The following is a 105,468-nucleotide window of genomic DNA, read 5'->3' as shown; positions in this document are numbered from 1 at the left end:
CTCTATATTAATAGAAGAAACACAATATTTTTTGTTTGTTTGAACGTTTTTGTTTGTTTAGTTTTCAAAGAACAATCTACCATGTCAGAAGCGACATTTATTATTATATCGAATCTCTATCGCTATGTCAATATAATATTTTAATATTTTTGTTCTCACTTTTAACGAATTTGACAGCCGTTAAAAGCAACTTCCCTATCATAACACCTTCAGTTTACATATGCAACAGAAAGTTTTCCTTTTTTATAGAGAGTTCATTTCCTCAGAAACCTTTTTTGAGATAACAATACCATATCTATTTATATCAACAACCAAAACCGGTTTCACATGAAGTCAAAGAATGACCCGTCAATTATAAATGAGAAAACCTGAATATCATAAAAAGACCTCCGAAAAGGTCCCTTCAAAGAAAGGCAGAAACCTTTATATTTAGTGAGGGTTTCTGCCTTTTTAATTTAAAATTGAGTTATCTGATTCGACAAAACTCGGGTGGTGAGAGGTACCGGGATTGGCTTCGGGATTAATGTTTCCCTTTTCCCTTTCCTTTTTCTTTCCCTTTCCCTTTCCCTTGATGATTTTTCCATTGCTCTTTTTGTTGTTTCGCTTCTTCTTTTTGCTTCTTCCCATTCCCACCATCTTCACTAACCTGCTTTTCTTTTTTAATAGTAGGTTTTGGTGGTACTTCCGCAGAATTGACCCCTTTAATATACAGTTCATTATTTACTTGATAGACACTGTTTGGCTGCTGAAAACGCGATGAATCTGTTCCAAATGACTGCATCATGGCTTTAAACATATACTGCGAAATTTTCTGCGTATTTGCGACCATATAGTTACCATTACCGTTTTGTGCGTATCCGGTCCAGACCGCCATTGTGTATTGCGGGGTATATCCTGCAAACCAGCTATCATTTGTCGCGTTGGTCGGGTATCCAAATTTAGCTCTAGTCTCTGCATCAAAATTGGTTGTACCTGTCTTCCCTGCAACATCTAGGTTAATGACATTCGCTGTTGTACCTGTCCCATCTTTTACGACTGTGCGTAACATATCCGTCACCATATACGCTGTGTAATCCTGCATGACACGTTTTGATTTCTCCGAAAAATTCACTACTTTACCATTCGGAAGTACCACTTTTTGGACAAAATGCGGTTTATTGTAGTTGCCGTTATTTCCAAAAGCACTGTAGGCCCCTGCCATGGCTAAAGGACTAACGGTATTGCTTCCAATCGCATAGGATTCATATACTTGGTTATCTTTAAAAGTAATGCCGAGTTTTTCTGCAAAGTTCTTTGCCCGATCCATTCCAACCTCCCGCATCGTGAGAAGAGCAGGAATATTATAGGATTTTTCCAGTGCACTCCGTATCGTCAGCATTCCGTGATATTGATGGTCCCAGTTGGAAATCGGCTCGCCGGTTGAATAGGAGGTATTCTGGTCATTGATTAGATGTGCAGTGGACCATTTCAAATTTTCAATCGCAGGACCATAATCAAAAATCGGCTTAAATGTTGAGCCTGGTTGACGTTTGATATCAACTGCAAAGTTGTTACCTAGAAATTCTGCTTTATAGTCGTTTCGCCCGCTGCCGATCGCCCTGACTTCACCAGTTTTGGTATCTAAAAAGACGAAAGCTCCCTGAAAACCTGCATCTGGATAGGCAATGATTTCATTGGTGTTCAACATTTTGTCTGCATAATCCTGTGCTTTTGGATCTAGGGTAGTATAGATAGATAATCCATCCTTACTGATGTCTACATCCTTCAGTTTACCCTTTACCTCTTTTACAACTGCATCTAAAAACGCTTCGTAAGGCATACTTTGTTGCGTGCTTTTTGTTACAAGTCCCTCAGTAACTGGAACTTTTGAAGCTTCCTGCAATTGTTTCTCTGTTATATAACCATCTCTAAGCATCGAACGTAAGACAATACTACGACGCTTTGTGGCTGCTTCTTTGTTTTCTGGGTTGGTCGGATCATAGTTATTCGGACTCTGCGGCAGTCCAGCTAACATGGCTGCCTGCGCGAGCGTCAATTTTTTCAAATCATTTGCTTCAATACCATAGTAACTCTTTGCTGCAGCAGCTACTCCGTAAGAGCGGTTTCCAAGGTAAATTTTGTTTAAGTACATCATTAAAATATCGTGCTTGGAATATTTCTGTTCCAACTGATACGCCAAGTCCCATTCTTGCACTTTTCGCTTTAATGTTTTCTCTGGAGTCAAAAAGGAATTCTTTATCACTTGCTGCGTAATGGTACTACCGCCCTGTGATCCGAAATCTCCGGTTAAGTTTACAAAAATGGCCTTGGCCGTCCTTTTGATATCGATTCCTTGATGCTCATAAAAATGGGAATCTTCTGTGGCAATAAACGCTTGCTCGAGCACTTTCGGAACTTGCTCATACGTAATTTTTGTTCGCTTTTCCTTCCCGTACTCATAAATAAAGTTTCCGTTCTTATCATAGAATTTCGTAGAAAGTGGATCCACCAGCTTAGAAGCATCCAAGTTAGGCGTATCCTTAATCATTGAAGCGAACGATATAGCTCCTGCTCCTGTCGAAACAAGTCCAAGTACGAGACAGACAATGATTACTTTTTTCAACAATGATCCTTTTCTCAATAATGATCCATTTTTCTTCGGTGTTCGCTGACTTCTTTGTTGATTCTGTCTTGCGTTTTCCGCTTGTTTTCGTTCCTCACGAGATTGATAGGTCTCTTCTGGCATTCTTCTTCTCTCCCATGTCTATTTATGGTTTCGCAAAGTTGATTTTAATGGAGGTATTGATTAGTTATTAAAATGGATAAGAATATTTAGGCCGTTGTACTTCCTTCACTAAGACGTATAAAGGGAAATCTTCTCCCTTCAACCAACTATTTATAGAACTTCGTAAGTGGTCTTACATTTATGAGGGAATCAGGAATAATTTTTTCTTCCAATTGGCTCCTAAATGTAATAGAGGTTCATAAGCTAGACCTAATAATACAAATAAGCCCTTACCTACTTGTGTAGATATGGGCTGTTTAAATGCCGCGAACTTCCTTAGAATCTAGCTGACAGTGCCTGTCACTTATTAATCGTTCAATCTTAGCCAAATTCCGAGGAGTGTCAGGCACCAGGATTAGGGAAGCTCTTTTATTTTAATTCGTAAATTCTGTTAGGTTTGTTATAACCTACAGATAAAACTGGTTTTTCCTTTGTACCAGAGATCGCTAATCCTTCACTCTCACCCGTATATGGAAGTTTAATGATGTTTGTGATTTTCCCGGTATAATCAATAACGGTTATTTTGTTGTTTGTATAGAAATAGATCTTTTTGTTATAAATCTCCATTCCTTGAGGAATTCCCTGATTTGAGACGGAGAACTGCTTTATGATCTTACCATTGAAATCAGTTAGACTAAAGGTTGGATTTCCTATATTGCTGCTTGCGGAATGAATCACTAATATATCGCTATCATTATCGATACCTAAAAGTGCTGCTTTTCCTAGCTTACTTAGGTCGATTTGTTTTACAATATATGGATTAGTTACATCCACATTTACTTCATAAACAATGACTGGATTATTTCCGCCTCCATTAGCTGCATAAATATGATTATCTTTTGGTCGGAACGATAATTCAGCACTATGGCCGATGGGTAGAGGGCCAGAGCTTTTTACTAATACACCCTTTTGTGTATACTTGTTTATCATTCCTTGATTGTTTCCCACATCGAACCCTATGTAGTAAAAACCATCATGGTATGCTAATCCTTGCATATTTGCTGTTGAATTAACCAAAAATGCAGTGGAGTCTGTTGCCTTCCAAGCAGTGGGGTTAACTGGTATCGTTGCTGGTTTACTTGCAGTTGCCTTAGATGGCAAACTTATAGACGTTACAGTAGCTATGATTAAAGCTGCCATAAGGATACTCGATAATGACCTTTTTGGCTTATTAATAGGTGAACACTTGTTGACTAGTAAATTCATTCTAATATATTTAGCTATTTCCATTTTAACCGCTCCCATTGAACTATCTCTTCAAATAAGGATTTTTTCCCATTGCTATTTTACCAACAATGCTCGATAAATTTCTACACAACCTTTTTACAATTTAAAAAATCTAACGACATTTCCACTACCTATTAAATCTCAATACTCTTTAGAAGTTTAATATGCCCAAATAAAGTTTCACCAAGTCTTGCTTAAATAGTTAAACAAATTGAAAAGGTCCTACCCAAATGATCAGATAGGACTTCATGTATTATAAAATTTTGGACTAAAAAGTAGCCGACATAAGCCGTCTGGCCGGCCAGAGTTAGCCCCAAAACAACGGCTGGAACTAATTTCGTTTGAACCAGCGCCGCCCAAAACGGTGGTGCTTCTCAAACTTGTATTATAATACCGCCGCTTTTTCATACTTTAACTTTTCAATTTCCTTATTGAGCTCTTCATCGCTCACAAAGCTGCTGTTTGCTGCTTCAAACTGAGCTAATGGAGTCGCAAATTGATTGCCTGCCTGTACTTCTGCTTCCATCATTAAGATCCGCTCTTCGGCACGAGCCACACCTCTCGCAATATCATCAGTATGGAAGGAAATCGTCGCTTTCTGAATTTGCTTCATCGACTGAGCCACATTCGCACGTGAAACTAACAAGATTTTCTTTTGCTGCATTTGGTTGTACGTTTCCTTCAGCTCGTCCAATTTTCCGATGAGGATTTGGGTTTGTCCCTTAATCGACTCGTATTGCTCCTCATATAGTTGTAGCTGGCGGTCATGGTTGAGTTTTTCTTGCACAGCCAATTTGGCCATGGCATCGTCCCCTTGTTCAATCGCCAGTTTGGCCTGACGAGTACGCTTGTCCACTAACGCTTTCGTTTCCGAAATAAGAGCTTCTTGTTTTTTCTCTACAAAAATTTGCCTAGCTAGGGCTTTCTGACCTTTGACAATTTCCTGTTCCATTTCCCTAGAATACTCATTTAACATCGCAATCGGATCTTCGATACCGTCTAAAAGTCCGTTAATTTCCGCCATTGTTATTGTCTTTAATCTTTTAAAAATACCCATATTATTCATTCTCCTTTTTAGTTAATAGATTTTTTTCCCATTGATCTAAAACGCTAGCATTCTGGTTAGTTACCGGGATATGCGAGCCTACCACAGAAGTGTTAATAAACTGTTGCATCGAGGAAGCTTTCGACTTCTTTCTGAGCCATCTTACGAATAGTACTAGAGCAGCTAGTCCAATAATTAGGAAGAGCCAAGGGAATCCTCCGTCATGGTGAGCGCCATTCATCATTTGGCGGCCCCCGCCAAATCCGCCACGGCCTCCCATTTCACCAGGACCATGTCCATGAGGACCTCTAGCATAAGCGCTGTTCCCTCCTAGTAGAAAGTGGAGTACGTTAATCACTAGTACCGTAGAGGCAATGATCACACCCCAGAAAATACCCTTTTTCACTTTTGTATTCATCTCTTTATCTCCTTTCGTTATCTGATGTAATGAATATTAATAGAGAATGGTGAAAACTTGGTGAAAAGAGAAAACTAGCAAGTAAGTTTTTTATTTAGGATTGAAATCTATCAAAATAAGTTTCAGTTTCTTACTATTAAGCTATTGCTTCTAAATTCGCTCATAAAAACACTAAATTCGCCCATTAAAGCCTAAAATTCGCCCACGAAACTTGAAGATTCGCTCATAAAACTCAAAAATTCGCCCATTAAAGGGACAAGCCGTTTTTAAATCATAAATGTCCTGTGGTGTCAGGCACCAAAGGTTATCAAAAAAAAGGCAGAAACCCTTTTTAGTAAGAGTTTCTGCCTTTTTGATTAAAAATTGAGTGAGCTAACTCGACAACTTTCGAGGCGCAAGGCGTCCCTTGCTACCCTATCACCTTAACAGATGCAAGCAAAATTCCAAATCCGCTTGTAGATGGGTTTTCATTAGCATTTCTGCTTTTTCTCCATTTCTTGCTTTAATGGCTTGGTATATTTGCTCGTGTTCGTCGATTAAATGGGGGCGGTTGTAGAATACGACTGTTTTACGGAAAAGGTAAATGATGGATGACATCCGATCGATAATATCAATCATGACCGGGTTATTACTGGCTCCGACAATAATTTCATGAAACCGCGCATTTGCTTCCATAATTTCCTCGACTGTTCCTGTCCTTCCTATCTCCACACATTGATGTAATGATTGAAGCTCATCTTCTTTTAAATAGGATGCTGCACACTGAGCGGAATAGCCCTCAAGGAGCATTCGTACTTGAAACATATTTCGCAAATCCTTTTCGGCCGGCTTCACAACTTTTTTATTCTCAATAAGCCCTTCATGCTCCAACTTTCGAATCGATTCCCGGATGGGTGTTCTACTGACACCTAATTCAGCAGCAATTTTTTCCTCGACAATTTTGGTACCACCAGGAAGTTCTCCATTTAAGATCCTATCACGAAGGATCTCATAGGATTGGTGGGAAGCAGGACGAGAACGATTACTTTCTAACACAATGTTCACCTCTATATCTCTTCAAACCTACATTTATTTTACCAAAATTCTTGTCAAAAAAATACAATCTACATCAGTTTCACTGATTTTTGTATACAGAAAATAATTTTATGTATACAAAAATTATAAATTCGTGTACAATTACTTTTGTAAACGATATCTGAAAGCGATTGCAGTTGAACGGATCGCTTAACTTATAAGATTTCAAATAGAATGAGGAGGAATTTATCATGGCACAAAAAGTTGGTTTTATAGGTCTAGGAATTATGGGGAAACCAATGGCATTAAACCTAATCAAAGCGGGATTCACACTTACGGTTAATGATCTAAATCAAGACGCCGTTCATCAAGTCGTTGAAGCTGGAGCAGTGGCGGCTCATTCTGCGAAAGAAGTAGCAGAAAACAGTGATGTCATCATCACGATGTTACCTGCCTCAAAGCATGTTGAAGAAGTCGTTTTAAGTGAAAATGGAATCTTGGCAGGGGCCAAAGCAGGTTCGGTCATTATCGATATGAGTTCAATTACACCTGAAGTCTCACGGGAACTAGCAGCAGCGGCAGCGGAAAAAGGTGTTGGCATGCTAGATGCGCCAGTCAGCGGCGGCGAACCAAAAGCGATTGATGGTACATTAGCGATTATGGTTGGCGGGAAAGAGGATGTTTTTGAAAGCGTTCTGCCGGTCCTCTATGGGATGGGGAAAGACGTTATCTTAGTTGGTGATCATGGCTGCGGTGTGACCGCAAAGCTTGCCAATCAAATTATTGTAAACCTTAACATAGCGGCAATGTCCGAGGCACTTGTCCTAGCAGCGAAAGCAGGTATTGATATTGAAAAAATGTACCAAGCAATCCGCGGCGGACTTGCTGGAAGTGCTGTTCTGGATGCCAAGGTACCATTGATTTTAGACAGGAACTTCGTGGCTGGCGGAAGTATTGCCATCAACATGAAAGATATTACGAATGTAATGGACACCGCCCATGAAATTGGCGTTCCACTTCCATTATCAAGTCAGTTGCTAGAAATTTTCCATGCATTAAAGGTCGATGGAAAAATAAAAGACGATCATGGCAGCATTGTCCGTTATTATGAAAAGCTTGCCAATGTTGAAGTAAAGAAGGCGTAAATGATGACTGAAACGAACAGAATATCCGCAGCGTACCTAGAAACCGTCCCTGAGGTGGACCGTCAGGCAGTCCATCAATTAGTTACCGAAGCACTAAAAGGCCTAAACAAAAAAATCATCGTCCTCGATGATGATCCAACAGGTGTCCAAACCGTCCATGATATCTCCGTTTTCACGGATTGGTCTGAGGAAAGTATTGAGCAGGGCTTTAACGAAGAGCAGTCCATGTTTTTCATTTTGACAAATTCACGAGGCTTTACAGCGGAAGAAACCGAACAGGCTCATCGCGAGATTGCCACTAACATTTTAACCGTAGCTTCGAAATTAAATCGAGAATTCCTCATTATCAGCCGTGGAGATTCCACACTTAGAGGACACTATCCACTAGAAACGACTGTTTTAAAGGATACACTCGAATCAGGTTCTGAGTTGAAAATAGATGGTGAGGTCATCCTGCCATTTTTCAAAGAAGGCGGTCGATTGACCATTAACAACATCCACTATGTTCAAAATGGTCAAGAGCTTGTGCCTGCAGGCGAAACCGAATTTGCAAAAGACCGGACATTTGGCTATTCCAGTTCTCATTTAGGAGAATGGATTGAAGAAAAGTCGAATGGGTTATTTCTCGCTAAAAATACATTATATATCTCACTCGAACAATTACGGGCCATGGAGATTGGCGCCATCACGGAACAGCTTCTTCAGGTAAACGATTTTAATAAAGTAGTTGTGAATGCAGTCGACGAAGTCGATGTTAAAGTATTCACGGCTGCCTTAGTACAAGCAATCAATGCCGGAAAGAACTTCCTTTTTAGAAGTGCGGCCGCTCTTCCAAAGGTCATTGGCGGAGTCAGTGATAAAGCACTGCTAACGAGAGAAGAGTTAATAATAGAAGAAACAGGGAATGGCGGATTAGTTATTATCGGTTCCCATGTGAAAAAGACAACGGAACAGCTAGAAAAATTAAAAGAGTTAACCACCATTGAATTTATCGAGTTTAATAGTCATTTAGTTTTACAACCAGAGCAATTCAAAGCGGAATGCGACCGCGTGGTAGAGACCACCGAAGCACTGATCCGTTCCGGTAAAACCGTAGCCGTTTATACAAGTAGACAACGGCTCGATCTTGGCGAAAATAAAAAAGAAGAAGAGTTAAAAATGGCCGTGACGATTTCTGACGCGGTAACAAGCATTGTAACGAGATTACAGGTAAAACCGAATTTCCTTGTCGCAAAAGGTGGAATTACCTCCAGTGATGTAGGAACAAAAGGACTAAGGGTAAGAAGAGCAACCGTTGCTGGACAAATTAGACCGGGGATTCCTGTTTGGAGAACTGGGGATGAAAGTAAGTATCCAGGCATGTCCTATGTTATTTTTCCAGGCAATGTTGGAACACAAAGTGATTTAAAAGCAGTGGTAGAGATATTAAGCACGAAGTAAATTGAACTGATCGATTGGAATGCCGTTCTGGCATTCCACACTTTCAAAGGGGAAAGAGGGAGAAACATGCCAATCGTTTATATTTGTATAGGGGTTGCCCTATTGCTATTATTAATGGTCGTCTTCAAGGTAAACGCCTTCATATCATTGGTTATTGTTGGATTACTTGTAGGGGTTATGGAAGGAATGACCCCAATCGAAGCGATAACATCCGTCACATCCGGTTTGGGCGGAACCCTTGGCAATCTCGTACTGGTTATTGGTTTTGGGGGTATGCTTGGTAAACTAATGGCCGATTCTGGTGGTGCACAACGAATCTCCACCACATTGGTTAACGCATTTGGAAAAAAACGAGTGCAGCTTGCAGCTGTTCTAACAGCCTTCATTGTTGGGATTGCGCTATTCTTTGAAACGGGCGTGGTTGTGTTAATTCCGTTAGTCTTCACAATCGCTGCTACAGCAGGTGTACCGATTCTTTATATTGGGATGCCGGTTATTGCTGCTTTGATCACCATGCATGGCTTTGTTCCTCCACACCCTGGACCAACAGCCGTTGCCGATGTTTACAATGCCAATATAGGTAAAACCTTATTATATGGAATTCTTATCGGTATTCCAGCAATCATTATCAGTGGACCATTATATACAAAGACGTTTAAAAAAGAAGAGTTGGAAGTTAAAATTCCAAAAGGACTTTTTAATCCTAAGCACTTTACAGAAGAAGAAATGCCTGGTTTTGGGATTAGTGTATTTACGGCCCTTATCCCTGTCATTCTGATTGCTTTCCAAGCCATCGTTGAAATCACGATGCCTGAATCATCACTTATTCAAACAGCTAAATTTTTAGGAAATCCTGGTATTGCCCTATTAATCGCTGTCATAGTCGCCATCTTTACCTTTGGTTTAAATCGAGGCAAAAAAATGCCAGAAATCATGAACTCGATCACAGAATCAATCAGCAGCATCGCCATGATTCTTTTAATCATTGGAGCAGGCGGTGCATTTAAACAAGTACTCATCGACAGTCATGTTGATAAATACGTTGCCCATCTGATGGAAGGCTCCACCATGTCGCCGTTAATCCTCGCCTGGTTAATCGCTGCGATCCTAAGGGTAGTCCTAGGTTCAGCAACCGTTGCCGGATTAACAGCAGCCGGTATTGCCGCACCACTCGTTGCCTCTGCACACGTTAGCCCAGAACTCATGGTGCTAGCAACCGGTGCAGGAAGTATGACCTTCTCTCACGTAAACGATGCCGGTTTCTGGATTTATAAAGAATACTTCAACCTAAGCATCGGTAAAACCATTCGCACATGGTCAGTAATGGTAACGATTGCATCCCTTGTCGGACTTGCTGGTGTGCTAATTATCAATATGTTCCTATAGGGAGAAACAAGATCAAAAGACCACCCCCGCGCCAACAAGCAAAAGGGTGGTCTTTTTATAGTATTTAATTACTTAGAGAATTTAAGTTTAATATCACCATCATAAGGTATATGCTCAACAGTTATGGTTATGTCTTTACCATCCTTATCTTTACCTTTTCTTTTATAGGTGAATTTATTTTTATTAAGCTCTGTTAGTTCAAGAACGGCACCATACTTCATTCCTAGGGAAACATGGGCTCTTATCTTATTTCCATGTACGACATCGAAATAGCCGTAATCACCGCGGCCTTCACCAGTCTTAGCATCAAAAAATTCATATTTATTTGTCTTATCATCATATTTGGCGAAACCTAAATAATTAGAATTATAACTGGATACATCGTTGCCATTTTCATCTAATGCCACGGTTCCTTGCCATAGGGTGCCTGCTAAAATTTTATCCCCATCAATGTTTGTCACTACTTCTCCTGTGGTTGTTTCCAACTTCTTATCCGGATCAGTAAAGGAAAGTTTTGTTTCTTTATAAGGAATATGATCAACAAATACCTCTACATTGTTACCATTAGCATCTTTACCCATTCTTTTATAGGTAAACATATCTTTATTTAGCTCTATTATTTTGACAACAGCTTGGTAACCCATCGATTCTGAAATTAATACTCTAACCTTCCCATCGTTGGTGATAAAGAAAGTACCTTTATCGCCACGACTTTCTTTTGTGGTTTTATCAAAAAATTCATATCTCGATGTTTCATTGTCATATTTCGCGAGACCAATAAAGTTGGCGTTATATTTTGTTAAGTCATTATTATCTTTATCATATACCTTTGTTCCTTGCCAGTTTGTATTGCTTAGTATACTAGCCAATTCCTGCCCTTTGGTTACCTTATTTTCTTTTTTACTATCTTTAGCAATTTGTTCTTGCTTCTGTTCACTTTGATTGTCTTGTGCGCTTGCATTACAGCCAGATAGTAATAATGTGAACCCGAGTAGTATTGATGATAATGTTTTTACTTTTTTGTTCATTTTGTAGTCTCCTTATTTCAATAGAATGAAAATACATCCAATAAATACTGTCAGCCACCTCCACATTAGAAGTTCATCAGCCTATGGTTAATTATTACTTAAATTATGTTAATACTTAATCTTAAACTCCCTCTAAATAATTTCTTAAAAAAAGATAAACTTTTTAATAAAATTTCTTAATATCCATAAAAAATACCGCCACCTTTGTGACGGTTACTAAAACAGATTATTTAATTTACACATTAAATCTATACCCGGCTCCCCAAACAGTTTCCAAGAATTTCGGATGTGCAGGATCCCTTTCGATTTTCCCTCGTATTTTCCTGATATGAACTGTGACAGTTGAAACATCTGCGGCCGATTCTAACCTCCATATATTTTCATATAGCTGTTCTTTGCTTAATACTTGATTCGGATGCATCACAAGAAACACAAACAAATCGAATTCTTTTGTTGTGAACGGAATTTCTTCTCCGTTCATATGAACTTTGCGCGCTGACTTATCAATGGATATTCCATGAACGAAAATGGTATTTGTTTTAGCCTGATTTCCTGCTAAACGTTCAAAACGCTCTAAATGTGCTTTCACCCTAGCTACCAGTTCACTTGGACTAAAAGGTTTGGTAATATAATCGTCTGCCCCTAAACCGAGACCTCGAATTTTATCGATCTCGTCCTTTTTAGCGGATACAAACAAAATAGGAATATTTTTAACAGCGCGTATTTGTTTACATATCTCAAACCCATTTACACCTGGGAGCATGACATCCAAAATAATTAAATCATAATGATTTTGGAGAGCTAGTAGGAGCCCTGAATCACCATTATGTTGAATTTCGACATTAAAATGATTTATTTCTAGATAGTCTCTTTGCAGTTCTGAAATACTAACATCGTCTTCAATAAGCAATATCTTTTTCACAATACAACTCCTTTCTTCTTTAAGGAAAAGAAGATACTAGTACCTTTTCCTATCTTACTTTTAGCCCACATTTCCCCTCCATGCTCTTGGATTATATGTTTTGTGATGGCAAGTCCTAAGCCACTTCCGCCTGTCTGAGAATTTCTAGATTGTTCTGCCCGGTAAAAACGATCAAAAATGTAAGGTAAAGCAGCCGGGTCTATCCCTTGTCCATTATCTTTTACTTGAACAGTTACATCATAAATTCCTTCAAATAGAGAAATGGTAATGTTCTTCTGGTCCTTATTCATATATTTTACACAATTGCTAATTAGGTTGGTCATTACGCGTTTTAATTTCTCCCTATCTGCTATTACACTTATCGGTTTGTCCATAAGATGAAGGTCAATTTGGATCCCTTGTTGGAGTAAATCAAGATGAAGGTCTTCTACGTAGTCTCTCATATATTTATCCAGTTCGACGGTTTCAAAAGTAAAGGGCTCTTTTTTCAAATCCAGCTTGGAAAATAAGAACAGTTCATCTATCAATGAATCCATATATCTTGCTTTTTGGTACACAGTTGATAAGTACTTGTCCATCTTCTGTGGAGTATTAGCTACACCGTCTTTTATCCCCTCAACATATCCAATAATTGAAGTAATAGGAGTCTTCAAATCATGCGAAATATTGGACAATAGTTCTTTTCGATTTTCCTCATACTGAATCTGGAGATTTACGGACTCTTTTAATTTTATTCTCATATCCTCAAACGTTTTATTTAATTGACCAATTTCATCATTCGAAGTAGCTTTGATTTCAAAATTTAGATCTCCTGATTTTATTCTCTCTGCACCTTCTCTAAGAATTGAAATAGGCTTGATGATGCTTTGTGAAACTAGATAGTTCAAAAGTCCAATAATCATTATAAACAGAACTAGCAATAGACCGAATAAAATTGGAAACAACTCCCGAGTCAATTCAGCAAAGGAGCTTGCCTTTCTCAATACAAAAATACTTCCTTTACTTTTATCTGGAAAATAGAAGTCAAACTTCACATAGGTGAAAAAAAAATCGTCAATTTTAATTGTATCTCGTGTATTAATGTTCGTTTCTTCAAACCCGGGAAGGGACTTAATCAATGTTTGCTTATTAAGAGCGGGAGAAGCGTACTCTATGTTTCTATTCTTTCTTACGACAATCTTAATATCTTGTTGTTCAATCTTTTTTAGTTCCTCTTGGTTTAGAAGTTGCTTAGGATTATTTTTAGCCAACAGCTTTAAGTCTAGAAACGCACTTTCCTCTACTGGTGTTAAGGGTTTTTGAACATAAGATTTTTTGTAAAAATACTCGATAGATTTTACATCACCGGTTATCGCAAAAATAAGTAAGAAACCAGCTGCTAAAAATAAAATGATAGAAATAAGGATTACTCCAACGTAGGACAACAGAAACCTCATTTTAATTGACATCATATTCACTCCAGTGTTTATCTCTTGCTCATTCTTTTATGGAAGTTCACCATTTTCGGCTTATTCTTGAATGGGAGATACTGTTTGCAAATGTACCATATCACATAATCCTTAAAACTTTCTAAAATATATATGAAAAATCCTTAAACATCTAACAATAAATGGTTTAAAAAGTAAAAGCATAGAATAAGGAAGATTTGTTGTTATCTAGTTAGAAATATATAAATGGGCCTATTTTTAAATTTACCAAGAACATAAATTCTTATTAAAGAAAACTGCTTCTACATAGAAAAAGCTATCAATTTCCTAAAATAAATAGGAACGATAGCTTTTTCATAAAAATAGTTGGTTATATGGTTTCTTTTATGGGCTCAATAAGAGTATTAACTGGCCGCTTTAATCCCAGATTCTCCCTTAATGTATTACCTGTATATTGTTTACGGAACAATCCACGTTGTTGAAGGACGGGAATCACGAGATCCACGAAATCATCGAGACCACCAGGTAAGTAAGGTGGCATGACATTGAAGCCATCCGCTGCCCCATTTTCAAACCATTCTTGCATATGATCCGCAATTTGCTCAGGTGTGCCCTTGATTTCCCGATGTCCGCGGGCACCGGCTATCCGTTGATATAGTTTGCGAATCGTCAATCCTTCACGATCTGCAAGATCCTTTAATAATTGGAAACGACTTTTCCCCCCATTTATCTGATTCAATTCAGGCAAATCTGGAAGTGGTCCATCCACTGGATATCCTGATAAATCAACACTTATCATGCCAGATAAAAGAGAGATCCCTGCTTCTTCCGGTATAAGTTCCTCGAGCAGCGCCTTATTTTCTTCCGCTTCTTCCTCCGTTCTACCAATAACAGGGAAAACTCCAGGCATAATCTTCAGGTCCTCTGGTGAGCGACCGTATTTCGCCATTCTTCCTTTTACATCCGCATAAAAGCTTCTAGCTTCTTCAATCGTTTGCCAAGCAGTGAATATAACCTCGGCTGTCCGCGCCGCAAGCTCCTTCCCTGCTTCAGAAGAACCAGCCTGGATCACAACCGGATGCCCTTGCACCGGGCGGGAGATATTTAATGGACCAGCTACGGAAAACCATTCTCCTTTATGATTAATGGAGTGTATTTTGGAAGAATCCGCAAATTGGGCTGCCTTTTTATCAATAATTAAGGCATCATCCTCCCAACTATCCCACAGCTTCGTGACCACATCGACAAACTCTTCAGCACGTTCATACCGTTTTTCATGAAGGAGCTGCTGTTCTAAATTAAAATTTTGGGCTTCTACGTCAGTGCTTGATGTGACAACATTCCACCCTGCACGGCCCCCGCTCAAATGATCAAGAGAGGCGAACCTGCGGGCAACATTAAATGGCTCATTAAAGGTAGTTGATACCGTTCCGACAAATCCGATATGATTTGTCACAGCAGCAAGAGCGGATAAAAGGGTAAAGGGTTCAAATAACGTATTCACAGTTTGGCCCAGTACCGTTTGATTTTTCCCTCTCACCGCATAGGTATCTGCAAGAAAAACCATATCAAACTTACCACGTTCCGCTGTTTGGGCAAGTCTTTTGATAAAATCAAAGCTCATGGTTTGATGGGATTCCGCTTTTGGATGACGCCAAGCTGCGACATGATGTCCAGGAATCATAAAAAATGCGCCTAATTTCATTTCCCGATTATTTTGAGTCATGATTCATTCCTTCTTTCCTTTATTGTTGATTTGAATTTGTTTTCCAGCTTGAAAATTTTCTTTCTAAGGATACCAATAGATAATTTATGGCCACACCAAGCAGTGAAATCGTAATAATACCTGCATACATTTGCGTAATTTGGAAGTTCTGTTGCGAATAATTAATGAGATATCCCAAACCTTCCTTAGCTCCAACCATTTCGGCAGCAATCAACACAAGAATGGATGATGATCCAGCCATACGTATTCCGGTAAAAATAGTCGGAATGGAAGCTGGCATAATTACTTTATAAAACAGCCGGTAGGAGGGAAGAGCCATGGATTTGGCGGCCTTAATGAGTAAAGGATCTACATTTCGAACAGCATTGATCGTATTTAAAAGAATCGGAAACGTACAAGCAAAAAAGACGATTGAAACTTTAGATGTTTCCCCAATCCCAAGCAGCAAAATAAAGACAGGTAATAACGCTAAGGCAGCTGTATTACGAAACACCTCCAGCACCGGATTTAACAATTCACTTGCCAGTGGATACCACCCAATGATAAGCCCCAAAGGAATGGAAACGAGGATCGCCAACCCAAATCCGAAAAGCGAACGGAGAATACTGGCCTGAAAGTGGGCATACAAATCACCCGAAATCACTAATCCCCACCAACTCTCTGCTACTTTTGTAAATGGCGGAAAGAATGTGGGATCCACTAACCCCATTCGGGGAGCAATCTCCCAAAGGATTAGTAAAAGCAAAATGACAATAGATTGTTTTACAAGACTTTGCACCCAATGAAAAGAAAAACGAATCCGATGGGATGTTTGCATTGGCGCTGTGAATGATTTACCAAAATCAGACATTTCCTCACCTCTTCTATAAAATAATTGAACTTTGTTAAGCTGATTGATCCTTATTCTCAACTGTTTGCGCTTTGACTACTTCTTCTCGGAGCAAATCCCAAATTTGGTGACGTGCATTTGCAAATGCTGTCGTCGAACGTAAATCCTCTTCGTGACTGGTTGAATGAAGCGGGTTTTCAATAATTTGTTTAATGGTTCCCGGTCGAGAGGTCATGACGGCCACACGCTGTCCAAGATACACCGCCTCATCAATCCCATGTGTAATGAAAACAATCGTCTTTTTGGTATGTTCCCAGATTCGAAGTAATTCTGTTTGCAAGGTTTCACGCGTCTGCGCATCGAGTGCAGCGAACGGTTCATCCATTAATAACACTTCAGGGTCAAACGCCAAACTTCTAGCGATAGCCACACGCTGCTTCATTCCACCTGAGAGTTCGTGCGGATAACGATCTTCGAAACCTGATAATCCAACCAGTGACAAAAAGTAACGAGAAATTTCAGCCCGCTCCTTTTTAGGAACACCTTTTGATTCTAAGCCAAATTCAATGTTTCCTTTAGCTGTCTTCCAAGGCAATAGCGCATACTGCTGAAAGACAATTCCCCGATCTAAACCGGGTCCCTCTATCGGTTTTCCATCCAATAATATCCGTCCGGAGGTTGGTTTCGTCAACCCGCCTAAAAGATCAAGCAAAGTTGATTTTCCGCATCCTGATGGGCCTACTAATGAAAGAAACTCTCCACTATTCACCGAAAAATGAACATTTTTAATGGCTGTAAATTCTTTAAGCGCTCCCTTTCCTTGCTGAGAATCCCTTACGTTAAAAACCTTGCTGACATGTTCAAACTGAATTTTTGCCGTCATCCTCTCACCTCATTACTTTTTTTCAATTTCACCCTTATAAGGATTAAATTCATTGGTATACAAATTACTTAGTTTCACTTGGCCATCTTTGAACTCACCATTTTTCTTTAGCCAATCGACCCAAATTTTAAATTCCTTACCCTGAATAACTCCACCTTTCTCCGCAATACCTGTACTTTTCCAATATTGCACCGTGTTTGTATCTTCCTTGCGCCCCCGTTTCTTAATAATGGATTCATAACGGGCTATCACTTCTTCTCGGGAATGGGTCTGTGCCCATTCAATGGCTTTTGCTGTAGCCTCAACAAACTTTTTCACCGTATGTGGATTTTGTTTAATGAATTTATCGGTAAAGACATAGCTGCCTGCTGTAAAAGGACCCAACAAATCATAATCACTAAAAAGCTTTCTGATCCCCCCATTTGTCACAGCCAGATCCCCTAACATCCCAGTCAAAACAGCGACATCAATTTGTTTTTGTCGCAGTGTTTGCTCTGTACTTACCGGTGGCAGAACAACTAAAGTCACTTTCTTAATTTCTTCATCTGTGAGTCCATTTTGTTTTAAATATTCTTTTAAAACGAATTCAGCATGAGCTCCCATTGTATTCATGCCAACCTTCTTTCCAATTAAATCGCGCGCATTTTTTATCGGGCTGTCATTCAATACATAATAGCCGGTATATGTATCCTTATCACTGCCGTAATAACCAATGACCGATTTTATCGGTGCACCGCTCGCTATCAATTTGGCAATGGCCCCATTAAATGCACCGCCAAAGTCGGTTTGACCGGTCGCTGCGTTTTGAATAGAGGCAGGCCCGCTTGTTTGATTTCCGATCCATTCAAGTTTAATCGGATCAAGATAGCCTAAATCCTCGGCTAACTCTGGATAAGTGACCGAACCCACCGATCCTTCATACCGGAGTTTCAGCGTTTCATAAGTGCCATTTCCTTTTTTTCCTGTAGCTCCGGTCTTTTTCTCCTGGCATCCAGCCGATATAACAACTGATAATACAATTAAAAATAAAAGTGCCTTGGTTCTCCAAATCTTCATAACGGGCCCCTACCTTCTCTTAAAATTAAAACCAACCGATCCAATCGGAAAATCCATTACCAGCCACGAGAAAAAAATTCTGATCCAACGTTCACCTTTCTACAGGCATGCCTTTTTCTAGATAAAAAAAACCGGAGACATCTCTTTAAAAAGAAAAGTCTCCGGTTGACCGGTTAATTAAATTCTAGATTTCCTATTGGGTTACTTGGTTTTCACTTATATTACCAATTCAATTTTCAGTCGTCAACGAAAAGTTTAAAATAAAGTTAATTTTTTAAAAAAACCAAAAAATCAAAATTAGTTATTGACAGATGTTTTCCAGAAAATTAAAATCACATTAAGCCGATATGAATTATATAAATTAAATTTACAAGCAATTGAATTGCTGACCAGTCACCTGGAAGCCAGAGCTATTATGCTCTGGCTTTCTTTCGTCTTATCGGTCCATTATTATAGCTGGCTTTTACAGCTAAAAACAAGGAGGAAATAAAATGAGTAATGTCAAAGAAGTTCAAAATGAAGCAGGAATTGTAGTAAAACAAGTGGCTGGACGTATTGGAGCAGAATTATCTGGTGTGAAACTTTCCGGAGAACTAGACTCCACTACAGTTAAATTTATCCGTGAAGCGCTGTTAAAGTATAAGGTTATTTTCTTCCGTGATCAAAATCATCTGGACGATCAAGGACAAGAAGCCTTTGCCCAACTGCTTGGTAACCCAGTTGTTCATCCAACTGTACCAGCAAAAGATGGCACAAACTATATATTAGAACTTCATTCCGAACATGGCGGCCGAGCCAATTCATGGCATACAGATGTAACATTTGAAGCAGCGTACCCAAAATTCTCCATTTTACGTGGAGTGGAGATACCAGAGGCAGGAGGTGATACCGTTTGGGCAAACACGGCTACGTCCTATGAAAATCTTCCAATAGAATTACAAAATCTGGCGAATCAATTATGGGCCGTCCATACCAACGCTTATGATTATGCTGCAAAACACCAGAATGTTTCTGATGAAGCGATCAAACGCCATGACGAAATCTTTACCTCTACCCTATATGAAACTGAACACCCAGTTGTCCATGTACATCCTGAAACCGGAGAGCGCCATCTTCTACTCGGTCATTTTGTCAAAAACTTCAAAGGGCTTTCTTCCACCGATTCGGCTCATTTATTCTCCATCCTACAAGGACATGTAACACAACTCGAAAATACGGTACGTTGGAAATGGAAAGCGGGAGATGTGGTCATTTGGGATAACCGCGCCACCCAACATTACGCAGTGAATGACTATGGTCATGCACAAAGAGTGGTCCGAAGAATAACCATTGATGGAGACGTGCCTATTAGTTTAGATGGTCGCCGCAGTGTCACAAAAACAAAAATTAAAAAAAATATATAAGTTTCTTCTATCCTATGAAGCTAAAGTAAAGGTAATCATGATCCCAAAACGGGACAGCGTGGGATCATGGAATTTCCACGGTAAAGCCCTCAGAAAAATTAAAAGCCTATAATTCTCTTTTTAAAATACGGAGAATTTAGGCTTTTTCACTTTACAACCCGCTCTGACAGACACCGAATCCGATTACTTTTAAATTCGCCCATAAAAACACTAAATTCGCCCATTGAAGCCCAAAATTCGCTCATAAAACTCGAAGATTCGCTCATTAAACTCAAAAATTCGGCCATTAAAGGGACAGGTCGTTTTATAAATAATAAATGCTCACTATTGAAGTGTAATTTTACATAAAATCTCATTTTAACGAGCTCCTCCATGAGTAATCCTCTCATATATTTACCTTGCCTTTTCAAATTCCCTTATAAAAGGGAATTTCTTTTGCTGTAACGTTCGAATTTTCTGGTATAATTTCATTTTAAGAATACAATTTGAAGATAGTAAGGAGAGTTTAATTTGGAAGGTTTTATTGGATTGGTTTTAAATATAATCCTCACGATTTATTTAGTGATTGATTCTCGTAAGCATGGTAAAAGCCCCATCCTTTGGGGAATTCTCGGATTCATTTTTGGGTTGATCGCTTTAGGTATTTATCTAATAAAAACCAATCGAAAGGTCATCGGTTGGATTATCACGATTATTAGCATAATAGGTTATTTAGCCTTACTCTTAGTCCTACTATTAGGTGCGGCGCTTATACTTGGGGGAGGATTTTCTTAATATAAAAATGAAAGCTCCACAGGGACGTTTCAGGACCAGTGATAAGTCCTCTTTATGTGTAAAAGATACGGATCATCTGCTATATGTAGATGATCCGTATCTTTTTTCTTACTATTTACGAGTAAAACACACATTTTTTTTTTGAGTAATTACTTTTTCAGCAGCCCCGGTCTAAGTTTCCTCATCTATGAGAAAAAAATTTAACAGAGGTAACTTTTGTATAAGCTATGAAAAATTTGTCCATCCTGATCATATAAAAGATAGGTTAGGAGAGTGGAGAACTTGATAATGATTTTTCCGATATATAGGGGTGATTTTCAATGAGCACAGAAGAATTGAATAAAATTATTACTGTTAAGAAGATGGATTTAGAGGAATGTGAGCAAGAACTTAACAGTCGTTACTACCCTTCAATAGTGAGAGTAGCAATGATGAATTACATTTTAGTCCTAAAAGAACAATTAGAAAAGTTTAATCTTGCAATGGAGAAATAATTACTATTTGAAATAGAAGTCCCGGTTAGGGTCTGGTGCCTGCCACTTATAAATCTATCAATCTTCGACAAAATACGGGGAGTGACAGGCACGAAATTTTATTCCACCTTAATTTTTTCTTCCATAAAAGCTAGAATCTCTTTACGTAAAGTAGGTTCCTGCAGAGCAAATTCTATGGTTGTCTTCACAAACCCACTCGTTTCTCCAACATCATACCTCTTACCCTCAAAATCATAAGCAAACACCCGTTGTATCTGATTCAACTTCTGAATCGCATCCGTCAACTGAATCTCTCCACCAGCCCCAGTTTCTTGCTGTTCCAAAAACGTGAATATCTCTGGAGTTAGTATATAACGTCCCAAAATGGCTAGATTAGAAGGGGCAGTTCCAGCCTTAGGCTTTTCAACCAAATTATTTACTTGATACCTTCTACCCACCTGATCCAAAGGTTCAACAATCCCATACCGATGTGTCTCATCATCTGGAACAGACTGCACTCCAATAACTGACGAATGCGTTTCTTCATATACATTAATAAGCTGTTTCAAGCATGGAGTCTCACTTTGAACAATATCATCACCAAGAAGAACCGCAAACGGCTCATCCCCTATAAAGTTACGAGCACACCAAACGGCATGTCCAAGCCCCTTTGGTTCCTTCTGACGAATATAATGAATATCCGCAAGATTAGTAGCATAACGTACTTTTTCAAGTAGATCTAACTTTCCCTTTTCCAACAGATTTTGCTCTAATTCATGTGCAATATCAAAATGGTCTTCAATTGCCCGCTTCCCTTTACCAGTAACAATAATAATATCTTCGATTCCTGAAGCCACTGCTTCTTCTACAATATATTGAATCGTTGGCTTATCAATAATCGGCAACATTTCCTTAGGCATTGCCTTTGTTGCAGGCAGGAATCTTGTTCCAAGTCCAGCAGCCGGAATAATCGCCTTCCGTACTCGTTTCATACTCACTCCACCTTTTTATTATTTTTTTGTAAAAAACAGGGGGTTTACAGTTCCAAACTCCATTCATTCACCCATATAATCATTCTTCTACCCAGTTAGTTTAAGCATATGTTCACTATATTTATTTTAACATAGATAGCCAAAAACAAAGCTCCACAGGAACGTTTCTCATGGTATATCATTTGGTTAGTCCCATTTCATTGAAAAAGGGTCAGGCCCCACTACAATAACGCTTAACGTAGTGAGGCCATCGCAGTTGCATGGTGGTCTCTCTTTACTGCTTTAACACTGCCAGTGCCTAAAGGAACATGGTATCCCTTACCCCAAATTCTTATTTTCATAAAATAACTCTGTTAATTTTTTCGGATGAAAGGCATATTCCTGCCAATCACCATAATCGATTAATTGTAAATACTATTTAGAAAATTAATTTTTTTACAATCCACTCTTACATACATGTTCAAAACCGCTTGTTTATCCAGAAAGCGCAAAAAACGGTCGGCATACGATTAAATCCAAATTCAGAAAAAATGTCGACATCTGTCTTGTTTGAAGTGATTATGTAAGTTAAATAAGCTAGATGAATTCTGAATTCTTTGTTAAATTAGAGCTATCTAGTAAAACAGGGGGAGATGAAGTGAAAATAGTATTTATCGTAACTGGTATTATTTTGGCTGTTTTAATAGGCGTAAAATACGGAGGATATAAACCGGTCGACAATGCAGCCGAATCTGGAAAAAAACAAGAGAAAGTAGAAGCGAAAGCTGTTCAAGATACGGTCAATAATGAGAAAAAGGAAGTAGACAAGCAGCAGACAGCCAAAATTGGCGGAGTTCAATATGATATTGGGATTGATGACAGTAGTTCACAAGATGCGGTGATCGAGGTGATGCATAAGATGACACATCAAAAAGTGAAAGCGAAAGAAAAATGGGGAGCCATTCCTATGATTCCCGATACGATTAATCAAGTCTATGACATTGTGGAGAACAGTAAGTTCGAACAAAAAGATGATTTGCTAGCCATTTTAGATAAATGGAAAAAAGGCACCTTTTCTGAAGTAGATGATGACCACAACTATTTCTGGACATACCAAGGCGGGACGATCGGTAAAGCTTATGGAATTATGAGCAAATCAGAAGAAGAAACGTTCATCCGGAATAACTTCGAAGAAGATATTGTACGTGAAGTAAGCTCCCAGCACTAATGGGAGCTTCAATATTCAGTTACAACTTCATTCTGTTATTTCTAGTTCTCTAAAAACCTATCAATCTTCGACAAAATCTGGAGAGTGACAGGCATGGAGATTTAATTTCTTGCTATTAAGCTATTGCTTCTAAATTCGCCCATAAAATGGTTAAATTCGCTCATTAAAGCCCAAAATCCGCCCATAAAATGGTTAAATTCGCTCATTAAAGCCCAAAATCCGCCCATAAAATGGTTAAATTCGCTTATAAAACTTAAAAGTTCGCCCATTAAAGGGTCCAGTCGTTTAATAAATCATAAATGCGCAACTATTGAAGTGTAATTTTACACAAAATATCAATTTAAATGAGCCCCCCCATGAGTAATCCCCACAAAATTCAGATCCTTATTACGTAACTATTGATTCTTATTACATATTTTCCGGCTTTTATTTGCGGATTCACTGCTTTTATTTGCGAATCTACGGCTTTTATTTGCGGGTCGTCTACGAAATCTCGAAAACTCTATTAAAATGCCCTGGGAGACGCTATCCTCTCCAGGGCATTTTTCAATTTATTTAAAATTCTCTTCTCCCTCCCCTGTCCTTTTTACCGACTTTTTTCTATATAGATGGTGAAAGGTGGTGAGAGACAATGGCACTAGCGTTATTAGAAGTAACGAAGCTTCGCATCGTATTTGAAGCGGGCATGGATGACGAGGGAAATCCCATCCTCAAAGCGAAAACGTTTAGCAATGTCACCAAGGCAGCTACTGCGGATCAATTATCGCAAGCTGCACTAGCAGTTGCAGTTCTATGCAATGACACGCTAAACAAAGTGGAGCGGAATGATAGTATCGCAATTGTAGGTTAATAGTCTAACAAAATAATAAAGTGATGGGAGGTGAAATAAATGGCAAAAACATTGGAATTGCAATTTGCCACGGAGTTTGGAAAGACGGCGAGCCTTTCCGTTGATAACCCAAAAGAGCCGATTGACGAAGAAGTCGTAAAATTATCGATGGCGCAGATTATTGCATCTGAAGTTTTCACAACTAGCAGTGGCAAGTTTGTAGCTGCAAAAGGAGCAAGAGTGATCGACCGCAATGTGACGGATTACGTGATTGCCTAATAAAAGTGAGAGGCCGGATCCATTATGAACCCAGCCTCTTTTTATAAATAGTGGAAGGAGGAGAGAAAAGTGGAACAGTTGATTCCAATTATCAGCCAGGTGGGATTCCCCATCGTTGTGACGCTTTATTTGCTTTACCGAATTGAAGCAAAGCTTGATTTGGTCGTCCAATCGATACAGACACTTCCTGAGCGGATGAGGGAGCGAATATAAAAAAGAGAAACCACCTAGCCTCTACTATCAGGCAAATCCAAGGTGGTTTCTTGTCTTTATTCCTTCATTTTCCACAATCTAAAAACCTACCAATCTTCGACAAAATCCGGGGCGTGACAGGCACTAAATTCATGGTTATAAAATCGGCAGGTTTAGGCCGCCACGTCTCTACGTGTAAAAAGGAGCCAGGAAATCAGATTGAACACGAGGAAATAGACAGCGAGCACTCCGATGGAAAAGGACAATGTCATTCCCTCTTGGAAAGGACGTCCGGTCAGGTACTGGGTGAGATCGGTGTTGGCGAACAACAGGTACTTGCTCCAATCGAACCGCTGCAGTGCCTCCAGAACAATATTACCCGCAAACAAGGCGCCGATGGAAAACCCGATAGCCATCGCGCTGCTTCGGAAGGCGGACGAGATCATAAAGGCCATGGTTACGTACATGACAGTAGATACACCGTTAAGCATATACGTTTTCCACAGATTGAGGACCATATTCCTTTCGACGATTTGCCCTTCTGCATTCATGCTGATCAACGGTAGATCCATGTATCCAAAGCCGTATAAGATTCCGTTGACCGCGACGGATAGGACAAACAGAGTGAGTAACAACAGCATGCTGAACAACAGAAAAGAGAGATACTTGGACACGAGGATCTTGACCCGGTTGGCCGGACGGATGAGTAGCAGCTTGATGGTGCCGGATGAAAATTCGCCCGCCAAACTGTCTCCCGCAATGATGATGGTAAAAATGGTAATCACGATCATCAGATTGGCCGAAAAGTTCACACCATCCCACATCGTGCCGACCGTCGAGCGAATATTCTGCTCCAAATGATAGTCGTTGACGGCAATCTGCTCCAGGTAGAACATTCGATCCTCTTCATCCAGCTTGGGCTGCTTCAGAATTTCGCTCCATTGCTGCTTCTCCTGCAGCAGTTCTGCCCGCCAGCCTTCCCCTTGCGCCTTTTTTCCATCGGAATGCCATTCAATGATGTTGACAAAAAGCACAAAAGCGGCCATAAGTCCGACCAGAATCCAAGTTCGCACCCGTCGGTAAATCTTCATATTTTCATTGAGTACTAGATTAACCAATTTGTCCACCCCCCGTTATTGCCAAGAATCGATCTTCTAGAGACTGGGAAACCATTTGCACGCCATAGATACGAATATGGTTCTGCATCAGCCCTGCAAGAATGTCCGGGATGTGTTCCCGCTCGGTGGTGACCTCGATGATCCCCTCCTGAGCAAGCTTGACCTCCTGAACCCCATCCATCTGCCTCATGGTCACCAATGCCTGTTCCGCTGGCTGTGCTTGGATTAGATACATTTGAGCTTGATCGTTCCCTTGGGTAAAATGCTGAACCGGCATCACATGGACTAGCTTGCCCTGCTGGAGGATGGCGACCCGGTCGCACATGAGCTCCATCTCGGACAACAGATGGCTGGAGACGATAACCGTGATTCCTTCCGTACGGGTCAAATGCCGCAAATAATCGCGCAGTTCGCGAATCCCCGCCGGGTCAAGACCGTTCGTCGGTTCATCGAGAATCAGCAGGGACGGCCGATGCAGCAGTGCCTGGGCGACTCCCAGACGCTGGCGCATGCCGAGCGAGTACTTTTTGACTTTGTCATGGATGCGGTTTTCCAGCTTGACCAGCGACACCACTTCGTCAATCCGTTCCTTGGTTACCCCAGGCACCATGCGGGCGTAGTGAACGAGGTTATGGTACCCGCTCAGATACTTGTACATTTCTGGACTTTCCACGATGGCGCCGACGTGCCGGATCGCTTGCTCGAATTCAGTTTTGATATTTTTTCCCTTAATCAGTATCTGTCCCTTAGTGATCGACATCAGTCCGACGATCATGCGGATTGTGGTTGTTTTACCAGCCCCATTTGGACCAAGAAAGCCGAAAATTTCGCCTTGCGGTACGTCAAAAGTAAGATCGTCGATGATGGTGGTCCGGCCAATCCGTTTAGTCACATGACTCAAGCTGATGATAGGTTCGTTGCTCATACATGTCCTCCTTTAATGATGAATTTGGACGTTTCGTCCTTTTGTTCACAATGCCTTATTAATCTTGGATGTCTTCATCACTTCGGTATTCTAAAATATCTCCAGGCTGACATTCTAAAGCCTTACAAATCGCTTCTAAAGTTGAAAGCCGAATGGCTTTTGCCTTTCCATTTTTCAAAATAGAAAGGTTAGCCATCGTGATTCCAACCCTTTCCGAGAGTTCTGTTACGCTCATTTTCCTTTTCGCCAGCATCACATCAATATTGATTATCATTGCCATTGTTATCACCTCAGACGATTAAGTCATTTTCCGATTTTATATCAATCGCTTCTTGTAAAAGTCTTTGAAGAACAGCAGCGAATACTGCGATTACTATTGAAGCAAAGATAGGGACCATTCCGATTATGATGAGACCTGGGGCATCGTCTAGATCTGCGACGAGATAAACAAATGGCAAAATTACCACATACAAACCACTGATCGTCATTGCACAGATTTTGATATTCTTTAGAGCTTTAACAGACAATTCAGAGAAAGCTTGGTTCTTGTCAATATAACTTAAAAGTTTAAGAGCCTGATACAATGCAACGAAAAACGGGATCACTGATACATACATACCTATTAAAATGGGATATAGGATATGGGCATAATCTGGATTTACTGAATTCTTAGCTAACCAAGGCAACCCAAATATACACAAAGCAAGAACTGGAGTTCCAATAAGAAAAACAGCCATCCTTAAAAATAGTGTTGACCCTTGTTTCATAAAAAGCACCTCACATATTTATTGTCTATTTGAAATTTAACACACTATTTATCGATTTTCAATAAACTTTTATTATTTTCTATAGTATTTTTATTGATAATCAAATGTTAATTTTAGAAAAAAATAAAAAACATTCCTTTTTACAAAGAAACGCTCTATAAATTCACACTATTCAATTTATAAGCCTTGATAGAAACAGATGATGATGATGATTAATTCCACTCTCCAGTAAAGAATAATTGAATAAAATGGATAGATTAGGGGATTCTAAGAACACTATTCAGATAACAAAAGGAGACTTCATATGGTAAAACTCGTTTTATGGTCTTTCTTTTTAATACCTTGGATTTCCTTATTCTTTTTAAATAATTTAAATAAATCTGCTCTTCGTAGATTTATGCCTGTTGCCTTGTTTGCAACTGTGATAAACACAATAATGTATCAAGTTGCTTGGACATATGACTGGTGGAAGTACAAAGAAACTCTATTTGCATGGGATAAAGTAGCCCAAATACATACTGTATATGGAGTTTTTCTAATTGGAACTATTTGGATATTTTATCTTACGTTTGATAAGTTTTGGGTTTATTTAATTGTTAATTTGATTGTAGATTGTATCTATTCGTTTGGTTTTAGAACTTTATGGAAAAAACTCAACATTACAACTGCTGGAGGAAACTTATCGCCACTTGAAGGGATTTTAATAATGACAATAATAGCTATTATTCTTTATGGTTATCAAAAGTGGCAAGAAGGACAAATTGGTGGAGAAAATAAAATTAGAGAGGAATGAACGTACTCCCAGGTTAAAACGGAAAAAGCTAAATTATGTACCTGATGACTATATAAACAACCTCACCCTTTACGGGCCTGAGGATGTTTATATGGTCATTTTTATATGATTATTTTACGTTTCACGTAAGATAGGAAGGGTACAACAACGGAAGGAGCCACCAGATTTAATGATTTCTGTGATATCCACTTCAATCACTTGAAAACCTCGGTTACGAAGCTGCTTGTTTACCTTCTCGTTGACCGGCAGACTTAATACCCGTTTGTTCCCGATACTCAATACATTTGTACCCAATTGAAATTGTTCTTCTTCCGAAACTTCAATTAATTCATAGCGTGAAGCAAAAAGCTCGATGTCCCTTTTCGTTAAGGCATTGGGGTAAATAAGGGCCACATCAGGAGAAACGACATTAAATATACAATCCAGATGCAGGTATTTTGCTTTAAAATGGATGGGAATGACATTGAATTGATTCAAAAGACGCTGTAATTGATCAGCAGCTTTTTGGTCCGTTCGATTGCTGAGCCCCACGTAAATTCTTTCCCGATCAATCACAACATCTCCGCCCTCAATTCGTTCCTCGGCTAAATTATAATAAGAGATTTCTTCCTCCTCCAGCCATTGTTTTAAAACGTTTTCCTCCCCTGCGCGAACATCCGTTGCCATATTAGCAACAAAGATTGTTTCCCCTAGAGTAAAACCAATATCCCGGGTAAAGACCTGTTCAGGATATTTCTTATGATAAGGCAATAAAATAACTTCGATGCCATTCTGCTTTAGCGTTTTGACAAAATTACTGTGCTGCTCAAGCGCACGTTCAATATGGATACCTTCATTCTTAAAATGCTCTTGCGTTTCATTAATTACTTCGCGGATTGTCATATATTGAGGCTGACAAAGGATTACTCGTTTTAATACATCGTATTCACTCATACAAAAAGTCTTGTTGTTTGTCTTTGGGACTTCTGCCATTTTGCTTCCCTCCGGAATTCTCTTTTTAAAATAGGTTTTCCTAATCTATCGTTAATATTTACAAACAGAGACAATAGGAAATCCCTTTGCATCATAGGGTCTTTAAAGAGGGAATTATCAGAGGATAAAATTACCAAAATGTGCATATTTTTGTTTTTTTAAAACATAATAAAAAAACAATGTTGGTACATTAGGAGATTGTTGTAGATGCGTAGTAAATGGAGAAAGCCAAAAAAAATTCAATCATTATTTCAAAATCAAACATCTACTGACTCTAAAGAAAATAAAGCTCCATCATCAAAACCAGAAGATGTTCTATTAGATGATTTGAATGAAAATATTACTAATCTAAATTCCATTTATGAGAATTGTCCCGATGTTATTTTTCACTCCTTCTTAATAGGAGGAAAAGAGAAAGCAGTGTTAATTTACATTGAAGGCTTAACGGATGCAGAAGGGATTAACGATACGATCCTTTCCCCACTTTTGAAGGAATCTGGAGTGCAAAATTCTGAAAATACTTCCTCTAATCTGAAACAAAAGATTTCTAACTCTAATATTAGTACAGTAGAAACATATACAGATGTGATTGATCAAATTTCATCAGGAAACCCTGTCATTCTTATAGACCAAAAAGGTGAGGGATTTTCTGTCGGTTTAGCAAAATGGGAAAAAAGGGCAATTGAGGAGCCATCTGCTGAATCCGTAATACGGGGACCGCGCGAAGGATTCATCGAATCCATCGGGGTGAATATTGCTCTCCTTCGACGTAAAATCAAAAGTCCAACGTTTAAAATAAAAAAAACGACAATTGGCAGATTAACCAAAACAAGTGTAGCAGTAGCTTATATTGATGGAGTAGCAAATCAGAATCTCATCACGGAGGTTGAAAATCGCCTAAATCGAATTGATGTCGATGGGATATTGGAAAGCGAGTATATTGAGGAATTTATTGAGGATAATCCGTATTCTCCTTTTCCCCAAGTATTAAATTCGGAGCGGGTGGATGTTATTTCATCCTATTTATTGGAAGGACATGTGGCGATTATAACAGATGGCACTCCTTTTGTACTGGTTGCTCCAACCACGTTCTATTCCCTAATCCAAGCTTCAGAAGATTATTATCAACGTCCAATTATAAGTACAGTTATCCGCTGGCTTCGTTTTTTATTTATCGTCATTTCGCTTTTGCTCCCTTCTTTATATGTAGCCGTTTTATCGTATCATCATGAAATGGTTCCAACTGCACTTTTAATCAGTATGGCAGCGTCACGTGAACCCATCCCATTTCCCGCCTTAATCGAAGCAATTTCGATGGAGATTATGTTTGAGATTTTAAGAGAAGCTGGAATTCGCTTGCCCAAACAGATGGGGGCAGCTGTAAGTATTGTCGGAGCACTAGTGATTGGACAGGCAGCAGTTGAAGCAGGAATTGTTTCTGCCCCTATGGTGATGGTTGTTGCTGTAACAGGAATCGCTTCGTTTGGCATCCCTAGATATAATGCTGGAATGGCTCTTAGATTGCTGCGCTTTCCCATGCTTATCCTAGCAGGAACGTTAGGATTATTGGGAATTATGCTAGGGGTCATTATGATTGTTACCCACTTATGCACATTACGTTCTTTTGGGGTACCGTATTTGTCTCCCATTGCACCTATGAAGGGAAGCGAAATGAAAGATGTATTTTTTAGACTTCCAAGGTGGGCTTATTCCTCCCGCCCTCATTTGACAGGGGATTATAACAAGTACCGTCAAGCTCCTGGTCAAAAACCAGGTCCAACTCATGGGGGTGAATAAATGATTGAAAAAGGGAAAATTTCATCTTTTCAACTGGCCATCATGATGCATCCTACCATCTTGGCTACCGCTCTACTGATCCTTCCTTCGATTACAGCAGCCAAAGCAGAGCGTGATATGTGGATATCCCCTATTTGGGGTTCCTTCTTTGGTTTTTTGGCTGTATGGATTGCTTATGAATTACATAAATACTATCCAAGAGAAACGATTATTGAATATAGTAAACGTATTATTGGAAATATCCCTGGAAAGATCATTGGTTTTTTATATCTATTTTTATACTTACATATAAATGGCATTGTGATAAGAGAATATGGAGAGTTTATCTCGGGTAACTTTTTGTTTCAGACCCCTCAGATGGTCATTTTAGGAAGTATGACACTCGTTTGCGCTTTTGCTGTCCGCGGCGGATTAGAAACGATCGCTAGAGCGGCGCAGCATTTTGTCCCTATTGTGATATTACTCTGGTTGACGCTTGTCCTTTTCCTAATCAAGGATTTGGATTTAACCAATATGCTCCCTATACTGGAAAAAGGTCTCAAGCCTTCCTTTTTAGGAGCAGCCTCCCCAGCATCCTGGTTTAGCGAATATATTCTTATCGCCTTTTTTCTACCTTATTTATCGGATCAGAAAAAAGGATTATTATGGGGAAACCTTTCCGTACTCAGCGTAGTATTTATTATGGTTCTAACCAATTTGACAGCCCTTTGTATATTTGGTGAAATAACTGCCGATTTAAGTTATCCGGTAATGAATGCAGGAAAATACGTTAGTATAGCGAAATTTTTTCAACACTTGGAATCGATTGTAATGGCACTATGGGTATTAGGAACTTTTATAAAAATTTCTGTATTTTATTATGCTTTGGCACTAGGCACCTCTCAATGGCTAAAGCTTTCCAATTACAAACCCATTGTATTTCCACTTGGCTTCCTTTTAATTTTATTCGCTCGGTGGTCTGCCCCTAATCTGACAGAATTAAAGAGTTTTCTTGGAACTACTAGTGTCTTTTACTTGCTATCGCTGCAAATACTCCTTCCTGCCCTTTTGTTATTCATTACTCTCGTACGTAAAAGAGTGGAACAAAGGAAGGGATTAAAAGATGAACTCAAGGGTTAATCTAAAGATTTGTAAAACCTTCGTGATGGTATTGATGTGGCATACACTTTTTTTCCTTACCGGATGTTGGGATCGCCGTGAAGTTAATGATGTGGCGATTGTCCTAAGCACAGGAATTGATTACTATAATGAAAATGAAATTGAGCTTTCCGTAGAAATAGTTATACCAGAGACTATGAGTGCGGCAATAAAGGAAGGCGGAGGAGCTCCAGGTTCGCGAACATCGTTTGTTGAATCTGCAACTGGTGAGACAATGGCTGAAGCTAGATCGAAGCTGCAGCAAAAAATTGCTCGTAACTTGTTTTGGGGGCATGGTTCTGCAACCGTAGTTGGAGAAGAACTAGCGGAAAAAGGAATCCGAGAGCATATGGACTTCTTTTCACGATTACCAGAAGCTCGATTAAGAAACAATGTTTTCGTAAGTGAAGGAACGGCTAAGGATCTTATTTCAAGCCTGCCCCATTTAGAAAATAGTTCCTCAGAGACCCTTACTGAATTAGCCCAATTTCAGATAGGAATGGATATTACGATGAGTGAACTGCTGCAAATGTTTGCAAGTGAAACAGGAGGAGCGGCATTGCCTATGGTTACAAGTATTTCCTCCAAAAAGGATGAAGGAAAAATAAAGGATAAAACGCAATTGATGCTAAGCGGTACCGCCGTGTTTAAAGGAGATAAAATGGTTGGGACCTTAGATGCATCAGTCACAAGGGGATTATTATGGGTAAGAAATGAAATTAAATCTGCGACCATCACGGTTGATGTAGAAGAGGGGGATGGCAAGGTCACAGGTGAAATGATTCGTTCCTATACGAAGCTGATTCCGCGAATTGAAAATGAAACTTGGAAAATAACGATTAATTGCAAAGTAGAGGATGATGTGATTCAAAATGCCAGCACCTTGGACTTAAGAGATCCTAAGAGTATGAGGATGCTTGAAAGGAAAATTGAAGAAAGGATAGAAGGAAGAATAAAGGAAGCGGTTGAAGAAGTACAACAAGAAATGAGAGTAGACATCTTTAACTTTCATAGGAGTTTTCAGCGTAAATACACGAAAGAGTGGCAATCAGCTAAAGTAAAATGGGATGAAATTTTTCCAACTGTTGAAATAGAGTATGATATTGATGTTAAAATTCTACGACCAGGCCTTTCTACTGATCCACCTGCAGTACCGAAAAGTGAGGTGGAAGATATATGAAATGGGCGATTGTTTTTGCGTTTACAATCGTTTTAGCCCTCATGTTTTTATACGAGTGGCCAAAAATAAAGTCAAAGGAAAAAAAAGAGAAAATTGCTTTTGTATGCCTGCTGGCAATGGGGTGGATTCTTAGTTTCATTCTTCTCTATTACCCGGATACGCCCGGACCTTCCTATTTGGTAGATAGAATCTACAAGCCATTGGGGAAATTACTTGAATAATCAAGTTGTGGAAACTTCACAACAAAAGGAGAAGAGAAATTGTCTGATGATGATTACTCTTCTCCTTTTTTCGTTCCCTTTGTTATTTAAAATGTTTAAAGAAGACAAAAATATGTATAGCAAAGAACCGAATTTTCTATAGAAATTCGGTTCTTATAGCGGAGAAGTCGGAAGTTATGCGTATAAGACTAACGAATTGAAGCTAGTCGGGACATGCTATTTATATACAATATTTTAGTTTTTAAGAGTTTTTTCCCAATCAGCAGCGAACTTTTCTATACCCTCATTCGTAAGTGGATGCTTCGCAAGCTGTTCAATGACATTTAAAGGAATGGTGGCAATGTGCGCCCCCGCCATAGCGACACGAGTGACATGGTCTGGGTGTCGAACGGAAGCCGCGATAATTTGTGAATTTAAGTTATGGACACGGAATAACTGAGCAATCCTCTCGACTAATTGAACACCATCTTCTGAAATATCATCTAAACGTCCTAAAAATGGAGAAACATATGTGGCACCTGCCCGAGCAGCTAATAATGCTTGGTTTACAGTAAAGATCAGGGTAACGTTCGTTTTAACGCCTTTTTTTGCAAGATAGCGACACGCTTCTAAACCTGCTAACGTCATCGGCAGTTTAATGGTAACCTTCGAGTCTCCGCCATTAATGGTAATCAGCTCTTCTGCTTGTGCAATCATTTCTTCAGCCGTCAGAGCATCAGGTGTTACTTCCGCAGAAACGGATTCAACCTCTGGGACCGCTTGACAGATTTCAGCGATGCGATCTTCGAATTTCACGCCTTCTTTAGCGACTAAAGAAGGGTTCGTGGTAACACCCGCTAACACACCAATTCTATAGGCTTTTTTTATATCTACTAGATTAGCTGTATCAATAAATAGTTTCATAACTAAGCTCCTTCATTTTTTCAAAATTTAATGATTTCTAGTTGTTTCCACAACATTATTCATCATTATATTTTCCTTCCATTTCGAACTAGAAGGAAGACATTTTTCTAAAAATCATTAACAGACGAGCATGAGGATTTTTCATATTCAGCAATCTTATCAATACGTCTTTGATGACGACCGCCTTCATACTCCGTTTCAAGCCAAACCTTGACAATCTCCCTTGCTAAACCATGACCTAAGACTCGTTGTCCTAATGCCAAAACATTGCTGTCATTATGCAATCTTGTAAATTTTGCACTAAAGGTATCATGTGCAAGAGCACATCGGATGCCTTTCACTTTATTGGCTGTAATCGACATCCCAATGCCTGTTCCGCAAATCAAAATTCCTCTGTCAACAATACCCTGTATCACTTGTTCAGCTACTTTTAAGGCATAATCCGGATAATCTACCCTTTCATCCGAATAAGCTCCCAAATCCGTAAATTCAATACCCAACTCTTTCAATTCAAGCTTGATTTCTTCTTTCATTGGTAATGCTGTATGATCAGATGCAATCGCGACCTTCATAAAACTATCTCCTTTTTCGGGTAATCGATTAACCAAAGAAAACAAATTCTTAACACAATATTTCATACACATTCAATCAAAATCAACCATGATCATTCACAATTCTTCGTAGAATCCCGTATGATCAATTTCACTGGCAGTTTAATAATCTCATTTGTATGAATTCCACGTTCTATCCTATTAATCAACATCTCAGCGGCCCTTTGTCCTAGTTGTTCTTTATCCTGATGAACAGAAGTTAGGGAGTTATACTTAGATATACTGATATTATCACAACCAATAATCTTGACATCCTCTGGAACTTTAAAACCATTTTCCTTAAGGGCAATCATGGCACCGAAGGCCATTCCATCATTTGCCGCAAAAATACCATCATAGTTGAACTTCCCAGCTTGTATCATAGAATGAACAGCCTCTTTACTCTGCTCAATACCTACCACAATCGTTAATAGGTTGTCTTCACCATAGGGCAGCCCTAATTTCTCCATCACAAACTGAAACCCTTTTACCCTCTGCGTTGTTGGAAGGACATCCCGATAGTCCGTAATAATGAGTATATTCTTACAATTCTTTTTCACCAGTTCTTCCGCAGCGATTTGTCCTCCATTATAGTTGTCCGAGGTAATAGCAGCAAAATTGTGCAGATGTGGTGTCCGATCAATACATACAATTGGCAACTTTGTTTTCATCGCAAACAGTTCTTCACTTGCAGACAAATAAATTAAGCCGTCTACGCCTTTTAATTCTAGCTCTTTAAAGTACTGAATATCCTTCTCCTCATTTTCACCAGAATTACAGATAAAAACAGAGTATCCATTCGGTGTGCAATAATTATCAATGGCAAGGACAATTTGAGCAAAAAACTCATTCGTGATATCTGGTACAATCACCCCAATGGTCTTAGAGCGGCTTGTTCTTAAACTCTTGGCAACAGCATTCGGCTTATAATCATATTCTTCCACGAGATCAAGAATCCTTTTCTTCGTTTCCTCCGAATAACGGCCTGTATTATTTAAAACTTTAGAGACAGTTGCTGTAGAAACCCCAGTTAATTCAGCAATTTTTTTTATAGTCAACTTCATTTAAAATTCCCAACTTTCATCATCCTACATATAAAAAGTATAAAACTCATTCATTTGTAAATCAATGAAGATAACTTTTCAAAGCAGGTAAAGAAATGACTATATCCATTAAAGGGTTATCCAACAGTTATTTCTGTCTGCGAAATTTTTTCAAAAATATTCATGGATGCGCCTAACACACCTGCCGCATTGGTATCTTCTGCATATTCAATGACTAAATTATTGGCTGGGAATGGCTTTCTGCATTTTTGAAGAATCGCATCCTCCAACCGATTTTTTGGAAAGTCTTTCATCCCTACAACTCCTCCCCCGATAATAACAAGATGAGGATCAAAAATATTAATTTCAGTTGTTATTGGGATAGCCAATGTTTGCACAAATTGAATGATTTCTGGTGTAGTAGAGTATTTAGTGAAGATCTCTTCGAATGGTACATCTGAGAAATACTCCTTATGCAAAGAAACTAATCTTTTCCCAGAAGCATAGGTTTCGATGCAGCCGATGTTGCCGCAACCACACACCATCTCATTTCCTAATGCAGGAATATGACCAAGTTCTCCAGCCGCTCCATTTTTCCCGCTCAAGAACTGGTTAAATAAATAAATGGAATTTCCATATCCAGTTCCAATATAGAATCCAAGAACAATTTCATCCTTATCAATTTTCCTTTGGGAAATTTCATACTGCAATAAATAATTCACGTCATTTTCAATATAGACTGGCACGTGGATATATTCCTGAATGGGATCCACAATATTGATATTGCTAAGACATTCCAGATTAGGAGTGGAATGAATACCTTTCTTATTCTTACTGATAACAGATGGGAAACCCATTCCTATTGCGAGAACATTTTCTAGTCCAACGTACTCCTCGATGTAGCCGTTTAGAAAATCAGCCAGAGACTTTATTGGGTTCTGATGATCGAGAATATCTGCTATTTTTTTCTTTTGGAAAAAGAATAGTTCCTTTTCAGTATTCACCGCTCCAATTCTGAGATGTGTTCCACCAATATCTACACCAATTACGTATTTATGTGTATCAATCTTCATTTGGTTGTCCTCACTTTACTGCCCCTTCAACAGAGCATCCATTAGCGTAGTAGATAGCAAGATTCTAAAACTGATAGTCTTACACTCATAAATTTAATTCACTGCGATATTGTTTACTTCTTTTTCGAAGGTTTCCATCATTAAATCCCATGCCTTAGAGACATCCTCATGCAGGTTAAATAATCCAGATGTTCCCACAATTAACACTTCTGCACCCGCTTCGGTCAGCTGCTTAAACGTTCTTTCATTACAAGAACCGTCAATCGTAATAAGGTATTTATATTGATTCTTTTCCTTTAATTCCTTTGCCTCTTTAATCTTATCAATCATCTCAGTGACAAATTTTTGGCCGGCAAATCCCGGATCTACAGTCATGATGGTCAGCTTATCAATATGATGGATATAATGTCTGATAGACTCTAGAGGTGTAGCTGGATTTAAGACGACACCGAATTTTTTCCCTTTTTCTTTAATGTGGTTAATTAATCTAAAGGCATCTCCGTTAATGGTTTCGGCATGCAGACTAATATAGTCAGCACCAGCATCAATAATCATATCTACAAAATCGGAAGGATTTTCAACCATGAGGTGTGCATCAATCGGCAAGGTTGAAATCTTTTTTAATTGCTCGATAAAAAATGGGGATAAGGTAATATTTTTAACAAAGTGGCCATCCATGATATCGACATGATAAAAGTCAGCTCTTTCATTTAATGCAGCTACTTGTTCCTTAAATTTTGATAAATCCATACACATTAATGATGGGGAAAATTTGTATTTCATCGTTGATCCACTCTCCTTATTTTTTAGCACTTAGTAATTTGTCTAGTGTTACTGCTGCAATAATTAGGCAGCCCATTACAATTTGTTGATAATATGTGGAAATATTTAAGATATTAAGACCGTTATTAATAACACCAATGATTAATCCACCCATAACGACACCAGGAATGTTTCCTTTACCGCCGAAGAAGCTAGTACCGCCAATAATAGCTGAAGCAATCGCAAATGTTTCAAAACCTTGACCTGCAAGCGGCTCTGCTGAACCTAAGCGTGCTGTTGTCACGACACCAGCGATTCCTGCACAAATGCCTGAGATAATGAAAACGATCATTGTGTGCTTCTTAATATTGATTCCAGAAAACCAAGCTGATTTCGAGTTTCCACCTAAAGCATAGATATTTCGGCCAAGGATTGTTTTCTTGGTAATAAAGACCAGGACCAAGGCCACTGCCAGAGCAATAAGAACTGGAATTGGAATCCCAAAGAGCCATCCAGCTACTCCATCTTTAAAAGACTGTGGAAAGCCAAAGATTGGTGAAGCATTTGAAATAATTAACGTAACGCCGCGGAAGATGGCCATCGTACCCAAAGTGATGATAAATGGATGTAACCCCGTCAAATTAACAAGACTACCATTAATTGCCCCAAGTAAACCACCGACAATAATTCCACCGATTAAAATGGCTAAAATAACTGGAGTACCCGACATCAGCAATTTTGCTGTGACTACTCCAGTAAGTGCAATAACGGAACCTACTGACAGGTCAATTCCGGCAATCAAAATCGCAAAAAACTCTCCACAAGCAATAAGGATGGTAATCGCACTCTGAAGCACAACTTGTGTAAGGTTATTGGTTGTTAAGAAATATTGAGGGGACATAATACCTAATAATGCAACGATAATGATAAATATCCCGAAAATCCCATATTTTTGCCATACAGCCCTTGCATTAAACGGTTTTTTCTCACTTTTCTCTGTCTTTACTGGTTTCGCAGTTTCTTTTGCTGTATCTATCATTTTGATCGAGCTCCTTTCCTATATATCAGCCGTTGCTAATAGCATAATTTTTTCTTCTGTTGCGTCTTCATTGTTGATAATACCGCTGATTTTTCCTTCCCTAAAGACAACGATACGATCACATACGGATAGTAATTCCGGAAGTTCAGAGGATACCATCAATACTCCTTTTCCTTCAGTTGCAAGATGGCGCATAATATGATAGATCTCACTTTTTGCTCCAATATCAATCCCTCTTGTTGGCTCATCAAAGATCATAAGATTCGACTTTGCCGCAAGCCATTTTGCAATGATAACCTTTTGTTGGTTACCACCAGATAACTCGGTTATATTCTGTTGAATGGAAGAACACTTCACTCTAAGTGCTTTTGCATGCTTTTCCGCTTCCTCTTGTTCGATTTTTTCATTTACAAGTCCGCCAATGCCTCCCCACTTTGATTTCCTTACCAGAGGGGATGCAGAGATATTTCTCCAAATTTCAAAGTTGTCAAAAAAGCCAGTTTCTCTTCGGTTTTCGGTAATTAAAGCCATTCCTTTTTTAACTGCTTCATACGGATTTTTTACTTTTAATGGTTCACCAAACATTGTAATTTTCCCGGATGATAACGGAGCAGCACCGAAGATGGCTTCCATTAATTCCGTTCGTCCTGAACCGATCAAACCAGCAAATCCAAGAATTTCACCTTTATATAGTTCGAAATTAATATCTTTTACTTTTCTATCTTTTCTTGTTAACCCTTCAACCTTTAAAATGCTTTTTTGTTCTTTCGCTGCAGTTTCAGGCTTCAGGTATTTACCAGATAACTCTCTCCCTACCATCATAGAGACAAGCATGTCGGTCGTAACATCGTTCATGTCCCTTGTTCCCACATAGGTACCGTCCTTTAACACGGTAACGCGGTCCCCGATAATTGGTAACTCTTTTAATTTATGGGAGATATAAACGATCCCAACGCCCTCTTTTTTTAGTTGTTTAATGACTGTAAATAATTTATCTACTTCTTCATCTGTTAAGGAAGATGTTGGCTCATCCATAATAATCACTTTTGCATCTGCTGCTAACGCTTTCGCTATTTCCACTTGCTGTTTTTCTGAAATCGAAATGTCCTCGACCATGGTAGATGGTTCTCGATTTAAACCAACTCTTTTTAAAAGTTCAATGGTTTTCTTATTAATGAAATCATGATCTACTACTTTAAGTCCCAACACTTTCTTGGTTGGCAATTTACCAACAAATAAATTTTCTGCTATGGATAATTCGTCAATCAAACTTAACTCTTGATAGATGATACTGATTTTATGTTCAGCAGAATCTGAAGGGGTTAGTTTGCCGTACTCTTTCCCAGATAAAACAATCTTTCCTTCAGAAGGTTCATAGATTCCACTTAAGATTTTCATCAATGTGGATTTACCGGCGCCATTCTCACCAAGTAATACATGAACTTCTCCACTTAAAATATCGAAATTGATATTCTCCAATGCTGTTACACCAGGAAAGCGTTTGGTAATCTTCCTCATCTCTACTAGTGGATGCATCTTCAAACCTCCTTTGAAGCTTTATCATCCCCGATCAAAATTAGGGATGATAAAACCATTTCTTTTTTTACTTCGTCACTAAGTATGAATCAACTGCTACCTTTTCTGGTTCAGTGTCTTTAGAGATCTTTGCTTTTTTGTCTACTGCTTCGACAAGCTTATCTAAAGCCGTTGCTCCAATTTTTGCAGAATCTTGTGCCACTGTTGCATCTAGTTCTCCAGCTTTGATAGATTCTAAAGCTTCTGGAGCTCCGTCTGTACCAACAACCATAATTTTCTTACCGGCATTCTTAACCGCTTCTACGACACCTAATGCCATCGTATCATTGGCAGAATAAATCGCTTTCAAATCTGGGTATCTTTGAATTAGGTTGGCTGCAACATCAAGTGCCTTACTGCGATCCCAATCTGCAGGCTGACTTGCCACTAATTTAATTCCCTTTGCAGATTTAAATACCTCTGTTGCTCCATCTTTTCGATCTTCACCAGATACGTTACCAGCAACACCCTCGATAATCGCTACCTGGCCGCCATTTTTTAATTGATCAACGATATATTGAGCTCCTTTAGCTCCGACCTTTTTGTTATCAGTTGTGATGAAGGCATAAACACTTCCTCCTGCGTTTTTGAGCTCCTTCATATCTACCTGCTCATCGACATTCACCGTATGAATACCTTTTGAGTTCGCTTGTACTACTTCAGGAATTAAGTTTACTGGTGATAGTGGAGCAAATCCGATACCCGCATAATCCTTATTTAATAAATCCTCGAATACTTTTAATTGTCCCTGTGTATCACTTTCTGAAGACGCAGTTTGAATATCAACCTCAACACCAAGTTTTTTCGCTTCTTTTTCAATACCATCTTTCATTGATACCCAGAAAGGATTTGACAACGTTTTCAAAATCATGGCATAACGAGGTTTCTCGGAACCTGATGAACTACTACCAGAATCGGATTTAGATGAACTAGATTGCGAGCTACAGCCAACAGCTCCGATGGATAGTGCACCAATTAATAAAGCAGACGTTAAAAGTTTTTTCATATGATAATTTCCTCCTTATAACTATTAATGAAATAGATTTAAATTTAGAGTAATCGATTAACCAATCAAAAATTGGAATAACAACAAAATACTTGAAAATGAATAAACCTATTTGAGAAATCGATTAACCACATTAAAAGAATCTTACCTAATGCTACTTTTTAAAATAATGAAGGAGAACTGTTTTCTGAAAACAGTATAAATTGGTTTCTACTTTAGAAAAACTTCTTTCTATGTTTTCATTTTGGTAAATCGATTAACCATTCATAGTAAATTATTTAACATAAATCACCACCGCAAAATTTTTACTAACTTTTATATTTTATATAATAATCTGATTTTTATATTTTGTAAACGTTTTTTTGAAAATTGGGTAGTGACCATTGACACTCCTTCTACGATGAAAACATTCACGGGATAATATACAGAACTATATTTGACTCCACATAGACGACTCGTTTCTCAAGGTTTTTAATGAGTGACGACCACAAGAACTTTCCTATGCTCTCTCTTCATTCCAGAACAATTCGATGAAATGACAAACCTCGCCTATTTCCCTCAAGTTTTCCTTTCAATCAAACGTTTGATTAGAATGGCAGCACTCCTTGATAAATATGAATCAGTCTTCCCTTAGTCATAAATAAATTGTTGAAAAATGATGTTTAAATAGGAGATAGAAACCGTCCAAATCACTTTTGTCACTAACCGACAGCCGTTCGACTATATTCCAAATAGGCTATACTAATCAAACGTTTAGTTAAAACAGCTTTAAGTACTGATTTATAAGAACCCTCCCTGCCAAGCAAGAATGAAAATTGTCGATAACTGAAAGTATATTCCGCAGGAAATAACCCAACTTTCCACAAAATCAGATAGGTTTCTATTAAACTTACATAACTCTATTAATTGCCTGTCAATTCCCTACTACACAAACGTTTGATTAACAGTGGCCTTAGCACGTTCCACTCCTGGGTTTATCCCTTCAAACATCTGAAAAGCTTGTCGTGAGATGTCTACGCCAATCCTAGTTATAGGCAACAGCACTTTAAAATTTTCTTCTCCCTCCCCTGTCCTTTTTGCCGAGTTTTTTCTACATAGAAGGATCGTCCAGTCGATACAGACACTTCCTGAGCGGATGAGGGAGCGAACATAAAAAAGAGAAACCACCTAGCCTCTACGATCAAGTAGATACAAGGTGGTTTCTTGTCTGTATTCTTTCATGTTCCACCATCTAAAAAACCTAATTTTTGATGGCTGGTAGCTTCTCGGATAAAATCTTTTTCTTTTGCAAGCCAATGATGCAGAGTTTTGATATGATTGACGACCACGCTATTGTAGCAATGGTAGAAAATGAATTAGGAGTAAGCATCATGCCTGAATTAGTTCTGAAAGGTATACCACATAAACTTAGGGTTCTTAGTCTAGAGCCTGAACAGTATCGAATGATTGGGATTGCTGCACTAACTCTAAAAGAACTCTCGCCTGCTGCGAAAAAGTTCATTGAATATATAAAAACGCAAGTAGACTCAGACTAAGAGTTTAAGGAAGAAGTAAAGTTTTTAAGTACAATCCATCAAATTCATAGTAATCTCAACTTAAATTGAATTTAGGTTGAGCTAAAATTAAACAAGGAGCAAACTATATATGATTGTTTGCTCCTTTTAGATGAATTCTGTCTAATTCTTTGTTTTGCACTTCCTAATTCCATCTATAATTTTGATATAAAATTATCAAATACTAAGTTTTAAATTTAAAAATTCCGTAAGGCTTCTGCTATAGGAGTTTTACCATCACACATCGTTATGACTTTCCCAATGGTAGCTGGCTCTATCAAACTTTGGGCTAAAGCGTCAACTACATTTTCAATAGAGTTCTCAGCAGGATAGTTAATATTAACATCTATTTCCCCAGATCCAGGGATTTCTTTTAAAACTCCCGGCTGTAATATGGTATAATCCAGCTTTGTATTATTGATGAGCCACTGATCAGCAAAATGTTTGGCAATATTATAGTCCGTTATATCTTTTAGAAAAGACTCATTCCATTTGTCTTGATTCAGAGAAAAAACGGAACTAAGCATGATTAATCTCTTAATGTTCTTGCTCTCAGCAGCATGCATGACTTTAACAGCACCATTTAAGTCAATCTTCAATAAATCTTTCCCTCTAGAACCAGCTACAAAGAAAATAGCTTCTGCGTCATACATTTTTTCAACAATTTCATTAGGGCTTGCCAATAAATCAATATGAACATGTTGAACATTACTCAAATGACTAGTAAGATTATCTCGTCTTGATCCTGCGTAAACGAAGTGTCCGACTTCAGCTAGTTTTTCAACAAGGCGTGATCCAACTCGACCATTAGAACCTACAACTAACACCTTCATAATTAACCTCCTTAAAAAATTGTTTATTTTAAATGTTCTATTAGAATCCCAAAGTAACTCCTTCAACATACTTACCGATTGTTTCAATAATTTGGTCATGGTTTTTTATTGTTATTTTACTCATCATCCTCATTCCTCTCTAACTTGCTTTTAATTTAGTTATTTTATCTTCTAAACCCATCTATGATTGGTTTTGGTACTAGAGTTTCTTTTTTCAGTTTCATAGCTGCTTCTAATGCCCAATAAGGATTACGTAACAATCCTCGTCCAACCGCTACTAGATCTGCCTCCTCATTTCCGATAACGGCGTTTGCTAATGCAGGGTCATCCAATCTCCCAACTGCAATAACCGGAACATTAAGTGCTTTCTTGATTTCTCGAGCTAGTGGTACTTGGTAAGCAGCATGCGTACCTGGTCTTCCCCACGCTGCGATAGGGCCTTCACCACCTGAAGAAATGTCAAAGATATCTACTCCAGCTTTTTGATATTCTTTTGCAAACTCTATACTCTCGTTAATTCCATATCCACCTTCTACGTATTCTTTAGCAGATATACGCATCATTAACGGCATATCTTCTGGGATCTCAGCTTTGGCTGCTTCTATAATTTCTCGGCCAAACTTCGTTAAATCCTTTCCATACTCATCCTCTCTTTTATTGGTTAAAGGAGAGTGGAATTGATGAATTAAATACCCATGAGCACCATGGATTTCAACGGCATCAAATCCTGCTTTTACAGCGCGCTGTACAGTTTTGCGAAACTTTTCTACCAGTTCTTTCACTTCATCTGATGAAAGAGCTCTCGGTGTTTTTGAATTTTCATCAAATGGAATAGCAGATGGTGCAACGGGAACCTTAGCATCTTCTGCTTTACGACCAGCGTGAGCAATTTGAATACCCACTTTAGCACCATATCGGTGGCAAGCCTCTACAATTCTTGCTAAAGCTGGAATCTGTTCATCAGACCATAAACCTAAGTCATAGTCTGAAATACGACCATCCGGCTCTACATCTGTCATTTCAATCATAATAAAACCAGCTCCACCAATAGCCCGGCTTACATAATGAAGATAGTGCCAATCTGTTGCAATTCCATCTTTATTTTCTACGGAATATTGACACATTGGAGACATCACAATTCTGTTTTTTAACTCCATGCCTTTTAATTTATAGAGACTAAATAAATCTTCCATTATAAAAACTCCTTTATACAATATATATGCATGATGCATGCATATAATAAAATAAAAAATATATGTATGCATCATGCATACAATTTAACCCTGAATCTTCTTCTTGTCAAGTCAAAGTACTCCTCTAAATTATGGGTACTTTGACAGTTTGGATATTTTTATATCTCTTTTATTAGATTCTTCACTAATCCTTCAACATTAACTGAAACAAGATTTACCTTTAGTATTTCATGAAAAGCGACTAAACTTCGTTGTAATTTCATTTCACCTAATTCTGTTAGTCGAGTATATGTACCTCTGCGGTCATCTGTACAAACATGCTTTTCTAAAGCACCACAACTATTAGCTTCCATATTACCCACAAGCCTAGATAGTGCACTTTGACTTAAACCAATAAACTCTTGCAGTTGCTGTAATCTGAGGCTTTTGTCTGGTGCCTTTGAAAGATAATAAAGCACGTAGAATTCTTTTATAGATAAGCTGTCTTTTTGAAGAACATTTTCCAATTCTTTCTTTACTTTATTTTGTATAGAGTCTATGGATAACCAATATTCCATAAAATCACGATTATCATCCATGATTTTCCACCTAATCCCTATTTTTAATTTCTGAAAAATAATATTTACATATATCGGTAAGAATCTTAATCATTTTATATATTAATTAACAAATAATTTTATCAAAGTAAAGTTAAAATAGTCAATTCCCTAAATCTAAGGTGTTAGGAAGGGGAATTCTATGTGGATTTTTAAGGCTGCTACATACGCAATTTATAAGGAGGCACACCTTTTAAGGTAATGCCTCCCATTAAGAGAACTTTAGATTTCATTTGCCTTTTTTACTTTTTTAGTTGATACGGTACAGTCGTGATCACTACATCCCTATGGTGGAGAAACCAAATTCGCAATTGAAGGGCAGTTTGATTATGTAACAAATTATGCCACCATTTTTTAGGTATAAACTGTGGAATGATCAAGTGGATGTGCCCCTGCGCGAACGCCGTCTCAATGAATCTCCCCTGAATTAAGAGGCGACTTTTCCCAATTGATCTATTGGTTCTTTTACACGTTCAACTTTGCCAACTAGGAAGATGTAAGACAATGCTCCCGTTAGGGTCACACACGCAATGAAGGTTAGTGCCGGGGCAAAGTTACCGCCTTTTACCAAGAATCCAATAACGATGGGAATAATGATAGAGGCCGTACCACCGATGAAGTTAAATACCCCTCCAGCTATACCAATTAATCGTTTAGGAGCCAAAAGCGAAACGAATACCCAAGTAATCGAGGCGAAACCGTTACCAAAAAAGGCAATAGACATAAACATCACGATTAATCCTGGACTATCAACATAATTCGCACCGATAATTGAGGTTGATAATAATAAACCAGTGATAATTGGTGCTTTTCTTGCTTTATCTTTCGAAACACCCTTTTTCACAAGAAAATCAGAAAGAAAGCCTGCTGATAAAACACCTACGAAGGCAGCGAGAAACGGCAATGACGCTAAAAATCCTGTTTTAATAAAACTTAATCCTCTATATTCCACTAGATAGGTAGGGAACCATGTCAAAAAGAACCAAAGCGTGGAGTTCACTGCAAATTGTCCAATAAAAATGCCCCACAATTTTCTACTACTCAAAATTAAACGGAAATCCTTTGCTCCAATTTTAACCTTTTCTCCCTTTTCTGACGCTTCAATAAATCCGTCTCCTTCGCGGATATAATCAAGTTCCGCTTGATTGACCTTTTTACTTTTGTTTGGATCGCGATAGAAAATATACCAAAGGACTGACCAAGCAAGACCAACGATACCGGCAATGATGAACAATCCCCGCCAGCCAAAGGATTGCTGTAGGAAAATAAGGGTTGGTGTTAAAAAGGCTAGTCCAATAAATTGACCTGAAGTGTAAATGGAAATCGCTCTAGCTCGTTCATTTTCTGGAAACCAACTAGCTGCTACCTTACTGTTAGTTGGAAAAGCAGGGGCTTCAAACACACCCAAACCTACACGTAATAAAAACAACCCAGAGAAACCGCTTGCAAATCCTTGCAATAAAGTCATAATAGAAAATCCTGCAATACCAATGGCGTGCGTATTTCGGTTTCCTAACTTATCTAAAACCCAGCCGCCAGGAATTTGCAAGGCACAGTAGGTCCAGCCAAAAGCAGAGAAAATTAAGCCCATTGTAACCGAGTCTATTCCTAATTCCTTTGTTATAAAAGGAGCTGCGATGGAGATGTTGCTTCGGTCCATATAGTTGACAATTACGGTAAAGAACAACATAAACACAACAGCATAACGAACCTTCGTCGCTTTATTATTCATTTTTCTCATCCCCTTGTAGGTAATTTTTTTCATCCTTTTAACGTTCAATCAATCCATCTTTCGACATGCGCTTAGAGGACTTACCTTTGCCTTATTACCCCTGTGTTCAAAGGTAAGCCCAAGCACATTTCACCATTTCAAAAAAGGATTACCACTCTGCTACACTGCCATCACGATGGCGCCAAACTGGATTTTGCCATTGGTGACCTTCTTTTGCCATTTTACGAACAAACTCTTCATTCACTTCAATACCAAGACCTGGTCCTTGTGGAATTTTCACATAACCGTTTTCATAATCAAAAACAGTTGGATCCTTTAGATAGTCTAATAAATCACTGCCCTGGTTATAGTGAATTCCCAAGCTTTGTTCTTGGATAAACGCATTATGTGCAGTGGCATCTACTTGTAAGCACGCAGCTAAAGCGATCGGTCCTAATGGACAATGCGGAGCAGCGGCAACATCATATGCCTCAGCCATGCTAATAATTTTTTTACATTCGGTAATACCGCCTGCATGGGATAAGTCAGGTTGGATAATATCAACGTATCCACCTTGTAATAACGGTTTAAAATCCCATCTTGAGAACATACGCTCACCCGTTGCAATCGGAATCGAAGTTAACGAAGCAATTTCCTTTAGTGCCTCGTTATTCTCTGGTAAGACGGGTTCTTCAATAAACATAGGATTAAACTCTTCAAGGGCTCTAGCCAATACTTTTGCCATTGGTTTATGTACACGGCCATGAAAATCAATACCAATTCCAATATTTCTTCCAACAGCCTCACGAACAGCGGCCACGTTTTCTAGTAACCTATCAACCTTGTCATAGGAATCAATGTATTGTAATTCTTCGGTTCCATTCATTTTAACCGCTTGAAACCCTCGTTCTACACATTCCTTCGCAGCCCGGGCTGTATCACTTGGGCGATCTCCACCAATCCATGAATACACCTTGATCGAATCGCGGCAGGCTCCTCCTAGTAACTGGTAAACTGGTGCATTGAAATATTTCCCTTTGATATCCCAGAGAGCTTGGTCAATACCAGCAATCGCACTCATTAAAATAGCGCCGCCTCGGTAAAAGGCACCTCGGTACATAACATTCCAATGATCTTCAATTCTTAAAGGATCTTTCCCTATTAAATAAGTCATCATTTCATCAACTGCAGCTTTTACGGTTGCCGCTTTACCTTCGATGACTGGCTCTCCCCAACCAACAATACCTTCATCTGTCTCAATTTTTAAGAATAACCAGCGTGGTTGGACTGTGAATAATTCATAACCTGTTATTTTCATAATGAACACTCTCCATTTAATAGTCGTATTAGTTTTTGGCTGCTAATGTAAATTGCTTTGCTTTTTCCGTTAAACGCACTAAATACTCCTTTGTTATTTCCTCTTTTGTATTCACAAGAGAACTACCAATTCCAAGTCCTGCAGCACCGGCAGCAAGATAGTCCTTGATATTATTTAAGCCCACACCGCCTGTAGGCAATAAAGGAATTTGCGGCAGTGGTCCCCCCATATCCTTGATAAACTTAGGGCCTAAAGTCGTTGCCGGAAAAACTTTAATAATATCTCCGCCTTGTTCATAGCCCTCCAAAATTTCAGTCGGGGTGTAAGCAGCAGGAATACTCACCGCACCATATCTTTTGGTCATCCGAATCGTTTCAGGCTTCAACGTCGGAGATAGAATAAATTGGGCACCTGCAAGAAGGGCACTTCGAGCAGATTCTGGATCCAAAACAGTTCCTGCACCTACGGCCATTTCTTTACCAAATGTATCAGCGACCATCTCAATTGCAGATAGCGCTTTCGGGGAATTCATCGTGATTTCAACAACTCTTATCCCCCCTTCATATAAGGATCGAACAATGTTTAATGTATCCTCAGGATTTGCTCCGCGTATAATAGCGATTAATTTGTGATCTAAGATTTTTTGCAGTGTACTCATTAGACATTCCCTTCCTTCTTAAAAACTAACGATTGACTTCATCCTTTAAGTTTGATTGAGTAAATTGCTTCAATTCAATCCTGTCCGGTAGTCCTTCTATATCACCGTTTATGGTAGCAACCATAGCACCGATCGCGCAGCCTCGTTTCACGGCCTCTCCAATAGATAGGCCATCGAGAAATCCTGAAAGTACTCCTGCAGCAAAACCATCTCCTGCTCCGACTGGATCGGCTACGTTTTTAACTGTAAAACTATCAATATATCCTTTTTCAGCTGCAGTAGAATAATAAGCACCTTTTTCGCCAAGCTTGACGACAACGGTCTCTGCGCCTAAAGCAAGTAAGGAACGAGCTGCCTTTTCACAATCCCTTGTACCAAACAAAAATTCACATTCACCAATCCCAGGTAAGACAATGTCTGATTTCCCTGCAATTTCTAAGATGGTTGCCCTTGCCTCATCATCTTCCCACAGCTTCCTGCGAATATTCGGGTCAAACACAACTCTTCCCCCGTTACCCTTAGCTATTTCAATCGCATAAAAGATGGTCTCTCTACACGATGGACTTAGAGCGGGAGTAATTCCTGATATATATAAGAATTTCGCCTGAGCAATATACTCCTGATCAAGATCAGCAGGAGTGAGCTGACTCGCTGCTGAATTTTTTCGATAATAGTAAATATTAACCCGATCTTGATTGATAATTTCTTTAAAAAATACACCTGTTGGGGCATTCTCGTCTAAAGCTACTCGACTAATATCTACACCTTCTCCGCGGACGGCAGTTAAGATTTGAGCTCCAAATTCGTCTCTCCCTAACCGGCTAATCCACCCCGCCTTATGGCCAAGTTTAGCTAGCCCAATAAGCGTATTCGTTTCTGCACCAGCTATCTTCGAGGTAAATTGATTGGAATAGCGCATTTTTCCAGGCGTATTTGGGGTTAATAAAACCATTGTTTCCCCAATACTTATAACATCCATGTACTCACCTTGTTTCTTATAAAATACATCCCATACTTTCAGATATTTTCTTTGATGTCCAAAGGACGCGCTCCACTACCTCTGCTTTTTGAGCTAGCATTCGTTCTTTTGGACCTGCCACACTAATAGCAGCTTGAATCCTTCGATCCGCACCAAAAATAGGAGCTGCCACACAATATAATCCTTCTTCATTTTCTTCATCATCAATGGTGTAGCCAATTAATGAATACTGATACAGTTCTTTCTCTAACTCTTCCCTATTGGTGATGGTTTTCGCGGTGATCGGTACTAAGTCAACCCGATCTAAGATACTTTTTCTTTCCTCATCTGCCATATTTGCTAAAAAGGTTTTACCTAACCCCGTACAATAAAGCGGTTTACTGTATCCCGTTTGAGCGGTTGTTCGAATCGATCGATTGCTGTTTATTTTAGTAAGATAGACCAGATCTTCCCCTGACAACGTTGCCATAAATACCGTTTCCTGAACACTTTGCATTAATTTTTCAAGATATGGCTTTGCTTGAAGAGAAATATCTAAGTTCTCCATAGCCATGGTGCCAATGTGAACTAACTTTGCTCCAAGCTTATATTTCTTCATGTTGTCTAAACTTAAATACCCTTGTTTTAAAAGAGTGCCAATAAGGTTCGATGTGCTGCTCTGCGGAAATGAAAGTTTTTCACTAATCTCTTTAATCGATAACCCATCAGGATTATGGGCTAGTAATTCAAATACCTGGAGAACTCGTTCAGCCGATTTTACCGACATACTCTCCCTCCTTCTTCACAAATCACATATGTGATGTTAAATCCTATATGTGATTATTACAGACACATAATAGCACCACTCCATCCCTCCGTCAACCGGTTAATGCAACCGTTCGCAAAAAATATTGACTCCACAGAGAAGGTTCTTTTCAGAGACAATCGGGAGTTTTGCACACAAAAAGGCACAACTAGTTATTTTTAACTAGTTATGCCCTTTATGCTTCTTGCTAATCAGACTCACACAATTATGTGGGATGGGGCGAAGCTAAGAAGTTTAATGGAGCTTGTGGTGCTGTTCCCGACCAGAAGAACCGTCCCCATGGTCACAATATAAGTTATTTATCGCTAAGGAGATATTTATAAACTTATAACTTTAAAACTTATATTATTAACTTCTCTCTCTATTAATAAAGCCTGTAATTAACCGAGTTTTAACCAACTTTTTTATTACAATAGCACTACGAATTATCAAACCCTTGCAGTGTGAGCCTTTCTTATTAAAAAATGTTTCACAAAATGGTTAATCTGACTATATCTGACCTTGTACGATAGCCTCTTTACTATTTTCGGCTCATTGATAATTTTAGATATTTAGCAAAGGCACCCGTTACTTTTAATAAGAAACATTACCTAGAAGACTGATACTGATGACATTAGAATAATCTCAGAACTAATAAGTAATTAAATATTTATTCCCACTTGTTTTTTAAAAGTATCGAAATACTTTGTAAACTATCTCATAAATAGTAAAAGCTATAGTATAATAGAAATGGTACGGTTTTACTATATATACATAAATAGGGGGAAAAAGAAACAATGGCAAAGTTAAAACCTTGTAAGACATGCGGAAAAGAAGTAGCAAAATCAGCTAAGAAATGTCCTCATTGCGGACAAAAGTTAAAGATGGGCTTTTTCATGAAAGCACTCATTGGAATTGCGGCATTGATTGTAATCAGTATCATTGCTAATTTAGGCAGTGGAGACGAAAGTGCCAAACCAGCAAGTTCGACTCCATCAAGTAGCGCTCCAGCGAAGAAAGAAGCGGCTAAACCATTAAGTAACGAAGGCGTTTCTTCTGATGTAGCGATTAAAGTAATTGGAGTAGAAACAAAGTCAGAAGTTGGTGGCGAATTCTCTAAAGAAAAAGCACAAGGCGTATTTAAGATTGTCAGTGTAGAATTAACAAACAATCAGAAGGACGCTATTACGGTAGATGCAAACAGCTTTAAACTAATGGATAATAAAGGCCGAGAGTTTACCCATGCCTCAGATGCTCAAACCGCTATGGACATGGAAACTGGTGACATGGACTTTTTCTTAAAGCAATTAAACCCTGGCTTAACTCAAAAAGGTACAATTGTTTTTGATATTCCAAAAGATGCTAAAGGCTTGGTCCTATTAGCTACTGGTGGCATGACAGGTAAAGAAATTAAATTAAAAGTTGAATAGTATTTAATAAATGGAAAGGATGGCATAAATTTGTGCCATCTTTTTTGTGCGAGTTAAGAAACTGCCTCCAGCGTATCTTTTTAATGCCTAAAATCAATTAGATAAAATAGTAATTTTAATAACATAGAGGTAATATCATCCCGATGATAGACCGTACCTCTCATACCTAATTGCACCGACCGATAAGAATCAATAAAGCAAAGGACTCCACAGAGAAGGTTATCATGGTTTTTAATTAGGCTAGTAGCGACCACAAGAACCGTCCCCGTGTTCTCGAAGATATCCAAGCAGAAGAAGGTAATCTACACTCCAGCACCAATCGATGAAATGACAAACTCCGCCTATTTCCCTCAAATTTCCCTTTCAATCAAACGTTTGATTAGAATGACTGCACTCCTTGATAAATATGAATCGGTCCTCAATATGGCATAAATAAATTGTTGAAAAATGATATTAAAATTGGAGATAGAAACCGCCCCAACCACTTTTGTCACTAATCGACAGCCTTTCGACTAAATTCTATATAGGCTATACTATTCAAACGTTTGGTTAAAACAGCTACAAGTACTGATTAATAAGAACCTTCTCTGCCAAACAAGTATGAAAATTGTCGAGAACTGGAAGTGTATTTCGCAGGAAATAACCCAACATTCCACAAAATTAGATAGGTTTCTATTTAACTTACATAATTCTATTAATTGCCCGTCTTTTCCCTACTACACAAACGTTTGATTAATAGCAGCCTCAGCACGCTCCATTCCTGGCTTTATCCCTTCAAACACTTGAAAAGTTTGTCGAGACATGACTTCAACTATGACTCTTTTTAAAAAGGAACCTCAGTGAGCTTATGAACCAGGTATTTGTGCCTATACTCCTTACAATCTAACTGACGGTGCCTTCCACTTATTAATCTATCAATCTTCGAAAAAATTCGATGTGTGACAGGCAACGCGATTATGTAATCCGATTTTCAAAAAAATGTAACCTAATATTCAAAAAGATGTAAAGTAACTATGGGATAATGACTACTTTAAGGGTTTATTTACAAAGATCGAAACTCCTTCTTTTTCTGTTTAACCCTTTCGGAAACTGAAGAAGCGTCCATAATCTAATAGATACATATGAATATCGTGTAAATTAATTATTATTCAGCCTAGGTGGTGCAAAGTTTGGTACGAACGAGAAAGAAAAGAAAGAGAGTAAGATGGGGTAGAGTATTTAAAGCCCTTCTTCTCATAGGTATCTTTTTGGTTGGTCTTTTTACTGTATTTCAGTACATAGAAGGAACTATAGAAGAGCTGAACCAACCACTTAAAAAAGTTGAAGCAAAACATTCCTTTCAAGGGGAGAAAAATAAAAATGATGCAGTAAATGTTCTTTTATTAGGAAGTGACTCCCGCGGAGAAAAACAAGCTCGAACTGATACGATCATGATTGCACATTATGATCAACACACTCATCAGGTGAAACTTATTTCCTTAATGCGTGATATGTATGTCTCTATACCTGGACATAACCCACAAAAATTAAATGCAGCTTATACATATGGGGGTCCAGAATTACTGAAGGAAACCATTAAAGAAAATTTCGGGCTAGATATTCATTATTATGCGATAGTCGACTTTAAAGGATTCGAAAAAGCTGTCGATCTCCTCGTTCCAAATGGAATTGAAGTAGACGTACCATATGAGATGTCTTCTGGCATAGGAATGAAGTTAGAAAAAGGAAAGCAACAACTGCATGGTAAAGAGCTGTTAGGATATGTCCGTTTTCGTCATGATCGTTTAAGTGACTTCGGACGGGTACAAAGACAGCAAGAAGTGATCTCAAAATTAAAAGAAAAAGCTGTAAGTCCACAAATTGTGGTGAAACTTCCTAAGTTATTAGGTCTTCTAAAAACATACATCGATACAAATATTGATACTTACACACTTTTGACGATTGGAAAAGACATTTTGACTAAGAAAAGTGGAGACATAGAAACAATTCGAATCCCTGAAGATGGCAGTTTTCAAAATAAACGTTATGAAGAGATTGGTGAAGTATTAGAAGTGGACTTTCATCAAAATAAAGAAGCACTTAAAAAATTTTTAGGAGGAAAATAAGGCAATCGTGGTTGGTCAAAAGAGATTTCTAAAAAGGGGTCAGTCCTCCACTACTTTAAAGTAGTGGAGGACTGACCCCTTAATTGGTATTATAAATTCCCAAAAAGCACTTAAATTTGTTGTTTTTTAGTGGTGTCCATTAATTAGGGGCTTGACCACAGGCACTGGAATTTAGCTTCCCTACTATTTTTGTCCCATGAGCTTCATCGATATTTAATTTACTTGCGATATAATTTAGGTTCTTGTCAGTGATTCCCCCACCAGGCAGAATAATAATTCTGTCTTTCGCAAAATCCACATATTCCTTCAACCTGATAAGGTTATTTTCGATCGGTGAAGAACTCGGACCTCCGTGAGTTAAGATCCGATTCACATGGTGTTTCACTAGCCAATCAATTGCTTCAAACTGATAGTCGTGCTTTATCTGGTCAAAAGCCATATGAAATGTGATTTCCATCCCTTTTGCATATTCTAGCAAAGTAAGCATGGCTCCCTCATCAATCCAACCCGAGTCAGTTAAACAGCCAATTACAACTCCATCGGTCCCCAACTGTTTAAAATGGGCAATATCATTTTGCATTATCTCTATTTCTTCTTTATTATAAATAAAGTTTCCACCCCTGGGTCTAACAATGGTCATTACCTTAATATTTTTGTTATGACAATATTGAATGGTTTTGGCAGCTACCCCGTGACTCACTGTGGTGCCTCCAACTGATAGATTATCACAAAGCTCAATCCGACTAGCACCACTTGCTATAGCCGCAGGAACCATTGTAAAATTCTCCACACAAACTTCCTTTAGCATAAACACCCACCTACCATACTCAACTAAGTTGCGGAACCATCAACTCGTATTAAATCTCCTGATTTTTTACAGGTTCCTCATGAGTTCCGATAAGCAAAAACCGCTCATTAACCGTCCCAACTTCATCCCCTGCATCATTCTTAATAATGGATGGTTTTAAATCTCTTAATCTAGTAATCGTTTCTTTATTTTTGTAACCAATTTGTTCAAGAATAGCGGCTACAATTGTAGGCCAAACATCTTCAGAACCATTTAACACTTTTAAGGCAAATCCAAGTCTTTCATTTTTCAAGCCAAAGCAATATACCCCCTGTGCTCCGCCTTTTGCCACGATATTTTGATCCTGTAGCAATACGGAACAAATAAATTGCTCTGAAGCAATCATAATGGGGTGCTCATTCATAATGCTAGTCATTTGTGTAACTGCTTTTTGCAATAATGGGTCCTTAATTAAATCTGGACAGGCTAATTTTAGATAAGTCATGGCCATATTCTTTAATGGAACCGCAAAAACAGGGACTCCGCAACCGTCTTTTCCAATTTTTATATCTGAAATGGGTACTTCAGAAAATGTCGCTAGAATATTCAATAGTTGTTGTTGGAGTGGGTGATCTACTTCCCAGTATCCTTCAACTGGATATCCAAGTTCACGGCAAACCGTGATAAAACCCATATGTTTCCCAGCGCAGTTATGATATATCCTTCTTTTTTCCTTGTTTTTTCTTACCATTTCCTCTCTCGGCTTCACATTTAGAGGATAAGAACAAGGACAAAATAATTCGTCTTCATTGACAGGTAATTTTTTTAACATGGATTCAAGAGCGTCAATATGATAGGTTTCTCCCCTATGAGAAGCTGTAAACAGAGAAGCTTCTTCCCTCGTTAAACCATATTTAGTTACAACATTTGATAAAAATACAGGAATAGCTTGAATTGGCTTTGCTGCAGACCGATAGAATGTGTAATGCTCCTGATCCCCAACATGGTAAGTGGTTCCCAGCTTATCATTTACACCACTAATCATCCCGATATGAACATTTTCAAGCAATCCAGCTCTCTTTTCTTCCACTAACGTATCCGTATTCATATTATACTCCTCTCATGAGCAAAAATAGCTACTCCAAATCCAACAGGGTATTTTGCGCCTGAATCGCCGAACCAAGCACAACCCCTCGATCACCTAACTGCGAATATACAATTTTCACTTTCTCTTTTAATGGTTCCCAAATATATAACTCAGATTTTTGTTCAATGGGTCCTTTTATTTCAGGAAGATTTTCGATGGTATTTCCGCTTAGAATAATGACCTCTGGATTGTACAAACATAATATATTGCTAATCGCTAGAGCTATATAAGTCGTTGTTCGATCCATAATATTGATGGCCCACGATTCTCCATTGCGGTAGGAATCGAATACTTCATCGATTGAATCAATCTCCTTTACTTTCCTGCTATCAGCAATAAGAGCCCCTTCGGATATATAGGTTGCAAGGCAGCCGATTTTTCCGCAATTGCAGACATTTCCAGTCGGATTAATAACCGTATGACCAATTTCCCCTGCATTATTGGATTCTCCTCGATAGATTTCTCCATTAAGAATGATAGCGGCACCGATACCTGATCCAATACCAACTAGAACGGCATTTTGGGAATCCTTTGCCATTCCCTTAAAATTCTCTGCCTCTATTTTCATTTTTAACTCATTATCAATAATGACAGCAAAATGGGTAAGTTGATGGAGGTCTTCCGCCAGGTTTACGTTCTTCCATTTTAATTGGTCCGAAACCGTAACGACTCCATTTTTATAATCTATGGATCCAGGTAATCCTACTCCAATAGCAATAATCCTTTCCGTAGGGATCCGATTTTTATCAATTAAGCCCTTCACATTCCTATTTACTTTTTCCAGCGTTTCATTGTAGCCTTCAGTTGCTTCTCTGGATATACTCTGCCATGCTACAATTTCTCCGACATAATTGACGATGCCTATTTTGATCATTAATGTATCTATTTCAACTCCGATTGTATAAAGAACATCACCACATACATCAAGTAATGCTGCCTTTCTTCCTACTCCTGAAGTGACTAATTCCGTTTCTCTCACAAATCCTTGTAATTGTAACTCATTAATAATCCTTGTAATGGAAGTTGGGCTCATTCCAGTCACTTTCGCAATTTCCATTCTTGAAATAGGAGAGTGGTTTTTGACAATGTCAAGGACTAAATTTTTGTTTTGCTTTTTCATTAAGAGTTGATCATGTTTTTCCATTTATTTACATCCCATTTCCGAAAAATTCCTTTAAAAAATCATGGTAATTCTCTATTTAGAAAGAACTAACATCATTTTTCAAAAGCAACATCCTTGAGAGAATTAGATTCTCTCATAAGATTTGCTAGCAGGTGCAGTTCTTCCTATTTGAATGTTTTAATATATTCAATCGCCTCAGAGATATCTTTGACTGGGTTCGTGTTAACTTCCCGCTCAATAGTTAAATAACCACTATAACGGATTTCTTGTAAGGCCGCAAAGTATCGGGGAAAATCTACCGCTCCCTTGCCTAGCGGTAATTCTCTAAAATACTCACCGGAGGCAACCATTTTGGAAATTTTTTCATGATCCGTACCACTTCCATAGCCAAGGGCCCCATAGACATCACGAGGGTCTACTGGTTTTAACCGGATCCCATCCTTCACATGGGTGTGGACGATATAATCTCTAAGAAGCTTCACACCTTCCACGGGATCATCACCCGTTACCATCACCATATTGGCCGGGTCAAAATTGACGGAAACTCCATTGGTCGTTAAGCTATCCAAGAAGGATTTTAATCTGGCAGCAGTTTCCGGACCTGTTTCAATCGCAAAGTAGGAATTCATACTTTTGGCATAAGCCCCCAATTCCTCACAAGACATTTGCATGGCTTCATACATAGGACTGTCCTTTTCTTCAGGGATTATACCGATATGTGTCGTTACGATACTGGCCCCTAGTTCTACTGCAAGATCCAAAATCCGTTTTGATTTTTCGATTTTCGCTCGATTTTGCTGGCGGTCTTGGAACCCATGACCACCTAAATCACCACAAAGTGCCGAGATTTTTAATCCGATTGACTCGATATACCTTTTTAACTCGTTACGTGAAGTGGAGCTTAAATTTTCCGGCGCCATTTCACCTTCAACTGCATAAATTTGAACACCATCTGCTCCCATTTCTTTGGCTGCCTTTAATCCTTCCCGAAGCGGCAAGCGAAGACTATCAACAATCACACCAATTTTGTTGGTTACTCTTACATGATTCATGAATTAAAATGTCACCTCGCATTTCTTTTCTGAGGCTTCATAGATACCAGCTAAAATTTTCATGATTTCAACACCATCTTCAACACATGCAACTGGTTTTGTATCGAATAAGCAGCATGTCACAAATGAATCAATTTCATTTTGAAACGCATTTGAGAAATCAAAAGTGAGTTGATCAATCTGGGGGTGAACATTCACAATGGTGTCATTTTCCTCACTGATTAAAACTAACTCTGGTTCTAATTCAGCTCCGCCTTTTGTCCCAAATAATTTTACCTGTATTTCATCTTTCTGTGCGTGTAAAGTATAAGAAACATCTACATACAAGGAAGCACCGTTCTCAAATGTAATGAGGGCGTTTGCCAAATCTTCCACTGTATTTTTTCCTTTATCATAGTCCGCTGCTTTATAAAAACCTAAATTCTCTACATTTCCACGATTTCCAAGTTGACGATAGGTGTTCCCAGAGATGGATTTCACTTTGGGGCGCCCCATTAAATACCAACAAATATCAATGATATGTACACCAAGATCTATTAAAGGTCCGCCTCCAGAGCGTTCTTTATCAGCAAACCATCCGCCGGGATTCCCTAAACGGCGTAAACACGAGGCTTTGGCATAATAAATTTCTCCTAATTTCCCCTGATCAATAAAGGATTTCAATACTCTTGTGTTCGTAGCGAATCTCCTCACAAAACCAACCTGTAAGGTTTTATTATATTTACGGACCGCTTCCTCCACCTTTAACGCTTCTTCTACCGTCATGGAGAGGGGCTTTTCTACTAAAACGTGTTTCCCGCTTTTTAAGGCATTAATGGAAATTTCGGCATGGCTATTATTCCAGGTGCAAATACTGACCGCATCTATATGAGGATCATGATATACTTCCTCTAAAGAGTCATATACAATTCCAATTCCATACTTCTTTGCCTTTTCTTCCGCTCTCTCCTTTGAATAATCATATACGCCGTATAAAACGGCATTTGGATTGTTCGTATAAGAGGCTAAATGCATATCAGAAATCGAACCAGTCCCGATCACACAAACCCGTAAAAGCTCCAAATGTATCCATCCCTTCTATCGATTACTGAACTTCATTCCATAATCTTCTTACATTATCCATCCCAATTTTCGAACCGATTTTACAATCTTCCATTCCCTCAAACTCTACCGTTAAATAGCCATCATATCCTGAGTTTTTAACAAGTTTCATAATTTCACGAATGTTTAAATCTCCATGACCGACAATGGCCCCCCGCAAATAGTTTTCATTGACCGTTCGAAACCAAACTCCATCGCCAGGGTTTTCATAATAAGGACGAATATAGAAATCTTTAAAATGAACAGTGGCTGCATAGCTAATATTTTTCTTTACCCCTACAAGCGGATCTTCATCAATGCAAAGGAAATTCCCAACATCAAGTGTTGTTTTAAAATTCTCACGGTTCACGGCATGAATAACTCGTTGGACACGATCGCTCGTTTGGACATTAAACCCATGATTTTCAATAGTGGTGGTAATGCCGAACTGGGCTGCATAATCAGCCACCAGTTGACTGCCTTTTACGAATTTCGAAAAATGCTTTTCAAAGTAATGAATCGTCATTTCTTCGGGCAGTAAAGTAAAGGCCGTTACATCATGACGCATAATCTTTATCCCTAAACGATTGACAATGTCCACATGTGCTTTTAGACGCTCCACTTCTTCATGAAAAGCTTCTTCAGTCTCTTGGACAAAGTTTGCAGGCAATGAATAGGCCGACAGTTCAATCCCTAAGGATGCCGCTTTTTCGTTAATTTGATCGGCCAATTCAGGATTGTCTACAACTGAGAAACCATAAGGGACAATTTCCATATGTTCTCCGCCATGATCAGCAATCCATTGAATAACATCTAATACCGTCATCGTTTCTTCCCTTAGCTCTCGAACTAAACTATACGTACTTAAACCTACTTTCATTTATCTTCACTCCCATTTTTTTAAAAATCTACTATTCTACTAAATGGCATGCCACGAAATGATCAGGGGTTTCCCCTTCTCTAACGGAAGGTTCCCTTACCTTACAAATATCCATAGCAGCAGGACAACGTGTATGAAATCTGCAACCTGTTGGCGGATCAACTGGGCTCGGCAAATCACCCTGCAGGATAATTCTTTCTCTCCGTAATCGCGGATCAGGAATCGGGATAGACGACAATAATGCTTTTGTATAAGGGTGCTGCGGATTAGAGAAAATAACCTCTTTCGGTCCTGACTCCACAATGGTTCCTAGGTACATGACCCCGATATGATCACTTATGTGCTCCACAACACTTAAATCATGTGAAATAAATAAATAGGTTAAATGGAATTCAGCTTGTAAATCCTTCAATAGGTTAAGGATTTGGGATTGAATCGACACATCTAAGGCCGATACGGGTTCATCCGCAATAATTAACTTGGGTTTCATAATGAGTGCCCTTGCGATTCCAATCCGCTGCCGCTGGCCTCCACTGAACTCATGTGCATATCGATGGGAATGGTATTCACTTAAACCTACGATTTCTAAAATTTCAGAAACCCGTTTATACCGTTCTGCCTTAGATAGATTGGTATGAATCGCAAGCGGTTCTGCTACAATATCCCTAACTTTCATTCTAGGATTGAGCGAGGCATAGGGATCCTGGAAAATCATTTGCACTTTTTTTCTCATTGCTTTTAATTGAGACTCTTTTCTTTGAGAAATTTCTTCCCCATCAATCCAGATTTCTCCCTCACTCGGTTCAATCAGCCGGGAAATCAGTCTCCCTGTCGTGGATTTCCCACAGCCGCTTTCACCAACAAGACTAAACGTCTTCCCCTCCGGAACCATAAACGACACATCGTGGACAGCTTTTAACGTATTCTTTTTTCCAAACATACCGGCAGGAATAGAAAATGACTTTTTAAGCCCGGTTACTTTTAAAAGAGTATTAGACACCGATTTCCCTCCTCCCCTCTTTGTATAACCAACAGCTGCAGGACCTTCCATTTTCCAATTTCATTTCTGGAGGCTCTTCGATATTACAGAGAGGCATCACATCATCGCATCTTGGGGCGAATTTACATCCCTTTGGCAAATTACTTGGATCCGGGACATTTCCTTTAATAGAATCCAGTTTTTCCTTTTTCTGCCCTAGCTTAGGTATCGAGCCTATGAGTCCTTTCGTGTAAGGATGTTTTGGACTTTCAAATAGTTCGAATACATCTGCCTCTTCAACCACTCTTCCCGCATACATAACAACAACCCGGTCGCACATCTCTGCTACAACACCTAAATCATGGGTAATCAATAAAACAGACATTTTTTCTTTCTCTTGCAGCTGTTTCATTAAATCAAGTATTTGAGCTTGGATGGTAACGTCAAGTGCGGTTGTCGGCTCATCAGCAATTAACAGCTGAGGATGACAAGAAATCGCCATCGCAATCATGATTCTTTGCCGCATACCGCCAGATAATTGATGTGGAAACTCATTCATGATGTCTTCCGATCTCGGGATGCCTACCTTTTTTAAAATAGAAACCGCATGTTCCCTCGCCTTTTTCTCTCCTAATCCTAAATGAAGGCGAATGGGCTCTAGCAGCTGTTCCCCAATTTTCATCACAGGATTTAATGAAGTCATTGGTTCTTGAAAAATCATCGCGATTTGTTTTCCGCGAATCTTCCTCATTTCACTTTCTGATTTTTCCGTTAGATCCTGATTATTAAATTGAATTCTGCCGCTCGTTATTTCTCCACTTGTCCCTTTAAATAGTTTCATGACTGATAGTGATGTTAAGCTTTTTCCACTCCCGGATTCACCGACAAGACCGAGAACCTCCCCCTTATGAATGTCGAAGTTAACACCGTGTAAGATTTTGATTTTTTGCTTATCCTTGGTGAATTCGGTTTCAAGATTTTCAACTTGCAGAAGCTTCTCCATCCTCTTCAAACTCCTTATTCATTCTTTGTTTTAGGGTCCAGCACATCACGTAAACCATCTCCAACTAAGTTGAAAGCCAAAACAGTTAAAAAGATGGCAATACCGGGCATCATGACTACATGTGTGGAGGTACCTAAATAATCACGCCCAAGACTCAGCATCGCTCCCCAATCCGGCGTCTCCGGGCTTGCACCTAAACCAAGGAAGCTTAAACTAGATGCAGCCAAAATCGCTGTTCCGATTCTCATCGAAATAAATACGATTAAACTACCAAGGGTTTCAGGAAGTATATGCTGAAACATTATCCTAAAATGGGAGGCTCCCATTGATTTGGCTGCCTCTACAAAGACCGTTTCTTTTGCCTCAAGCGTTGCTCCTCTTACAAGTCTTGCAAAGGATGGGACACTAAAAATGGCTACCGCTATCACCACATTGTTTAAGCCAGGCCCTAGGATAGCAACAATGGCAATAGCTAATAAGATATCCGGAAAAGCAAACATGACATCACTTGATCGCATGATAAGGCGATCTAACCAGCCGCCAAAATATCCACTGATAAGTCCTAAAAGAGTTCCTCCGATGGCTCCCAAAAATACAGAAAGAAAACTAACCGTCAACGAAATTCTTGCACCTGCCAGCAATCGGCTAAAAATGTCCCGGCCATATTCATCCGTTCCAGCTATGTGTTCCTTGCTAGGGCCTTGCAGCATGACATTATAGTCAGGTTTATAAGGATCATAGGGTGCCATGTAAGGTCCAATAGCAGCTATGATAATTAACAAGAGAATAAATAGGCTTGCCCAGAACGCGGTCTTTTGTCTTTTCCAATTCTTCCAAAAATCTTTAAGAGGTGAATACTTTTTTTCTATGATTCTAGTATTAGTCTGATTGACTGCTTTCGATATTTCCATAACTGCCCTCCTTTAAGCTGCGTATCGAATTTTAGGATTGAGATAACTGTATAAAATATCAACAATTAAATTGACGAGAATAAATTCAACAGAGAATAATAATAATTCTGCCTGAATGACGGGATAATCCCTAAAGGCAATAGAATCAATTAATAAACGACCCATTCCTGGAAAACTAAAAACCGTTTCTACCACTACAGATCCACCTAATAAAAATCCAAACTGCAGCCCTGCAATGGTAACAACCGGAATTAACGAGTTTCTGAGCGCATGTTTGGGAATCACAACAGACTCCTTTAGCCCCTTCGCACGTCCCGTTCGGATAAAATCAGCTTTGAGCGTTTCGAGTAATGAGGACCTCGTAAAACGAGCAAGCATCGACATAATCCCTGCGCCTAGCGTTAATGAAGGTAAAATATAGCTTTTCCATCCTTCTGCGCCGCCTGTTGGAAACCATCCCAGCTGTACGGAGAAAATTTGAATGAGGATTAATCCTAACCAAAAACCTGGTAACGAGATTCCAGAAACTGCCGCAACCATCCCTAGATAATCCGGCCATTTATTTTTAAAAACAGCTGAAAACGTTCCAATCAATAAACCGATTACTAAAGCCCATACCATGCTCGCTAATGTTAAAAAAATAGACGGCATAAAACGGTCGACAAACATATCAGATACGGGTAGTTTTGTATTTAGAGATGTTCCTAAATTACCTTGAAATAAATGACTCATATAGGTAACATATTGCTCCCATATGGGTTGATTGAGTCCAAGTTCTGCTTGAATCTTGGTTACCTCTTCTAATGTGGCATCTTTTCCTGCAACTAAACGAGCAGGGTCTCCCGGAATTAAGTGGGTAAAAAGGAAGATTAATATCGAAACGATAAATAGGATTGGAATCATTTCAAGAATTCTTTTAACAATATATTGGAGCATAATTGATTACCCCTTTCTAACAAAATCCAATAGTCAAATCTCCCTGCTGGAAAAGGCTTTTCTTCCGAAGGTTATTTGTTCTTGATGGCCCTAAAAAAGAAGGAAAGAAGCTTCGGGAACCAACCCTCCGCCTCTTTAATTACGAGAAATTTCTACTTAATATTTGCATTAGTAACGTCAATTCCACCATCTGGCGTAATGTTCACACCTTCAACATTTGCTCTCTTACCATCTAGAATTTCATCCACACCTAGGAAAATCCATGGAGCATCTTTATAGATGGTCGATTGAATATTACTATAGATTTCTGCCAGTTTCGTGGTATCTCCCGTTTTATTCACTTCCTCAATCCATTTGTCTATTTGGTCATTTTTATAATAAGCAGTATTAGCACCATCCGGAGGGAAGGAGCCGCCATAAAATAGCGGTTTCGTTGCATTAGTGGTATCGGATGGGTATGCTGACCAACTTACGTACCACATCTGCAGCTTTGCATCCTCAGGTTTTTGTGCTCTGAAAATTTCGTCTGATAGGGTACCTTCTTCCATTGATTTAATTTGTAAATCTACACCAATCGCTTTTAATTGCTGCTGGATAAACTGCATCCCTTTCATCGTATCGGAATTGGTATTCCCCCAAATTTCTGCTTTAAAGCCCTTTTTATACCCTGCGTCTTTTAGCAACTGTTTTGCTTTTTCAATATTTTGTTTATATTCTTCCTGTTTTGTGTAATAAAGTGTTTTACTAGGAATAATCGAGTCTAATGGCAATCCCAATCCTGCGTTCACTACATTAATAAAAGCATCCTTATCTACCGCATAGTTTAATGCTTGGCGGACACGAGGATCATTAAACGGTTTTTTCATGGTATTAATCGATACATAACGAGCAATGGTAGAAGGGATTTTTTCGACTTTAACAGCATCATTGCTCTCTAATTCTTTTAAGTTTTGACTTGGTAACGGATAGATTACTTGAGCTTCCCCTGTTTTTAACATGGCTACCCGTGAACCGTTTTCCGGAACTGGCTTATAAGTGATTTTCTTGACACGGTCGGCTTTTTCCCAATAACCATCAAATCGTTCTACTGTTAAATGGTCTCCCTGAACCCATTCCACAAACTTAAATGGTCCTGTACCGACTGGATTTTTACCGATTTTATCTTTTCCCTCAGCCAGCAGCTTAGGGCTAAGAATCTTTGCGGATACAAATCGTGTTAACATCCCAGCATAAGGATCTTTTAGAGTAATTTTTATTTCATAATCATTGATAGTCTGGATGTTTGTGATAAGGTTAAACCCACGGCTATTTAAACGCAGGCTATCGTCCTTCATGATTCGTTCAAAGTTCGCTTTTACTGCCGCTGCATTAAATTGTTCCCCATCGTGGAACTTTACACCTTTTCGTAATTTAAACGTGTATTCCAACGCATTGTCACTGACACTATACGCTTCAGCTAATTTTGGGGTAATTTTTCCATCTGCATCAAATCCTAAAAGACCTTCGAGCATAGCTGATTGTACGGAATTAGAATTGGTATCACCTGTATTATGCGGATCCATTGAAATAAAATTTTCATTTACTGCGATCACCATTTCTTTGTCTTCTTTTTTGCTGCCTTCTTTCTTTTCTCCGCTACTTTCTTTACTAGAACACCCAACAACCAACACTGCCGAGATTACAACTACCAGCAGCATTTTCCAAAAATGTGCCTTTCTCAATTGATTTCCCCCTTTGATTATTTTTCCAGGTATTTCGGTCTTGTTGTGATATTCTCAGCTATACCCTTGATAGAATATGATTTTGATTCCTTCTATCTTCTTCTTGGTAGTACAGAACAATGGATAGAATTAATCTTTAATCCGAGTGAATAGTTTTTTTCACGATGTTTGTAATTAGCATAAAATTCACTGCCAATCTTGCTTTTTTTACTTATTTTATAATTAATTTCTCCAGTGGTGAAATTAATATGATAAAAAATTTTAAACCTATTAAATTTCCTTTTATGTAACGTTATTACTAAATAGATATTTTAAAGCTTCACTGCTAGGTTGAGATTATTATATCTTTCGTCAGAAACATTTTCAATACATTTTCTAAAAAATTTAAATTTTAAAAATGTTCTAATTACGTATATTCATTATTCAAAAAGATGCTTTTAGTGTTGAAAAAAGAGAAACCACCTGGCCTCTACTATCAGGCAGATCTAAGGTGGTTTCTTGTCTTTATTCTTTCATTTTCCACAATCTAAAAACCTATCAATCTTCGACAAATTCCGTGGCGTGAGAGGCACTGGAATCTAATTAAGGCTTCACACTTATGATCGTGGTCCAGCCGCTATACACCTTGGTTTTGCCAACCATTCTATAGGCTCTTAATTTATAATAATAAGTCCTTCCTCTTGTTAAACCACTGTTCGTGTAATATAAGGAAGTGGTACTTTTTAGAAGAGTATAGGTTCCTGAGCTCGATGTAGCTCTGTAAAGTTCATAACCACTGGCGCCTGCTACAGCACTCCATGTCAGCTTAAAGCTGGTCGAACTTACTCTAGCTGCTTTGAAGTTAGCCGGAACAGATGGTAGAGGTTTTGCAAAAACAACAGCCGATAAATTACTATAAACCTTCGTACTTCCGACCATGCGGTAGGCTCTAATTTTATAGTAATATGGTGTATTTGTAACAAGCCCTGAATTATTAAAACTTGTGGATGTGGTTGACCCTGCATAATAATAAGACCCCGTACTTGAGGTTGCCCGATATACCTCATATCCGCTTGCGCCACTAACAGCTGTCCAGCTCGTTTTGATACTATTATAAGCCGATGATGTTGCCTTGGCTGAAGATGGTGTCGCAAGGACTGGTTTGGCAGAAACTACAGAACTATAACCACTATAGACTGATGGTGTTACAGTTTTATAGGCTCTAACCTTATAATAATAAGCCGTCCCCGTATTCAGAGATGTGCTGCTATATGACGTACTCGACGTAGACGCTATTTTTGTATAAGTCCCCGTGCTGGATGTCGATCGATAAATCTCATATCCTGAGGCGCCGCTAACGGCTGACCAAGATAAGTTCACGCTATTGTAAGTACTTGCCACGGCCTTCAAATTCGCTGGTGATGCAAGTGTTACAGTGATTTGGCGTGTAACAGTCGTTTCATTCCCTGACGAGTCCGTAACAGTATACGTCAGCGTGTATACGCCGGGAGTCTTACTGTTGACTAAACCATTAATTTTTATGGCACTTGTCACATCTCCATCTGAGTTATCCCTTGCAGTTACGCCAACTCTTGGATCAAACGTTGTGTTCACATAAATCGTCTTCGATGTTGCCCCTGAAATGACTGGTTTTATGTTATCAACAATGGGTGGGGTCGTATATTGTCTGTTTAAAACAGTACCGGGATAGTAGAAAGATAAAATGTCCTTGTACAGGATACCGGCAGCTGCACGGTGATTAGCACCATATTGACTTAAACCAACACCATGTCCGTTCCCAAAGCCTGAAAACACAAAAGCATCGTTGGTTTCGTTGATGGAAAACAAATTGCTCTTCAAGTCTCTTGAACCGACCTTCTTAGGGTCGTTTGTGCCGATGATTGTTCGCATATCGTCTGCAAGCTGGTTATCGATACTTGCGGTTTGAAGTTCAAGTTCCCCATTTGAATTGAAAACGTCTTTTACAAAAAAATCGAGCGATAGATTACTTTTTGTAAATCGACCGCTTTCGGTAGGATTGGTAAAGGAAACCTTTGGGATGGCCACAATTTTGATTTGTTTACCACTCAATCCTGATAGATTTTTCATCATCCATTTTTTAATGTTGTTTGAGTACATGGCATCTATTTCATTGGAAGAATCCCACCAGCTGCCTGGATTTTTGAGGTCCAATGAAGTGACATCCATTTGCTGTTTATGCAAGGTAGCATCCCAAGTAAAGGTTGTATCATACTCGTCGGTTTGAACCTTAAAATACGGAAGGGATTCTGGGTACCAGACATTAAATAGTTTTTCCGTCTTTCCACCGTTAGAGGCAGAGAAAACAGCATTAATGACATTCCCACCGTAGGTTAAGATTTCACCTTCTGTCGCGTCAACTGCCTCAGATGATCTAGGATGTAAGCTTGTCACGCCTCCATATACCTGAAAAGCGGTAGTATCATTGATCACCTGGTTCAAACGAAAATACGCATAGGTTCGGGCTGAAACCGCCTGTGCCTTTAGGGCTTCCATCGGCCAAAGCGCAGGCATTTCATCCGGGACAACACTCTTTACATAATCTTCAAGATTAATAGTGTTAATCGGCCTGACATATTGTTTATCTTCAACCGTAAAAAGAAAACTGCCAGCGTATTCACGATTATTGATGACGGCATGATCATTACTTTTAACCGGTGTGATTGATAATTCACTCCCGGAGGCTAATTCAATCGTTCCATCATATAATCCAAGTGTTTCATTCTCTACCTTCACTGAATAACCTCGCTCACTAGTTAATAGATTCGCGGAATCGCCGTTTAAGTAGTAGCTGCCCACTATGTTTAATGAAATACTTGACTGATTACCTAATAAATTTCTTAACTTTACTTGAACCTGTGGTTCTGTCGCAATCGTTTCTGCCTTTTTATAACTTGGAACTATCCCCAAGCAGATAACGAATACAATTAAGTAGATTAATAGTTTTTTCATAAGAAAATCCTCTCTCTTTGTTTCATATCTTAATAATACTTCTTTTTCTACCATATTTCCTCATTTGTCCTAAAAAATAGGAATCCCTTTTTTGGGATCCCTATCTAATGTTTTAAGAACTAGCAAATACATCAAGCATCATCGTTTTCATTTCAGCTAACACTTTCATTCTACCATTTTCCACCAATCAGAACCTTCCATCTTCGACAAATGACGATTACATTCTTCCTAATTAAACGTTTGATTGAAAGTGCCACAAACCCTTTGGAAACGCGATCTTTAGCCTCAATTCCAGAGAATTTCTTGTAGAAGAAAAGCTCTGCTTTCTTCTCAAATACTACAAAGCTAGCCAATAAAAATGGCTTTCTACAATCATCGACGGGTTCTTCCAAGTTGGCATGTTAATCAAACGATTGTGTAAAAATAGGATTAATCCCGTTGTTTAAAGCTTTCCCTCTTGATTTAGGTAAAATAATTGTCGGTGATCGACAAGATTTTAATAGATTATTCCTCCAGATTAGCAATAATGATCATTTTCGTCTAAATACTGCCTTCTTTGGCAAATACCTTGTTTTTCTCCTTTTACACAAACGATTGGTTAAAATTCGCCTCAGCACCCGTCATGACTGGATTTATCACTTAAAATACCTGAAAAGAATGTCGATTGCTGTCTCCAACCATTCCTTTTTGAAAAAGGAACCCAAGTGGGGATCTGAAATAGGATATTTTGTTTGCGAAACTATACGATTTGTTTACGAAACCGAGCCATTTGTTTGAATAAATTTTTCGAACAATCTAAAGTATCATCATTTCGAAACGGTTTTATCTACCTTCATTGTTGTAATTAGCAATTGAACTGTAATGATTAACATTAAAATCAAAATTACAGCGCTCAGATAGTATTGAATATTAGGTTTATATCCATATTTACTGAATAGAAAAAAAGATACGATCAACAAAAAAGATAAAAACAGCTCAAAAATTAATGTAATAATAAAAAAGAGTACATAAGGAATAACAATCTCTTTGTGAGAAACGTGTTTTAAAGTTAATCCCTCCCAACATAAGTCTGCTAATTTATTTATTTTCCTCATTGGTACCACTCCTATTAATCCCAACTCAAATCAATTGCGTCAATTAAAGAATATATAAATATGACCAATTATTTCCTTATCATTAGAAAAATAAACTATTACTTTTCATTTATTGTATTTGCGTTGGTTTTATGGTGGTACCTCTAATTTAAAAATAGGTATTAATACTGATAAATATTTTTATTGCGCTAAAGAAACTTTAAGCACAACAAAAAGGTTTCGCGGGGAGCGAAACCTTTTTTGTTAACAGAGTTCATATTATTCTAATCTTGATGTAAATTAAATATTCTAGCCTACTTTACTTTCTTCTATGGCATGCTGCCAACTTGGGTAGTAATACAAAGCACTCCGCATTAAATCAGGATAAAGTTGTTTTACCTCTTTTTTACGTAGAGAATCACCTTGGTTCTGTAACTTCTGGATCTGAGTAATGACTTCCTTTGATGTAAATGGAACATCCATTTTTCATTCCTCCCTTTCCAAGTTATCTTTACTAGTTTCCCCCTTGGCTAACAATATAAAACCTGAAAACAAAACTTTTTGATCTTTTTGTTGATTGCTTCTTGCAGTTGCTGCTCCCAGTCCGTCTGTTTTTCTTTTATTTACATTCCTCCTTTATTGTAGAAATGGCATTACCACTTCCCTATCTAATTTATCCACTTGGTGTGGACTTTCAGTGAAGAAAATATGAAAAAATTATGAAATGTTATCCTTATGCAGATTGTATTGGGGCAAAAATATCGAAAGTTATTAAAATGGGATTGGAAATACTATTGTAATATAAACGCCACGGACGTAAAGGATTTAACATCTCCCTGTTCTTTGTTTCAGAAAATTCTATGTTACGATGATAAAAACTTAGCAACCAAAGAACATGGAGGGTAAAAGAATGCTTAAAAAAATTATTTCAATTATAGCAGTTGCTGTACTCTCAGTAACTGTAAGTGCTAATGTACAAGCTGCAACCGTAACAGTACAAAAAGGGGATACCCTTTGGGATCTATCACGCGCAAATAATACATCTTTAGAAAATATACAAAAGTTGAATCATCTTACTACGGACCTTATTCACCCTGGAGATGAACTAACCATTGCACCGGAAAAACATTATGATGTTAAGCAAGGTGATACACTATGGGACATAGCCATGGATTATCAGGTAACTGTTCCGCAACTTAAAGAATGGAACCAATTAACTACCGACCTCATCCATCCTGGATTAAATCTATTAATCTATGAAGGTTTAAATACTACTAATACTAAGGTTGTAATAGAAAAACAAACGAAACCTGCTGCACATACAGCATCAGTAAAGCCTGCAGCGCAGGAACCAAAGGAAAGTGAACCTGTGGTAGAAGCTGCATCAACTACTAATACAAGTTCAAGGGAAATTACCGTGAAGGCTACAGCCTATACGGCTTCATGTGAGGGATGTTCCGGTACTACCGCTACTGGTATTAACCTTAAAGCAAACCCAAATGCAAAGGTCATCGCAGTTGACCCATCTGTTATTCCGCTTGGAAGTAAAGTTTATGTAGAAGGCTATGGAAATGCAATCGCTGGAGATACTGGCGGAGCCATTAAAGGAAATCGAATTGATATCTTTATTCCTTCTAATCAAGATGCGATCAACTTTGGAGTAAAACAATTAAAGGTAACAATATTAAACTAACATGCCAAAAACCAGACAATCCTGAAGATCTCTATTTACGTAAAAAACACTGCAACTCCCTTTATTTATCAAGGGGTTGCAGTGTTTTTATATTACCTTTGTTGATTCATTACCATATTTTGTGATTTAGCCAAATAATATGAAAACACTCGACATGAAATATAAAAAACCGGCAACGTCATAACGAATCGTCGCCGGTTTTATTATTACTTACCTTCTAATTCTGTTTTAATACTTTCTAATGTCTTACCTTTATATTGCTTTATTGCTTTTGGAGCGTTATAAATGCTTCGTTTGCCTAGGTCCATAATTTGGTGTCAGCCATCACACCACATCAAGCATTTTGTATTGGGCTTTCACTAATTCATAATAAACTCCTTGTTTAGCCATCAGAGTGTCATGGTTTCCCTGCTCAAGAATTTTTCCATGATCAAGCACCAAGATTTTGTCGGCTTCCCTGATCGTCGATAACCTGTGCGCAATCATAATCGCTGTTCTTCCTTTTAATAACGTTCTTAATGCCTTTTGAATCTTGACCTCTGTTTCCGTGTCAATACTTGCGGTGGCTTCATCCAAAATGAGAATTTTCGGCCTAGCGAGAAGGGCTCTGGCGAAAGAAAGTAGCTGGCGCTCACCCACAGACAAGATATTGCCCCGCTCTTCCACCTCCGTTTGGTAGCCATTGGCAAGCTGGTTAATAAACGAATCGGCTCCTACTACCTTCGCTGCAGCGATCACATCCTCGTCACTTGCTTTCGGATTTCCAAAACGAATATTTTCCAAAATCGTTCCTGAAAAGATAAACGTTTCCTGCAGAACCACACCAATTTGCGAACGAAGGCTGGCAATCGACAATTCGTGAATGGGATGGTCATCGATTTTTACAACACCTGAGGTAGCATCATAAAAGCGGCTGATCAAGTTGGCAATTGTCGTTTTCCCGGAGCCCGTATGTCCCACAAGCGCGACCGTCTCCCCCGATTTTATGGAAAAAGAAATACCGTTTAACGCCCTCCGTGAGGCATCATAGGAAAACTCCACATCCTCAAAATCAATCTGCCCTTTAATAGAAGGGAGAACCAACGGGTTTGAAGCCTCCGCCACAATCGGCCTTTCATCTAAAAACTCAAAAATCCGCTCCGAAGACGCCATCCCGATCAGCAGCTGATTATACAGCTGACCAAGACGTGAAATCGGCTCCCAGAACATCCCTAAGTAAAAGGCAAAGGATACAAACTCCCCGATTGTACTTTCACCGCCCGCGACAAGAAAAGCCCCGTACCAGATGAGAATGGCCGTCCCGATAGCATTGGTGATCTCGACAAACGGTCCAAACATGGCATTTTTATGGACAGCTTGTTTCCAAGTTTCAAAGTTTTCCTGGTTGACTCCCTTAAAAAATTGAATGTTTTCTTTTTCTTGGGTAAAGGCCTGTGTGACGCGAATTCCTTGAATACTTTCATTTAAATGGGAATTAAGCTTCGACTGGACGAGCCGAACCGATTGCCACTGCAGCCGGATTTTTTTTCGCAGGCTGGTGGAGATGAAAAACATAATCGGCAAAATCACCATAATCGCAACCGTTAATTTTGCATTCAAAGAAAATAAGATAATAATCGTCGCAAGCAATAGGAGAAAATCGGTTAATAGATTAATAACACCACTTGTAAACAACTCCTGCAATGAATTAATATCATTCATAATCCGTACAAGAATCGACCCGCCCGAACGCTGGTCGAAGAACCTGTGCGATAGGGACTGCACATGTGTAAACAAATGCTTCCGCAAATCATAAATGACATTTTGCCCAAGCTTGTTCATCCAACGGATTCTTAGCAAATTGACAAAATAGGATAAAACATATAGCCCTGAAATGATGAAAATCAGCTGGAGTAATAAGGTTGTATCTTTTTCAACAAGCGCCTTGTCAAGTGTATAGACGCCAATTAAAATCGGTATGATTAAACGGATGGATGTTGAAATGATCACAGCCATAAATGAAAGGGGCAGTAAATTTTTCGTATAGGGCTTTAAGTATTGCAGCAAGCGCCACATCTGATTCCAGTTAAACGATTTATCAATCACTTCATCCTGAGAGTAATGAAACCGCTCGAGGATTAGTTGTTTCTTTCGTTTTTCCTCCATGTTTTCACTTACCCTCCCGTCTTTTGCATAATGGCTGTCTGATCTTGATATTGAATGTTGTAGATGCGCCGGTACGCTCCATCATGGGCAAGCAGCTGTTCGTGTGTACCACGTTCGATGATTCTTCCCTGATCCACCACCAATATTTCATCGGCATGCTTTAGTGATGAAATACGATGGGCAATAATAAGCGTCGTTCTTCCCTTCATGACCTCGCGGAGGGCCTTTTGAATTTGAAATTCGGTTTCCATATCGACCGCACTTGTTGAATCATCTAAAATGAGAATCGCAGGATTCATACAGATGGCTCGTGCAATCGCAATCCGTTGTTTTTGCCCCCCGGAGAGCCCCATCCCCCGTTCTCCTAGCTTCGTGTCATATCCTTCAGGCAGCTCCATAATAAAATCATGGGCCTGCGCCCGTTTGGCCGCATTGATAATTTCCTCCATCTCCGCATCCGGCCTTCCGTAAGCGATATTTGCCTTGATGGTGGATGAAAACAGAAAGGTCTCCTGTAATACAACGCCAATTTGCGAACGCAGCATTTTCAACCCATATTCCTGAATAGGACGATCATCAATCCGAATTTCACCTGCAGTCGGTTCGTAAAAGCGGGACAGAAGCTGAATGATGCTTGTTTTCCCGGAACCTGTTGCGCCAATAAGCCCAATTGTTGTCCCTGGAAGCACGGAAAAAGTAATCTCCTTGAGCGCTTCTGACTCCTCCGTTCGATAGTGGAACGTGACCTGATTGAAGGCCACCTTGCCTTCCATTCTGCCGGTACTCCTGATGTCATCGCCGTCAATAATCGTTTCATCCGCTTCCAATACTTCCAGAAGCCTCTCACCGGAAGCTTTTGCCTGGGAGAACATATTGATGGTGAATCCCAGGTTCATAATCGGCCAAATAATATACCAAACAAGACTGTAAAAGGCGACAAGCTCCCCAGGCTTTAAGGCTCCATTGATCACTAGAAATCCGCCATATGCCAGTAGGGCGACAACGGAAATATTGCCGATCAGCTCCATCAGTGGGAAATATTTCGACCATACCCCCGACGTATATAGCTGTTTGGTCCTGTACTCTTGATTGGAGGAGTTAAAGCGCTTCATTTCCTCCTTTTCTTTGGACAGGGCTTTAACCGTATGGATCCCGTTAATATTCTCCTGCACCATTGTATTTAAGCGGCCGAACGATTCGCGAATCCCGCGGAATGCCGGATGGACGGCTCTGTCGAACTTATAAACCACCACACTTAAAAAAGGCAGCGACATCATCGTGACCAGAGTCAGGGAGACGGAATAATAGAGCATCACACAAAGACTGGTGCCCACGACAATGATAAAGCGAAGGACCTCGCAAAAACCGAAGGATACAAAAAAACGAAAGCCTTCCACATCCGCGGTTAAACGAGACATTAAATCCCCTGTCTTTGCGTTATCATAATAGCTGAACGATAGCCGCTGCAGTTTTTCATATAAGGCATTTCTAAGCATAAACACGGATTTAATGCCGAACATATCCGCCAAATAATGCTGGATGAAAGTAGAGAAGGCTTTTACCGCCATGAGCGCGATAAACCCCAGGGCAATCCATGGCACCCAGTCATATTGCCGGCCAAGCACAACGTCATCAATGGTTACCTGCAAAATGACCGGATAGATGACTGTAATGGCTGCGACAATCAGCATAAAGAGCAGCGACCAGATGAAATCCCTTTTAAAAGGAAGATAAAACGACTTTAACTTTTTTAAAACGAACATTTTTTCCTCCTTATGAAACCTATAAATTTACATGCCTTACATTTATATAGATTTAAGTTAGAAATATTTCGAAAATCGTTTAATTAGGTTGTTTAAATTTTGATAAACTCCACCTCCTTTTATGCCATAAACCAGCAACCATGTAAGCCTTTCCATTATTTTAGCAGTACACTCCCCTCCGTCCTATTGGCAAAAACATAGATTCATTGGTTAAAATAAAGTCTTTTGCCCACAAAAAAAAACGTACCACCCTTCTACGTGGCACGTTTCTTCTATTAGTATTAATTATTGCTCTCAGTCAATGGCCTGATGGGCCAGCAAAAGCGCCCCTGTAATCCCGGCATCATTGCCTAAACCAGGGCTTACAATATATTCTGACAGCACCGGCAAGGAAACATAGTCACGCAGAAACTCCTTCAAATGCTTATAAATAGAAGGGAATACCTGTTTCTGGTTCATGACGCCGCCGCCCAGGATAATTTTTTTCGGAGAAAGGATCAAAATATATTGCATTAGGGCCTGGGCAATATAGTAGCCTTCCAATTCCCATACTTCATTCCTGTCCACTAACTCAATCCCTTTTTGTCCCCAGCGCCCTTCAATGGCAGGGCCGGCCGCCAATCCTTCCAGGCAATCACCGTGGTATGGGCACCGCCCCTGATAGGGATCCTCCGGATGAGGTCTGACGAGAATATGCCCCATTTCCGGATGAGAATGCCCTTGAAGCAGCTGCCCCTGAACGAGCGCCCCTGCTCCAATTCCTGTTCCAACCGTTATATACAAGCAGCTATCCAACCCTTTGGCTGCACCAAAGGTCGCCTCGCCTAACGCGGCAGCGTTCACGTCCGTATTAAATCCGATGGGAACCCCAAACTCATCCTTAAACGTTTGCACAAACGGATAATCCTTCCATCCTTGTTTTGGGGTAGACGTGATATGTCCATATGTAGGGCTTTCCCAGTTGACGTCAATCGGGCCAAACGAACCAATCCCGATGGCTTCGATTGGGTATTTTTTTAAAAATTCTATGACCTTTGGGATGGTTTCATTCGGAGTAATGGTAGGCACTTGAATCCTGTCCACGATATTCCCTTTTTCGTCTCCTACCGCGCAAACAAATTTTGTCCCGCCCGCTTCAATCGCACCATGCATTTGCAGCTCCTCCTAATCTATTATTCTTCAAACCGGCCTGCGTCCTTGAGGAAATGAAACAATGCCCCGATTAAGTTGGCATCATTTCCAAACTGACACGCCTCCACTTCAATCTCTAACGTGGAAATGTCATCCCTTAACCTCATCAATTCCCGATTGATCCCGTCCATCACTTCCTGCCGCTTGCTGATGCCGCCACCAATGAGGATTTTTTGCGGGTCCAAGGCATATTTTAAATTATAAATTCCGATGGCAAGCCGTTTATAAAATTCTGCAATACTCTCCTTGGCAATCGTGTCACCTTTATCGGCAATAAGAAATACTTCTTCACCGTTCAACATTCCTTTTTCCAGTGACTTTCTCCTCGCAACCTCCTCCACTAAAGCATGGGTTGAAGCAGTCTTGCTCCAGGTTTGATCAAGCGGATTTTTAGACTGTGCTCCCATGATCATGTAGCCGAACTCCCCGACGTGGAGCGACGCCCCGCGTAAGATTGATTGGTTAATGACGATACTGCCGCCAATTCCGGTACCTATGACAATACAAATATAGTATTCCGTGCCTTTTGCTGCACCTAACCATCCTTCCGCCAAAGCGGCGCAATTGGCATCGTTTTCTATCGATACCGGGAAACCCGTTCGTTCCCTTATGAGGTCAGTCATACAAACTCCATGTATATACGCAATCGCACTGGCACCGCCAATAAACCCCGTTTTAACATTTACAGCACCGGGCGAACTTAATGCAATGCCTTGCAGTTCAAATGAATTCGAATATTCTTTTGTAATTTGGCTAAGTTTCTGCAAGAAACTTTCTAATCCATCACAAGGAGTCGGAAACTTCCCACTTTCTAATTTCTTTCCTTCTTGATCCATAACAGCATATTTTATATAGGTGCCGCCAATATCGAATACCATGTACGCTTTCATCCGACTCACCTCATTTTCATCCTTTGCCCATTCCATGGTTAAAACCCATTGTTTTCGGACAACTGTTTGTACCATTTCCCTGATTTTTTAACCGTTCGTGTTAAATCGTTCTTTAAATCTACTTCCACTAATCCATATCGGTTCTTATAAGCGTTCGTCCATGACCAGTTATCCATAAATGTCCATAGGTGATATCCTAAGCAATTCGCTCCTTCTTCGAGCGCTTTATGCACCCATTTCAGGTGTTCCTGGATAAATTCAATCCGATAATCATCCTCAATAAACCCTTCCACATGACGGAACTTTTCTTCCCCTTCAACACCCATTCCATTTTCCGAAATAAAGAATGGCAGATTCCTATAGTTGTCACGGAGGTCAATCATAATATCGTAGATAACTTCCTCGCAGATTTCCCAACCACGGTGCGGATTGATTTTCCTGCCTGGCATGATATAAGGATCAAAAAGATGTTCCGGCATAAACGGAGCATTCTCCGGCTCAGGCTTCTCTTTCGCTTTAACACGGCGCGGCTGGTAGTAGTTCACGCCTAATAGATCAATCGGATTATTTCTAATCACTTCCAAATCACCGGCCTCCACGGCTGGAAGCAGGTCTCTTTCATTTAAAATATCAATCAAATCACGGGGATACTCCCCTTTTGTGACCGGATCAAGGAAGCTGCGGTTAAAGAATAAATCCGAAATATGGGCAGCCTTTACATCTTCTGCAGCCTGACTCCGCGGATAAGTTGGGGTGAGATTGAGGATAATGCCAATTTTCCCGTCCACATTAATTTTTCTAAAGGCTTCTACTGCCTTCGCATGGGCCACAATGGTATAGTGGGCAACCGTTGCCCCCCGTTTGAAATCCACTATATTTGGATAATGCCAATTATATAAATACCCGGCCTCAACCGGGACGATCGGTTCATTAAAGGTAAACCAATATTTCACACGGTCGCCAAATAAGCGAAAACAGGTCTCCGCATAATTCACATAGGCATCGATGACCTCCCGGCTTTCCCATCCGCCTTTTTCCTGCATGCACATCGGCATATCGAAATGGTATAAATTCATAAATGGTTCGATGTCATGTGCAATCAATTCATCGATGACCTGGTTGTAAAAGGCAACGGCCTTCCCGTTTACTTCACCAGTTCCATCCGGAATCAAACGTGACCATTGAATCGAGGTCCGAAAGGAGTTATGGCCCGTTTCTTTCATTAGCTGGATATCTTCTTTAAACCGATGATAGAAATCCGATGTATGTTCCGGGCCAACCCCATGATGAAAACAAGCAGGTTCCACGCTGGACCAATAATCCCAGATACTTTGCTTTCTACCATCCATCAGCGCTGCGCCTTCCGTTTGTGGGCCTGATGCGGCACTTCCCCACCAAAAGTTTTTTGGAAAACGATAGGTAAGGTTATATTCTTGCAATCTATTATCCATTGATTATCACCATCCTTTTATATAATTTTTCTCCATTCACTTGGTGTCGTTCCCACACTTTTTTTGAACTGTTTATAGAAATAAGCCGTATCCGAATACCCGACCTTTTTGCCAATTTCACCTGCACGGTAATGCGTGGTTTTGAGGAGCTCCTTTGCCTTTTCCAATCGGTATCGGTTTAGGTATTCTGAAAAAACTGCCCCTACTTCTTTTTGAAATAATTGCCCCAAATAGATGGCATTGACATGAAACTGCTGGCCCAATGTTTTTAACGAAATCCCTTCATCATAGTGGGCATGGATATAATCAAGGACATTTTGGACAATCGGACTGCGATTGTTGACTTGCTTATGGATTGAAAAAATTAATTCCTGGCAATATTCCTTCAAAATGGCTTTCATCTCGTCAATATCAGAGCTATACACGATTCTTTCGATGGCAGCCGTATGATAGGAGAGATCGTTCGGCTGCAACGAATAATGGATATAGGAAAGTAAATTAAAGATATATTTTCTGGCAGCTGGCGGAGAGATAAAGCTGGAATTCTTGGTGAGATCCTGAAAAAAAGAATCAATCCGTTGAAAAACTTCTCCCTCTGCTTTCAATAGCTGCTTGACAATCGTTTCTTTAAATTCTTGCTGTTTTTTTAATTCTTCATGCTTATCAATCGTCAAATGTTCGGAAAGAAGTACATTTGGGCATGAATATAACTGCAATAAGCTGTATTCCCTTGCTCTCATAAAACTTTCTTCTAATTCGTCTACCGCTTTTACCGGTTTTCCCATCGCTAAGTAGAATAAACCTGCCCCTCTTTTTTCATCTTTTAGCTGCTCTACCAGGCCTTGGTTATATCGATATAGTTCCTCTTCCTTTTCGCTCCCTATAATAATGACCAGGTCTTGATTTGGAGTGAATAAACAAACGGCTGCGCAATGTTCCTCAATAAAGGTTCTGATTTCCTTTAGAATCTCAACTCTGTAATAGTTTTCAAAGCTTAAAATAGAAACAGCATAATACGGCTGAGTAAACTGGATATCATATAATGACAATCTTTCCAGACAGTCGTTCTTCTCAATCTCTCCATTTAAAAACCGCCATAAGGTATTGTCCATTAGGGTAGACGGTTCCTGTGCCTGATTACCTCCCGACACTGCATTCATTTTCCGGCCTACATTTTGAATGGTCGATAATAATTCTTCCTCATCCACAGGTTTGACTAAATAGTTTTCGATCCCTAATAACAGACCATGCTTAATATACTTAAACTCTTGATAACCAGTTAAAATTATACATTTCACCTTCGGCTGGATTTTTTTCGCTTCCTCAATTAAATCCAACCCGGACATTTCTCCCATTAATATATCGGTAATTAGGAGGTCGACTGGATGTTCCTTAAGATAGGTAAGAGCCTCTTCCCCACTCTCGGCACGCGACACAATTTCAAAGCCATCATCCTCCCAATCTAGGAGGGCTTGAAGTCCTATCGTAATTAACGGCTCGTCATCAACTAGAAGCACCTTATACATCGCTGGTCCCTCTTACTGGAATAGAAAGTGTCACAATCGTTCCCTTATCTTTGATACTTTTCACAGAAATGCCGAATGCGTTTCCAAATTTCAGTTTTAAACGTTGATGGATATTTCTTAATCCAATTGAATCCATTTCGTCTCCGTCTTCACAATTAAGATGCTGGACAATCATCGCAAGATCCTCCTCCGTTATCCCCTTACCATTATCCTCCACTGTTATTTCCAACGTTTCCTCTAGCTGAGTGGCACGTATGAGCAGCTCATTTTCGGAGCAATCCTTTCTAAAACCATGAACAAAATAATTTTCGATGATCGGCTGCAAAATGAGCTTTTGCACAGGTGTTTGCTCCACGTTACTAGGTATATGAATATCAACCTGTAGTTTGTTTGGGAATTTAAATTGCATTAATTTTAAATATTGATTGACATATTCAATTTCTGTATATAAAGGCACCGTGTCTTTTGATTCTAACGAGTAGCGGAATAGCTTTGATAAATGGAAAATCATTTTACTAGAAGTTTTTGAACCCTCTACGACAGCCACCATCCGTATCGCCTCTAACGTGTTAAATAAAAAATGAGGATCGATTTGGGCCTGAAGCGCTTTTAATTCCGCTTGCTGCTGCTTTAAATTTAACAGGTAAAATTGTTCAATATAATTATTCAATTCATCTAACATCGAATTGATATTGACAGCAATCCTTGATAATTCATCATCATGTTTGGATTCCGGTATCCTGGCATCCAGATTTCCATTCTCAACCTGCCGAATAATCGAAACAATCTTATTAATACGTCTTGAATAATTTCGAGTAAAGGAATAGGAAATTAAAATGGAAATTATGATGAAGAATATAATGACACCCCACATGGTTCCCCTGACGATCGTAAGCTTTTGCCACCCTCTATCGGGAATAACACTGACATACGTATAATCGCCCTGGTTCGCAATGGTACTGATATAAAAATGGTCATTCTGCCACTTTATTTTTTTCTCATTTGTTTCAGGCTTTATCTGTTTGATCATATCTAAGGGAACATCACCCTTATTGACGGAATAGATGATTTTCCCTTCAGCATCCATGATAAAAAAGGAAGCAGGCACTCCATCGCGCTTTTTGACCATTTTGTCCAGTCGACTAGTAGAATAAAAAATAGTAATCTCACCTATTTTTTTCAAGGTCACTGGATTGTTAACGACAATCTGTTTGGTAAAGGTATCTCTTAGCTGCCTGCCTCGTGGAATACCATCCCCACCAAGATTGGGAATCTCTTCTGAGAGATACAGGCTGCCTAAATGCCTGGGAGAATCGATGATGCTTTTATTCCATCGTAAATTTTGAAAAATGAGCAGGTATTCTACAGAAGGGGTTTCCAACGAACGTAAACTGATCGCGTTAATATCGCTATCTTGACCGAAATAGGCATTGAAATACGTATCAATATTATTCGGTGTAAAGGACTTGCCCTCCGAAAATTTATCGAGACGGTATTCTAAATATTTCGCATACCCGTTTTGAAGGGCAAAGGACATATCATCAATGACTTCCCCTTTAACATAAAAATCCCTTTTGGACCGATTAATATCTGCATCTTTAGCGGAAAAATAATCCTCCACCCGCTCCATCGTTCTGGTATTGACGTTCACTTCTTTTTGAATAATCACTTCGGAGTAATAGTTCGTAATCGTAACGATTAAAACAATGATGGTTAAAATAATAGTGATAGATGATGCAAAGAATAGTTTATTAAATATTTTTTGAGTAAAACGTCCTTTTCTTCTTAATCCCATTTTGATGTCCTCAAATTATACTTATTGTTTTTTTCTAGTCTACCACTGGAACCTGCGGTTTCAAATAAAAGCAAGCTGAGATTTTCCACCCAGCTTGACTTTTTTGTTCTTATTATTGCTTGCTCTTCCATTCGTCAAATTGCTTTTGAATTTCTTTTAAGACCTTGTCAATTCCAGCTTCTTTTAACTTCTTATTATATTTTGGCAAGTACTCTTCTGGGTCAACAGAACCTGTTGCCAAAGCCGGATAGAATTCTTTTGAAATATTCGTAATCGATGCAAGCTCAGATCTTACTGGGTCGCTGTTAAAATGAAAACCAAGGGTTGGCGCTATTTTGGCAGATTTGTTAAACTCTTCGAATTTATCCCACTTATCTTTAGGATCATTTTCATACAAATCTAAAATAAAGAAGTTTCCAAGTGAATAAGATGGAACATTATAACGGTCTACACGTGCAGGAAGGTCTTTAATCGTTCCATTGTCATTTTTTTCGTAATGAACGCCTTCTATCCCTTTGTCAACAAGGTTGCGTAGGTATGGGTCAGTATTAAGCAGTGTCAGGAATTCCATTGCTTTCTCAGGATTCTTGGAAGTGGCTGAGATGGCCTGAATGGAACCGGATACAGAATCATTAATGGTAATCGGATCTTCAGCCGGAACGGAAACAACATCATACTTAGCCGAGCGCGACCATAATAAATCAGCATATGGCTGAGAATCACCCATGCGGACAAACCAGTTTTCTACATCCATTGGCCAGCTGTCTTTACTTGTCGCTGCATCTTCTTTAAGAAATCCAGCCTTATAATATTGATGCATAGTCTTATAGGTTTTCATGGTTAAATCAGATTCAAATTGGTTAATCACATGGTCTCTATCGCCTTCCATTGCAAAGGCAAATGGCATTTCATTATTAAAGATATAATCGTATGGCAGATAGGCTTTGAATGTAGCCATTGGAGTGACGCCAGGTTCGTTCTCTTTAATGGTTTTCAGCATTGGTTCAAGATCTTCCAAGGTTTTTACTTTTGAAAGATCAAAGTGGTATTTGTCTACAATGCGTTTATTAAAGGTATAAACCGATTGTCTAGCTGCCTCTTTATTAGTAGGAACGCCATAAATTTTTCCATTGACTTTAATTCCTTCTAACAGGGCAGGATTAAGAGTCTCTTTAAGTTCTTTGCCCTCTTTTCCTAACATATCGTCAATGTCCGTAAATGCACCTTTTTGGGCATTCTGAACGTAAGAGGTACCGTTCGTAAAGATAATATCAAAGGGTTCCCCTGAATTAATCATCACCTGTGATTTTTGATCCCAATCCCCCCAGTCAATTTGGGTCATTTTCACTGTGGCATTAATTTTTTTCTTTGTATACTTGTTGACTTCTGCAAAGACTTTTTCAGTATCTTTTTGCGGGGTTCCAATGGTGTACCATTTAATTTCATAAGGTTCGCCATTTTTACCGCCCTTTTCTGATGTGGCACTGTCTTTGCTGGTGCAGGCAGATAGAAGGGTTCCAGCTGCCAAAACGGATGCGAGAATAATACCTAACTTCTTTTTCTTCATTCCTCTTCTCCTCTTTCTGTTGATTATTCTTTAACGCCGCCAATCGTCAGTCCGCTAATAAAGTACTTTTGGAAGAACGGGTACGAGACTGCTATCGGTAAGGTGGCGATTACAACCATAGCCATTTTGGCTGATTCTTGCGGAATCGTATCAAATAAACTTGTCTGCATGATAGCGACATCCATATTTTTTCTCATAAATTCAAGATTTGCCTCAATTTTCATGAGTAAAGCTTGAAGCGGAACCAGATTAGGGTTATCAATATAAAGCAAGGCTGTAAACCAGTCATTCCAATAACCCAGTGTACTGAACAAGGCAATTGTGGCAATTCCCGGTAAGGAAAGCGGGAAGATGATTTGGAAGAAGATTCTCCATTCACTTGCCCCATCGATTCTTGCCGATTCCAAAATCGATTCAGAAACGGACTTTAAGAAGAATGTTCTCATGATGATAATGTAAAACGCATTCATCGCAAGGGGCAGGATCAGTGCCCAAACGGAATTTTTCAAATGCAGGAACTGGGTGACAACGATGTAAGTCGGCACCAGTCCGCCGCTGAAAAGCATCGTAAAGAATGCTAGGAACGTGAAAAATCTTCGATACTTAAATTGCGGTCTTGAAATCGCGTAGGCATAAAAGGTAATCATGAACACACTGATGATGGTACCGACAATCGTAATAAAAATCGTGACACCATAGGAGCGGAAAAAGGACTCCTTCATACCCCAGAGATAATGATAAGCATCCAAGCTCCATTCCTTCGGGATCAATTGAAAACCGTTCCTTACAATACTTTCCTCACTTGTAAACGAAATGATAATGACATAGATAAAAGGAAAAATACACGTAAACGCGAGAATCCCAAGCAGCACACTAATAATAGCATTTGCGGCCGGATGCATATGTTGAGGGCTCCGATACTTCTTCCTGATGACCTTAGGGTTCCCCTCTTTCATTTCTTCTACTGGTTTTGAAATAAGAAGCGTTGATTGGGTTTGTTCTAGTTTTGGCATATCATTAGCCGCCGGGCGACTTTTCCTCCCTTCTTAAAGAAATGAACATTAAAACAAGGCACTTTCCTCATCCACTTTACGGACAATGTAGTTGGTAATGATCACGAGGATAAATCCAACAGCCGACTGGTATAGACCCGCAGCCGTACTCATGCCTATATCCCCCAGATTCATGAGACCCCTGTATACGAAGGTATCAATTACATTTGTCACCCCATATAGAGCTCCCGAATCTCTTGGCACTTGATAAAACAATCCGAAATCCGAGTTGAAGATCCGTCCAATATTCATGATGGTCAGGATAATCATTAATGGCTTAAGCATTGGCAGGGTAACATGTTTAATCTGCTTCCATTTTGAAGCACCATCAATCATCGCTGCCTCATAATACGTCCGGTCAATCCCGACGATGGAGGCTAAGTAAACGATACTGCCGTAACCAACACCCTTCCACATGCTCATGAATACGAGAATAAATGGCCAATATTTCGATTCGCTATACCACGATATAGGATCGACATGGAACCAGCCAAGAATATGATTTAACAAGCCGTGTTCCGTACTTAGGAAAGTGAAGACAAAATAACTGCCGATAACCCATGAAATAAAATGCGGGAACAGGATAGAAGTTTGGTAAACCTTCGACAGCCTCTTATTGATTAACTCACTGAGCAAGACAGCTGTTGCAACCGCCGTTACCAGCCCTAATACGATAAAGACAAGATTGTAAAGGATGGTATTTCTGGTAATGATCCAGGCATCATTTGTACTGAATAAATATTTAAAGTTGTCAAAGCCAACCCATTCACTATTCATGACGCTGGCAAAAAATCCATCGGGATCAATTCGGAACTTTTTAAAGGCCAATACCTGTCCAAACATCGGCAAATACGAAAATAGGAGCAGCCAAATTGTTCCCGGTAACACCATAAGCAGCCAAACTCGATTTTTATAGAGATCGCTTAATATCCTTTTCATGTTTCTCCTCCCTCCGAATATTATGTAAGCACTTCCATACCCTTATTTTAAAGGGAAAAGAGGCCTAATTATAGTTGACTAATTTGGGATTAAGTGCAAAAATCTTAGAATTTTTTTCAATAAAATGAGAGAACCGACTGAAGCGGTCTAGTCGGTTCTTTTTTGTCCTATAAAACTCGAAAAGTCTTAATCTCATACGGTTTGATTTCAACCTCAATAGGTGATGCCGATTCTTCTCCGATTGGTTCTTCCATCAAATTGGTCTCCACCCATGAGTTCATGCCTGTGAGAATATCCAAAGAAATCTTGCCCCTGCGTCCTTCATATTCATGAAGGCGGATAATGATGCCGTTGCCATCATAGGCCGGCTTAATAGCATCAATCCAAACATGGTCCGAATCCATTTCGAGGAAAGACTCTTCCTTTGCCCATTTCCCTTCAGAGGCCACAACAGGATCGTTCAAATCCCACGCTGTCTCCACCGTTTTCGCTTTGCGCCATTCCCCGATATGCGGGTAAAGCGAATAAACGAACGAATGGGTTCCCTGATCTGATTGTGGATCAGGATGAATCGCTGATTTTAATAGGGTGATACGCATTATATGTTCTTTAATGTCGTAGCCATATTTGGAATCGTTCAATAGGCTTACCCCATAGTCTGGTTCTGACAGGTCGGCCCACTGATGGCCCACCGTTTCAAATTTAGCCATATCCCAGCTTGTATTCCAATGAGTCGGGCGCTTCACATTTCCATATTGAATATCATAAGTGGCCTCGGTGGCGCGGATATCCACTGGGAAAGCAGCCTTCAGCAGTTTTCTCTTTTCATGCCAGTCTACCGTTGTTTCAAAATCAATGCGGCGGTCATTTTGATAAAAGACAATCCGCTGGGAGACTTCAGAATGATGATAAGTCCACTTAGCAAGAATTGTAAATGTCAATTCCCCATTTTCCACGACTTCAAATCTGATTAAATCACGGATTTCTTCCATTTTTTCTTGATAAAAGAGATCGATATCCCAAGCATCATGGGCAAGCGGCTTATCTTCAAAAATTTGCAAGATATTTCCCTTTTGATTCTCAGCGAGAACCCCACGGCCTGCTTCCTTATCAAAGAGGGACGTCATTTGGCCAAATTCATTCCATTCAACCAGGTAATACGGCGTTTCCAATTTCCGGTCCTGATAGCTGAAATTCGAATTCGTTTCCTGAACGGCTGCCGCCGGCTCAAAATATAACGTCTTCGCCCCAAAGGAAGGAAGGGTGTCGACCTCAATCAGCCAGCCGTTATCCCGTTTTTGATGGGTTAAGATTTCTCCCATGCTGTTTTTCCAAACACCTCCGGCAAAATCAGCAAATTGCTGGACCGCCACATTTTTCTTCCCTTGGTGGTGATTGGCATTAAAGAGCACGACAGAGCGGTCATCCTGTTCGATTCCGCGCTTGATAATGCGGGATTCCAGGCTTCGAACTAGCTCATGCGCCTCCTTATATTCTTCCTTGGCATCCTCATACACTTCATGGATGGAGGAGCCGGGAATAATATCATGGAATTGATTGCGCAAAATAATCTTCCAGCCATTTTTCAGTTCGTCCGTTCCCATCCATTGGCCATTTTCAGAAATCCATGAAGTAAGGAATTCAGCCCTTCGGTATAAGAGCTCCAATTTCCGATTCATCTGCTTCATAAACGCCTGGCTGGTATAAGTGCCCCGGTGGTACTCAAGGTACAGCTCGCCATCCCATTTATGAATATAGCCATCCGATTCGGCAACATTCTCGTGAAGCTTGTTAAAAAATTCCCCGGCTGTCGACGTTTTTACCTTCGGCATCCCTGGGAGCGCATCAAATCTGCGGCGCATTTCAAGCATATGCCGGTTGACGCCGCCGCCGCCATCACCATATCCATAGGAAAGAAGCAAATCTTTGGATAACTCCTTATCACGATAGCCTTTCCAAGCGCCATTCACCGTTTTCGCGGTAATAAAGCCATTATACGTATAGAACCAAGAGTCCTGAGAATTCCATGGCTCCGGCGTCGTAATAAAATGCGTTAAAATCTCGGAACCATCGATTCCTTTCCAGTAAAAGGTATCATGCGGCATCCGGTTATACTGATTCCAGCTAATTTTGGTCGTCATCATTGTTTTAATGCCTGACTTTGTTAAAATCTGCGGCAGCGCCCAGCTGTAGCCGAACACATCCGGCAGCCATAAATACTCGCAATCGACGCCAAACTCTTCTTTAAAAAAGTTCTTCCCATGCAGGATTTGGCGGACAAGCGATTCGCCGCTCGGAATATTACAGTCCGACTCAAGCCACATCGCTCCGCCGGCTTCCCATTTGCCTTCAGCCACTCTTTCTTTTATTTGAGCGTAAATCTCAGGATAATCCGTTTTGATATAGTCATAGAGCTGAGGCTGTGTTTGCAGAAATAAATATTCAGGGAATTGCTTCATTAAATGCAAGACCGTTGAAAAAGAACGAGCAGACTTCTCCCGTGTATTTTTTAACCGCCAAAGCCAGGCCACATCAATATGGGTATGGCCGACAGTGTGGATCGTGATGTCTGAAGTTTTGGTGAAGGACTGAATTGCCTCTGTAAGGATTTCCTCCGCCGCATAACAGGACTGATAAAATTCAGGGCTGCCGGGCTCGGTCCAATTAATCAAATGAAGGGCATCCGAAATCAACTTTTTCAAAATGGTATAGGCGGAATCCGATTCACTTGTTTCTTTTATCACTTCATAAGCAGCTAATAGGGTGTAATAGAGATTATCTACCCGGCGATCCAGCCAGCCAATCGCGGCCATTTGCAGCTTAAATTCATTTTCTGTCGGAACTCCTCCACCCTCAAGTCCTGACCAGAGCCTGAAATCCAAACGCATCGGCCCCTTGGCCGTTTGGTTATCGAAGAGGACTTCTTCATGATTGGAATCGACACCCTGATAAGGTTTGCCATTGACAAATAGAAGCGACTCAAAGCCTGAATTATTGCCCCCGCCCGTTTTTCCGAACGAGAATAGACCGACAATCTGCTGATCGGCATATGGCAAATGAGTATCGATCTCAGCATTAAGCCAAATATAGCGATCGCGGCCTTTCCAGTAGTCGCCGATATTCATCACCTTTTGTTCATCATACACAGCCGGTGGATAGGCACCAATTGAACCATCATCCTCCTGGGCGAAAAATTGTTGAATTCCCTTAAGGTCTCGGAACCGGTAACCCTCTAATTCCCTGATGCGCTCTTCAAATTTTCTTTCTGTTAAGAACATGCTTTCACCTCGTTATAACTAGTTTTTATAATGAAAAGTTGCCTGCAGTGACGATCCGATGATAGACATTACCGCCTACTAGCCCCTCCACGATTTCCCACGGCCCATCATGGTGCAGCCGTTTTTCTTCCAATTCCTCGATCCGGGGAATCTTTCCCTCAAGCCACTCCTGAATCCGGTATTTGGCGGAATCCATCCGAGTCATGACACCGCCATAACGAATATCGATCACTTCCCAGCCAAATGGTTTGTACGCTGCAAACCAAATGTCTCGGTGCTTTTGCCTTAAAAGATCCACATTCGCTTGGATGCGATCCAAAATCATAAGAATGGATTTCATTTGTTCAAAATCGTTGTTCTGATACGCCGCTAGAATCTTGATGCCGATTTCCGCTTTGTCAGACAGCACCCTCGCCAGCTGTTCATATAAATCAAACAGGGCTTCCCAGGCTGGATTCTCCTGTTTAGCTTTTTCAAGCACAAGCACCAGCTGCTGATAGTGCTCCCCTAATGGTAGGCCGCGGACATTCTCGTCATATAAACCTATTAAACTATCTTGGTATAAGAGGACTTTTGACGTCATCGAGGTATTCATGTTATCCTTCATGACACCCGGTGTTTCATCCAATAATTTCAAATTCATAAAATCGGCAAAATGCCCGCCACCGCAAAATTCAAAACGCTCTGCCACCTTTTCAATAGACACTTCCTTTTGGTAAGTGTGCTCGGCAAATAATTGCATGATCGGGTAAGCTGTTGCAAACGGCGTTTCTGCTCCGTTATCCCCCCACAATGTGACAAAGATTTCGCTGATACCTTCCTGTTTACAGGCAGCCAGTGCCGCTTCTGTTGTCGCAATCGCCTTGCCATAGTTCGGCACCAGTCCATTCCATGTCCAAGCCCCACCGGCAAAGATTGGTGTGGAGCCCAGCTGCTTATGGTTATGAAAATCTCGTTCATATACTTCTTGCTCTTTCCGGTAATAGTTCCAATAAACAAGCTCCACATCCGGAATTCCGTCAAGAATATTTTGACGGATGCTGCCCCTTTCATCCTTATAGGGGCTGTTTTCGGCAAACAATGGGAAATACATATCGCTCCAAATCATCGGTTTTAGACCCAGCTTATCGGTAATGGAGACCACCTTTTGCAGATGTCGATTCATGAGATCAATATGGTGTTCAAAACCATGCTTCTCTAAATATTTTCCTAAGCCAAGCTGAAACGTCTCATCCATGCCGATATGAATCCGTTTGGTTCGAAATGGCTCGGAGGCTGCTTTTAGACAGCTCTCTAAAAACTCATACGTTTTGGGCTCATTCACAAGTAAGATATCATCTGTGTCTTTGAATCCGGAGGCATAATTCCATTTAAGGGCTTCCCGTAAGTGGCCCAATGTTTGAATGCAAGGGATCATATCAATTCCGAGCTTCCCTGCATATTCATCGCAGGCTTTTAACTCCTCAAACGTATATCTTCCCCGCATATATCCAAAATAAGGATATTCCTTCACCTCATACGTATCCTCCGTATAGAGCATCAGGGTGTCTAATCCCATCATCGCCATGTGCTGGAGAAGCTTCTCTACTTCAGCAACGGTGGGAACCGCATTTCTCGACGCATCCAGCATCACACCACTCATGTTAAACTGTGGATTCTCTGTTAAATCGAATTCGTTACTTTTTTGAAAATTCTCCAGCCACAATCCGAGCGCCCGGAAAAAATGAACCGGCTTTTCAAACGAAATTTCTCCTTGTCCGCTTTTATTCAAAACCCTTAACGGCCCTTTCTGATTTTTCACTTGAATCGGATAACCATCAGTAGAAAGTTGAACATTTAATCGTTTTGAAACAAACTCAAGACCAGCTGCTACTGAAGATGTGTCTCCCTTTAAGAACAGTTCCACTTGTTTTCCTCCCTGTATTTTCCATATCGTTAATACTGCTGTGCTCTTTTCTCTAAAAAGACAAATCGGCTGAGACATACCCTCATTATCCAAAAGGCAGGAGCCACCGCAGAAATAAACGGGATGAGGCCAGGAGCCTGATGGATCAGGTAGCCAATCACAAAAAAACCGGCGCCAATCCATATGGTTGAAGGTAGACCCGTTACGGTAATGAGAAAGGACTGTTTGATATATTCCTTACTGGAAAGCTCGTAATGGGCATAGATGGCAAAGAAATAGCCAACAGCTACTATTAAAACAATCACTAGGATGTAAAGGATTATCGAAATAAAACTAGCAAAAACACCTGACATAAAGCTCTCTGTAATCCTAATATCGATAAACAGAAAAAGGCCAATGATGTAAAAAACAAGGCCTATTCCATTGCTTCGCTTCCATTCTTTGAAATACACATGCTTAAACGTCTTCCAAACAGGGACATCTGTATCTTTTCTCAGCCATTTACGGACTATAGTAAACAGGGCAACAGTGGCAGGGAAAAAGCCAAATACCCCCAGTCCCAAGGCGGTAAAGGCAATCCAGCATAAATTTGCTGTGATTGCCCTCCATATCCATTTACAAACGACAATGATCCATGGAACTTTTTTCATACGGCACCACCCTTTCCAATAACCTGCTCAAAAATAAACTTAAGCTTGATTGCTGTAATTTTTCATGAATTGATGATAAAGCGGACTTCCTTTCACTGCTTTACCTGATAAACTTAGCACGAATTCACTAAACATCGTGTTCGCCCACGCGAACCAGTCCCTTGTGAATTCCTCAGGACAGTCGGCGTTAAAGCCTTCGTGCATAAAATTCGTACCGCCATCTGAGTTTTTAAAATAAGCAAAGATTTGCTGTTTTTCCTCTTCATTTGTCGCGGTCATCCCTTGGATGGCAAGGGCAATATGCCAAATATAGTGGTCTGGCGTATGCGGGCTGCCTATGCCATTGGCATACTTCCCTTCGTAATAATAGGGATTATCCCTGCTTAAAAGGAACTTTCGTGTATTTACATATGTCGGATCATCAAATGGGATGTACCCTAAATACGGGGCCGCAAGCAAACTTGGCACATTGGCGTCATCTATTAAATTAACGCGGCCTTCCCCATCGGTTTCATAGACATACATATCACCGTAGATCGGATGATCCAATTTCGCATATTGTTCAATCCCCTGCCTGATTTCCTCACGAAGCTTTAAGCATTCTTCTTTTAAGGAAGAATCTTTTAACACCTCATCACACATTTCAGCCGCATACCCTAACACGACAACGGCAAACATATTTGCCGGGACCAGGTATCCGTATGTGCAGGCATCATCACTTGGGCGGAAGGCGCTCCAGGTCATTCCCGTCGGAACCACACGCCCCCCTTTTCCTTTGCGGGTCAAGGTATCGGACTGGCGCACATCGGCCCGTTCAAACCGGTAAGGAGACTTGTTTTCATGATCCTGCTCCGTTCTCCAAACATGAATGATTGTCTCCAGCACTTCTTGGAGCGTTTCTTTTATATAAGCCGTACGGCCGGTTGACTTCCAAAACAGATAAGCAAGCTGGATTGGATAGCATAACGAGTCTATTTCGTATTTCCGTTCCCAAATATGAGGGGTCATGTCGGTAAGATCGGTTTGATGCCCCCTGCCATTTTCCGTTTCGTTAAACGCATTGGCATAAGGGTCATGCAGGATAAAGGCGAATTGCTGGCGAATCACCCCTTCGAGTAATTCGGCCAGCTCCTCATCCTCCTCTGCAGCAAGCAAATAGGGGCGCACTTGTGCTGCAGAGTCTCTTAACCACATCGCCGGAATGTCGCCGGTGACGACAAAGGTCTTTCCGTCTTCCAGCTTTTTCAGCGTCGTGGTATACGTATTAACAAAGCATTGCTCGAACATATGGTGTAATTTTTCGTCCCCAGGAAAGCATTCCTTCACATGTTGGATCAGTTTTTGCATCGATTCTGGAATTAGTGCTGTCATCTTTCTCTCTCCTATCGCTTTGGTTGAAAACCTAGTGTAATAATTTCATAGCCAGCCACTTCATACTGGTCGCTAGAATCATTGGTTTGTTCTTCAAGTATCGTACTCTTATAAGATTTAAAATCCGGCTTGATCGATGCCTTTAGACTTTTACTCGTTAGCGCCGGATTAAACCAGCGAATCATCACGTCATCACATTCCTCCGCCACTTTCATCGATGCCCACGCAAGGCCCTCGGACTTCCAGTTCACAAACTGATGGTCAGCTGGCAATGTTCCCTCATGGGCACTTGTCTGAATAACCTGAAGTGGAACTTTATATTGATAAGCCTCCACAAATGCTTTTGACGCCACCACATCTTTTTCATGCGGGAGCACTTGCCATTCGGCTGTTTGAATCCCTAGGCACTGAGCCTCCGGTGTCGGGAAGTAGCCCCAGTCGCCAAGCTCTGCAACCGAGCGAAGTACGGTGAGGGCAATCGTTCCGTCCGCCGGCAGGATTTCATATTCCTGAAGACCATCCGTGGCCACGGTTAAGCCTACTTCGTCATCCGCAAGACTGGCGAAGCGCTGCTGATGGTGAGAGAAGCTTGGATTTCCCCATTCTTTTTCCGGTGTATTCGGGCGTGTCACAATCTCAAAAATACTGTCCGCCTGGTGCGTTTCCGTCTGCAATCCTGTTGGGAAAAGGACACGCATGCGGTGATCGGCCGCTTGATTGTCAATGGTCAGCTTGAAGGCCGGACCCTTCATTCCTTTTTCAAGAGTGGCAACGGTACGCAGCGTGATGGTCGTCGTTTCGCACGATCTGCCTGCTTCTCTTTCCTTATGCCAAATCAAATGATTCCGTTCGATCGCCAGTCGGTCATCCGCAGAAACCGGGATCGTTAAGGTGTGCGTAAATTCAAGCTCGGTTCGAAGCCGTGTTTTTTCAATGAAACGAAATTCGGCCGGCACACCCTTTGTCGTAATCGGATCATGTCCTTTTGCTTCCTTGAACATATATTCATTCCCGACATCCCCTGTGTCCTCGTAAAGACCGAGTCGACGGAAAGTCATGCCGGCTGCTTTATCCGTTAGATCATAGGTGCCATCCTCATGAAAAAGGAGGTGAACATATTCATTTTCCAACTCCATACCGCCATCCGCCGAGTGTTCTGGATGCTGCCCGGCCGGCTGCTCCTGCGGAATAAGATAGAAGGTCTTGTAGCCGAATGCCGGTATCTTTTCTCCAAAGAAGGACAGCTTGGCCCGTTTGGCAAAAAACGGCTGGCGGAATTTGTCATCCGGTAAATCAAAGCCAAACTCAACCACTGGGTTTTCTAAATCAAATTCTATGGTCTTGCCGGCTTGATCCACCAGCTTGTAGGCCGGCAAGTCTTTTTCCTGTAAATACATCGGAATTTCTTCAAAATGCATTTGGGAAAAATACACTTTTTCCAGATCGACTGTTTTCGTGACGACTTCGTCTTTGTTCCAACCCGTTGTATTCAAGACAACAAAGGGAATTCCGCCCTCTGGTGCGCCCAAAGTATCAACTTTATGGGCAAGCTCCGCTGCATGCTCCTGGACAAATACCTCTCCCATTTCCGAAACCGTTTCAAAGCGGGTCACCATTTCGCGGTGCACCTCATCCACGCTGCAGCCGCAAATGCTGTCATGCGGGTGGTTTTTCATCAATGATTTCCACATGAAGCGGAGATATTCCCTTGGGTAAGTCCCGCCTGCTAAAAAGGCCATGCTAGCGAGCGGTTCGGCAATCTTTTCCAAAAGGGTTTGACAGTGGTTGTTCCATTGCTTTAAATAAATCCGGCTGGATGCGGTATTGACAAGAGTGGACCAGCCATCGGTCCGCTGATTGCGCAATTCGCCTTCAATGACCTGCAGCTTCTCTGGAAGAGCTTCTTTTAAAGCCTTCGTATATTCATCAAAACTTGAATGCTTAAACGTGTAATCAGGATATAAACGGGATGCGGTTTCAATGGCCTGCGGAATCGTTTTTTGCAGCGGCTGGTGGTCGCATCCATTCATAAACAATAACTGATTGGTGGACGCATACTTTTCGGCATCGCGGAGCTTTACATCCCAGAATTTCTTCGCTTCCGCTTCGTCCACCGGGATTTCATTTCCGTTCGAGTACCAATTGGCAAAAAGAATACCCAGTACATTCGAGCCGTCCGGTGATTTCCAGATCATCTCGGAATAAGGAGATTCATAATCAGGAGAATCCGACACCGTGTTATTAAAGCCGGTCGGTTTGACGCCCCTTCCGAAGGCCGCCGTATCAATCCCCGCTTGCTTTAAAAGCTGGGGCGCCTGCCCATAAATGCCGAAAGTGTCAGGAAAGTAGCCAATTTTTGAGACATGCCCATAGGCTTTGGCATCATGTATACCGATTTGCAGGTTCCGAACATTGGCTTCAGAGCTTGTTAAAAAAGCATCCTGCAGCACATACCACGGTCCGATATGCAGCTTTTTCTCTTGGATTAATTGTTTAACGATCTCCCGGTTTTCCGGATGAACGGCAAAATAGTCCTCCAAAAGAACAGTCTGGCCATCAAGATGGAACGCTTGAAACATATTTCCTTCTTTTTTGAACTGGTCGATCAAATCATTCATAAGCTTTATGAAGTAGTAACGGTGCTTTTCAAAAGGCAAGTACCATTCCCTGTCCCAGTGGGAGTGGGAGATAATATGTGCAGTTTTATTCATTGAATCTTACCCGCTTTCCTATATTTCAGTTTTGCGAAAACGCTATCATTTTGCTTTGACTTCATTTTAACAAGCTAGGATTTTCGAGCAATAGATTACTAGTAAGTCCTATGGATTTTACAGTGTATCTAAAAATAGTTCATGAAAAATGGGGGCAGCCGTTCATTGCTTTCCTGCAATGAGGGCTGCCCCCTTCTCTTATTTAATTTCCATTATTAAAGTCCTTTTTTAATTCCTCCATCCGATCCAGTAACTGAACCATTCGGTCAAAGTTTGTGACCTGGCTTCTTACGTTTGGATGAAGCTTGTTGTAGGCCACTTTACAGTCGTTGACACGATGCTTGTCAGCTAACGTCAATTGATCCACATCAGGAAGAGCGTTGATTTGATGAATGACTTCGGTTACCTTTTCGTACAAGTAAGCCGCACTATACCTTAGGCTTTCTCTTTCATCCTCCTGCTGGACGGTATAATAGATTCTTCCGGCCTCAGTACCGAAATCCAACTGTTCAAAGGCAATGGTTCCGTCTTGGTCGGCCGTCTTTTCTGCCAGAATATCCTTTGCATCCAAGGACTTATATAATCGAACGGTTTGACCTTTTTTCACTCTTTCAATCGTTACCTTATCCTGGGCTCCAGCATTGTTTTCCGCCTTTACAAAATGCATCATCACGTTTTCTGTTCTCGGCAAAGCAGCACTTTCAAACATTTTCCAATCATAGATACGGATCGCTCCCCAAGGGGAAGTACCACTGTTATAAATCTGCAGCTTGAATTCCCTTGCCGTAACCGGCTGATCTAGCACTATATCTGTCACAGCTTTCGTATTATCGGTAATCCGTTTGGCGCTGACCCATTCGCCGTTTTGATTTTTATAAAGCAACTCAAAATCGACGGTGTTCATGTTATTGGCTTCCCCGCCATATTCCGCATGATCCACACGCCAGCGGCGGATCGTTTTCTCTTCACCAATATCAATGGTCATATATCCGGTTTTCATATTGGTTGCGCACCACTTACTATTTGCGAGGGCTGTTCCGTCCAGTGCTTTAGAGGCCGGTTCTGCCGCATTTTCCGCTGAGACAGAGGTTACCTTTGCCTTTAACGCCACATTCGGCGATGTAGGGTTTTTCTCGATCTCTGTTGCATCCGTCCCCATGCCCCAATCAAAAGAAATTGTGGCGTCTTGACCGCGTACATAATCCTGATTGACCGGCACCACTTTCAGTTTCGTGATGTTATCGGCCGAAGCATTTTCAATCGTTCTCGTAATATTTGGTGTATAGAAATAGTTATTCGGTGTTACGCCCAATAGTGTTTCCACACCATCAGCATTCTCCTGGTAAACCTCATAATGCAAGACATTCTTCTGCTCGGACCAGCTTAGGCGGGCTTCCGCCTCAAAGGCTGTTTTCGGTATCTTTTCCATAACTTTCACATCAGCAGGTTTCGTCAGCACGGTTGCTGCGGCATCATAGACGGACAGCTCGCCTAAATGAATCGAGTAGTTTTCCATTTTTTGAGCGTTGTTGACTTTCAGACTTAGCGCATAGGCTGTTTTCCCAGCATCCTTTCCAAGATCAACAACCGCTGTCTGCCAGCCATCACCCGACTTAGGCAGCGGATAATATTTCATGTTGTTTTGTGCATAGTCTTCACTATAGGCCACACCTAATGACACATCCGCTCCCGATTGGTTTTGATAAACAACACGGACCTTAGTTGTGTCCTTAACCGGAAGTTTTGAACTGTACAGCATCGTGTCATTGACAGAACCCGTTTCGAGTGCACCGCTAAATTTCAGGGAATTGCCTCCGTTAAAGGCTTTATCAAAATCATAGGCTACCTTGATTCTGCTGCCTTGACTCCGGATCCACCAGCGCCATGTCGGCATGATATCCTGGATAGAGCGGTTATTCCACTCAAGGTCATTGGCGATTTTCCCGTTCACAAAATATTGTTTTCCGTGGCCGCTGTTAAAGTTAGTGGTAAACGGCTTCGATTGAATAACAGATGCATCAGTGACAAAACGCGCCATCCCTTTCCAATCAGCCGAATCATCTGCACGGGTGGGATCACCCTGCGGACCTGTCCATAAATCCTTTTCTTTTTCATGGAAGTCAGCAGGATCAGCCGCTAATCCCATTGTCGAGTTTGGCGCATAAAGGGCAATCGACACTTTTGGCTGTTTCTTTTCATCGAGCAGTGCATTGGTATTAATTTTGGTATTATAAGAATTCTGTTGAATTTCAAAACCCGCATAGGCATCAAACGGGCTGCGGTTATGGCTTCTCATCGTTTCTACGGTGGTGTTAATCTTACTGGTTGTCCAGTTATAGTTTAAAAAGAACTCATCAACGGCATATACCCCATCTTCTGCCGGTTTCACATACATGTCATTTTTGCTGTTGATGGAATCCTGGTAGTTGATTGCTCCCGTATTGTCCTGAGCGTCATACCAGCTGATATTGAGGTCTGAATTTCGTTTAATATAGCGCATCATTTCATTCATGCGTTCGGCTGTTGCCTTACTGACACCATATGTCTCCTGATTGAAAAAATAGCCATCAAAACCATAGTATTGCGCCACTTCAATCATCTTGTCGGGAACTGGGAAACTACCGTCTTGTTTCTGTTGTGTAAACTTTTCTATTTCAGCGACTCCTTCAGCTGACCTGCCCCATGGGAAACCAAGCGTTGCATAAACAGGTACTCCATTACGGTGGGCAGCATCGACGATATCCGGTGTAGGAATCGCAAAAATTCCTTCATTGGTTCCTGACCAGTAAATATAGGAATCTAGTAATTGCCAGTTGTCGAAAGCATATACATTAAATTCATTGCCTCCGACAGAGCTGGCCTCATCATGATTCCAGTTCGTAATCGCAGCAGAGGTGATGCCAGCCTTTGGATTGGCCAGCGGATTAACCTGGGAACCTTTAAAGCGATTTTTGTTTAACGGAATGCTGGCACGGTCTATTTCGGCATCCGGGTCCTTTTCAGGTGACCACTGCAGAAGTGTTTCCACCCTAAAAGCCGGGGCCAGAGGCTTTAGACTAAGCTTGTCCGCATAATTCTCATTGACGACGTCCGACCCGTCCCCATTAACGCTGGCTTTTGCCCCAGGTGCACCCAGTGAACCGAGTAACATGAAAGCAGCCGATACAGATAAAATGCGGCCGAATAACCTGCTTCTATTTCTCCTCATCTTGCTCCTCCTCTAATTAAAGCCTGCGGGACGGTTCTCATGGCTTTCGCAAATGGTTCACCTGGAAAAAGCCAGCTGAACCGTCCCTCATGGCCACATGGTTATGGATTGAGAAATCCATGGACTTCAAATTCAAATATCCTCGCAGCCGTATCGCCGCCTTGGGTTGGTTTGTCAATCCACAAACGGACATAGCGTGCGTTTGTTAACGCGATGCTGTGTTCTGAAACAGCTGCTGTATTATCGGTCACCTTGACAGCTTCTGTCCAATTGACTCCATCCGTGCTTACTTCAATCCTAAATGCCTGGGTGTTAAAGGCTTGCGGTTCCCCGCCCGCTTGTGCATGGCGAATGACAAACTTGGAAAGGGCAAACTGGTCGCCCAGATCCACCTGCAGCCAATGAGGAGCATTCCCCAATGCACACCATTTACTGTTTACTTTGCCATCGAACGCATACTTCGCTGCTTCAGTAGGAGCACATTGTCCACTGGCGATCGCGGTCTTATTCATTGCCACATTTTGAATGTCCTTGGCTGCTTCAGAAATGGTAATCATCGCTTCTTTTGTCAGGACACTTTCACCCTCGCTGTTTTTCGCAATCAGGGTAACCGTGTAGACGCCTTCTTTTTCATAGGTGACGACCGGATTTTCCTCATTACTCACTGCTGGAGTTCCACCTTCAAAGTGCCATTCCACCTCTTCTGTTACTTCTGATGAACGATTAAGAAAATGAATTTCCTGCCCTGGAGCCGCTACCGTTTGATCGGCACCGAAATCGGCTTCCGGCTTTGGATATGGCGGCCAATCGAAGGTAACCGTTGTTGGCTCGCTTCGTTTAAATTCTTTGTTCACCGCAACAATTTCCAACGTGGTGCTGCTTTCTTTCCCACTGCGCTTCAGATTGGATAGGTAATACACCTTATTAGGGGTAGCACCAATAAACTCTTTTTCATTGTTCGGCAGCTTCCGGTAAATTTCATAGTGGCTCACATCGGAATCAGACGGCATCCAAGCAAGTGCAGCGTCCGCATAGATTCCTTTATTAAACTCGATTTTATTTACCTTTGCATCATTCGGAGCATGGATGGAATTATGCTTTTCCTGTTTGTTATAAACCTTGATTTCTCCGATATTGGTCGTAAAATCTTTTTCATCATTGTCACTTTCAACCAAAAGCGAAATGGCTGCGACGTTTTTACCGCTGTATTTTTTTAGTTTGAATGAATCAGTCGTCCACGGTTGATCCGTTAGTTTTTTCACATCAAAGAACACAAATTGGTCGGGTTTGTCAGTAAAGCTGACTCCAAGTTTCATGTTTGGCTTTTTCAAATCTGTTTTGTATGTCAGCGAGATTTCCGTATCCTTTTGGATCGGCAAATTGGTTTTATAAAGCTTGATATGTGTTGGGTTGTCTGCCTCGATTGTTCCTGAAAGCTTTAACGAGCTGCCGCCGTAATAGGCTGTATCCCAATCGAAATTGACGTCAACAGCCTGCCCGCCCTCTTTCAGCCAGCGCCAGGTCGGAAGGATATCCTGGAGACTGCGGTTATTCCAGGACTGATCGCTTACCGTCGTTCCATCTGTAACGAAAAACTTGCCGCTTCCTGTATTAAAGTGCGTCACAAAAGGAAGCTCCTCGATCGCGGTTTTAGCCGTAAAGTAGTGTGCCATCCCTTTCCATGCCCCGTTATTGCTGGTTGCAGCAGGATTTTTGGACTTTCCAACCCAGAATTCATTTTCCTTCTGATAAAACTCCTCCATAGTGCTTGCCGTTTTAAAGGCCCAATCCGGACGATAAATGCCTAAAGAAGTTAATGGTGCTTTACCCTCAGGGAAAATCCCATCCCAAGCAACGTTGGTGCTTGTTCCATTTGCTTCCACATCAATCCCAGTAAATAAATCATACGGGCTTCTGCCAATTTCCTGAGCCTTGTTAACAGAAGACTGCTGGTTGCGCCACCAGAAGTTTAAAAACATACTGTCAGAAACACGTGAATCTCCGTCCTGCAGGAAGCTGCTGTTTTGATCGGTCAACGCATTTTGCCAGCTAACCCTTCCGTTCTTCGTCATCGAATCGTACCACATGATTTGCATGCCTTCACTCTTATGCTGCTGCAGATAGACAAGGAACTCCTTCATTTTTTGAGCTGTCTTTGCATCTCCGCCTTCGGTTTCCTGGTTAATAAACCAGCCGTCAAATCCGTAATAGCTCGCTGCCTCAAGCAGCTTGTCCGCCGCAGGGAAGGAGCCGTCCTCCCTCTGGGTCAACATTTGATTCAGCCACTCAACCTTCCCGCCATAGACCGTCGGTGGGAAGAAAACGTTTCCCAAAATCGGCACGCCGTTTTTATGGGCAGCGTCAATGACGTCCGCACTTGGCGGCACGATAATCCCTTCACCGGAAGACCCTGCCCAATACACCATGATGTCGACGTATTGCCAATAACTGAAGGTATTCGCCAAAAATTCCTTCCCGCCTTGGGACGGTACTCCACTCGTTGTGGGGTTGAGTGCTGACAAAGCCACTACCTTTGCTTCTGACTGGGCATTGTCATTTACTTTGTATAGCACTTCCCGTTTGCCCAATGGAATTTGGCTGCGGTTAAACACAGCATCGGGATCGTTCTCTGGCGTCCAGTTCAATAATTGCTCGGGATACCAATAAGATGATTCTGGTTGTTTGGCATGACTTGTGTTTGGTGATAACACCACAAAAAAGATGCCAAAAAAGAAAACCAGCCACAAATAGCCCTTTTTCACGTTTTTCATTGTTTCTCCTCTCCCTCTATCTATTTTTTATATTGAAGCTTATGTAAGCATGCTTCCTTTCATTAGGCCATAAAATGATAGCGCTACCAAATTTACATTCGATGATTTTTTTCTGTCATTCATTCCCATAAGGCACTTTCCTCACATCTTATTCTGAGCGGTTTGCTCCGTCAATGAATTATAAAATGTGATTTAGTTTTTCCATTATCTCTAAGGTTTTTCCATTAAAAATACCCATGATGTGAGTGACTGTTGAAAGATGTATGAAAATTAATCCCTATCCCAACATTGCGAGCTTTTCCTTTGAAAAGGACATATATCGACCATTTTTCGTATGTGATATACTAAATAATCGTTTGATTAAATAGAAAGAGAACATCGCTATGAAAGGATTTTAGACAGCTTGGAACAAAAATATTTGTCGAGAAGATCTTTAGACATACTCAGAAAAAAGAACTATATTCCCCAGAAAATGACTCCATTCTATCTAACTAACAGAATTCTACTTTCTTTCTCTTTTTTCAACATTACACAAACGTTTAATTAAAATTACCTTCACCCCCTACCACTCCCGGTTTTATTCCATTGAATCTATAAAAAGAACGTCGAAGTGCGTCTTTTTTGAAAAGGAACTCTGGGTTGTGACTGAACTAGAATCGTGCCTATATCAACGAAAAACGAGAGGGACGGGACACGTCACCAAACTATACGAACAAAGATACCCTAACCCATTTCGAAACAATGTTTTGTTTTACTATAAACATTTTTATTTCTCTGGTTTTAGATATAAATGAAAAATGACCTTTTCCCCTATTGAGAAAAGATCATCCAACTTTTTTTTAATGCCCTGCCATCATTGCGGCATTCGCATCTTTTGTTCCATCATCTGGTGCATGTTCCGGCTGTTGTTTTGGTCTACTAAGGATTGTTCCTAAAAGTGCCCCAGCTAATGCAATCCCTGCAGCTAGAAGGAATGTGTCACCATAGGCAGCAACGGCTGCTTCAATTGGGTTAGTTGTTCCTGTCATATGATCAGTGATTCTTGAAGTTAGGAACCCAGTCATACCTGCTACCGCAAATGAAACCATTACTTGTTGAGCAGCTGTAGTTAATGGTGTGACACGACTAACAAGATGTATTGGAGCGGCTTGAAGAACATGGGTATTAATTGCCATCATGGATAGACCCATTCCTGCTCCCATCATCACTAAACAAGTAATGATAAATCCAGTAGTTGTATCCATAGAAATTCGTGAAAGCATAAATAGCGCAGCAGTAATAATAGACAAGCCAGTAATGGCTAAAGGACGAGCACCTATCTTATCAAATAAACGCCCTCCGATTGGCATCATAACACCTGATGCTAGCGCTTGTGGAAGGAGAATTAAACCAGTATCTAAAGCACCATAGCCTCTAACTGTTTGTAAAAATAACGGGACAATAATCATAACCCCAAATAAAGCGATTTGTGAAATCCATGCAATCACAATCCCTTTTCTAAAGTCAGATGATCCAAAAACTCTCAGTTCTAATAAAGGCTGCTTCTGACGAAGTTCGACGAAAATGAAAATAATGAGAGCGACTCCACCTATAATTAATCCAGTAAGAGTTTCCGTTGAAGACCAGCTTTTGCCCCCTTCACTCACTCCATAAGCAAGCATGGAAAATGCGATAGGTGCTAATATGATTCCTAAAAAATCAAGCGATGGTACGGTCTTACGTTCAACATTCGGCAAGAATTTCATTCCAACCAAAAGTGCAATAATACCGATTGGCAAATTAATAAGGAAAATCCAGTGCCAAGTAACGTATTCTACAAGATATCCTGCTAAAACAGGCCCTAGTGCAGGTGCTAATAGCATCGGAACCCCAAGTGTTCCCATTACGGCACCCATTTTATCCGGAGGAGCAAGTCGGAAAATCATGGCCATTCCTATTGGAGCAACCATTCCTCCGCCCAACCCTTGAATAACCCGATAGAGGATGAGCTGTTCAGGATTTTGTGCAACAGAACATAGAACGGAACCAAGCGTAAACAAGGTGATCGTAATTAAAAATATCTTTTTTGCCCCAAATCGGTCCGTCATCCAACCAGCTAAAGGAATGACAGCCGCTAATGCAAGCGTATATCCTGTTATGGACCATTGCATGGTCGCAACATCAGAGTTAAAATCTTCCACTATTCCAGGAAGTGCAACATTCATCGCCGTACTATCAAGAATGACCATTATCATACCAACAATGACAGCTAGCATTGGTCCTATGATGGTTTTAATGGAAAATGCCTCATTGTTATTTTCTATTTTTGCTGACATACGAATATCATCTCCTTTTCTAAAATTTCCGTCTTCAGGAAGTTAATTATGTTAATGATAGGATTTCCTCTTAGTAGTCCTAGTTATTAATTAAACAATGTTTAAAACAGTGTTTAAACAAAACTTATCTCTTTTACATCTAGCTGTCAAGAAAATTTTTTCATGGTATGTATAAATCGTAAAAGATTAAAAAAGAACCTTGACACAGAAAGCACAAGAGTATTAGTGTAAAATTAAACAAAGTTTAAATTTACACTCTTAACAAATATATTTTCAATCTTAGTGTATTAGGGGAGTTGCAATATGACCAAAATCTCCGAAAAAGATATGACAACAAAGGGAAATATACTGAATTCAACACTGGAACTAATCAAGACAGAAGGTCTAGAAAATGTAACCCTGCGCAAAATCGCCGCATTAGCGGAAGTAAATCTTGCTCTGATAAATTATTATTTTGGGTCGAAGGATAAATTGATTAATGAAGCTTTGAAAGTGTTACTGGCTTCATTTCGAGAAGCTTTTCTCATTTTAGATGATCACTCTATTCCTCCAAAGAAAAGATTAAAAACCTTTATGGTTCAATATGTACATTCAGTTATAAGGTATCCTGTACTCGTCCGGGAAATCCTCGGGAAGGGCAATATTTCATTTGAATCGCAATTTGAATACAAAAATTATATGGAAACAATGGGATTCACCAAAATTAAAGATACGTTACAAGAAATTACGGGTGAGAAAGACCCTGATATTCTTACCATGATGATGATGCAAATCCATGCGGCAATCTTTTTTCCGTCCCTTATGGCTTGCAAAAAAAACGTGCCCCTTGTTTGGAATCCTATTCCCATAGAAGAGCAAATTGATTATTTATTTCAACATTATTTTGCTAAGTACTCCTAAGTTACATGAACTGAACTTGGATTATCTGACTAGCACTACGTTAAACGTGGACAGAGTGTAGACAAACCCCTTTTTTAAAAAGTTATCTGAAGAAAAAGGGGTTTTGTTTCTTTTATAGTTAAATATTTGGTTACTTTCCTGAGAAAAAATACCATATATTGATA

86 protein-coding genes are annotated in these 105,468 nt (G+C 40.1%); 20 read left to right on the top strand and 66 right to left on the bottom strand.

Annotated elements, in window-relative coordinates; genetic code table 11:
* Positions 1-520: 520 nt before the first annotated feature.
* From ACSU6B_RS19155 to ACSU6B_RS19135, 5 genes are all read right to left on the bottom strand, one after another.
* The gene (locus tag ACSU6B_RS19155) at positions 521-2,725 is read right to left on the bottom strand and encodes a transglycosylase domain-containing protein (RefSeq protein WP_410887719.1); all 2,205 of its coding nucleotides are present in this window, start codon (positions 2,723-2,725) and stop codon (positions 521-523) included.
* 408 nt (positions 2,726-3,133) lie between these two features.
* Complete coding sequence (locus ACSU6B_RS19150) at positions 3,134-3,994, bottom strand: hypothetical protein (RefSeq protein ID WP_410887717.1); 861 nt, start codon at positions 3,992-3,994, stop codon at positions 3,134-3,136.
* Positions 3,995-4,376: 382 nt separating this feature from the next.
* Entirely contained in the window at positions 4,377-5,048 is a 672-nt protein-coding gene (locus ACSU6B_RS19145; RefSeq protein WP_410887715.1) for a PspA/IM30 family protein, read from the bottom strand.
* A gap of 1 nt (position 5,049) precedes the next feature.
* A complete protein-coding gene (locus ACSU6B_RS19140) occupies positions 5,050-5,454 on the bottom strand; it encodes a hypothetical protein (RefSeq protein ID WP_410887713.1) in 405 nt (134 codons plus the stop codon).
* A gap of 417 nt (positions 5,455-5,871) precedes the next feature.
* Positions 5,872-6,498 carry a GntR family transcriptional regulator gene (locus ACSU6B_RS19135; RefSeq protein WP_410887711.1) on the bottom strand — a complete coding sequence of 209 codons (627 nt, stop codon included), beginning with the start codon at positions 6,496-6,498 and terminating at the stop codon, positions 5,872-5,874.
* Between the two features lie 221 nt (positions 6,499-6,719).
* Between ACSU6B_RS19135 and garR the strand changes: the two genes are divergently transcribed.
* The 3 genes from garR to ACSU6B_RS19120 all read left to right on the top strand — a co-directional run bounded on the left by garR (position 6,720) and on the right by ACSU6B_RS19120 (position 10,439).
* Positions 6,720-7,613, top strand: a complete 894-nt coding sequence (gene garR, locus ACSU6B_RS19130; protein WP_410887709.1) for a 2-hydroxy-3-oxopropionate reductase — start codon at positions 6,720-6,722, stop codon at positions 7,611-7,613.
* 3 nt (positions 7,614-7,616) lie between these two features.
* Positions 7,617-9,053: a four-carbon acid sugar kinase family protein gene (locus ACSU6B_RS19125; RefSeq protein ID WP_410887725.1), complete on the top strand. Its 1,437-nt coding sequence runs from the start codon at positions 7,617-7,619 to the stop codon at positions 9,051-9,053.
* Positions 9,054-9,119: 66 nt separating this feature from the next.
* Entirely contained in the window at positions 9,120-10,439 is a 1,320-nt protein-coding gene (locus ACSU6B_RS19120) for a gluconate:H+ symporter (protein ID WP_214713054.1), read from the top strand.
* A gap of 68 nt (positions 10,440-10,507) precedes the next feature.
* Here ACSU6B_RS19120 and ACSU6B_RS19115 read toward each other — a convergent pair whose 3' ends face one another.
* The 7 genes from ACSU6B_RS19115 to ACSU6B_RS19085 all read right to left on the bottom strand — a co-directional run bounded on the left by ACSU6B_RS19115 (position 10,508) and on the right by ACSU6B_RS19085 (position 18,310).
* Positions 10,508-11,467 (bottom strand): DUF4822 domain-containing protein, encoded by a 960-nt coding sequence (locus ACSU6B_RS19115; RefSeq protein ID WP_410887707.1) that lies wholly within the window; start codon positions 11,465-11,467, stop codon positions 10,508-10,510.
* A gap of 235 nt (positions 11,468-11,702) precedes the next feature.
* Complete coding sequence (locus ACSU6B_RS19110; RefSeq protein ID WP_410887705.1) at positions 11,703-12,389, bottom strand: response regulator transcription factor; 687 nt, start codon at positions 12,387-12,389, stop codon at positions 11,703-11,705.
* Positions 12,386-13,837, bottom strand: coding sequence for a sensor histidine kinase (locus ACSU6B_RS19105; RefSeq protein WP_410887723.1), 1,452 nt, complete (start codon positions 13,835-13,837; stop codon positions 12,386-12,388). Before ACSU6B_RS19105 ends, ACSU6B_RS19110 begins: the two co-directional genes overlap by 4 nt.
* A 349-nt stretch (positions 13,838-14,186) precedes the next feature.
* Positions 14,187-15,542 carry an LLM class flavin-dependent oxidoreductase gene (locus ACSU6B_RS19100; RefSeq protein ID WP_410887703.1) on the bottom strand — a complete coding sequence of 452 codons (1,356 nt, stop codon included), beginning with the start codon at positions 15,540-15,542 and terminating at the stop codon, positions 14,187-14,189.
* Positions 15,543-15,561: 19 nt separating this feature from the next.
* Complete coding sequence (locus ACSU6B_RS19095; protein WP_410887701.1) at positions 15,562-16,392, bottom strand: ABC transporter permease; 831 nt, start codon at positions 16,390-16,392, stop codon at positions 15,562-15,564.
* 34 nt (positions 16,393-16,426) lie between these two features.
* Positions 16,427-17,254 (bottom strand): ABC transporter ATP-binding protein, encoded by an 828-nt coding sequence (locus tag ACSU6B_RS19090; protein ID WP_214998006.1) that lies wholly within the window; start codon positions 17,252-17,254, stop codon positions 16,427-16,429.
* 12 nt (positions 17,255-17,266) lie between these two features.
* A complete protein-coding gene (locus ACSU6B_RS19085) occupies positions 17,267-18,310 on the bottom strand; it encodes an ABC transporter substrate-binding protein (protein ID WP_410887698.1) in 1,044 nt (347 codons plus the stop codon).
* Positions 18,311-18,801: 491 nt separating this feature from the next.
* Here ACSU6B_RS19085 and ACSU6B_RS19080 point away from each other — a divergent pair, with 491 nt between their 5' ends.
* The 3 genes from ACSU6B_RS19080 to ACSU6B_RS19070 all read left to right on the top strand — a co-directional run bounded on the left by ACSU6B_RS19080 (position 18,802) and on the right by ACSU6B_RS19070 (position 20,981).
* Positions 18,802-19,713, top strand: a complete 912-nt coding sequence (locus tag ACSU6B_RS19080; RefSeq protein ID WP_410887696.1) for a TauD/TfdA dioxygenase family protein — start codon at positions 18,802-18,804, stop codon at positions 19,711-19,713.
* 510 nt (positions 19,714-20,223) lie between these two features.
* Positions 20,224-20,487, top strand: coding sequence for a hypothetical protein (locus ACSU6B_RS19075; protein ID WP_168241056.1), 264 nt, complete (start codon positions 20,224-20,226; stop codon positions 20,485-20,487).
* 320 nt (positions 20,488-20,807) lie between these two features.
* Positions 20,808-20,981, top strand: coding sequence for a hypothetical protein (locus tag ACSU6B_RS19070; RefSeq protein ID WP_410887694.1), 174 nt, complete (start codon positions 20,808-20,810; stop codon positions 20,979-20,981).
* A 98-nt stretch (positions 20,982-21,079) separates the two neighbouring features.
* On the opposite strand, the gene galU is transcribed toward ACSU6B_RS19070, so the two are convergent.
* Positions 21,080-21,952 (bottom strand): UTP--glucose-1-phosphate uridylyltransferase GalU, encoded by an 873-nt coding sequence (gene galU, locus ACSU6B_RS19065; RefSeq protein ID WP_410887692.1) that lies wholly within the window; start codon positions 21,950-21,952, stop codon positions 21,080-21,082.
* A gap of 637 nt (positions 21,953-22,589) precedes the next feature.
* Here galU and ACSU6B_RS19060 point away from each other — a divergent pair.
* The 4 genes from ACSU6B_RS19060 to ACSU6B_RS19045 all read left to right on the top strand — a co-directional run bounded on the left by ACSU6B_RS19060 (position 22,590) and on the right by ACSU6B_RS19045 (position 24,480).
* On the top strand, positions 22,590-23,159 hold the full coding sequence (locus ACSU6B_RS19060; RefSeq protein ID WP_410887690.1) for a DUF6241 domain-containing protein: 570 nt from the start codon (positions 22,590-22,592) through the stop codon (positions 23,157-23,159).
* Between the two features lie 631 nt (positions 23,160-23,790).
* Positions 23,791-24,009, top strand: a complete 219-nt coding sequence (locus ACSU6B_RS19055; protein ID WP_098932547.1) for a DUF1659 domain-containing protein — start codon at positions 23,791-23,793, stop codon at positions 24,007-24,009.
* 39 nt (positions 24,010-24,048) lie between these two features.
* Positions 24,049-24,267 (top strand): DUF2922 domain-containing protein, encoded by a 219-nt coding sequence (locus tag ACSU6B_RS19050; protein WP_214730988.1) that lies wholly within the window; start codon positions 24,049-24,051, stop codon positions 24,265-24,267.
* Positions 24,268-24,336: 69 nt separating this feature from the next.
* Positions 24,337-24,480 carry a YvrJ family protein gene (locus tag ACSU6B_RS19045; RefSeq protein WP_088090000.1) on the top strand — a complete coding sequence of 48 codons (144 nt, stop codon included), beginning with the start codon at positions 24,337-24,339 and terminating at the stop codon, positions 24,478-24,480.
* Positions 24,481-24,632: 152 nt separating this feature from the next.
* Here ACSU6B_RS19045 and ACSU6B_RS19040 read toward each other — a convergent pair whose 3' ends face one another.
* The 4 genes from ACSU6B_RS19040 to ACSU6B_RS19025 are packed head-to-tail and all read right to left on the bottom strand — an operon-like array spanning position 24,633 to position 27,269.
* Positions 24,633-25,577 carry an ABC transporter permease gene (locus tag ACSU6B_RS19040; protein ID WP_410887688.1) on the bottom strand — a complete coding sequence of 315 codons (945 nt, stop codon included), beginning with the start codon at positions 25,575-25,577 and terminating at the stop codon, positions 24,633-24,635.
* The gene (locus ACSU6B_RS19035; RefSeq protein ID WP_410887686.1) at positions 25,570-26,502 is read right to left on the bottom strand and encodes an ABC transporter ATP-binding protein; all 933 of its coding nucleotides are present in this window, start codon (positions 26,500-26,502) and stop codon (positions 25,570-25,572) included. Before ACSU6B_RS19035 ends, ACSU6B_RS19040 begins: the two co-directional genes overlap by 8 nt.
* A 58-nt stretch (positions 26,503-26,560) precedes the next feature.
* Positions 26,561-26,782, bottom strand: coding sequence for a helix-turn-helix domain-containing protein (locus ACSU6B_RS19030; RefSeq protein ID WP_088089997.1), 222 nt, complete (start codon positions 26,780-26,782; stop codon positions 26,561-26,563).
* Positions 26,783-26,792: 10 nt separating this feature from the next.
* The gene (locus ACSU6B_RS19025; protein ID WP_410887683.1) at positions 26,793-27,269 is read right to left on the bottom strand and encodes a DUF2975 domain-containing protein; all 477 of its coding nucleotides are present in this window, start codon (positions 27,267-27,269) and stop codon (positions 26,793-26,795) included.
* Positions 27,270-27,573: 304 nt separating this feature from the next.
* On the opposite strand from ACSU6B_RS19025, the gene ACSU6B_RS19020 reads away from it, so the two are divergent.
* On the top strand, positions 27,574-28,062 hold the full coding sequence (locus ACSU6B_RS19020) for a hypothetical protein (protein ID WP_410887681.1): 489 nt from the start codon (positions 27,574-27,576) through the stop codon (positions 28,060-28,062).
* 114 nt (positions 28,063-28,176) lie between these two features.
* Here ACSU6B_RS19020 and ACSU6B_RS19015 read toward each other — a convergent pair whose 3' ends face one another.
* Positions 28,177-29,034, bottom strand: coding sequence for a dimethylarginine dimethylaminohydrolase family protein (locus ACSU6B_RS19015; protein WP_410887679.1), 858 nt, complete (start codon positions 29,032-29,034; stop codon positions 28,177-28,179).
* A 207-nt stretch (positions 29,035-29,241) separates the two neighbouring features.
* Here ACSU6B_RS19015 and ACSU6B_RS19010 point away from each other — a divergent pair, with 207 nt between their 5' ends.
* Genes ACSU6B_RS19010 through ACSU6B_RS18995 form a run of 4 tightly spaced genes read left to right on the top strand, consistent with a single transcriptional unit; the run spans position 29,242 to position 33,369 of the window.
* Positions 29,242-30,831 carry a spore germination protein gene (locus ACSU6B_RS19010; RefSeq protein WP_410887677.1) on the top strand — a complete coding sequence of 530 codons (1,590 nt, stop codon included), beginning with the start codon at positions 29,242-29,244 and terminating at the stop codon, positions 30,829-30,831.
* Entirely contained in the window at positions 30,832-31,950 is a 1,119-nt protein-coding gene (locus ACSU6B_RS19005; RefSeq protein ID WP_410887675.1) for a GerAB/ArcD/ProY family transporter, read from the top strand.
* Positions 31,934-33,148, top strand: coding sequence for a Ger(x)C family spore germination protein (locus ACSU6B_RS19000; protein ID WP_410887673.1), 1,215 nt, complete (start codon positions 31,934-31,936; stop codon positions 33,146-33,148). The genes ACSU6B_RS19005 and ACSU6B_RS19000 overlap by 17 nt, the downstream gene beginning before the upstream one ends.
* Complete coding sequence (locus ACSU6B_RS18995) at positions 33,145-33,369, top strand: hypothetical protein (protein WP_410887671.1); 225 nt, start codon at positions 33,145-33,147, stop codon at positions 33,367-33,369. The genes ACSU6B_RS19000 and ACSU6B_RS18995 overlap by 4 nt, the downstream gene beginning before the upstream one ends.
* 234 nt (positions 33,370-33,603) lie before the next feature.
* On the opposite strand, the gene fsa is transcribed toward ACSU6B_RS18995, so the two are convergent.
* The 8 genes from fsa to alsB form a co-directional block, all read right to left on the bottom strand.
* Positions 33,604-34,272: a fructose-6-phosphate aldolase gene (gene fsa, locus ACSU6B_RS18990; RefSeq protein WP_410887669.1), complete on the bottom strand. Its 669-nt coding sequence runs from the start codon at positions 34,270-34,272 to the stop codon at positions 33,604-33,606.
* A 107-nt stretch (positions 34,273-34,379) separates the two neighbouring features.
* On the bottom strand, positions 34,380-34,844 hold the full coding sequence (gene rpiB, locus ACSU6B_RS18985) for a ribose 5-phosphate isomerase B (protein ID WP_410887667.1): 465 nt from the start codon (positions 34,842-34,844) through the stop codon (positions 34,380-34,382).
* Between the two features lie 92 nt (positions 34,845-34,936).
* The gene (locus tag ACSU6B_RS18980; protein WP_410887665.1) at positions 34,937-35,926 is read right to left on the bottom strand and encodes a LacI family DNA-binding transcriptional regulator; all 990 of its coding nucleotides are present in this window, start codon (positions 35,924-35,926) and stop codon (positions 34,937-34,939) included.
* Between the two features lie 116 nt (positions 35,927-36,042).
* Positions 36,043-36,978: an allose kinase gene (gene alsK, locus ACSU6B_RS18975; protein ID WP_410887663.1), complete on the bottom strand. Its 936-nt coding sequence runs from the start codon at positions 36,976-36,978 to the stop codon at positions 36,043-36,045.
* Positions 36,979-37,071: 93 nt separating this feature from the next.
* Complete coding sequence (gene alsE, locus ACSU6B_RS18970; RefSeq protein ID WP_410887661.1) at positions 37,072-37,761, bottom strand: D-allulose 6-phosphate 3-epimerase; 690 nt, start codon at positions 37,759-37,761, stop codon at positions 37,072-37,074.
* A gap of 16 nt (positions 37,762-37,777) precedes the next feature.
* Complete coding sequence (alsC, locus tag ACSU6B_RS18965; protein WP_410887659.1) at positions 37,778-38,779, bottom strand: D-allose ABC transporter permease; 1,002 nt, start codon at positions 38,777-38,779, stop codon at positions 37,778-37,780.
* A gap of 18 nt (positions 38,780-38,797) precedes the next feature.
* Positions 38,798-40,315, bottom strand: coding sequence for a sugar ABC transporter ATP-binding protein (locus ACSU6B_RS18960; protein ID WP_410887657.1), 1,518 nt, complete (start codon positions 40,313-40,315; stop codon positions 38,798-38,800).
* Positions 40,316-40,382: 67 nt separating this feature from the next.
* On the bottom strand, positions 40,383-41,360 hold the full coding sequence (gene alsB, locus ACSU6B_RS18955) for a D-allose transporter substrate-binding protein (protein ID WP_410887655.1): 978 nt from the start codon (positions 41,358-41,360) through the stop codon (positions 40,383-40,385).
* Between the two features lie 1,313 nt (positions 41,361-42,673).
* Between alsB and ACSU6B_RS18950 the strand changes: the two genes are divergently transcribed.
* Positions 42,674-42,895 (top strand): LysR family transcriptional regulator substrate-binding protein, encoded by a 222-nt coding sequence (locus ACSU6B_RS18950; protein ID WP_410887653.1) that lies wholly within the window; start codon positions 42,674-42,676, stop codon positions 42,893-42,895.
* 215 nt (positions 42,896-43,110) lie between these two features.
* Here the strand turns inward: ACSU6B_RS18950 and ACSU6B_RS18945 are convergent, their stop codons facing one another.
* From ACSU6B_RS18945 to ACSU6B_RS18910, 8 genes are all read right to left on the bottom strand, one after another.
* Positions 43,111-43,746 carry an NAD(P)H-binding protein gene (locus ACSU6B_RS18945; protein WP_410887651.1) on the bottom strand — a complete coding sequence of 212 codons (636 nt, stop codon included), beginning with the start codon at positions 43,744-43,746 and terminating at the stop codon, positions 43,111-43,113.
* Between the two features lie 164 nt (positions 43,747-43,910).
* Positions 43,911-44,939 carry an NADH:flavin oxidoreductase/NADH oxidase gene (locus tag ACSU6B_RS18940; protein WP_410887649.1) on the bottom strand — a complete coding sequence of 343 codons (1,029 nt, stop codon included), beginning with the start codon at positions 44,937-44,939 and terminating at the stop codon, positions 43,911-43,913.
* Between the two features lie 158 nt (positions 44,940-45,097).
* On the bottom strand, positions 45,098-45,517 hold the full coding sequence (locus tag ACSU6B_RS18935) for a MarR family winged helix-turn-helix transcriptional regulator (protein ID WP_410887647.1): 420 nt from the start codon (positions 45,515-45,517) through the stop codon (positions 45,098-45,100).
* 445 nt (positions 45,518-45,962) lie between these two features.
* A complete protein-coding gene (locus ACSU6B_RS18930; protein ID WP_439277451.1) occupies positions 45,963-47,267 on the bottom strand; it encodes an MFS transporter in 1,305 nt (434 codons plus the stop codon).
* A 148-nt stretch (positions 47,268-47,415) separates the two neighbouring features.
* Positions 47,416-48,564 (bottom strand): galactonate dehydratase, encoded by a 1,149-nt coding sequence (gene dgoD, locus ACSU6B_RS18925; RefSeq protein WP_410887643.1) that lies wholly within the window; start codon positions 48,562-48,564, stop codon positions 47,416-47,418.
* Positions 48,565-48,592: 28 nt separating this feature from the next.
* Positions 48,593-49,222, bottom strand: a complete 630-nt coding sequence (locus ACSU6B_RS18920) for a bifunctional 4-hydroxy-2-oxoglutarate aldolase/2-dehydro-3-deoxy-phosphogluconate aldolase (RefSeq protein WP_410887641.1) — start codon at positions 49,220-49,222, stop codon at positions 48,593-48,595.
* Between the two features lie 25 nt (positions 49,223-49,247).
* A complete protein-coding gene (locus ACSU6B_RS18915; RefSeq protein ID WP_410887639.1) occupies positions 49,248-50,201 on the bottom strand; it encodes a sugar kinase in 954 nt (317 codons plus the stop codon).
* Between the two features lie 16 nt (positions 50,202-50,217).
* Positions 50,218-50,967 carry an IclR family transcriptional regulator gene (locus ACSU6B_RS18910; RefSeq protein ID WP_410887637.1) on the bottom strand — a complete coding sequence of 250 codons (750 nt, stop codon included), beginning with the start codon at positions 50,965-50,967 and terminating at the stop codon, positions 50,218-50,220.
* 902 nt (positions 50,968-51,869) lie between these two features.
* Between ACSU6B_RS18910 and ACSU6B_RS18905 the strand changes: the two genes are divergently transcribed.
* Positions 51,870-52,415: a DUF4352 domain-containing protein gene (locus ACSU6B_RS18905; RefSeq protein WP_410887721.1), complete on the top strand. Its 546-nt coding sequence runs from the start codon at positions 51,870-51,872 to the stop codon at positions 52,413-52,415.
* Between the two features lie 1,160 nt (positions 52,416-53,575).
* Positions 53,576-54,520: an LCP family protein gene (locus tag ACSU6B_RS18900; protein WP_410887635.1), complete on the top strand. Its 945-nt coding sequence runs from the start codon at positions 53,576-53,578 to the stop codon at positions 54,518-54,520.
* A 139-nt stretch (positions 54,521-54,659) separates the two neighbouring features.
* Here the strand turns inward: ACSU6B_RS18900 and ACSU6B_RS18895 are convergent, their stop codons facing one another.
* The 14 genes from ACSU6B_RS18895 to ACSU6B_RS18830 all read right to left on the bottom strand — a co-directional run bounded on the left by ACSU6B_RS18895 (position 54,660) and on the right by ACSU6B_RS18830 (position 70,665).
* Complete coding sequence (locus ACSU6B_RS18895; protein WP_410887632.1) at positions 54,660-55,328, bottom strand: copper homeostasis protein CutC; 669 nt, start codon at positions 55,326-55,328, stop codon at positions 54,660-54,662.
* Between the two features lie 49 nt (positions 55,329-55,377).
* Positions 55,378-56,415, bottom strand: coding sequence for an asparaginase (locus ACSU6B_RS18890; protein WP_410887630.1), 1,038 nt, complete (start codon positions 56,413-56,415; stop codon positions 55,378-55,380).
* A 28-nt stretch (positions 56,416-56,443) separates the two neighbouring features.
* Entirely contained in the window at positions 56,444-57,598 is a 1,155-nt protein-coding gene (locus tag ACSU6B_RS18885) for an ROK family transcriptional regulator (RefSeq protein WP_410887628.1), read from the bottom strand.
* A gap of 143 nt (positions 57,599-57,741) precedes the next feature.
* Positions 57,742-58,629, bottom strand: coding sequence for a sugar phosphate isomerase/epimerase family protein (locus tag ACSU6B_RS18880; RefSeq protein WP_410887626.1), 888 nt, complete (start codon positions 58,627-58,629; stop codon positions 57,742-57,744).
* A gap of 3 nt (positions 58,630-58,632) precedes the next feature.
* Positions 58,633-59,691, bottom strand: a complete 1,059-nt coding sequence (locus ACSU6B_RS18875) for a Gfo/Idh/MocA family protein (RefSeq protein ID WP_410887624.1) — start codon at positions 59,689-59,691, stop codon at positions 58,633-58,635.
* Positions 59,692-59,713: 22 nt separating this feature from the next.
* Positions 59,714-60,589, bottom strand: coding sequence for a sugar phosphate isomerase/epimerase family protein (locus ACSU6B_RS18870; RefSeq protein ID WP_410887622.1), 876 nt, complete (start codon positions 60,587-60,589; stop codon positions 59,714-59,716).
* A gap of 31 nt (positions 60,590-60,620) precedes the next feature.
* Positions 60,621-61,589: an ABC transporter ATP-binding protein gene (locus tag ACSU6B_RS18865; protein ID WP_410887620.1), complete on the bottom strand. Its 969-nt coding sequence runs from the start codon at positions 61,587-61,589 to the stop codon at positions 60,621-60,623.
* Positions 61,582-62,571, bottom strand: coding sequence for an ABC transporter ATP-binding protein (locus ACSU6B_RS18860; RefSeq protein ID WP_410887618.1), 990 nt, complete (start codon positions 62,569-62,571; stop codon positions 61,582-61,584). Before ACSU6B_RS18860 ends, ACSU6B_RS18865 begins: the two co-directional genes overlap by 8 nt.
* 14 nt (positions 62,572-62,585) lie before the next feature.
* Complete coding sequence (locus ACSU6B_RS18855; protein ID WP_410887616.1) at positions 62,586-63,482, bottom strand: ABC transporter permease; 897 nt, start codon at positions 63,480-63,482, stop codon at positions 62,586-62,588.
* Positions 63,483-63,494: 12 nt separating this feature from the next.
* Positions 63,495-64,418 (bottom strand): nickel ABC transporter permease, encoded by a 924-nt coding sequence (nikB, locus tag ACSU6B_RS18850; RefSeq protein ID WP_410887614.1) that lies wholly within the window; start codon positions 64,416-64,418, stop codon positions 63,495-63,497.
* Between the two features lie 152 nt (positions 64,419-64,570).
* The gene (locus ACSU6B_RS18845) at positions 64,571-66,139 is read right to left on the bottom strand and encodes a glutathione ABC transporter substrate-binding protein (RefSeq protein WP_410887612.1); all 1,569 of its coding nucleotides are present in this window, start codon (positions 66,137-66,139) and stop codon (positions 64,571-64,573) included.
* A gap of 582 nt (positions 66,140-66,721) precedes the next feature.
* A complete protein-coding gene (locus ACSU6B_RS18840; protein WP_410887610.1) occupies positions 66,722-69,109 on the bottom strand; it encodes a SpoIID/LytB domain-containing protein in 2,388 nt (795 codons plus the stop codon).
* Positions 69,110-69,279: 170 nt separating this feature from the next.
* The gene (locus ACSU6B_RS18835) at positions 69,280-69,462 is read right to left on the bottom strand and encodes a hypothetical protein (RefSeq protein ID WP_410887608.1); all 183 of its coding nucleotides are present in this window, start codon (positions 69,460-69,462) and stop codon (positions 69,280-69,282) included.
* A gap of 1,029 nt (positions 69,463-70,491) precedes the next feature.
* On the bottom strand, positions 70,492-70,665 hold the full coding sequence (locus ACSU6B_RS18830) for a hypothetical protein (RefSeq protein WP_168241086.1): 174 nt from the start codon (positions 70,663-70,665) through the stop codon (positions 70,492-70,494).
* Between the two features lie 427 nt (positions 70,666-71,092).
* On the opposite strand from ACSU6B_RS18830, the gene ACSU6B_RS18825 reads away from it, so the two are divergent.
* Positions 71,093-71,875 (top strand): LysM peptidoglycan-binding and 3D domain-containing protein, encoded by a 783-nt coding sequence (locus tag ACSU6B_RS18825; RefSeq protein ID WP_410887606.1) that lies wholly within the window; start codon positions 71,093-71,095, stop codon positions 71,873-71,875.
* Positions 71,876-72,199: 324 nt separating this feature from the next.
* Here the strand turns inward: ACSU6B_RS18825 and ACSU6B_RS18820 are convergent, their stop codons facing one another.
* From ACSU6B_RS18820 to ACSU6B_RS18735, 18 genes are all read right to left on the bottom strand, one after another.
* Complete coding sequence (locus tag ACSU6B_RS18820) at positions 72,200-74,020, bottom strand: ABC transporter ATP-binding protein (protein WP_410887604.1); 1,821 nt, start codon at positions 74,018-74,020, stop codon at positions 72,200-72,202.
* 8 nt (positions 74,021-74,028) lie between these two features.
* Entirely contained in the window at positions 74,029-75,783 is a 1,755-nt protein-coding gene (locus ACSU6B_RS18815) for an ABC transporter ATP-binding protein (protein WP_410887602.1), read from the bottom strand.
* 294 nt (positions 75,784-76,077) lie between these two features.
* Positions 76,078-76,935, bottom strand: a complete 858-nt coding sequence (locus ACSU6B_RS18810; protein ID WP_410887600.1) for an ROK family protein — start codon at positions 76,933-76,935, stop codon at positions 76,078-76,080.
* A 20-nt stretch (positions 76,936-76,955) separates the two neighbouring features.
* The gene (locus tag ACSU6B_RS18805; RefSeq protein ID WP_410887598.1) at positions 76,956-77,900 is read right to left on the bottom strand and encodes an ROK family protein; all 945 of its coding nucleotides are present in this window, start codon (positions 77,898-77,900) and stop codon (positions 76,956-76,958) included.
* Positions 77,901-77,902: 2 nt separating this feature from the next.
* The gene (locus ACSU6B_RS18800; protein ID WP_410887597.1) at positions 77,903-79,315 is read right to left on the bottom strand and encodes a glycoside hydrolase family 1 protein; all 1,413 of its coding nucleotides are present in this window, start codon (positions 79,313-79,315) and stop codon (positions 77,903-77,905) included.
* 17 nt (positions 79,316-79,332) lie between these two features.
* Positions 79,333-80,841 carry a response regulator transcription factor gene (locus tag ACSU6B_RS18795; RefSeq protein ID WP_410887595.1) on the bottom strand — a complete coding sequence of 503 codons (1,509 nt, stop codon included), beginning with the start codon at positions 80,839-80,841 and terminating at the stop codon, positions 79,333-79,335.
* Entirely contained in the window at positions 80,834-82,636 is a 1,803-nt protein-coding gene (locus ACSU6B_RS18790; protein ID WP_410887593.1) for a sensor histidine kinase, read from the bottom strand. Before ACSU6B_RS18790 ends, ACSU6B_RS18795 begins: the two co-directional genes overlap by 8 nt.
* 112 nt (positions 82,637-82,748) lie before the next feature.
* The gene (locus ACSU6B_RS18785; RefSeq protein WP_410887591.1) at positions 82,749-84,203 is read right to left on the bottom strand and encodes an ABC transporter substrate-binding protein; all 1,455 of its coding nucleotides are present in this window, start codon (positions 84,201-84,203) and stop codon (positions 82,749-82,751) included.
* Positions 84,204-84,226: 23 nt separating this feature from the next.
* A complete protein-coding gene (locus tag ACSU6B_RS18780; RefSeq protein ID WP_168245833.1) occupies positions 84,227-85,105 on the bottom strand; it encodes a carbohydrate ABC transporter permease in 879 nt (292 codons plus the stop codon).
* A 159-nt stretch (positions 85,106-85,264) separates the two neighbouring features.
* The gene (locus ACSU6B_RS18775) at positions 85,265-86,194 is read right to left on the bottom strand and encodes an ABC transporter permease (RefSeq protein WP_144554884.1); all 930 of its coding nucleotides are present in this window, start codon (positions 86,192-86,194) and stop codon (positions 85,265-85,267) included.
* A 167-nt stretch (positions 86,195-86,361) separates the two neighbouring features.
* Positions 86,362-89,472, bottom strand: coding sequence for an alpha-mannosidase (locus ACSU6B_RS18770; RefSeq protein WP_410887585.1), 3,111 nt, complete (start codon positions 89,470-89,472; stop codon positions 86,362-86,364).
* Positions 89,473-89,497: 25 nt separating this feature from the next.
* Positions 89,498-91,378, bottom strand: coding sequence for a beta-N-acetylhexosaminidase (locus tag ACSU6B_RS18765; RefSeq protein ID WP_410887583.1), 1,881 nt, complete (start codon positions 91,376-91,378; stop codon positions 89,498-89,500).
* A gap of 29 nt (positions 91,379-91,407) precedes the next feature.
* Complete coding sequence (locus ACSU6B_RS18760) at positions 91,408-92,028, bottom strand: YesL family protein (protein WP_410887581.1); 621 nt, start codon at positions 92,026-92,028, stop codon at positions 91,408-91,410.
* 39 nt (positions 92,029-92,067) lie between these two features.
* On the bottom strand, positions 92,068-93,399 hold the full coding sequence (locus tag ACSU6B_RS18755; RefSeq protein ID WP_410887579.1) for a glycoside hydrolase family 125 protein: 1,332 nt from the start codon (positions 93,397-93,399) through the stop codon (positions 92,068-92,070).
* A gap of 11 nt (positions 93,400-93,410) precedes the next feature.
* Positions 93,411-96,110 (bottom strand): alpha-mannosidase, encoded by a 2,700-nt coding sequence (locus ACSU6B_RS18750; protein ID WP_410887577.1) that lies wholly within the window; start codon positions 96,108-96,110, stop codon positions 93,411-93,413.
* 202 nt (positions 96,111-96,312) lie between these two features.
* On the bottom strand, positions 96,313-99,318 hold the full coding sequence (locus tag ACSU6B_RS18745) for an endo-beta-N-acetylglucosaminidase (RefSeq protein ID WP_410887575.1): 3,006 nt from the start codon (positions 99,316-99,318) through the stop codon (positions 96,313-96,315).
* Positions 99,319-99,419: 101 nt separating this feature from the next.
* Positions 99,420-102,032, bottom strand: a complete 2,613-nt coding sequence (locus ACSU6B_RS18740) for an endo-beta-N-acetylglucosaminidase (RefSeq protein ID WP_439277436.1) — start codon at positions 102,030-102,032, stop codon at positions 99,420-99,422.
* Positions 102,033-102,928: 896 nt separating this feature from the next.
* Positions 102,929-104,404, bottom strand: a complete 1,476-nt coding sequence (locus ACSU6B_RS18735) for a DHA2 family efflux MFS transporter permease subunit (RefSeq protein ID WP_410887571.1) — start codon at positions 104,402-104,404, stop codon at positions 102,929-102,931.
* 303 nt (positions 104,405-104,707) lie between these two features.
* Between ACSU6B_RS18735 and ACSU6B_RS18730 the strand changes: the two genes are divergently transcribed.
* Positions 104,708-105,304 carry a TetR/AcrR family transcriptional regulator gene (locus ACSU6B_RS18730; RefSeq protein WP_410887569.1) on the top strand — a complete coding sequence of 199 codons (597 nt, stop codon included), beginning with the start codon at positions 104,708-104,710 and terminating at the stop codon, positions 105,302-105,304.
* The last annotated feature ends 164 nt before the right edge of the window (positions 105,305-105,468 follow it).

Source organism: Neobacillus sp. C211 (assembly GCF_051842875.1).
GTDB lineage: Bacteria > Bacillota > Bacilli > Bacillales > Cytobacillaceae > Neobacillus.
Note: the sequence above shows the minus strand (reverse complement) of the source record. Positions and strands in the feature narration are given on the sequence as shown.

Coding starts and splice junctions, on each gene's coding strand:
- ACSU6B_RS19155 (WP_410887719.1), bottom strand. CDS start 2,725: ATGCCAGAAGAGACCTATCAATCTCGTGAGGAACGAAAACAAGCGGAA.
- ACSU6B_RS19150 (WP_410887717.1), bottom strand. CDS start 3,994: ATGGAAATAGCTAAATATATTAGAATGAATTTACTAGTCAACAAGTGT.
- ACSU6B_RS19145 (WP_410887715.1), bottom strand. CDS start 5,048: ATGGGTATTTTTAAAAGATTAAAGACAATAACAATGGCGGAAATTAAC.
- ACSU6B_RS19140 (WP_410887713.1), bottom strand. CDS start 5,454: ATGAATACAAAAGTGAAAAAGGGTATTTTCTGGGGTGTGATCATTGCC.
- garR (WP_410887709.1), top strand. CDS start 6,720: ATGGCACAAAAAGTTGGTTTTATAGGTCTAGGAATTATGGGGAAACCA.
- ACSU6B_RS19125 (WP_410887725.1), top strand. CDS start 7,617: ATGACTGAAACGAACAGAATATCCGCAGCGTACCTAGAAACCGTCCCT.
- ACSU6B_RS19120 (WP_214713054.1), top strand. CDS start 9,120: ATGCCAATCGTTTATATTTGTATAGGGGTTGCCCTATTGCTATTATTA.
- ACSU6B_RS19115 (WP_410887707.1), bottom strand. CDS start 11,467: ATGAACAAAAAAGTAAAAACATTATCATCAATACTACTCGGGTTCACA.
- ACSU6B_RS19105 (WP_410887723.1), bottom strand. CDS start 13,837: ATGTCAATTAAAATGAGGTTTCTGTTGTCCTACGTTGGAGTAATCCTT.
- ACSU6B_RS19100 (WP_410887703.1), bottom strand. CDS start 15,542: ATGACTCAAAATAATCGGGAAATGAAATTAGGCGCATTTTTTATGATT.
- ACSU6B_RS19095 (WP_410887701.1), bottom strand. CDS start 16,392: ATGTCTGATTTTGGTAAATCATTCACAGCGCCAATGCAAACATCCCAT.
- ACSU6B_RS19090 (WP_214998006.1), bottom strand. CDS start 17,254: ATGACGGCAAAAATTCAGTTTGAACATGTCAGCAAGGTTTTTAACGTA.
- ACSU6B_RS19085 (WP_410887698.1), bottom strand. CDS start 18,310: ATGAAGATTTGGAGAACCAAGGCACTTTTATTTTTAATTGTATTATCA.
- ACSU6B_RS19080 (WP_410887696.1), top strand. CDS start 18,802: ATGAGTAATGTCAAAGAAGTTCAAAATGAAGCAGGAATTGTAGTAAAA.
- ACSU6B_RS19070 (WP_410887694.1), top strand. CDS start 20,808: ATGAGCACAGAAGAATTGAATAAAATTATTACTGTTAAGAAGATGGAT.
- galU (WP_410887692.1), bottom strand. CDS start 21,952: ATGAAACGAGTACGGAAGGCGATTATTCCGGCTGCTGGACTTGGAACA.
- ACSU6B_RS19055 (WP_098932547.1), top strand. CDS start 23,791: ATGGCACTAGCGTTATTAGAAGTAACGAAGCTTCGCATCGTATTTGAA.
- ACSU6B_RS19050 (WP_214730988.1), top strand. CDS start 24,049: ATGGCAAAAACATTGGAATTGCAATTTGCCACGGAGTTTGGAAAGACG.
- ACSU6B_RS19035 (WP_410887686.1), bottom strand. CDS start 26,502: ATGAGCAACGAACCTATCATCAGCTTGAGTCATGTGACTAAACGGATT.
- ACSU6B_RS19030 (WP_088089997.1), bottom strand. CDS start 26,782: ATGGCAATGATAATCAATATTGATGTGATGCTGGCGAAAAGGAAAATG.
- ACSU6B_RS19025 (WP_410887683.1), bottom strand. CDS start 27,269: ATGAAACAAGGGTCAACACTATTTTTAAGGATGGCTGTTTTTCTTATT.
- ACSU6B_RS19020 (WP_410887681.1), top strand. CDS start 27,574: ATGGTAAAACTCGTTTTATGGTCTTTCTTTTTAATACCTTGGATTTCC.
- ACSU6B_RS19015 (WP_410887679.1), bottom strand. CDS start 29,034: ATGGCAGAAGTCCCAAAGACAAACAACAAGACTTTTTGTATGAGTGAA.
- ACSU6B_RS19010 (WP_410887677.1), top strand. CDS start 29,242: ATGCGTAGTAAATGGAGAAAGCCAAAAAAAATTCAATCATTATTTCAA.
- ACSU6B_RS19005 (WP_410887675.1), top strand. CDS start 30,832: ATGATTGAAAAAGGGAAAATTTCATCTTTTCAACTGGCCATCATGATG.
- ACSU6B_RS19000 (WP_410887673.1), top strand. CDS start 31,934: ATGAACTCAAGGGTTAATCTAAAGATTTGTAAAACCTTCGTGATGGTA.
- ACSU6B_RS18995 (WP_410887671.1), top strand. CDS start 33,145: ATGAAATGGGCGATTGTTTTTGCGTTTACAATCGTTTTAGCCCTCATG.
- fsa (WP_410887669.1), bottom strand. CDS start 34,272: ATGAAACTATTTATTGATACAGCTAATCTAGTAGATATAAAAAAAGCC.
- rpiB (WP_410887667.1), bottom strand. CDS start 34,844: ATGAAGGTCGCGATTGCATCTGATCATACAGCATTACCAATGAAAGAA.
- ACSU6B_RS18980 (WP_410887665.1), bottom strand. CDS start 35,926: ATGAAGTTGACTATAAAAAAAATTGCTGAATTAACTGGGGTTTCTACA.
- alsK (WP_410887663.1), bottom strand. CDS start 36,978: ATGAAGATTGATACACATAAATACGTAATTGGTGTAGATATTGGTGGA.
- alsE (WP_410887661.1), bottom strand. CDS start 37,761: ATGAAATACAAATTTTCCCCATCATTAATGTGTATGGATTTATCAAAA.
- alsC (WP_410887659.1), bottom strand. CDS start 38,779: ATGATAGATACAGCAAAAGAAACTGCGAAACCAGTAAAGACAGAGAAA.
- ACSU6B_RS18960 (WP_410887657.1), bottom strand. CDS start 40,315: ATGCATCCACTAGTAGAGATGAGGAAGATTACCAAACGCTTTCCTGGT.
- alsB (WP_410887655.1), bottom strand. CDS start 41,360: ATGAAAAAACTTTTAACGTCTGCTTTATTAATTGGTGCACTATCCATC.
- ACSU6B_RS18950 (WP_410887653.1), top strand. CDS start 42,674: ATGATTGACGACCACGCTATTGTAGCAATGGTAGAAAATGAATTAGGA.
- ACSU6B_RS18945 (WP_410887651.1), bottom strand. CDS start 43,746: ATGAAGGTGTTAGTTGTAGGTTCTAATGGTCGAGTTGGATCACGCCTT.
- ACSU6B_RS18940 (WP_410887649.1), bottom strand. CDS start 44,939: ATGGAAGATTTATTTAGTCTCTATAAATTAAAAGGCATGGAGTTAAAA.
- ACSU6B_RS18935 (WP_410887647.1), bottom strand. CDS start 45,517: ATGGATGATAATCGTGATTTTATGGAATATTGGTTATCCATAGACTCT.
- ACSU6B_RS18930 (WP_439277451.1), bottom strand. CDS start 47,267: ATGAATAATAAAGCGACGAAGGTTCGTTATGCTGTTGTGTTTATGTTG.
- dgoD (WP_410887643.1), bottom strand. CDS start 48,564: ATGAAAATAACAGGTTATGAATTATTCACAGTCCAACCACGCTGGTTA.
- ACSU6B_RS18920 (WP_410887641.1), bottom strand. CDS start 49,222: ATGAGTACACTGCAAAAAATCTTAGATCACAAATTAATCGCTATTATA.
- ACSU6B_RS18915 (WP_410887639.1), bottom strand. CDS start 50,201: ATGGATGTTATAAGTATTGGGGAAACAATGGTTTTATTAACCCCAAAT.
- ACSU6B_RS18910 (WP_410887637.1), bottom strand. CDS start 50,967: ATGTCGGTAAAATCGGCTGAACGAGTTCTCCAGGTATTTGAATTACTA.
- ACSU6B_RS18905 (WP_410887721.1), top strand. CDS start 51,870: ATGGGCTTTTTCATGAAAGCACTCATTGGAATTGCGGCATTGATTGTA.
- ACSU6B_RS18895 (WP_410887632.1), bottom strand. CDS start 55,328: ATGCTAAAGGAAGTTTGTGTGGAGAATTTTACAATGGTTCCTGCGGCT.
- ACSU6B_RS18890 (WP_410887630.1), bottom strand. CDS start 56,415: ATGAATACGGATACGTTAGTGGAAGAAAAGAGAGCTGGATTGCTTGAA.
- ACSU6B_RS18885 (WP_410887628.1), bottom strand. CDS start 57,598: ATGGAAAAACATGATCAACTCTTAATGAAAAAGCAAAACAAAAATTTA.
- ACSU6B_RS18880 (WP_410887626.1), bottom strand. CDS start 58,629: ATGAATCATGTAAGAGTAACCAACAAAATTGGTGTGATTGTTGATAGT.
- ACSU6B_RS18870 (WP_410887622.1), bottom strand. CDS start 60,589: ATGAAAGTAGGTTTAAGTACGTATAGTTTAGTTCGAGAGCTAAGGGAA.
- ACSU6B_RS18860 (WP_410887618.1), bottom strand. CDS start 62,571: ATGGAGAAGCTTCTGCAAGTTGAAAATCTTGAAACCGAATTCACCAAG.
- ACSU6B_RS18855 (WP_410887616.1), bottom strand. CDS start 63,482: ATGGAAATATCGAAAGCAGTCAATCAGACTAATACTAGAATCATAGAA.
- nikB (WP_410887614.1), bottom strand. CDS start 64,418: ATGCTCCAATATATTGTTAAAAGAATTCTTGAAATGATTCCAATCCTA.
- ACSU6B_RS18840 (WP_410887610.1), bottom strand. CDS start 69,109: ATGAAAAAACTATTAATCTACTTAATTGTATTCGTTATCTGCTTGGGG.
- ACSU6B_RS18830 (WP_168241086.1), bottom strand. CDS start 70,665: ATGGATGTTCCATTTACATCAAAGGAAGTCATTACTCAGATCCAGAAG.
- ACSU6B_RS18825 (WP_410887606.1), top strand. CDS start 71,093: ATGCTTAAAAAAATTATTTCAATTATAGCAGTTGCTGTACTCTCAGTA.
- ACSU6B_RS18820 (WP_410887604.1), bottom strand. CDS start 74,020: ATGGAGGAAAAACGAAAGAAACAACTAATCCTCGAGCGGTTTCATTAC.
- ACSU6B_RS18815 (WP_410887602.1), bottom strand. CDS start 75,783: ATGTTCGTTTTAAAAAAGTTAAAGTCGTTTTATCTTCCTTTTAAAAGG.
- ACSU6B_RS18810 (WP_410887600.1), bottom strand. CDS start 76,935: ATGCATGGTGCGATTGAAGCGGGCGGGACAAAATTTGTTTGCGCGGTA.
- ACSU6B_RS18805 (WP_410887598.1), bottom strand. CDS start 77,900: ATGGAATGGGCAAAGGATGAAAATGAGGTGAGTCGGATGAAAGCGTAC.
- ACSU6B_RS18800 (WP_410887597.1), bottom strand. CDS start 79,315: ATGGATAATAGATTGCAAGAATATAACCTTACCTATCGTTTTCCAAAA.
- ACSU6B_RS18795 (WP_410887595.1), bottom strand. CDS start 80,841: ATGTATAAGGTGCTTCTAGTTGATGACGAGCCGTTAATTACGATAGGA.
- ACSU6B_RS18790 (WP_410887593.1), bottom strand. CDS start 82,636: ATGGGATTAAGAAGAAAAGGACGTTTTACTCAAAAAATATTTAATAAA.
- ACSU6B_RS18785 (WP_410887591.1), bottom strand. CDS start 84,203: ATGAAGAAAAAGAAGTTAGGTATTATTCTCGCATCCGTTTTGGCAGCT.
- ACSU6B_RS18780 (WP_168245833.1), bottom strand. CDS start 85,105: ATGCATCCGGCCGCAAATGCTATTATTAGTGTGCTGCTTGGGATTCTC.
- ACSU6B_RS18775 (WP_144554884.1), bottom strand. CDS start 86,194: ATGAAAAGGATATTAAGCGATCTCTATAAAAATCGAGTTTGGCTGCTT.
- ACSU6B_RS18770 (WP_410887585.1), bottom strand. CDS start 89,472: ATGTTCTTAACAGAAAGAAAATTTGAAGAGCGCATCAGGGAATTAGAG.
- ACSU6B_RS18760 (WP_410887581.1), bottom strand. CDS start 92,028: ATGAAAAAAGTTCCATGGATCATTGTCGTTTGTAAATGGATATGGAGG.
- ACSU6B_RS18755 (WP_410887579.1), bottom strand. CDS start 93,399: ATGACAGCACTAATTCCAGAATCGATGCAAAAACTGATCCAACATGTG.
- ACSU6B_RS18750 (WP_410887577.1), bottom strand. CDS start 96,110: ATGAATAAAACTGCACATATTATCTCCCACTCCCACTGGGACAGGGAA.
- ACSU6B_RS18745 (WP_410887575.1), bottom strand. CDS start 99,318: ATGAGGAGAAATAGAAGCAGGTTATTCGGCCGCATTTTATCTGTATCG.
- ACSU6B_RS18735 (WP_410887571.1), bottom strand. CDS start 104,404: ATGTCAGCAAAAATAGAAAATAACAATGAGGCATTTTCCATTAAAACC.
- ACSU6B_RS18730 (WP_410887569.1), top strand. CDS start 104,708: ATGACCAAAATCTCCGAAAAAGATATGACAACAAAGGGAAATATACTG.